This is a genomic window from Devosia psychrophila (genome assembly GCF_000971275.1).
In the GTDB taxonomy this organism is placed as follows: domain Bacteria; phylum Pseudomonadota; class Alphaproteobacteria; order Rhizobiales; family Devosiaceae; genus Devosia; species Devosia psychrophila.
Genome location: NZ_LAPV01000153.1, coordinates 1 through 115,343 on the forward strand (window position 1 = coordinate 1; position 115,343 = coordinate 115,343).

At 61.1% G+C, this 115,343-nt stretch carries 105 protein-coding genes and 6 pseudogenes (1 of these 111 running past the window's edge); 51 read left to right on the plus strand and 60 right to left on the minus strand.

What is annotated here, in order from left to right; translation table 11 throughout:
- Nucleotides 1-221 (plus strand): annotated as a pseudogene (locus tag WH91_RS17070) (IS110 family transposase); the annotation flags it as partial.
- Nucleotides 222-417: 196 nt separating this feature from the next.
- Here WH91_RS17070 and ahcY read toward each other — a convergent pair.
- The 7 genes from ahcY to WH91_RS17105 form a co-directional block, all read right to left on the minus strand.
- On the minus strand, nt 418-1,818 hold the full coding sequence (ahcY, locus tag WH91_RS17075; RefSeq protein WP_046172223.1) for an adenosylhomocysteinase: 1,401 nt from the start codon (nt 1,816-1,818) through the stop codon (nt 418-420).
- Between the two features lie 97 nt (nt 1,819-1,915).
- The gene (locus WH91_RS17080; protein WP_046172224.1) at nt 1,916-2,431 is read right to left on the minus strand and encodes a DUF2937 family protein; all 516 of its coding nucleotides are present in this window, start codon (nt 2,429-2,431) and stop codon (nt 1,916-1,918) included.
- 71 nt (nt 2,432-2,502) lie between these two features.
- Nucleotides 2,503-2,811 carry an HPr family phosphocarrier protein gene (locus WH91_RS17085; RefSeq protein WP_046172225.1) on the minus strand — a complete coding sequence of 103 codons (309 nt, stop codon included), beginning with the start codon at nt 2,809-2,811 and terminating at the stop codon, nt 2,503-2,505.
- A gap of 45 nt (nt 2,812-2,856) precedes the next feature.
- Nucleotides 2,857-3,258, minus strand: a complete 402-nt coding sequence (locus tag WH91_RS17090; protein ID WP_046172226.1) for a PTS sugar transporter subunit IIA — start codon at nt 3,256-3,258, stop codon at nt 2,857-2,859.
- A 175-nt stretch (nt 3,259-3,433) separates the two neighbouring features.
- Nucleotides 3,434-3,904 carry an HPr kinase/phosphorylase gene (locus WH91_RS17095; protein WP_046172227.1) on the minus strand — a complete coding sequence of 157 codons (471 nt, stop codon included), beginning with the start codon at nt 3,902-3,904 and terminating at the stop codon, nt 3,434-3,436.
- A gap of 9 nt (nt 3,905-3,913) precedes the next feature.
- Complete coding sequence (locus WH91_RS17100) at nt 3,914-5,725, minus strand: sensor histidine kinase (RefSeq protein WP_082102241.1); 1,812 nt, start codon at nt 5,723-5,725, stop codon at nt 3,914-3,916.
- Between the two features lie 8 nt (nt 5,726-5,733).
- Entirely contained in the window at nt 5,734-6,444 is a 711-nt protein-coding gene (locus tag WH91_RS17105; protein WP_046172228.1) for a response regulator transcription factor, read from the minus strand.
- Between the two features lie 243 nt (nt 6,445-6,687).
- On the opposite strand from WH91_RS17105, the gene pckA reads away from it, so the two are divergent.
- Entirely contained in the window at nt 6,688-8,280 is a 1,593-nt protein-coding gene (gene pckA, locus WH91_RS17110; RefSeq protein WP_046172229.1) for a phosphoenolpyruvate carboxykinase (ATP), read from the plus strand.
- A 601-nt stretch (nt 8,281-8,881) separates the two neighbouring features.
- On the opposite strand, the gene WH91_RS22765 is transcribed toward pckA, so the two are convergent.
- Both WH91_RS22765 and WH91_RS17120 read right to left on the minus strand, forming a co-directional pair.
- On the minus strand, nt 8,882-9,799 hold the full coding sequence (locus tag WH91_RS22765; protein WP_158409591.1) for a cell wall hydrolase: 918 nt from the start codon (nt 9,797-9,799) through the stop codon (nt 8,882-8,884).
- A gap of 443 nt (nt 9,800-10,242) precedes the next feature.
- The gene (locus WH91_RS17120; protein ID WP_046172230.1) at nt 10,243-10,926 is read right to left on the minus strand and encodes an HAD family hydrolase; all 684 of its coding nucleotides are present in this window, start codon (nt 10,924-10,926) and stop codon (nt 10,243-10,245) included.
- 125 nt (nt 10,927-11,051) lie between these two features.
- Between WH91_RS17120 and WH91_RS17125 the strand changes: the two genes are divergently transcribed.
- The 4 genes from WH91_RS17125 (at nt 11,052) to WH91_RS17140 (ending at nt 16,966) form a co-directional block, all read left to right on the plus strand.
- Complete coding sequence (locus WH91_RS17125) at nt 11,052-12,461, plus strand: protein adenylyltransferase SelO (protein ID WP_046172313.1); 1,410 nt, start codon at nt 11,052-11,054, stop codon at nt 12,459-12,461.
- A gap of 10 nt (nt 12,462-12,471) precedes the next feature.
- Nucleotides 12,472-13,026 carry a gamma carbonic anhydrase family protein gene (locus WH91_RS17130; RefSeq protein WP_046172231.1) on the plus strand — a complete coding sequence of 185 codons (555 nt, stop codon included), beginning with the start codon at nt 12,472-12,474 and terminating at the stop codon, nt 13,024-13,026.
- A 171-nt stretch (nt 13,027-13,197) separates the two neighbouring features.
- Nucleotides 13,198-15,864 carry a bifunctional diguanylate cyclase/phosphodiesterase gene (locus tag WH91_RS17135; protein WP_244542382.1) on the plus strand — a complete coding sequence of 889 codons (2,667 nt, stop codon included), beginning with the start codon at nt 13,198-13,200 and terminating at the stop codon, nt 15,862-15,864.
- Between the two features lie 67 nt (nt 15,865-15,931).
- Nucleotides 15,932-16,966 (plus strand): Gfo/Idh/MocA family protein, encoded by a 1,035-nt coding sequence (locus WH91_RS17140; RefSeq protein WP_046172232.1) that lies wholly within the window; start codon nt 15,932-15,934, stop codon nt 16,964-16,966.
- A gap of 158 nt (nt 16,967-17,124) precedes the next feature.
- Here the strand turns inward: WH91_RS17140 and WH91_RS17145 are convergent, their stop codons facing one another.
- The 6 genes from WH91_RS17145 to WH91_RS17170 all read right to left on the minus strand — a co-directional run bounded on the left by WH91_RS17145 (nt 17,125) and on the right by WH91_RS17170 (nt 23,041).
- Entirely contained in the window at nt 17,125-17,955 is an 831-nt protein-coding gene (locus tag WH91_RS17145; RefSeq protein ID WP_046172233.1) for a dipeptide ABC transporter ATP-binding protein, read from the minus strand.
- A 2-nt stretch (nt 17,956-17,957) separates the two neighbouring features.
- Nucleotides 17,958-18,800, minus strand: a complete 843-nt coding sequence (locus tag WH91_RS17150; RefSeq protein WP_052952918.1) for an ABC transporter ATP-binding protein — start codon at nt 18,798-18,800, stop codon at nt 17,958-17,960.
- Between the two features lie 76 nt (nt 18,801-18,876).
- The gene (locus tag WH91_RS17155) at nt 18,877-19,482 is read right to left on the minus strand and encodes a hypothetical protein (protein WP_046172234.1); all 606 of its coding nucleotides are present in this window, start codon (nt 19,480-19,482) and stop codon (nt 18,877-18,879) included.
- Nucleotides 19,483-19,486: 4 nt separating this feature from the next.
- Nucleotides 19,487-20,386 (minus strand): ABC transporter permease subunit, encoded by a 900-nt coding sequence (locus WH91_RS17160; protein ID WP_046172235.1) that lies wholly within the window; start codon nt 20,384-20,386, stop codon nt 19,487-19,489.
- Nucleotides 20,383-21,396, minus strand: coding sequence for an ABC transporter permease subunit (locus WH91_RS17165; protein ID WP_046172236.1), 1,014 nt, complete (start codon nt 21,394-21,396; stop codon nt 20,383-20,385). Before WH91_RS17165 ends, WH91_RS17160 begins: the two co-directional genes overlap by 4 nt.
- Before the next feature lie 52 nt (nt 21,397-21,448).
- Nucleotides 21,449-23,041, minus strand: coding sequence for an ABC transporter substrate-binding protein (locus tag WH91_RS17170; RefSeq protein WP_046172237.1), 1,593 nt, complete (start codon nt 23,039-23,041; stop codon nt 21,449-21,451).
- 222 nt (nt 23,042-23,263) lie between these two features.
- Between WH91_RS17170 and WH91_RS17175 the strand changes: the two genes are divergently transcribed.
- Genes WH91_RS17175 through WH91_RS17185 form a run of 3 tightly spaced genes read left to right on the plus strand, consistent with a single transcriptional unit; the run spans nt 23,264 to nt 25,098 of the window.
- Nucleotides 23,264-23,659: a VOC family protein gene (locus tag WH91_RS17175; RefSeq protein ID WP_046172316.1), complete on the plus strand. Its 396-nt coding sequence runs from the start codon at nt 23,264-23,266 to the stop codon at nt 23,657-23,659.
- Nucleotides 23,629-24,132, plus strand: a complete 504-nt coding sequence (locus tag WH91_RS17180) for a hypothetical protein (protein ID WP_046172238.1) — start codon at nt 23,629-23,631, stop codon at nt 24,130-24,132. The genes WH91_RS17175 and WH91_RS17180 overlap by 31 nt, the downstream gene beginning before the upstream one ends.
- 27 nt (nt 24,133-24,159) lie before the next feature.
- Nucleotides 24,160-25,098, plus strand: a complete 939-nt coding sequence (locus WH91_RS17185; RefSeq protein WP_046172239.1) for an aldo/keto reductase — start codon at nt 24,160-24,162, stop codon at nt 25,096-25,098.
- Between the two features lie 139 nt (nt 25,099-25,237).
- Here the strand turns inward: WH91_RS17185 and WH91_RS17190 are convergent, their stop codons facing one another.
- The 3 genes from WH91_RS17190 to WH91_RS17200 all read right to left on the minus strand — a co-directional run bounded on the left by WH91_RS17190 (nt 25,238) and on the right by WH91_RS17200 (nt 27,938).
- Nucleotides 25,238-26,176 (minus strand): Gfo/Idh/MocA family protein, encoded by a 939-nt coding sequence (locus WH91_RS17190; RefSeq protein ID WP_046172240.1) that lies wholly within the window; start codon nt 26,174-26,176, stop codon nt 25,238-25,240.
- A gap of 142 nt (nt 26,177-26,318) precedes the next feature.
- Nucleotides 26,319-26,669, minus strand: a complete 351-nt coding sequence (locus WH91_RS17195) for a VOC family protein (RefSeq protein ID WP_046172241.1) — start codon at nt 26,667-26,669, stop codon at nt 26,319-26,321.
- A gap of 12 nt (nt 26,670-26,681) precedes the next feature.
- Nucleotides 26,682-27,938, minus strand: coding sequence for a glycerate kinase type-2 family protein (locus WH91_RS17200; protein WP_046172242.1), 1,257 nt, complete (start codon nt 27,936-27,938; stop codon nt 26,682-26,684).
- A gap of 113 nt (nt 27,939-28,051) precedes the next feature.
- Between WH91_RS17200 and WH91_RS17205 the strand changes: the two genes are divergently transcribed.
- From WH91_RS17205 to WH91_RS24735, 6 genes are all read left to right on the plus strand, one after another.
- Nucleotides 28,052-28,747, plus strand: a complete 696-nt coding sequence (locus tag WH91_RS17205; RefSeq protein WP_046172243.1) for a DUF1045 domain-containing protein — start codon at nt 28,052-28,054, stop codon at nt 28,745-28,747.
- The gene (locus tag WH91_RS17210; protein WP_046172244.1) at nt 28,744-29,880 is read left to right on the plus strand and encodes an alpha-D-ribose 1-methylphosphonate 5-triphosphate diphosphatase; all 1,137 of its coding nucleotides are present in this window, start codon (nt 28,744-28,746) and stop codon (nt 29,878-29,880) included. Before WH91_RS17205 ends, WH91_RS17210 begins: the two co-directional genes overlap by 4 nt.
- Before the next feature lie 3 nt (nt 29,881-29,883).
- Entirely contained in the window at nt 29,884-30,450 is a 567-nt protein-coding gene (phnN, locus tag WH91_RS17215) for a phosphonate metabolism protein/1,5-bisphosphokinase (PRPP-forming) PhnN (RefSeq protein ID WP_046172245.1), read from the plus strand.
- Nucleotides 30,451-30,513: 63 nt separating this feature from the next.
- The gene (locus tag WH91_RS24945; RefSeq protein ID WP_092179264.1) at nt 30,514-30,663 is read left to right on the plus strand and encodes a hypothetical protein; all 150 of its coding nucleotides are present in this window, start codon (nt 30,514-30,516) and stop codon (nt 30,661-30,663) included.
- Nucleotides 30,650-30,853, plus strand: coding sequence for a hypothetical protein (locus tag WH91_RS17225; protein ID WP_143078136.1), 204 nt, complete (start codon nt 30,650-30,652; stop codon nt 30,851-30,853). Before WH91_RS24945 ends, WH91_RS17225 begins: the two co-directional genes overlap by 14 nt.
- A gap of 59 nt (nt 30,854-30,912) precedes the next feature.
- Nucleotides 30,913-31,062, plus strand: a complete 150-nt coding sequence (locus WH91_RS24735; RefSeq protein ID WP_158409592.1) for a hypothetical protein — start codon at nt 30,913-30,915, stop codon at nt 31,060-31,062.
- Between the two features lie 149 nt (nt 31,063-31,211).
- Here the strand turns inward: WH91_RS24735 and WH91_RS17230 are convergent, their stop codons facing one another.
- Nucleotides 31,212-31,427 carry a hypothetical protein gene (locus WH91_RS17230; protein ID WP_046172248.1) on the minus strand — a complete coding sequence of 72 codons (216 nt, stop codon included), beginning with the start codon at nt 31,425-31,427 and terminating at the stop codon, nt 31,212-31,214.
- A 531-nt stretch (nt 31,428-31,958) separates the two neighbouring features.
- On the opposite strand from WH91_RS17230, the gene WH91_RS17235 reads away from it, so the two are divergent.
- Nucleotides 31,959-33,008: a LacI family transcriptional regulator gene (locus WH91_RS17235; protein ID WP_046172249.1), complete on the plus strand. Its 1,050-nt coding sequence runs from the start codon at nt 31,959-31,961 to the stop codon at nt 33,006-33,008.
- 226 nt (nt 33,009-33,234) lie between these two features.
- Here the strand turns inward: WH91_RS17235 and WH91_RS17240 are convergent, their stop codons facing one another.
- Nucleotides 33,235-35,058, minus strand: coding sequence for an ABC-F family ATP-binding cassette domain-containing protein (locus WH91_RS17240; RefSeq protein WP_046172317.1), 1,824 nt, complete (start codon nt 35,056-35,058; stop codon nt 33,235-33,237).
- A gap of 273 nt (nt 35,059-35,331) precedes the next feature.
- A complete protein-coding gene (gene rirA, locus WH91_RS17245; protein WP_046172250.1) occupies nt 35,332-35,805 on the minus strand; it encodes an iron-responsive transcriptional regulator RirA in 474 nt (157 codons plus the stop codon).
- A 206-nt stretch (nt 35,806-36,011) separates the two neighbouring features.
- On the opposite strand from rirA, the gene WH91_RS17250 reads away from it, so the two are divergent.
- The gene (locus tag WH91_RS17250; protein WP_046172251.1) at nt 36,012-36,332 is read left to right on the plus strand and encodes an HU family DNA-binding protein; all 321 of its coding nucleotides are present in this window, start codon (nt 36,012-36,014) and stop codon (nt 36,330-36,332) included.
- Between the two features lie 135 nt (nt 36,333-36,467).
- Here WH91_RS17250 and WH91_RS17255 read toward each other — a convergent pair whose 3' ends face one another.
- The gene (locus WH91_RS17255) at nt 36,468-39,668 is read right to left on the minus strand and encodes an alpha-mannosidase (protein ID WP_052952919.1); all 3,201 of its coding nucleotides are present in this window, start codon (nt 39,666-39,668) and stop codon (nt 36,468-36,470) included.
- A gap of 227 nt (nt 39,669-39,895) precedes the next feature.
- Here WH91_RS17255 and WH91_RS17260 point away from each other — a divergent pair, with 227 nt between their 5' ends.
- Nucleotides 39,896-40,915, plus strand: coding sequence for a LacI family transcriptional regulator (locus WH91_RS17260; RefSeq protein ID WP_046172252.1), 1,020 nt, complete (start codon nt 39,896-39,898; stop codon nt 40,913-40,915).
- Between the two features lie 257 nt (nt 40,916-41,172).
- Here WH91_RS17260 and WH91_RS17265 read toward each other — a convergent pair whose 3' ends face one another.
- Complete coding sequence (locus WH91_RS17265; RefSeq protein ID WP_046172253.1) at nt 41,173-41,415, minus strand: hypothetical protein; 243 nt, start codon at nt 41,413-41,415, stop codon at nt 41,173-41,175.
- Here WH91_RS17265 and WH91_RS17270 point away from each other — a divergent pair.
- A complete protein-coding gene (locus tag WH91_RS17270) occupies nt 41,408-41,701 on the plus strand; it encodes a hypothetical protein (protein WP_046172254.1) in 294 nt (97 codons plus the stop codon). The genes WH91_RS17265 and WH91_RS17270 overlap by 8 nt on opposite strands.
- 145 nt (nt 41,702-41,846) lie before the next feature.
- On the opposite strand, the gene WH91_RS17275 is transcribed toward WH91_RS17270, so the two are convergent.
- From WH91_RS17275 to WH91_RS17290, 4 genes are all read right to left on the minus strand, one after another.
- Nucleotides 41,847-42,056 carry a cold-shock protein gene (locus tag WH91_RS17275; protein WP_046172255.1) on the minus strand — a complete coding sequence of 70 codons (210 nt, stop codon included), beginning with the start codon at nt 42,054-42,056 and terminating at the stop codon, nt 41,847-41,849.
- A gap of 222 nt (nt 42,057-42,278) precedes the next feature.
- Complete coding sequence (locus WH91_RS17280; protein ID WP_046172256.1) at nt 42,279-42,557, minus strand: hypothetical protein; 279 nt, start codon at nt 42,555-42,557, stop codon at nt 42,279-42,281.
- Nucleotides 42,557-42,790, minus strand: a complete 234-nt coding sequence (locus WH91_RS17285) for a hypothetical protein (protein WP_046172257.1) — start codon at nt 42,788-42,790, stop codon at nt 42,557-42,559. Before WH91_RS17285 ends, WH91_RS17280 begins: the two co-directional genes overlap by 1 nt.
- A gap of 110 nt (nt 42,791-42,900) precedes the next feature.
- A complete protein-coding gene (locus tag WH91_RS17290; RefSeq protein ID WP_046172258.1) occupies nt 42,901-44,241 on the minus strand; it encodes an FAD/NAD(P)-binding protein in 1,341 nt (446 codons plus the stop codon).
- 107 nt (nt 44,242-44,348) lie between these two features.
- Here WH91_RS17290 and WH91_RS24370 point away from each other — a divergent pair, with 107 nt between their 5' ends.
- Entirely contained in the window at nt 44,349-44,666 is a 318-nt protein-coding gene (locus WH91_RS24370) for a hypothetical protein (protein WP_143078135.1), read from the plus strand.
- A gap of 3 nt (nt 44,667-44,669) precedes the next feature.
- On the opposite strand, the gene WH91_RS17300 is transcribed toward WH91_RS24370, so the two are convergent.
- A complete protein-coding gene (locus tag WH91_RS17300; RefSeq protein WP_046172260.1) occupies nt 44,670-44,900 on the minus strand; it encodes a hypothetical protein in 231 nt (76 codons plus the stop codon).
- Between the two features lie 334 nt (nt 44,901-45,234).
- Nucleotides 45,235-47,154 carry an alpha/beta fold hydrolase gene (locus tag WH91_RS25550; protein ID WP_244542381.1) on the minus strand — a complete coding sequence of 640 codons (1,920 nt, stop codon included), beginning with the start codon at nt 47,152-47,154 and terminating at the stop codon, nt 45,235-45,237.
- A gap of 194 nt (nt 47,155-47,348) precedes the next feature.
- Here WH91_RS25550 and hisD (WH91_RS17320) point away from each other — a divergent pair, with 194 nt between their 5' ends.
- Nucleotides 47,349-48,638, plus strand: a complete 1,290-nt coding sequence (gene hisD, locus WH91_RS17320) for a histidinol dehydrogenase (RefSeq protein WP_046172262.1) — start codon at nt 47,349-47,351, stop codon at nt 48,636-48,638.
- 92 nt (nt 48,639-48,730) lie between these two features.
- A complete protein-coding gene (locus tag WH91_RS17325; RefSeq protein ID WP_199533537.1) occupies nt 48,731-49,081 on the plus strand; it encodes an endonuclease domain-containing protein in 351 nt (116 codons plus the stop codon).
- A gap of 45 nt (nt 49,082-49,126) precedes the next feature.
- Here WH91_RS17325 and WH91_RS17330 read toward each other — a convergent pair whose 3' ends face one another.
- The 13 genes from WH91_RS17330 to WH91_RS17390 all read right to left on the minus strand — a co-directional run bounded on the left by WH91_RS17330 (nt 49,127) and on the right by WH91_RS17390 (nt 63,415).
- Nucleotides 49,127-49,828 (minus strand): RraA family protein, encoded by a 702-nt coding sequence (locus WH91_RS17330; protein ID WP_199533538.1) that lies wholly within the window; start codon nt 49,826-49,828, stop codon nt 49,127-49,129.
- Nucleotides 49,829-49,838: 10 nt separating this feature from the next.
- Entirely contained in the window at nt 49,839-50,969 is a 1,131-nt protein-coding gene (locus tag WH91_RS17335; protein ID WP_046172264.1) for a cobalamin-independent methionine synthase II family protein, read from the minus strand.
- 6 nt (nt 50,970-50,975) lie between these two features.
- Nucleotides 50,976-52,013, minus strand: coding sequence for a cupin domain-containing protein (locus WH91_RS17340; protein ID WP_046172265.1), 1,038 nt, complete (start codon nt 52,011-52,013; stop codon nt 50,976-50,978).
- A 124-nt stretch (nt 52,014-52,137) separates the two neighbouring features.
- A complete protein-coding gene (locus WH91_RS17345) occupies nt 52,138-53,208 on the minus strand; it encodes a LacI family DNA-binding transcriptional regulator (RefSeq protein ID WP_046172266.1) in 1,071 nt (356 codons plus the stop codon).
- On the minus strand, nt 53,193-53,957 hold the full coding sequence (locus WH91_RS17350; protein WP_046172267.1) for an SDR family NAD(P)-dependent oxidoreductase: 765 nt from the start codon (nt 53,955-53,957) through the stop codon (nt 53,193-53,195). The genes WH91_RS17345 and WH91_RS17350 overlap by 16 nt, the downstream gene beginning before the upstream one ends.
- Nucleotide 53,958: 1 nt before the next feature.
- Entirely contained in the window at nt 53,959-55,284 is a 1,326-nt protein-coding gene (gene hisD / locus WH91_RS17355) for a histidinol dehydrogenase (RefSeq protein WP_046172268.1), read from the minus strand.
- A gap of 88 nt (nt 55,285-55,372) precedes the next feature.
- Complete coding sequence (locus WH91_RS17360) at nt 55,373-56,911, minus strand: amidase (RefSeq protein WP_244542380.1); 1,539 nt, start codon at nt 56,909-56,911, stop codon at nt 55,373-55,375.
- Nucleotides 56,912-56,930: 19 nt separating this feature from the next.
- A complete protein-coding gene (locus tag WH91_RS17365) occupies nt 56,931-57,989 on the minus strand; it encodes an ABC transporter ATP-binding protein (protein ID WP_046172269.1) in 1,059 nt (352 codons plus the stop codon).
- Between the two features lie 7 nt (nt 57,990-57,996).
- Entirely contained in the window at nt 57,997-58,887 is an 891-nt protein-coding gene (locus WH91_RS17370) for a carbohydrate ABC transporter permease (RefSeq protein ID WP_046172270.1), read from the minus strand.
- A 3-nt stretch (nt 58,888-58,890) separates the two neighbouring features.
- Nucleotides 58,891-59,922: a carbohydrate ABC transporter permease gene (locus WH91_RS17375; protein ID WP_046172271.1), complete on the minus strand. Its 1,032-nt coding sequence runs from the start codon at nt 59,920-59,922 to the stop codon at nt 58,891-58,893.
- A gap of 220 nt (nt 59,923-60,142) precedes the next feature.
- A complete protein-coding gene (locus WH91_RS17380; protein WP_244542379.1) occupies nt 60,143-61,381 on the minus strand; it encodes an ABC transporter substrate-binding protein in 1,239 nt (412 codons plus the stop codon).
- A 283-nt stretch (nt 61,382-61,664) separates the two neighbouring features.
- Nucleotides 61,665-62,492: a metallophosphoesterase family protein gene (locus tag WH91_RS17385; protein ID WP_046172272.1), complete on the minus strand. Its 828-nt coding sequence runs from the start codon at nt 62,490-62,492 to the stop codon at nt 61,665-61,667.
- Entirely contained in the window at nt 62,489-63,415 is a 927-nt protein-coding gene (locus WH91_RS17390) for a diacylglycerol/lipid kinase family protein (protein WP_046172273.1), read from the minus strand. The genes WH91_RS17385 and WH91_RS17390 overlap by 4 nt, the downstream gene beginning before the upstream one ends.
- An 85-nt stretch (nt 63,416-63,500) precedes the next feature.
- Here WH91_RS17390 and WH91_RS17395 point away from each other — a divergent pair, with 85 nt between their 5' ends.
- The 15 genes from WH91_RS17395 (at nt 63,501) to WH91_RS17465 (ending at nt 82,094) form a co-directional block, all read left to right on the plus strand.
- Entirely contained in the window at nt 63,501-64,235 is a 735-nt protein-coding gene (locus tag WH91_RS17395; RefSeq protein WP_074797515.1) for a phosphatase PAP2 family protein, read from the plus strand.
- Between the two features lie 70 nt (nt 64,236-64,305).
- Nucleotides 64,306-65,295 carry an ABC transporter substrate-binding protein gene (locus WH91_RS17400; RefSeq protein ID WP_046172274.1) on the plus strand — a complete coding sequence of 330 codons (990 nt, stop codon included), beginning with the start codon at nt 64,306-64,308 and terminating at the stop codon, nt 65,293-65,295.
- 14 nt (nt 65,296-65,309) lie between these two features.
- Entirely contained in the window at nt 65,310-66,086 is a 777-nt protein-coding gene (locus tag WH91_RS17405; RefSeq protein WP_244542378.1) for an ABC transporter permease, read from the plus strand.
- On the plus strand, nt 66,065-66,775 hold the full coding sequence (locus WH91_RS17410; RefSeq protein ID WP_046172275.1) for an ABC transporter ATP-binding protein: 711 nt from the start codon (nt 66,065-66,067) through the stop codon (nt 66,773-66,775). The genes WH91_RS17405 and WH91_RS17410 overlap by 22 nt, the downstream gene beginning before the upstream one ends.
- Before the next feature lie 90 nt (nt 66,776-66,865).
- Entirely contained in the window at nt 66,866-67,768 is a 903-nt protein-coding gene (locus tag WH91_RS17415) for a S1C family serine protease (RefSeq protein WP_046172276.1), read from the plus strand.
- A gap of 288 nt (nt 67,769-68,056) precedes the next feature.
- Nucleotides 68,057-68,845, plus strand: coding sequence for a helix-turn-helix domain-containing protein (locus WH91_RS17420; protein ID WP_199533540.1), 789 nt, complete (start codon nt 68,057-68,059; stop codon nt 68,843-68,845).
- Between the two features lie 131 nt (nt 68,846-68,976).
- Nucleotides 68,977-71,085: a TonB-dependent siderophore receptor gene (locus WH91_RS17425; RefSeq protein ID WP_046172278.1), complete on the plus strand. Its 2,109-nt coding sequence runs from the start codon at nt 68,977-68,979 to the stop codon at nt 71,083-71,085.
- Nucleotides 71,086-71,204: 119 nt separating this feature from the next.
- A complete protein-coding gene (exbB, locus tag WH91_RS17430; protein ID WP_052952936.1) occupies nt 71,205-71,957 on the plus strand; it encodes a tonB-system energizer ExbB in 753 nt (250 codons plus the stop codon).
- Complete coding sequence (gene exbD, locus WH91_RS17435; RefSeq protein ID WP_046172280.1) at nt 71,954-72,394, plus strand: TonB system transport protein ExbD; 441 nt, start codon at nt 71,954-71,956, stop codon at nt 72,392-72,394. The genes exbB and exbD overlap by 4 nt, the downstream gene beginning before the upstream one ends.
- Nucleotides 72,391-73,344, plus strand: coding sequence for an energy transducer TonB (locus WH91_RS17440; protein ID WP_046172281.1), 954 nt, complete (start codon nt 72,391-72,393; stop codon nt 73,342-73,344). The genes exbD and WH91_RS17440 overlap by 4 nt, the downstream gene beginning before the upstream one ends.
- Nucleotides 73,345-73,615: 271 nt before the next feature.
- Nucleotides 73,616-74,476, plus strand: coding sequence for a cellulose biosynthesis protein BcsN (bcsN, locus tag WH91_RS17445; RefSeq protein ID WP_158409593.1), 861 nt, complete (start codon nt 73,616-73,618; stop codon nt 74,474-74,476).
- Between the two features lie 2 nt (nt 74,477-74,478).
- Nucleotides 74,479-76,650, plus strand: coding sequence for a UDP-forming cellulose synthase catalytic subunit (gene bcsA / locus WH91_RS17450; protein ID WP_046172282.1), 2,172 nt, complete (start codon nt 74,479-74,481; stop codon nt 76,648-76,650).
- The gene (locus tag WH91_RS17455) at nt 76,643-78,889 is read left to right on the plus strand and encodes a cellulose biosynthesis cyclic di-GMP-binding regulatory protein BcsB (RefSeq protein WP_082102244.1); all 2,247 of its coding nucleotides are present in this window, start codon (nt 76,643-76,645) and stop codon (nt 78,887-78,889) included. Before bcsA ends, WH91_RS17455 begins: the two co-directional genes overlap by 8 nt.
- Nucleotides 78,886-79,935 (plus strand): family 8 glycosyl hydrolase, encoded by a 1,050-nt coding sequence (locus WH91_RS17460; RefSeq protein WP_052952923.1) that lies wholly within the window; start codon nt 78,886-78,888, stop codon nt 79,933-79,935. The genes WH91_RS17455 and WH91_RS17460 overlap by 4 nt, the downstream gene beginning before the upstream one ends.
- Nucleotides 79,932-82,094 carry a tetratricopeptide repeat protein gene (locus WH91_RS17465; protein WP_052952924.1) on the plus strand — a complete coding sequence of 721 codons (2,163 nt, stop codon included), beginning with the start codon at nt 79,932-79,934 and terminating at the stop codon, nt 82,092-82,094. The genes WH91_RS17460 and WH91_RS17465 overlap by 4 nt, the downstream gene beginning before the upstream one ends.
- Here WH91_RS17465 and WH91_RS17470 read toward each other — a convergent pair.
- From WH91_RS17470 to WH91_RS17515, 10 genes are all read right to left on the minus strand, one after another.
- Nucleotides 82,091-83,515 carry an exopolysaccharide biosynthesis polyprenyl glycosylphosphotransferase gene (locus WH91_RS17470; RefSeq protein WP_052952925.1) on the minus strand — a complete coding sequence of 475 codons (1,425 nt, stop codon included), beginning with the start codon at nt 83,513-83,515 and terminating at the stop codon, nt 82,091-82,093. The genes WH91_RS17465 and WH91_RS17470 overlap by 4 nt on opposite strands.
- 676 nt (nt 83,516-84,191) lie before the next feature.
- Nucleotides 84,192-85,928 (minus strand): ABC transporter substrate-binding protein, encoded by a 1,737-nt coding sequence (locus tag WH91_RS17475; RefSeq protein ID WP_046172284.1) that lies wholly within the window; start codon nt 85,926-85,928, stop codon nt 84,192-84,194.
- A gap of 69 nt (nt 85,929-85,997) precedes the next feature.
- Nucleotides 85,998-86,279 (minus strand): DUF2160 domain-containing protein, encoded by a 282-nt coding sequence (locus WH91_RS17480; protein WP_046172285.1) that lies wholly within the window; start codon nt 86,277-86,279, stop codon nt 85,998-86,000.
- A gap of 10 nt (nt 86,280-86,289) precedes the next feature.
- On the minus strand, nt 86,290-87,138 hold the full coding sequence (locus tag WH91_RS17485) for a carbohydrate ABC transporter permease (protein ID WP_046172330.1): 849 nt from the start codon (nt 87,136-87,138) through the stop codon (nt 86,290-86,292).
- A gap of 41 nt (nt 87,139-87,179) precedes the next feature.
- A complete protein-coding gene (locus WH91_RS17490; protein WP_046172286.1) occupies nt 87,180-88,046 on the minus strand; it encodes a carbohydrate ABC transporter permease in 867 nt (288 codons plus the stop codon).
- On the minus strand, nt 88,046-89,116 hold the full coding sequence (locus WH91_RS17495; RefSeq protein WP_046172287.1) for an ABC transporter ATP-binding protein: 1,071 nt from the start codon (nt 89,114-89,116) through the stop codon (nt 88,046-88,048). The genes WH91_RS17490 and WH91_RS17495 overlap by 1 nt, the downstream gene beginning before the upstream one ends.
- An 8-nt stretch (nt 89,117-89,124) precedes the next feature.
- Nucleotides 89,125-90,207, minus strand: a complete 1,083-nt coding sequence (locus WH91_RS17500) for an ABC transporter ATP-binding protein (RefSeq protein WP_046172288.1) — start codon at nt 90,205-90,207, stop codon at nt 89,125-89,127.
- Nucleotides 90,200-91,732, minus strand: a complete 1,533-nt coding sequence (gene glpD / locus WH91_RS17505) for a glycerol-3-phosphate dehydrogenase (protein ID WP_046172289.1) — start codon at nt 91,730-91,732, stop codon at nt 90,200-90,202. Before glpD ends, WH91_RS17500 begins: the two co-directional genes overlap by 8 nt.
- Nucleotides 91,733-91,855: 123 nt before the next feature.
- A complete protein-coding gene (locus WH91_RS17510) occupies nt 91,856-92,647 on the minus strand; it encodes a DeoR/GlpR family DNA-binding transcription regulator (RefSeq protein ID WP_046172290.1) in 792 nt (263 codons plus the stop codon).
- 19 nt (nt 92,648-92,666) lie between these two features.
- A complete protein-coding gene (locus tag WH91_RS17515) occupies nt 92,667-93,041 on the minus strand; it encodes a hypothetical protein (protein WP_046172291.1) in 375 nt (124 codons plus the stop codon).
- A gap of 357 nt (nt 93,042-93,398) precedes the next feature.
- On the opposite strand from WH91_RS17515, the gene WH91_RS17520 reads away from it, so the two are divergent.
- The 8 genes and pseudogenes from WH91_RS17520 to WH91_RS17545 all read left to right on the plus strand — a co-directional run bounded on the left by WH91_RS17520 (nt 93,399) and on the right by WH91_RS17545 (nt 99,651).
- On the plus strand, nt 93,399-94,631 hold the full coding sequence (locus tag WH91_RS17520; protein WP_052952926.1) for a ShlB/FhaC/HecB family hemolysin secretion/activation protein: 1,233 nt from the start codon (nt 93,399-93,401) through the stop codon (nt 94,629-94,631).
- A 69-nt stretch (nt 94,632-94,700) separates the two neighbouring features.
- Nucleotides 94,701-95,057, plus strand: a complete 357-nt coding sequence (locus WH91_RS25555) for a hypothetical protein (protein ID WP_052952927.1) — start codon at nt 94,701-94,703, stop codon at nt 95,055-95,057.
- Between the two features lie 12 nt (nt 95,058-95,069).
- A pseudogene (locus tag WH91_RS25960) lies at nt 95,070-95,330 on the plus strand (hypothetical protein); the annotation flags it as partial.
- A 119-nt stretch (nt 95,331-95,449) separates the two neighbouring features.
- Nucleotides 95,450-96,448 (plus strand): two-partner secretion domain-containing protein, encoded by a 999-nt coding sequence (locus WH91_RS25965; RefSeq protein WP_345840346.1) that lies wholly within the window; start codon nt 95,450-95,452, stop codon nt 96,446-96,448.
- A complete protein-coding gene (locus WH91_RS17535) occupies nt 96,391-97,119 on the plus strand; it encodes a hypothetical protein (protein WP_143078133.1) in 729 nt (242 codons plus the stop codon). The genes WH91_RS25965 and WH91_RS17535 overlap by 58 nt, the downstream gene beginning before the upstream one ends.
- A gap of 33 nt (nt 97,120-97,152) precedes the next feature.
- Nucleotides 97,153-97,209: pseudogene (locus WH91_RS26225) on the plus strand (GLUG motif-containing protein); the annotation flags it as partial.
- Between the two features lie 42 nt (nt 97,210-97,251).
- The gene (locus WH91_RS17540) at nt 97,252-98,784 is read left to right on the plus strand and encodes a GLUG motif-containing protein (protein ID WP_046172295.1); all 1,533 of its coding nucleotides are present in this window, start codon (nt 97,252-97,254) and stop codon (nt 98,782-98,784) included.
- A gap of 384 nt (nt 98,785-99,168) precedes the next feature.
- Nucleotides 99,169-99,651, plus strand: a pseudogene (locus WH91_RS17545) (invasion associated locus B family protein).
- A 445-nt stretch (nt 99,652-100,096) separates the two neighbouring features.
- Here the strand turns inward: WH91_RS17545 and WH91_RS17550 are convergent.
- From WH91_RS17550 to WH91_RS17565, 4 genes are all read right to left on the minus strand, one after another.
- On the minus strand, nt 100,097-100,477 hold the full coding sequence (locus WH91_RS17550; RefSeq protein WP_046172297.1) for a response regulator: 381 nt from the start codon (nt 100,475-100,477) through the stop codon (nt 100,097-100,099).
- Between the two features lie 161 nt (nt 100,478-100,638).
- Nucleotides 100,639-101,301 (minus strand): ferritin-like domain-containing protein, encoded by a 663-nt coding sequence (locus WH91_RS17555; RefSeq protein WP_052952928.1) that lies wholly within the window; start codon nt 101,299-101,301, stop codon nt 100,639-100,641.
- 11 nt (nt 101,302-101,312) lie between these two features.
- Nucleotides 101,313-101,951, minus strand: coding sequence for a ferritin-like domain-containing protein (locus tag WH91_RS17560; RefSeq protein WP_199533541.1), 639 nt, complete (start codon nt 101,949-101,951; stop codon nt 101,313-101,315).
- 240 nt (nt 101,952-102,191) lie between these two features.
- Entirely contained in the window at nt 102,192-102,671 is a 480-nt protein-coding gene (locus WH91_RS17565) for a response regulator (RefSeq protein ID WP_158409595.1), read from the minus strand.
- A 47-nt stretch (nt 102,672-102,718) separates the two neighbouring features.
- Here WH91_RS17565 and WH91_RS17570 point away from each other — a divergent pair, with 47 nt between their 5' ends.
- The 4 genes and pseudogenes from WH91_RS17570 to WH91_RS23665 all read left to right on the plus strand — a co-directional run.
- The gene (locus WH91_RS17570) at nt 102,719-103,621 is read left to right on the plus strand and encodes a Crp/Fnr family transcriptional regulator (protein ID WP_199533542.1); all 903 of its coding nucleotides are present in this window, start codon (nt 102,719-102,721) and stop codon (nt 103,619-103,621) included.
- A 907-nt stretch (nt 103,622-104,528) separates the two neighbouring features.
- Nucleotides 104,529-107,057 (plus strand): putative bifunctional diguanylate cyclase/phosphodiesterase, encoded by a 2,529-nt coding sequence (locus WH91_RS17575; RefSeq protein WP_082102246.1) that lies wholly within the window; start codon nt 104,529-104,531, stop codon nt 107,055-107,057.
- Nucleotides 107,058-107,432: 375 nt separating this feature from the next.
- Nucleotides 107,433-108,614: pseudogene (locus WH91_RS23660) on the plus strand (ISL3 family transposase); the annotation flags it as partial.
- Nucleotides 108,615-108,711: 97 nt separating this feature from the next.
- Nucleotides 108,712-108,891, plus strand: a pseudogene (locus tag WH91_RS23665) (dihydrolipoamide dehydrogenase); the annotation flags it as partial.
- A gap of 165 nt (nt 108,892-109,056) precedes the next feature.
- Here WH91_RS23665 and WH91_RS17585 read toward each other — a convergent pair.
- Complete coding sequence (locus WH91_RS17585) at nt 109,057-109,665, minus strand: arylesterase (protein WP_046172299.1); 609 nt, start codon at nt 109,663-109,665, stop codon at nt 109,057-109,059.
- An 83-nt stretch (nt 109,666-109,748) separates the two neighbouring features.
- On the opposite strand from WH91_RS17585, the gene WH91_RS17590 reads away from it, so the two are divergent.
- Together WH91_RS17590 and WH91_RS17595 are read left to right on the plus strand one after the other, a co-directional pair.
- Nucleotides 109,749-110,450, plus strand: coding sequence for an ABC transporter ATP-binding protein (locus WH91_RS17590; RefSeq protein ID WP_046172300.1), 702 nt, complete (start codon nt 109,749-109,751; stop codon nt 110,448-110,450).
- The gene (locus tag WH91_RS17595) at nt 110,447-112,993 is read left to right on the plus strand and encodes an ABC transporter permease (RefSeq protein ID WP_046172301.1); all 2,547 of its coding nucleotides are present in this window, start codon (nt 110,447-110,449) and stop codon (nt 112,991-112,993) included. The genes WH91_RS17590 and WH91_RS17595 overlap by 4 nt, the downstream gene beginning before the upstream one ends.
- Nucleotides 112,994-113,259: 266 nt before the next feature.
- Here the strand turns inward: WH91_RS17595 and WH91_RS17600 are convergent, their stop codons facing one another.
- The 3 genes from WH91_RS17600 to WH91_RS17610 form a co-directional block, all read right to left on the minus strand.
- Complete coding sequence (locus WH91_RS17600; RefSeq protein ID WP_143078130.1) at nt 113,260-113,469, minus strand: ribbon-helix-helix domain-containing protein; 210 nt, start codon at nt 113,467-113,469, stop codon at nt 113,260-113,262.
- Nucleotides 113,470-113,653: 184 nt separating this feature from the next.
- The gene (locus WH91_RS17605) at nt 113,654-114,718 is read right to left on the minus strand and encodes a sensor histidine kinase (protein ID WP_046172335.1); all 1,065 of its coding nucleotides are present in this window, start codon (nt 114,716-114,718) and stop codon (nt 113,654-113,656) included.
- Nucleotides 114,719-114,726: 8 nt separating this feature from the next.
- Nucleotides 114,727-115,343, minus strand: partial view of a DUF7125 family protein gene (locus tag WH91_RS17610; RefSeq protein ID WP_046172303.1) — the end only. 820 nt of this gene lie beyond the right edge of the window; only the last 617 of its 1,437 coding nucleotides appear in the window; its start codon lies beyond the right edge, outside the window — the gene reads right to left on this strand; its stop codon occupies nt 114,727-114,729.

Below are 115,343 nucleotides of genomic sequence, written 5' to 3' on the forward strand. Positions count from 1 at the left end.
AGGCCCATATTGCCGGTGGCCGTCTCTCGGTACGCTGCGCCCTCTACATGGCGAGCCTCTCCGCCATCCGCGCCAATCCCCCGATCCGAGACTTCTACCAGCGCCTGCGCGACCAGGGAAAACCCGGCAAGCTCGCCATCGTCGCCGCCATGCGCAAACTCATCACCACAGCCAACGCCGTCATCGCCAACGATGCACCATGGAAGGGCAAAAGCGATTGACATCAAACACGGTTGCTCAGGGGAGGGAGGCGCCAGGCCAACGGTCCGAGTTCTTTCTCATCCCTCCCCCTTGTGGGGAGGGTGGCCCCAACGTTAACGTTGCCCAATCAACCCAAACCGAGGCGAGACGGGCCGCCCCTAAAGACAAAGGTGCCCGCGACCACGGTCGCGGGCACAATGATCAATTCAACCGATCCTAGTAGCGATATTCGCCAGACTTGAACGGGCCATCGGTCGAGACGCCGATATAGTCGGCCTGGGCCGGGGTCAGCTTGGTCAGCTTGGCGCCCAGCTTGGCCAGATGCAGCTCGGCGACCTTCTCGTCGAGATGCTTGGGCAACACGTGCACCTTCTTCTCGAGATTCTCGCCATTGGTCCACAGTTCGATCTGGGCCAACGTCTGGTTCGCAAACGAAGCCGACATCACAAAGCTGGGGTGGCCCGTGGCGTTGCCCAGGTTCACCAGGCGCCCCTCGGACAGCAGGATCAGCCGCTTTCCATCGGGCTTCTCGATCAGATCGACCTGTGGCTTCACATTGGTCCACTTGAAGTTGCGCAGGCCGAGCACGTCGATCTCGTTGTCAAAATGGCCGATATTGCAGACGATGGCCATGTCCTTGAGCTTGCGCATGTCATCGACCATCAGCACGTCGCGGTTGCCCGTAGCGGTGACGACGATGTCGGCGCGCTCGGCAGCTTCCTCGAGGGTAACGACCTCAAAGCCTTCCATGGCGGCCTGCAGCGCGCAGATCGGATCGACTTCGGTAACCAGCACGCGGGCGCCAGCGCCACGCAGCGATTCAGCCGAGCCTTTGCCCACGTCGCCAAAGCCGCAAACGATGGCGACCTTGCCGGCCAGCATCACGTCAGTACCGCGACGGATCGCATCGACCAGCGATTCACGGGTGCCGTATTTGTTGTCGAACTTGGACTTGGTGACCGAGTCATTGACGTTGATGGCGGGGAACGGCAGCTCGCCCTTGGCGTGCAGCTGGTACAGGCGCATCACACCCGTCGTGGTCTCTTCCGACACGCCGCGGATCGAGGCGCGGATAGCCGAGAAGAAGGTCGGGTTCTTGGCAAGACGGCGCTTGATAGTGTCAAAGAAGATTTCTTCTTCTTCATTGCCGGGCTTGTCGAGAATGGAAATATCCTTCTCGGCCTTGGCGCCGGTCAGGATATACATGGTGGCATCGCCGCCATCGTCGAGGATCATGTTGGGCGTGGAGCCGGGCCAATCCATCATGCGGTCGGTGAAGTCCCAGTATTCCTCAAGGCTCTCGCCCTTGTGGGCAAATACCGGAATGCCGGCAGCGGCGATGGCAGCGGCAGCATGGTCCTGGGTCGAGAAAATGTTGCACGAGACCCAACGCACTTCGGCACCGAGCGCAACCAGCGTCTCGATCAGCACTGCGGTCTGGATGGTCATGTGCAGCGAGCCGGCAATGCGGGCGCCCTTGAGCGGCTGGGCCGCTGCATACTCAGCGCGAATAGACATCAGCCCAGGCATTTCGATTTCGGCGATGTCGAGTTCCTTGCGGCCAAAGGCTGCGAGGGAAATATCCTTGACCGCATAGTCGGTCGAATTGGTGGTCATGTTGAGGCTCCGGAGCGCAAATGGGGTTCGTTAGCTCTGCTATAAGCAAGGGCAAGCTTCGGATCAACTAAAGACATAAAGAAATGTTTATATCTGATTACCGATAGGCCGCATAACGGCGCTTCGCCAAGCTTTTGAACGGCATGGCGCCAAAGCGCCAAAGACCGGACAGCAGCAGATAGCCGAGGATGAAACCGCCGCCGGCGTAGAGGATACCCTCCATCGTGACGGGCACCGCAGGCCGATAATTCTCCAGCGTCCGTTGGCCGATATCAGTATCGAGATAGGCGGGCAGAGATTGAAAGCGCTCTATCGCACCGGCGCCTTGGATGCGAGCCAACGTCGTGCTGAGCTGCTCATAGCGCTGGAACGTCGCAGTCATTGAGGTGCCACGCCCCGCCAAAAACTCGTCATTGGAGGCATTATAACGCGCCAGCGCCGCTGGGCGGTCAAGGCCACCGACTTGGGCCGCCCTGTCGAAATCCTCAGTGATGACGCGCAACTCATCCACCGCACCGCCAAGGCGTTGGGTATATTGCTGGGCATATTCAGGAAACTGACTCAGCGCCGTAGCCAGAACCACCCCGCCAATGCCCGCTATTATTCGCCGCATATAGGGCCTCCGCCTTGCACGGGGTCAATGTGGGAGACGTCGAGACGTTCCGCAATTGGCCATTCTAGCCCTTACCCCGCAGCCCCGTCGCTATCCTCGTCAAATCCGTTATTGACCAGTTCCACAATCGCCTCCAGCGCTTCGCGGGCCTGCTTGCCGCTCGCCTGCACAAGGATGGTTGAGCCCGGGCCGGCGCCGAGCATCATCAGGCCCATGATGGAATTGCCGTTGACCGAGGAGCCGTCCTTGATGACGCTGATGTTCGCGTCGAAGCATTCGGCGGTGCGGACGAAGCGGGCCGAGGCGCGGGCGTGCAGGCCCTTGCGGTTGACGATGGTCAGTTGCTGGGCGACGGCCCGGCCGGCTCCGCTTCCGTCCATCAGCAGCCCCCTCGATTGAGACCGAAACGCGACGCGGCAGCCATTCTAGCCTGCGCCGAGTATCGAATTGGCTACGGTGATATATTTGCGGCCTGCTTCCTGGGCCAGGTTGACCGCATCCTTGATCGCCATGTCGCCGCGCACGCGTCCGAGCTTGACCAGCATCGGCAGGTTGACGCCGGCGATCACCTCGACCTGACGATTCTGCATCACAGAAATGGCCAGATTGGACGGCGTGCCGCCGAACATGTCGGTCAGGATGATCACGCCGTTGCCGTCATCGGCGCGGTCAACCGCCGCCAGAATGTCGTTACGACGGGTTTCCATATTGTCATCGGGACCGATTGCGATGGTCTCGCAGAAGTCCTGCGGCCCCACGACGTGTTCGAGAGCCGACTTGAATTCATTGGCAAGCGCACCATGCGTCACCAAAACCAGACCTATCATGCAATGTCCCCAGCCTGCCGGACCACGCCACCAAAGCGGCGCTCACGGCATTCCAGCAAATTCCGCCCCCTGCCCGTTTGGCGCCATAGGCAGCCAGACGAACTCGAACCCGGCCCAGAAGGACGAGCATGCGTCATTTTCGGCCCGGAAGGCCGTGGATTCAAGTGGTATTTTGTCACGGTGCTGTGGGCTGCCGCGTCAGGGCGGTTATGGCCTCGATCACCAGCAACATTTGATGCCCTAGGCTGATGATGTCACCAGAAGGCACCGGCGCCCGCGCCACGCTGGTTCCGGCAATATCGGTCACCATGGCGTCCTCCTCAGGCATGCGTACCAGTTCGGGGACCAGATCGACGACAAGATGTAGGGTGACGAGGCTTTTGTGCGGTCGCTGCACGATGCCACGGCCGCGCAGTTCGATCAGCCCGGCAAGCTTGTCGGGCGCCACCATGCTGAGATCGCGTCCGGTCTGCACCAGATCGACGCGATCGTCCGACACGAGGAAAGCGGGCAGTCCCCTGCCGTCCCAGCGATCAAGCAAACTCATGGCCAGGACCGATTTTCCGGCGCCGGATGGGCCTCGCAGCAAGATTCCGGTCTCGCCTAGCAACAAACCCGTCCCATGCACATTTTTTGGTTTGCTCATGGCGCGAGTCTATTTGCGGGCGCGCGGCAACACAATCGTAAACACGGCGCCTGACGCGTCCTGCCGATTATGGGCGCGGATGGTTCCTTTATGCGCTTCAACGATTTGCTTGGAGATGGACAGGCCCAGTCCCGAATGGTCGCCAAAGCTCTCGGTGTCTGGTCGGTCAGTATAGAAGCGCTGGAATATCTTGCCGAAGTCGCCCGCAATGCCGGGGCCTTCGTCGGTCACCGTGACCACGATATGCTCGGGATCGGTCGATAGCGCCACGCGCACCACACCGCCTTCAGGCGAGAAGCTGACGGCATTATCGATCAGGTTGGCAAATACCTGCGCCAGCCGGCTCTCATGGCCATTGATCACCGCTGCGCCCTTGCCAGCGCGCTTGTTCATCTCCACCGTGACGCCGCGCCCGAGCGCCATATCCTTCTGGATCGACACCATGGCCTCGGCCAGCTTCTCCACGTCAACCCGCTCCGAACCCTCGCGGGCCAGTTCGGCATCGAGACGGCTGGCGCTGGAAATATCGGTGATCAACCGGTCGAGGCGCTTCACATCATGCTGGATGATTTCGTTGAGGCGGTCCTTGTCTTCCTGGCGCTTGGCCAGCGGCAGTGTTTCGACAGCACTGCGCAGCGAGGTCAGCGGGTTCTTGAGCTCATGCGCCACGTCGGCGGCAAAGCGCTCGATTGCCTCGATGCGGTTATACAGCGCGTCGGTCATGCGCCGCAAAGCTCCGCTGAGGTGGCCGATTTCGTCGGGGCGGTCGGTGAAATCGGGAATTTCGGCGCGCGCATTGCCTGCTGTCTGCACGCGCTCCGCCGCTTCCGACAGGCGTCGCATCGGCCCGGCAATGGTGCCCGCCATCAACAGCGACAGCGCCACCTGCACGCCCGCCGCGATCATGGCAATGCGCAAGATGCTCCAGCGTTCCTGCGACACCACCGAGTCGATGTCGCCCGGCGCCGTAGAGAGCAGGATCGCCCCCACCACTGCGCGCAGGCGCTGCACCGGCACGGCGACCGAGACGACCAGTTGGTTCTGGGCATCGACGCGCACGAAGTCGGCGGGCGCACCGGACAAAGCCGAGGCGACTTCGGGATAACGACTGCCTTCGTCGACGCCATATTCCTGGTATTTGGGGAAATTATCGCCTGGTACCCAGGACAGCACGGCGTTCCACCAGTCCCATAGGAAGAAATTCTCCTGCTTGGTCTCGATGGTGGTCCGCATCACCTCGCCGCGCGCATAAATATTGTCGCTGTCGAGGATCATCAGCCCGCCCTGATCATAGATGCGGGCACGCGTGCGGGTCGGCGTGATCAGGTTGCGCAGCAGCGGCGCCACGCGTTCGGGGCTGATCGGGAATTCGAGGCTGGGATCGAAGTAGGACAGCGATGAGACCGTGCCATCGCCCTGCAATTGCAGCAGGCGATCGGGGTTGATCGAGATGACGTCGCTATCGACCGTCGCCGAGGCGGCGATGGCCGCAGCGATGATTTCACCCTGCACCCGCAGTGACTGGACGCGAGCATCGATCAGGCCGGCCCGCCACTGGTTGAGGTAGAGAATCCCCACCACCAGCACCAGCAGGCCCGCCAGGTTCAGCACGATGATGCGCTGGGTCAGGCTGGAAAAGATGGTGAAGTTCAGGAAGCGGCCAATAGCCGACGAGATCTTGTAGAACGGCGACAGCAGCAGCCGCCAGCGATTGGCCTTGCTCAGCGTCTCCTTGGGAGGCGCAGCCTTGTCCGCCCCCGGCGCGCGCCAATCGTGGCCTGCGTCGGGCTGGGAGTCCTGATCCGGATCGAGGATGGCCACGTGAGTGCTTATTGCTCCTTGAAGCGATAGCCGACGCCATACAGCGTCTCGATCATCTCGAAGTCGTCGTCGGTCTGCTTGAACTTCTTGCGCAGGCGCTTGATGTGGCTGTCGATGGTGCGATCGTCGACATAAACCTGGTCGTCATAGGCCGCGTCCATCAAGGCATTGCGTGACTTGACCACGCCGGGGCGCAGCGCGAGCGCCTGGAGGATCAGGAATTCGGTGACGGTGAGCGTGACGCGCTGGCCCTTCCAGGTGCAGGTGTGGCGTTCTTCGTCCATCACCAGCGAGCCGCGCTCGATCAGTGCTTTGCCGCCCACTTCCTGGGTGCCGGGAGGCGTCGAGGGATCGCGCGGTGCCGAACGGCGCAGGATGGCCTTGACCCGCTCCACCAGCAACCGCTGGCTGAATGGCTTGGTGATGAAGTCGTCGGCACCCATCTTGAGGCCGAACAGCTCGTCGATTTCCTCGTCCTTACTGGTGAGGAAAATCACCGGCACGTCGGACTTCTGGCGCAGCCGGCGCAACAGCTCCATGCCGTCCATGCGCGGCATCTTGATGTCGAGGATGGCGAGGTCCGGCTTGTCCGTGGTCAGGCCCTCAAGGCCCGAGGCACCATCGGTATAAGTGGCGACCTGATATCCTTCGGCCTCGAGCGTCAGCGACACGGAAGTGAGAATATTGCGGTCGTCATCGACCAGTGCGATCTTTGGCATGAAATGCCTTTCTTGTTCGGACGCTTGCAAACAGGCGGCACTTGGCCGTCAACTATGCTTGCAGGGGACAATTACGCATTAAATAAGGCGCGGCCAAGGGCGCTACAACGCCAGTGCGCGAATTGGAGGCCATGCAACTTCAGTCTTACGACCGATTTCGGGATGGTTGTAGGATCAATTCGTCCCGTAGTTTCAGCTCCACAGTAGGCGGCACGGTTGCCGAACCTGCGACGGAGCGATGCGATGACCCAGTTTGACCACGAGACTCTCAGGAGCCAGATTGCCGCCCGGGCCGGCTCGCTGTCGCTCAATGACATCGCCCCGGTGCTGGTTGCACGGTCCCTGCAGGGCGAAGAATCCGAGCTGACCGCAGATGGCGCCGTCAGCGTGCGCACCGGTGCCTTCACCGGCCGCTCGCCCAAGGACAAGTTTATCGTGCGCGATGGCCTGACCGAAAACAGCGTCTGGTGGGACAATTCCGGCGCCCTGAGCCCAGCCCAGTTCGACGTGCTGCTCGACGATGCCATCGGCTCGTTCGGTGGCGTTGCCGCCTTCCGGCAGGACCTGTTGGCCGGTGCCGATCCGCGTCACCAATACGCCGTCACCGTACTGACGACGAGCGCCTGGCATGCCCTGTTCATTCGTAACCTGCTGATCCGTCCCGGTGAAATGGTGGAAACCGGCAGCACTGCCGCGCCTGTCACCATCGTTCATGCGCCCTACTTCAAGGCCGATCCGGCCCGCCATGGCAGTCGCACGGATACGGTGATCGCACTCGATATGAGCCGCAACATCGTGATCATTGCCGGCACGCTCTACGCCGGCGAAATCAAGAAGTCGGTATTCTCGCTGTTCAATTTCCATGCACCGCGCCAGGGCGTGCTGCCGATGCACTGCTCGGCCAATCTGGGCAAAGACGGCGAAGCCGCATTGTTCTTTGGCCTCTCCGGCACCGGCAAGACTACGCTGTCCAATGATCCGAACCGTCCACTGATCGGTGACGACGAGCACGGCTGGAGCGAGCATGGCGTGTTCAACCTCGAAGGTGGTTGCTACGCCAAGACCATCAAGCTCAGCCCCGAGGCCGAGCCGGAAATCTTCGCCGCTACCGAGCGCTTCGGCACGGTGCTTGAGAATGTCATTCTCGACGATGCCCGCGTGCCTGACTTCGATGATGTCTCGCTGACCGAAAATACGCGCGCCGCCTATCCGATCCATGTGCTGCCGGCCATCGCCAAGGGCAGCGTCGGCGGTACGCCCAAAACCGTGGTATTCCTCACCGCCGATGCGTTCGGCGTGCTGCCGCCCATCGCACGCCTGACACCCGAGCAGGCGGTCTACCACTTCCTCTCCGGCTACACCGCCAAGGTCGCAGGCACCGAGCGCGGCATCACCGAACCGCAGGCCACCTTCTCGGCATGCTTTGGTGCCCCCTTCATGCCGCTGCATCCCACGGTCTATGGCGACATGCTGGCAGACAAGCTCCAGTCCAGCGGCGCCACCGCCTGGCTGATCAACACCGGCTGGACCGGCGGCGGCTACGGCGTCGGCAAGCGCATCGACATCGCCTCCACCCGCCGCCTGCTGTCGGCGGCTTTGGATGGCGCACTCGATGACGCCGAAATGCGCGTGGACGAACTGTTCGGCTTCGAGGTCCCGCTCACCGTACCCGGCGTAGAAACCCGCCTGCTCACCCCACGCCTCACCTGGGCCGACGCCGAAGCCTATGATCGCCAGTCAACTCACCTCGCCGGCCTGTTCCGCGCCAACTTCGAGAAATTTGGCGATGGTGCCAATGCCGCACCGGGTCCGCGCATGGCGCTTGCGGCTGAGTAATGGGAGGGGCGCATAGAGGCACCCTTCTTGTTGGCTGCTCTAAGCCCACACAAGCACCGGAGTTCACCCTCCCCCTTGAGGGGAGGGAAGCGAGATAGGAGTTAGCTTCAGCTAACTCCGTTATCGAGTAGGGAGGGGGTTCAGGGCTATCCGCGAATTGTACGTTGCGGGATGCTCAGAACCCCCTCCCTTGATCCCTCCCTCCAGGGGGAGGGTGTCGACTGTGGCCTCACACCAAAAACTTTTCCATCTTATCCCCACCCACCTCCGCCTCCCGCACAATGTCGCCATTCCCGCACGCACTGCGCGGTCGCCACGAACGGTCGGTTCGGGGATGCCGGTTGGGCTGGGGGTCGCTCCAGTTCCTGCGGGAAGAGGATGATCTGTGACCCGATTTGAGCCCCGTGCCGAGGACGGTCCTCCCCCTAGAGTCGCCGGGATAACATGGGGCGAGGTGTGACCCACCTCCACCGATTTCGCCGGAAGACCGGCACCGGGACGCATCTCGCCCCATGTCGCATAGCCACCACCCAAGCAAACAACCGCGCGGTCATCGCGGCGCGGGGCTCTGTTACGTCACGATGTCGGAAAGGTCAGCGCCTCAGTTGGGCGAGTAGAAGATGTGCGAGCCGATCGAGGCGACGGCATTGTAGGTGTTGGACCAAGACGGGTTCACATTGGTCGTGTGGTAGTAAAGCGCCGAGCCAGGCACGGCGCCGACGTCATCGCCCAGGGCAAATTCAGCATATACAGCCTGCGCCAGATCGGCTGAACGGGCCCACGCACGGCGTTCGCCCGGTGCGTCGTTGCGGCCGTCGCAGGCGAAGGTGAACTGGCAGCGGTGATAGCCCTTGTCGGCATTCTGGTAGATCACGCCGCAGAGGGTTCCCGGGAACTTGCCGGAACGAGCGCGGTTGACGATGACATTGGCCACTGCCAGCTGGCCGGCTTCGCTCTCGCCGCGGGCTTCGTGATAGATCGCCTGCGCCAGGCAATCGCGCTCGGCATCGGCATGCTGCACGCGCTTTTCCATCGGCTGGTAGCTGGTCTCGACATAGGCAGCCAGCATGTGCTGGTTGAGGTCGGGCTCGGGGCGCGCTGTCGGGCTGGTGAAGCTGGCAATTGCTGAAACGGCGCTGTTGCTCTTGATCGAGCCGCGGGCAATGTAGCCCATCAGCACGTCGGCGGTGAGTTCTTCGGGCGCCTGCAGGCCGAGCACATCGACGGCGCGCAGCTGGTTCTGGCGATCGACATAATTGGCAAGAAGGGCGGGGGTGAGTGGCTGTTGGCCGGGCGCAACGGCGACCAGTGTCGGGCCGATGGCGGGCTGGGCGCGGAGCGCCACCAGATCGGCCGGAACTGTAAGCGGGGTAACATCAGCAACGCGGATGGTCTGGGCGTGGGCAGGCACGAGGGTAATGAACAGTACGAGCGCAAGCGCTCCGAAGGCGAGTACATGCGAAACCGCACGCACAACATTGTTCCGCCAGCTCTGCCCCAATGCCCCGTCCTTACCCATGAGCCCGTCCGGCCATATCCGGCGGGCCTTCATCGGGACCTGACTTGCAGGTCCTTCGTCATTTCCCGGCTGCACCCTATCCAAGGTCCGCAGCGGAGGGAAGTCGAAATTTACGGCTGCTTAACCATAGCCGTTAGCTTGTTAAGTTAGGGTTAATCTACCGGGCAGCAGAAGAAAACCCAATTGATGTAAGTACTTCCAGGGTGGTGAAGGGTCAGTATAGCCAGCGCGTAAAAGTTTACGCATTACCGCGGTGAGCAGCGGATATTACTGTGGAGAGGGAAGTGGCTACCAACTAGCCGAGAGCACCAAGCTGCACCTCCCCCTCGACGGGGGAGGCTAGGTGGGGGTATCGTTTAGCCCCAATGCGGGCTAAACGCCCCCTCCCTGACCCTCCCCGCGAGGTGGAGGGTGTCGACTGCAACGAGCGCGGCTTCGATATTTCAGTTCCGGTCGAACGCCGCCAACCTTACGTGGTCGAGGCTTTCCATCACGGCGATGCCGAGGGCGCGAATTTCCTCGCTGGGATGCACCAGGTCCGGCACCATGACGGTCTGCATGCCGGCGGCATGCGCGGCGTGGACGCCGGCATGGCTGTCTTCCAGCGCCAGGCACTTGAGCGGATCTACGCCCAGCCGTCGCGCCGCCGTCAGATAAGGCTCGGGATGCGGCTTGGGATTGACCACGTCGTCGCGCGTGACGATGGTTTCGAACAGGTCATACAGCCCCGCCGCCGTGAGGTGATGCTTGGCGTGAGGATTGCGCGACGAAGTGGCTACCGCGGTGGGAATGTTGCGCTCGCGCAATTCCGTCACCAGTTCCAGCGCCCCCGCCTTGACCGGCACGCCCGAATGGCTGCGTTCGCGCATGATGACGCGGCAGCGCTCGTCGAACAGGGTGTAGGGAAAGCTCACGCCGTAGGCTTCGAGCAGCAGCTTGTTGGTGTGCTCGTGGCTGCCGCCGACCATGGACATATGCACCGCATCGGTCATCTCGAAGCCAAGCTCGGTGCAGACTTCAAACACGATGGTCCGAAACACGCTCTCGGTGTCGAGCAGCGTGCCGTCCATATCGAAAATGACTGCCTGGAAAGGCGCTAGGCGCAAAATGTCGCTCTGGGGTTTCATTCATCTCGATATAGGGCGATTTGGTGCACCTTGCTAGGCAAGGGCTGGAAGGGCTGGGTTGCAACGCGCGCTTTTGCATGGGCGTGCATACGCAACGTAGGATCAATGTTAGCGTTGAAGCCACCATGACCTGCTTCAAGCCCGCCAAGAACCACCTGTCGCTCGGCGACGCCTTCTTCGATCGCGTCAAACCGGCCGATTTTCCAAACACCATCCTGCGCCATCGCGACCAGCGCTGGGCCAAGCGCGTCGGGCTGGATGACCTCGCCGACGTCCAATGGCTCAGCCATTTTGGCCGCTTCGAACCTTTACCCGGTTCGCTGCCGCAGCCCTTGGCGCTGCGCTACCACGGTCACCAGTTCCGCAGCTACAACCCAGATCTCGGCGATGGCCGCGGCTTCCTGTTCGCCCAAGGCCATGACCTCGCCGACAGTCGCCTGCTCGATTTTGGTACCAAGGGATCGGGCCGCACGCCGTGGTCGCGCGGCGGCGATGGGCGGCTCACCCTCAAGGGTGGCGTCCGCGAGGTACTGGCCACAGAGATGCTGGAAGCGCTGGGTGTCTATACGTCAAAGAGCTTTTCGCTGATCGAAACCGGCGAGAACCTCGATCGGAGCGACGAACCGTCACCGACGCGATCCTCGGTGCTGGTCCGGCTCAGTCACAGCCACATCCGCATCGGCACCTTCCAGCGCCTCGCCTATATTGAGGATCACGCGAGCCTCCGACAATTACTCGATTATGCCATTGCCACCTACTATCCCGAGCTGGCCAACGCGCCAGACAAAGCCGTCGCTTTCCTCGAAGCGGTCGTCGGCAACGTAGCCAGGCTCGGCGCACAATGGATCGCTGCCGGATTTATCCACGGTGTGTTGAACACTGATAATATCAACATTACCGGCGAGAGTTTCGACTACGGCCCATGGCGGTTCCTGCCGACCTACGATCCAGGCTTTACCGCCGCCTATTTTGACGAAACCGGGCTCTACAGCTTCGGCAAGCAGCCCGACGCGCTGGCCTGGAACCTGACGCGCCTCGCCGAGTGCTTGCTGCCGCTGTCCAGCATCGAAGCGCTTGAGCCAGCGCTTAATTCAATATGGCCCACCTTCCGGGCCGAACTGCCGCGCCAGATGCTGCGCCGCCTCGGTCTCAAGCCACTCGATGTGGAAAGCGACGGGGCCTTTGTCACCGACCTGTTTGGTTTCCTCTCGGCCAGCCAGGCGCCCTATGAGCAGTTCTTCTTCGACTGGCGCGGCGGCGTTCTCAGCGCCGAACGAGCGGCGCGCAGTCCATCTGCGGAGCACTATGCCAGCGAGGCGTTCCGAACGGTCGCCAACGGGTTCGAACGCTATGGTCCGGCCGATGATCTCAATCTCGATCATCCCTATTTTGCCCGGACCAAGCCGCGCAGCATGCTGATCGACGAGGTCGAAGCCATTTGGGCGCCGATTGTCGACAGCGACAACTGGAGCCTGTTCCACTTCACACTGGCGGAAATTGCCGAGATGCGGCAAGCCTATGGCATCACACCCTGAGGAGGACGCCATGCCCCTTTATGCCCTCGACGGTATCGCGCCGCGGATCAATCCGGATGTGGGCTGGATCGCCCCAACAGCAGTGCTGGTCGGCGACATTGCGGTCGGCGCAGAGGCTGGGATCTGGTTCGGCGTGGTCGCCCGCGGCGATATCGAAGCCATCAGCATCGGCGCGCGCACCAATGTGCAGGAAAACTGCGTGTTGCATACCGATAAAGGATACCCGCTGGTCATCGGGGACAATGTCACCATCGGCCACGGCGCCATCGTCCACGGCTGCACCATTGGTGACAACAGCCTGATCGGCATGGGCGCCACTGTGCTGAATGGCGCAAAAATCGGCAAGAACTGCCTGATCGGCGCCAATGCGCTGGTGACCGAAAACAAGGTCATCCCCGACAATTCCATGGTGCTCGGCGCACCGGGAAAGGTGGTGCGCCAGATCGATGAGGAGGGAGTAAAATCGCTCGCCGCCTCGGCCGAGCGCTATGTTCGCAATGCCCGGCGCTTCGCCACAGGTATGATAGCGGTGGGCACGACCCACACGGATTTTGATCCGGCATGAGCGATACCAGCGAACGGACCAGGCCATCCACGTTGCTGAAATCTTGCGGCACCATTGTGTTAGCCTGGCGCTAACCACTTGATAAGGTCGTTCCGCCGATAACCCAAACATAACCCTGACAGTGCAGTATGGCTCGGTTGGTCCCGAAGGTGGGCCGCGGTGGCGCACCCCGTGACTTCAAACACTACACATATTCAGAAGCATCGCCTCCACTGGCCGCGGCCCACGCTGCTGCCATCGCTGGTGGCGCTTACCCTGCTGGTCATCGGCGGTGTATTCCTCGACCGCCAGAACAGCGTGATCAACGAAGAGCGTGCCCGTGCCAGCGTCGCAGGCGAAGTCTCCCTGGTTCGCGCAAAGCTCGAAGGCAATATCAACGGCAATATCCAGCTGGTGCGCGGTTTGGTCTCTACCATTTCCACCGAGCCGCGAATGAAACAGCCGCGGTTCTCGGCGCTGGTTTCGAACCTGTTCGAGGAACACAGCCAGTTGCGATCGGTCGCCGCGGCGCCAGATCTGGTGGTCTCCATGACCTATCCAATTGTGGGCAACGAGAAAGTCATTGGCCTCGACTATCGCCACACTCCGGCTCAACTCGAAGCCGTGCTGAAGGCGCGCGACACCGGCAAGCTGGTATTGGCAGGGCCGGTCGATCTGGTGCAAGGCGGACGCGGCTTTGTCGGTCGCTTCCCCGTCTATACCGATACTCCAGCGGGGCGCATGTTCTGGGGAGTGGTCTCGGCGGTGGTGGATGTGGGTCGCCTCTATGCCGACAGCGGCTTGCTTGACAAGTCGCTTGGCCTCGACGTTTCGATTGCCCGGATCAGCTCACGCGACAATGCCGGAACGCCGTTCTTTGGCCCAGACCTTAGTGGCCAGAATGCCGTCACCGCAACGGTGGTCCTGCCGTCAGGACGTTGGGAAATTGCCGCTGTCCCCAAGGGCGGCTGGGGCACCGCACACAATAATAGCCTGCTGTTGCGCCTGGCCATGATCATCGCCGGCGCGCTGATCCTGCTGCCCATCGTGATTACCGGCCGCCTGTTGGGCGAACGGCAGAGCCATTTCCGCGAGGTCCAATCGCGTAAGGCCGAACTGGAGCAAATTTCGCGGCGCCTCGCATTGGCCCTCGACGTTTCAAAGGTCGGCGTCTGGGAAATGGACCTCGAAAGCGGCGATGAAACCTGGGATGCCCGCACTAATGAACTCTACGGGCTCGACACCGATGGCGGCAGCCGAAGTCACGAGCATTGGAAGGCGGCAGTGCATCCCGAGGACCAGGAGCGTGCCGAAGCTGACTTCCGGCGCATGATCGCTACCGGCCGCTACGAATCCCATTATCGCGTCATGCTGCCCAATAATACCATCCGCCATGTGCGATCCATGGGCGCGCTGTTCAGTGAGTTCGACGCTCCCGAGCGCGTGGTCGGCGTTAATTGGGATGTGACTGCCGACGTGCTGCTCAATGAGGACCTTCGCTGCGCCACGCTGCTGACCGAGGCGCGCAATCGCGATCTCGAAGCGGCGCGCGTCCGCATTGAACACAATGCGCTGCATGACAGCCTGACCGGCTTGCCCAACCGCCGCTATCTCGATGAAATGCTGAAGCGCGAAGCCGCGGCGGGTTTTCGCGGTACCGGCAGCATGGCCATGCTGCATGTCGATCTCGACCGCTTCAAGCAGATCAACGACACGCTGGGCCATGCGGCGGGCGATGCCATGCTGATCCATGCCGGCGCCGTGCTGCGTGACAACTGCAGCTACAATGACTTCGTTGCCCGCATCGGCGGCGACGAATTCGTGGTGCTGACCAGTGCCGAAGACGGCCCCCTTTATCTTGGCGCGCTGGCCGAACGGATCGTGCGGCAGATGCGCCAGCCGGTGAAGTACCAAGGCCACGAATGCCGCTTTGGCGTCAGCATCGGTATCGCAGCGGACCGGCGGGAAGTGATCGATGTGCAGCGCCTGCTGATCAATGCCGATATCGCGCTCTATCGCGCCAAGGGCCGCGGCCGCAATCGCTACGAGTTTTTCACCGATGCGCTGCAGGCAGAAGTCGTCACGACCAAGCGCATCGCCGATGAAATCCTCAACGGCTTGGAGCGTGACGAATTTGTCGCCTGGTTCCAGCCCCAATTCGACGCAAAAACGCTCGAAATGGTTGGCGTCGAGGCGCTGGTGCGCTGGCAACATCCCATCGAAGGGATCAAGCCGCCCGCCGATTTCCTGCTGGTTGCCGAAGAGCTCAATGTTGTCGCCACCATAGACCGCGTCGTGCTGGCGCAATCGCTTGAAGCGCTCGATCGCTGGGATAAGATGGGCCTCCATGTTCCGCGCGTCTCGGTCAATGTCTCGCATCGCCGCCTGCACGACGAAGACCTGATCAGGGGCCTGCTCGAACTCGACATCGAGCCCGGACGGATCGCGTTCGAACTGGTGGAGTCGATCTATCTTGACGAGGGCGATGCGATGATCGGTTGGAATATCGATCGCATCAAGGAACTCGGCATCGACGTCGAGATTGACGATTTCGGCACCGGCTATGCCTCCATCGTCTCGCTGCAGAAGATGCGGCCCAAGCGGCTCAAGATCGACCGCCAACTGGTCGATCCTATTCTGGTCGATCCGGCGCAACGGCAACTGCTGGCCTCCATTGTCGAGATCGGCAAGTCGATGGGCATCGAAGTCGTCGCCGAAGGCGTCGAGACCATGGAACATGCAGCCATCCTGCGCGACCTGGGCGTGGATATCCTGCAGGGCTACGCTTTCTCCCGTCCGCTCAGTATCGCCGATCTTGAAACCTTCCTCACCGCTAAAGCCTGGCTTGAGGCGTCCTAGGCCGATGCTGCCCTTCTCAAATCGCCTTCGCCGTGCATTCTTCCCGCAATAAATAGGGGGGAACAGCATGAGCGACGCACGAGGACGGTTCGGGATCGGCGTTATCGGCGCGGGGATGGGTGCCAAACCACACGCCTTGGCCCTGCAATCGCTCAACCAGGACATTGCCGTACTCGGTGTCTATCGGCGTGACGCCGCCCAGCGCGCCGAATTCTGCCGGACCTACGGCTTCCCCGAAGCGGAGAGTTTTAACGCCCTGCTCGCCGATCCGCGGCTCGACGCTCTGTTGGTGCTGACGCCGCCCAATGCGCGAAAATCCATCGTGGAGGGGGCTGCAAAGTCCGGCAAGCACGTGCTGCTGGAAAAGCCGATCGAGCGCACACTCGCGGCAGCGGAAGATATCGTGGCCATTGCCAGCCAAGCCGGTATTACCCTTGGCGTCATCTTCCAACACCGCTTCCGCCGCGCCTCGCGCTACCTCGCCGAGGCCGTCGCCGAGAACCGCTATGGCCCGCTGGAGGCGGTCAGTCTCACCGTGCCATGGTGGCGTCCCCAAAGCTATTACGACCAACCCGGACGCGGTACGTTGCAACAGGACGGCGGCGGGGTGCTGCTGACCCAGGCGATCCACTCGCTCGATCTGATGCTGAGCCTGTGCGGCGAAGTCAGCGCCGTCACCGCCATGGCCAAGACGACGCGCCTGCATAAGATGGAAACCGAAGACTTCGTCTCGGCGGGCCTCGAATTCGCCAATGGCGCCATTGGAGCCGTGACGGCAACCACGGCCAGCTTTCCGGGCGGCCCGGAAAGCCTGACGCTGAACTTTGCCCAGGTCACCGCCACACTGACAGCCGGCAACCTCACCGTCCACACTATGAGCGGCGAAACCATCACTGAAGGCGACGCCACCCAGGGCGGCGGCGGCGCCGATCCCATGGCTTTCCCCTTCGACTGGCACGCCGCCCAGATCGCCGAATTCGCCGACGCTGTGCGCCATGGAAGGCAACCGGTCAGCACCGGGCACACAGCCTTGCGGGTGCACAGGTTGATCGATGCGATGATGGCTTCTTCAAAGGCCGGGCAGAAGGTGGTGGTTTCCTAGGAAGCAAGAATACCCCCACTTAGCCTCCCCCTGAAAAGGGGGAGGGACTTCATCGAGTATTGGGCTCGATCCAGCCCAGGCACAGTTGGGATTCCTCCCCCTGATCAGGGGGAGGCTAGGTTGGGCTACCCCAACAAAGACTCTTCCGGCCGCAACCCCTACCCGACCAGAGCCGCCTTCTTCGCCAGCCGCGCCTTGATGCTCTCGACGCTCGAATTCGGCGTCGCGGCAAACAACGTCCGCGTGTACTCATGCTGCGGATCACCAAACACCGCGTCGCGCGTGCCGTGCTCCACCACATCGCCAAAATACATCACCATCACCTCGTCGGCGATGTAGCGCACGACGCTGAGGTCGTGGCTGATGAACACATAGGTCAGCCCGAACTCGTCCTGCAGGTCCTTGAGTAGGTTGAGAATCTGCGCCTGCACCGACAGGTCGAGCGCAGACACCGGCTCGTCGAGCACGAGGAAACTCGGATTGAGCATCAGCGCCCGCGCGATGGCGATACGCTGGCGCTGGCCGCCCGAGAACATGTGCGGATAGCGATTAAAATGCTCCGGACCCAGACCGACCTTGGTCAACATGGCCATGGCCTTGTCGCGACGCTCCGGTGCCTTCATGTCGGTATTGAGCAGCAGCGGTTCGCCCAGCACGTCGCCGATCTTCTGGCGCGGATTGAGCGAGCCATAGGGGTTCTGGAACACGATCTGCACCTTTTGGCGCATCTCGCGAGTGACGTGGTGGGCATCGGCCTTGAGGCCGTCGATCAGGATTTCGCCCGCTGTGGGGGCGTCGATCAGCGTGATCATGCGGGCAAGGGTCGACTTGCCGCAGCCGCTTTCGCCCACCACAGCCAGAGTCTTGCCCTTCTGCAGCGTGAAGTTCACGCTTTTGACGGCATGCACCATCTTCGCCGGACGCAGGAAACCACCGGAGGTGACATAGTCGCGGGTGAGGTTGCGGACTTCGAGAACGGGTGTCGCCATTATCAAACTCCCGGCGCCGGTTCGAAGACGAAGTCGGACACCGTCGGCAGACGATCACCCACCGCATTTTCAGGCAGCGCCGAAAGCAGCGCCCGCGTGTAGTTGGATTTCGGGTTCTCAAACAAAGTCAGCACATCGGCCTCCTCCATCTTACGGCCCTTATATTGAACAATGACGCGGTCGGCCGTCTCGGCCACCACGCCCATGTCATGGGTGATCATGATCAGCGCCATGCCGTGCTCGGCCTGCAGCCGCACCAGCAGATCGAGGATCTGCTTCTGGATGGTCACGTCGAGCGCCGTCGTCGGCTCATCGGCAATCAGCAGCTTGGGATTGCAGGAAATCGCCATGGCGATCATGACGCGCTGGCACTGCCCGCCGCTCATCTGGTGCGGATACGCGCCAAGCCGTTCGGCGCCGTCCTTGATGCCGACCAGCTTGAGCAGTTCCACCGCACGATCGCGCGCGGCGCGGCCATGCAGGCCGAGATGCTTGCCCAGCACTTCTTCGAGCTGGAAGCCCACGGTGAAGCAGGGATTGAGGCTCGCCACCGGCTCCTGGAAGATCATGGCAATGTCCCGCCCGATGATCTGCCGCTTTTCTTGCGGCGTCATCTTGAGCAGGTCGATGCCCTCGAATTCCATCTTGTCGGCAGTCACTGTCGCGGTGCCGGGCAACAGCCCCATCACCGCCAGCATGGCCACCGACTTGCCGGAACCGCTCTCGCCCACGATGGCCAGCACTTCGCGACTATCGACCGACACATCGACGCCATCGACGGCCTTGAACAGGCCGACGGAGGTGTCGAACGAGACGGTAAGGTTCTTGATTTCAAGCAGGGGCATTATGATGCGCTCCCTTCGGTTTGTTGTAATGCGCCAGGGGAGGCGCTATATTTTAATGCAGTTACAGGAGAGAGCATCATGGCGAAGCCTTCCGTCCAGCCGAAGCCGAAACCGATTGAGCTCCCGAAGCCGACACTAGGGTCGGTAGGACCGCGCCCGAGCTACTAAGCGAAGAATCAAGCTCCTGCAGGGCCTTGCGTGCGAGCACTTCCAGCCGCCCCTGCATTTCCAGATAATCACTGTACATGATGAGCTGCCGTTCAGCGGATAGTTGGCTGAAGCCAGGTGCTCTCATATCGTCGATGAACTGATCCAGCGTCTGACGCATCCGTGCGTAGTGGATCACCGGAGTGATGACATCACCCGGCAATATCGGAATGTCCCCCACGATTGCTTCAAATACCACGTTGCGCGACAGCGTCGGTATGATCGGCGAATAGCTCAAATCAGCCTTATATCGCGCCGATACCTCATCGAGGAACGCCTGCCGGTCCGGCACTTCGAGTATGATCAGGTCGCTGGCGATCTCTGCCCTTAGCGCGATTTGAAAGTCGTGCACTTTCTCGTCGCGCCGCATCTGATCCCGTCGCTGCGCCCGCCAGGTCGAGACAAACCAGCCGGCGGCGCTGACAAGCGCCGAGACCAGCGCCGCCACGATCGCTGGGCCGATCCAAACCTCCATGCCCTCAGCTCCTCTTGAGCTTGGGATCGAGCGCGTCTCGCAGACCGTCGCCGATGAGGTTGATGGCGAGCACAGTGATCAGGATGGCCAGGCCCGGGAATGTCACCACCCAGGGGGCGCGCAGGATGAATTCGCGGGCCGTAGCCAGCATGGTGCCCCATTCCGGGGTGGGCGGCTGGGCACCAAGGCCGAGGAAACCGAGAGCCGCAGCGTCCAAAATGGCGCTGGAAAAACTCAGCGTCGCCTGCACGATCAACGGCGCTACGCAATTTGGCAGGATGGTGACCAGCATCAGCCGGAGGTGGCTGGCACCTGCAAGGCGCGCCGAGGTGACGTAGTCGCGGCTGGATTCGGCCATCACCGCTGCGCGCACCAGGCGGGCAAAGTGCGGCTGCAGCACGATGGCGATGGCGAGCATGGCGTTGACCAAGCCCGGGCCCAGCACGGCCACCAGCACCAAGGCCAGCAGCAGCGAGGGGAACGCCAGGATGATATCCATGACGCGCATGATTACGATATCGACCCAGCCGCGGAAATAGCCGGCAACCAGCCCGAGCGTGACGCCGCCAACAAGCGCCAGCACCACGACGACCACACCGATGACCAGCGAGAAACGGGCGCCATACATTAGACGCGACAGCATATCGCGCCCGACGGGATCGGTACCCAAAACATAGGTCCAAGAACCGCCCTCCTGCCAGGCCGGAGGCTTGAGCAAGGCGTCACGATATTGCAGCTCGGGCGCGTGTGGCGCCAGAACTGGTGCAAACAGCGCGATCAACACCATTATCGACAGCACGACGAGACCAATGACCGCGCCGCGGTTTTGCGAAAAATAGTGCCAGAATTCGCGCAGGCCAGAGACGGGCTTTCGCGTTTCAGGTGCGTTGGTAGCGGTACTCATGAGCTCTGCACCCGAATGCGCGGATTGATAACGGCGTAGAGCAGGTCCACGACAAGGTTCACGATCATGACGATGACCGCCACGATCAACAGGCCGTTCTGCACTACCGCGTAGTCGCGCTTATAGATGGAATCTACCAGCCAGCGGCCGATGCCGGGCCAGGAGAAGATGGTCTCGGTCAGGATAGCGCCACCCATCAACACACCGACCTGGAGACCGATAGTGGTGACCACAGGGATCAGAGCGTTACGCAGGGCATGCAGACCAATGACGCGCCGGCCCGAGAGGCCCTTGGCGCGCGCGGTGCGCACATAGTCCTCGCCCATGACTTCGAGCATGGCCGAGCGCGTCTGCCGGGCGATCACTGCCAGCGGAATGGTGCCCAGCACGATTGTCGGCAGGATAAGGTGCCGCAAAGCCGACACGAAAGCGTTGAAATTGCCGGCGAGCAGGCTGTCGACCAGCATGAAGCCGGTGACTGGCTTCATAAAAAATTGCAGGCCAATGCGGCCTGAAACCGGTGTCCAGCCCAGATAGCCCGAAAAGAAGATGATCATCAGCAGGCCCCACCAGAAGATGGGCATGGAATAGCCAACCAGGGCAGTTCCCATTAGTCCCTGATCGAGCCAGGTGCCGCGTTTGACGGCGGCAAAGATGCCTGCCGGAACGCCGATAGCGATGGCAAAGATCAGCGCGAATATCCCGAGCTCGACCGTCGCCGGGAACAGCTTGAGAAATTCTTCGACCACGGGGCGATGGGTCGCCAGCGAGTCGCCGAAATCGCCGCGGACCACCTGTCCGAGGTAGCGGAAATATTGCTCCCAAATCGGCCTGTCGAAGCCGTATTTTTCGACGAGCATGGCATAGCGCTCGGCAGTGACGCCGCGCTCGCCAGACAAAGCCAGGATCGGGTCGCCGGGGATGAGGCGCACGAACCCAAAAGAACAAATGGTGATGCCGATCAGGGTCGGGATCACCAGGAGAAGCCGGTTCAGGATATATTTGAGCATGGATCAGCAGCGGGCAGCGCTGGACTGATCCAGCGCCGCCCTACCTTAAAGTTTATTCCGCAACGTCGACATTGTCGAAGCGATGCATGGCCAGAGGGTCCATCGTGTAGCCAAGAACCTTTTTGCTCATTGGCATGTAGATGGTCGAGTGAGCCATCAGGAATGCAGGCTCTTCAGCCGTCATCAGTTCCTGCGCCTTGACATAGATCGCAGCGCGCTTGGCTTGATCGGTTTCAAGAACGCCGTCCTTGATCAGCTTTTCAAACTCGGCATTGTTCCAGATCGAGTAGTTCTGGGTGCCGATTGCAGCAGCGCCAAACAGCACTGCGAAGAAGTTGTCCGGATCGCCATTATCACCACCCCAACCGATCTGAAATGCACCAGGGCGGTCGGACTTGGCGCCGTCGATGCGGTACTGCGTCCACTCAACAGTGTTGATGGTCGCCTTTACGCCGACAGCGGCCCAATCCTGCTGAATGATTTCAGCGGAACGAGCGAAAGCTGGATTGTAGGAACGGGCACGGTCCGAAGCCCAAAGCTCGATCTCGGTGACGCCCTTGGCAGCAAGGATTTCTTTGGCCTTCTCGGGGTTGTATTCCTGCTCAGGGGTCGCGTCGTTATACGACCACATGGTGGGCGGGATCAGGTTCTTGGCTGGCTCGGCATTGCCGGCGCCAAACAGCGCTTCAACCAGAGCTGGCTTGTTGATGGCCATGCTGAGGGCCTTGCGGACTTCAACGTCATCGGTGGGCGCAACGGTGGTGTTGTAGCTCATGTAGCCGACGTTGAGGCCGGCCTGGTCGAGCACCACGAGATCGGTGTTTTCCTTGAGCGAGGCGATATCGGTCGGGCTCGGATAGCTCATGATATCGCATTCGCCAGCCAGCAGGCGCTGAGTGCGTGCAGTGGTATCGGGAGTGATAGCAAAGATCAGGTCGTCGAGCGCGACCTTGCCCTTGAAGTAGTCGGGGAAGGCGGCGTAGCGGATGACGCTGTCGAGCTGATAGTCGACATACTGGAACGGGCCGGTGCCGACTGGCTTGGACGCGAAATCGGTTTCAGTGCCGGAAGCGATCAGCTTGTCGGCATATTCCTTGGAAACGATGGACGCGAAGTCCATGCCCAGGTTTGCCAGCATCGGCGAGTTTGGCGTGTTCAGCACGATCTTAACCGTCAGGTCGTCAACCTTGACCACTTCCTTGATGTAGGACGGCATGGCCATGGCTTCGTAGTATTCGTACTGGCTATCGGCCAGGTAGGCGTGGAACGGATTGTCTTCCTTGAACTGGCGCTCGAAGGAGAAGACCACGTCATCGGCGTTCAGGTCACGCGTGGGCGTGAAATAGTCGGTGGTCTGGAACTTGGTGCCGGGGTGCAGCTTGAAGGTGTATTCCAGGCCATCGGCCGAAATTTCCCAGCTATCGGCCAGGCCGGGCTCGAGTTCGGTGGCGCCGTGCTTGAATTCGACCAGACGGTTGTAGATCGTCCGTGCGGACGCGTCGAAGTCGTTACCACCTGTGGCCATCGCTGGATCAAAATGCTTGGGCGAAGCTTCCGAGCAATAGATCAACTGCTTAGCCTGGGCGGCGCCGGCGGCCACCGCCACCATGGCGGTCGCCATCAGCAGCGTTTTCATCAATTTCATGATTGTTGTCTCCCGAGTATCTTAGCGCTCCCGGCTTGCCATCCGGGGCTTGGGCGTCAACAAAGCGTAGAATCCAAAAGAGCGCAACAGAGAGTTTGACCATTTGGTCAATCTGATGACAGCGGGAACGTCATTCCACAGGATTGGACGGTTTTGAAATGAACCGTTCGCCGCACCGATGACGGCTTGACCCGGCGCACGGGCTGGTGATCCATGATCGCCATGACTCAATCCCTTGCCACCGTCTCCCTCCTCGTCACCGATTACGACGACGCGATAGCTTTTTACTGTGACACACTCGGCTTCAACCTCGTGGCCGATACCGATATGGGCGGCGGCAAGCGCTGGGTGGTGGTCGCCCCGGCCGGTCAATCCGGCGCGCAACTGCTGTTGGCCAAGGCCGACGGTCCGGCGCAAATAGCTGCCATCGGCAACCAGGGCGGTGGGCGCGTGATGTTTTTCCTCAACACCAGCCACTTCATCCGCGACCACGCCGCGATGCTGGAAAATGGCATCAAATTTCTCGAAGCGCCCCGGCAGGAGCCCTATGGCACCGTCGCCGTGTTCGAAGACCTGTACGGGAACAAATGGGACTTCATCGAACCCAAAAAGGCCTGATCCTGGCTCTGGTCGTGTTGGCTACGCCTGCCGTGGCGCAGCAGTCGGGCTGGCATTATTCGCCGCAGCCCGGCGAAGGCGACCGTGCGACCCTGGGCTGCGACAGCGACGCCACGCCGCAGGAATACACCTGCGTTGCAGTCCGTTGCGAGGATGATCTCTCTACCGGCGTGCATGTGCATACCAACCGGCAGCCGGTGCTTGGCGAATGGGAAATGACGCTGGACCGCGAGAACGCCAGTTTCACCGCCGAGCCCTCCAGCGCGCCCTATGGTGGACGTTTCATGGAGCGTACCGATTGGCTGCTCGACCGCATCGAGCAGGGCAGCTTTATTTACCTGCGCAACGTCGATGATACCGACCCCAGCTTTGCCTATATCGACTTGAGCGGTTCGCTGCAGGCGATCACCCGGGCGCTGGCCTTTTGTGCACCGCGTGTCCCGCCTGAACCGAAAGCGGCTGCAGGCGTTTAAGCTCACACACCACAATGGAGAAGCATCATGGACCGTCGCCCCTTGGGCCGCAGCGAACTCGTCATCGAACCCCTGGTTCTGGGCGGCAATGTCTTTGGCTGGACCGTCGATGAGAAACTCGGCTTCGATATTCTCGACGCCTATGTCGATGAAGGTTTTACCGCCATCGACACCGCCGAGGGCTATCCCAACTGGGTGCCCGGCAACCCACCCGGCATGAGCGAGACCATCATCGGCAAGTGGCTGAAAGCCCGCGGCAACCGCAACGCAGTGCATATTTTCAGCAAGGTCAATTCCGCCAAAAAACCGGGCGGTTTGAGCGCTGCTTCTATCCACGATGGCATCGAAGCCTCGCTGCAGCGGCTGCAGACTGACCACATCGACCTGTATTTCAGCCACTGGCCCGACGCCGAAACCGAGCATGCCGAAACGCTGGAAGCTTACGATCCGCTGGTACGCTCCGGCCGCGTCCGCGTCATCGGCGCCTCCAATTACACATCGCAGATGGTGAAAGAGGCCAACGAGACCGCCGTCATCAAGTCGCTGCCGCGCTATGAAGTGCTGCAGCCGCGCTACAATCTCTACGACCGCGAAGAATTCGACGCGTTGCGTGATCTGGTGATCGAAGACGAAATTGGCACCGTGGTTTATTACAGCCTCGCCTCGGGTTTCCTGACCGGCAAATATCGTTCCAAGGCCGACTTCGGTAAGTCGCCCCGCGGCGGCGGCGCCGAAAAGTACCTCGATGCCAAGGGCGAAAAAATCCTCGGCGTGCTCGATCAGGTCGGCAAGGCTAATGACGCGACGCCGGCTGAGGTATCGGTTGCCTGGCTGGTTGCCCAGCCCGGCGTTACGGCGCCAATTGCGTCGGCCACATCGGTCGAACAGGTCAAGAGCCTAGCCAAGGGCGTGCGGCTGAAACTCAGCGACGAGGATATCAAGCTGCTGACCGACGCTGGGAAGTAGGAAGAATACCCCCACGTAACCTCCCCCTGAAAAGGGGGAGGAATCCGATCTGCGAATGTTCTCGATAGCGCCCAAAACTCGATGGGGTCCCTCCCCCTCATCAGGGGGAGGCTAGGTGGGGGTACCCTCTAAAGTACCCCTACCATTCAAAATCCGGCCCATTGACCCGAGCGCCCATCAAAAACACATCGCTCATCAAACGCAGCGGTGCCGCATCGACATCGCTCTGATGCCGCTCGAGCAAATCCGCGAAATGGTCATACATGGCGGCATATTCGTCATCACCGTGTTCCAGCGCCAGCTGGCCGTTGATCGTCAGCCGCCGGCCGCCGCCCTCGAGCTTGAGCTTGTCGCCAGTGCCAGTCTCGATGGCCAGCGTCCAGATCTCGCCGCTCTCCTCAAGCCAGTTGAAGCCCGCCGATAGCTGCGGCTTGTGCAACTGGCCCGACTTGAAGCCGATTTCCACGTCGACTGGCGTCTGCCGATTGGCCGGAAATGTCAGCTTGGCGCTTTCGACAAACACCGGAAACGGCATGATCTTGGTTAAAATCGAGAACGCATTGATGCCCGGATCGCAGACACCAAACCCGCCCGGCTCCCAGACCCAATCCTGGCCGGGGTGCCACTTGCGCACGCTTTCGCGCCAATCGATACGCACAGACCGAACGCCCTGCGCCAGAAGGATTGCCCGCGTGCGATCCACCGCTGGATTCCACTGGCTGTGCCAGGTTTGGTACAACACCCGGTCCAGGCGGGCCGCATGGGCGATCAGGTCGTCGAGCTCGGAAATCGTGGTGGTCGGCGGTTTTTCCATCATCACGTCCTTGCCGGCGTCGAGCGCCTCGCGGACATATTGATGGCGGATGCCCGGCGGGGTGCAGATCGACACCAGCGACACGTCCGGCAGCGCGGCATAGAGCTCGGCCGGGGTCTTGAACACCGGCAAGCCGTTGCGGCTCAGCCCGCGGGTCGAGACCGTCGCTGCCAGCTCGAAATCACTGGACGCGTCGATCACCGGCAGGTGCTGGTCCTGCGCGATCTTGCCCAAGCCGATAACGGCAATCTTGCGTTTGGCCATAAAAGGCTCCCCTCAAAAAGTCGCCGTATAGAACAGAGCCCGCCCCTTTCTGCCAAGGGGACTTGTATCATTATTTTGCTTCGAGCCGGCCAGAGGCAAAATCACGCCAGTGGCGCGATTTTAGATGAGAAGGCCGCGAGACCTATGGTCGAGTTGCTGGTTGCCAGAGTTCGACAGGATTGCCCTCAGGATCGTGAATGCGGGCAAACTTGCCGGTCTCGGGCGTGTCCCATTCTTCCCTGGTCTCCACGGCAATATCCGCCGCGCGCAGCTGCACCAGCAGCGCTTCCAGATCGTCGACGCGGAGATTGATCATCCACTGCTTGCCAGCGGCGAAATAATCGCTGTCGTGCTTGAACGGCGCGAACACAGTCATGCCCGCTTCCTGACTCCAGAAACCGGGAATGCCGAGATGGGTCTCGTACCATTCTGCCATCGCTTCGGTGTCTTGCGCCCGAAAAAATACGCCGCCTATGCCTGTCGCCTTGGCCACGTCGGCCTCCCTTTATCGGATCAAGATCGCCCGGAAATCATTCACATTGGTCCCCGTCGGCCCGGTGACCAGCAGGTCGCCGATGGCCGCGAATGCCGAATAAGCGTCATTGCCGGCCAACACCGCCAGTGGATCGACCCCCGCCTTGCGCAGCCGGGTGGCCGTGGTGCCATCGGCATAGGCGCCGGCATTGTCCTCGGATCCATCGATCCCATCGGTATCGGCGGCCAGTGCCGAAATGCCCTCAACGCCATTCACCGCTATGGCAAACGCCAGCAAGAATTCGGCATTGCGTCCGCCGCGCCCGCCTTTGCCGCGCAAGGTTACCGTGGTCTCGCCACCCGACAGCAGCACGACCGGCTTGTTGAACGGCCGGTTGCGCACGGCAATTTCGCGCGCCATCGCCGCCAATACCTGCGCCACGTCGCGGCTTTCGCCCTCGATGGAATCGCTGAGGATGGCCGCCTCGATACCATGCCCGCGCGCCAGTTCCGCCGCGGCTTCCAGCGATAGCGCCGCCGAAGCAATGGTGGTGACACTGTTGCCAATAAACTCCGCATCGTCGGGCGACGGCGCCAGATAATCATCGCCAGCCAGCAAGGCGTGCGCATGTGGCGGCAGGTCGAGCCGATAGAGATTGGCGTACTTTCTTGCGAGTTCGCGTGTCCCCGCCAGGGGAATGGTCGGCCCCGACGCTACCAATGCCGGATCGTCTCCGGGTACATCCGAGACCACCAGCGTCGCTACGCGCGCCGGTGCACATTGCCGTGCCAGCCGTCCGCCCTTGATCGATGAGAACTGGTTGCGGATCAGGTTCATCACCGAAATTGGAGCGCCCGACGCCAGCAACGTCCGGTTGATGGCCTGCTCGTCATCCAGCGTCAGGCCTATCGCTGGCGCTGGCAACAAAGCCGAGCCGCCGCCCGAAATCAACGCCACCACCAAGTCGTCGGCGGAAAGTCCCGAGACCATTTCCATGATGCGCCTGGCCGCCAGGAATCCCGCCTCGTCGGGCACCGGATGGGCAGCCTCGACGACCTCGATCCGCTCGCAGGCCTCGCCATAGCCGTAGCGCGTCACCACCAGCCCACTGAGCGGGCCGTCCCACGCTTGTTCGAACGCCCGCGCCATCTGGGCCGATGCCTTGCCCGCGCCGATCACCACTGTGCGGCCCTTCGGCTTTGGCGGCAGGTGACGCATCACCGCCAGCGCGGGCTGTGCCTGCGCCACGGCGGCATGGAACATCTCTTCGAGCAGGGCGCGGGTCATCGTCTCTCTCGGCTTGCGATTCTCTTGCCGCAAGGGTAGCCAGCAGGGAGCGAGATGCACAGGTGTCAAACGACCGACACAGAGAATGCGTAGCGGCTGGGCCAGGAGTTTCGATGACAGAACGATTCGCGATCTACTATGCCCCGTCCGCCACCAGCAATCTCTGGGAGCGTGCCGCTACCTGGCTGGGGCGCGACGCCGCCGACGGCGACATGTTCGACGGCCCGGTGGCCGGCGTGGACCGCGATCGCCTGCTCAACCTGACCCAGTCGGCCAATCGCTACGGTTTCCACGCCACGCTCAAGGCGCCGATGGCGCTGTTCGAGGATACCAGTGAAGCCCGCTTACGCGACGCGCTGAGCGAGTTCGCTGCCAAGCATGAGCCGTTCAGCCTGGGCAAGCTCAGACTGGCTTCGCTGCACGGCTTCCTGGCTCTGATTGTCGACGGCGCGCATGAACACCTGCAGGATTTTGCGGCGCATGTCGTCGAGGATTTCGATCCCTTCCGCGCGCCGATGACGGTCAAGGATCGCGCTGCCCGTGCCAACAAGGGCCTCAGCGAACGCCAGATCGAGCTGCTCGATGCTTATGGCTATCCTTACGTGTTCGAGGAATTCCAGTTCCACATGACGCTGACCGACCGGCTGGCCGATGAAGACGCGGCCGAGATTGCCCAGGCGGCGACCATCTGGTTCGGCCCCGCGCTGGAAGACGAGGTGTTGCTCGACCGGCTGTCGCTATTTCATGAACCCGATGCCGGCAAGCCGTTCCGCCGTGTCGCCGATTTCAAGCTGGGGCAGGCCCAATGAGCGAGCAGGTTTTCCGCAATGCCCGCGTGGTGCTGGCCGACGAAGTTGTCGAGGGCAGTGTCGTCATCAATGACGGCATCATCACCGCCATCGATGCAGGTCCGGCGCTGGCAGGCGAAGATTTTGACGGCGACTTTCTGATACCCGGCCTTGTCGAACTGCATACCGACCATCTCGAAACCCATTATCGCCCCCGCCCCGGCGTATTCTGGGACCCGGTTTCAGCGCTGCATGCCCATGACGTGCAGATCGCCGGCTCGGGCATTACCACGGTGTTCGACGCGATCCGCATCGGCTCGGACGTGGACATGCCCGAGATGCGCCAGCATGCGGGTCAGCTGGTTGCTGCGGTACGAGACGCGCAGGCCAAAGGCTGGATGCGGGCCGACCACCTGATCCATCTGCGGTGCGAACTGCCAAGTGCGGATGTCATCGAGCACTTCGAAAGTTTTGTCGACCACCCCACCACGCGACTGATTTCGCTGATGGACCACACGCCGGGACAGCGCCAGTTTACCTCGCTGGAAACCTACAAGCTGTTCTACAAAAGGCAGTTGGGCGTGACTGAGGACGAAGTGGAGCGCTACCTCGCTGCGGCGCTGGCGCAGCATGAGCAATTTTCAGGCCCCAATCGTCGTTATCTGGTGCAGCGCGCGCGGGCCTTGAACCTGTCCATGGCAAGCCATGACGATGCGACGCTGGCGCATGTCGAGGAAGGTGTTGCCGACGGCGTCGCCATCTCGGAATTTCCGACCACGCTGGAAGCGGCTTCGGCCGCCCATGACGCCGGCCTTGCAATCCTGATGGGCGCGCCGAACGTGGTGCGCGGACGCTCGCATTCGGGCAATATCTCGGCGACCGATCTGGTCAAGGCGGGATTGCTGGATATCTTGAGCTCGGACTATGTGCCCTTTGCCCTGCTGCAGGCTGCCTTCGTGTTGCCGCAGCGCGTCGACGGGCTTGCTTTGCCGCAGGCCTTGGCTACCGTAACGCGCAACCCGGCTAACGCGGCTGGGCTTGACGATCGCGGCGAGATCGCCATCGGCAAGCGCGCCGACATGGTGCGGGTGCAGGTGATGGACGACCGGCCGATCGTGCGCAGCGTCTGGCGAGAAGGCATAAGGGTTAGCTGACACATGGTGCGACCACTCGGTTCTCTTGTCCTCGTCGTCGGCCCTTCGGGCGTCGGCAAGGACACGTTGATCGGTGGCGCGCGGCAAGCGCTCGATGGTGACAAGCGCTTCGTCTTCGTACGGCGCCTCGTCACCCGCACGTCAGGCGCAGTCGGCGAAGAGCATGACAGCGTCGAGCCGGCGGTGTTTGCCGAAATGGAAGCGGGCGGTCGCTTTGCTTTGACCTGGGACGCGCACAACCTGCGCTATGCCTTGCCCCTCAGCCTCGATACCGACCTCGCCTTGGGCAAAATCGTCGTCGCCAATGTCTCGCGGCACGTCGTCGCCGAGGCATGCGCCAAATATCCCGCCTGTTCGGTGGTGCAGATCAGCGCCGAAATATCCCGCCGCGCCGAACGGCTGGTGGCCCGTGGGCATGAAAGCGGCGACCAGATCACCTCCCGACTGGCGCGTGAAAGCGCCCCGGTGCCGGCCGGCGTCGATCCGATCATGATCGACAATTCGGGCTCCATCGCCATCGGCGTCACCGCCTTTGTCATGGCTCTCCGGGCTATTGCCGCGCAGGAATGACCCGAGCGTGAACCTCTCGCCACGGTCGGGCGTTACTGTCGCATCAAGCGTCAGGAGTGCATTATGAGTCGTAATGGTCTATATGCCGTCATCGCCATCCTGTTGATCGCCATCGTGGGTTTCGGCATCTATTCATATCAGCAGCAGCAGGCGCAGCCCGGTATCGAGGTTCGCGTCGATGGCAACGGAGTGTCAATCGATGGGAATGGCTAGCGCAGACGACAGTCGGCGGCAGGCTATCGTCACCGCCATTACCGCCGAACTTGACCGTCAGGCTAAAGATGGCGAGCCTCGGGTTAACATCGAGGCGTTGGCCAATGCCGTCGAGATCGCGCTTGACCCGGTTGCCCCGGTCAGCGAAGGCAAGCATCCCGCTGAACTCAATGCCAATAATGACGGCTGACTGAGGACATACACATTCCCAGCGATACACTAACTCTTGTCGGCCTAGGCGTCGCCGCCGTGGTCGTTCTCTGGCTCGTCTTCTCGGTGCTCAAACGGGTGATCGGCCTGCTGGTACTCGCCGCCCTGCTGTTTGGCGCCTACATGCTCTGGCAAGATCCAATCCTGCTCAACCGCGTGTTCGACTGGGTACGAGGTTTTATCCCGTAGGTCCCAACAACCGTCCTTCTCTACCTATTCTTTTCCCTAGGGCTTGACCCGAGGGCCACTCACCACATGGCACAAGCGGGCAATGGCCCTCGGGTCACGCCCGAGGGAGAAAGATTGGCTGCGTTTTGATAACCTGCGCAAAGCGCCCCTTAGGCAGCGTCGCCCTTGCGTACGGCCTGTGACACGGCAAAATGCGCCCGTTCAACCGTTTCAAACTGCTGGCCGTCGATGGCAAACGCCGGCAGCTTCACGGCGAGAAAGCGGAAGCCCCCAGCGTTGGGCACGACGACGCCCTGCGGTTCTCCGCCGACTTCGATGACGATTGGCTTATGGGCCTTGGCCCGGTCGAGATTGCGTTCCAGCATGGGTGGATTCTCCACTTGCGCATTGCACGGACAATAGGAAGAAGCTCATGGAGCTTGCACCATCGTCGCCGGCAACACTGGGGTTCTATCGAAGGAGTGAGACGAAGGCGTGACAGCGGTCACATTCGTTTCGAGCGACAGGTCCCTTGCCAGCGTTTTGCGGCGTGGAGGCTGGTGGTACGTACGAGCGAACAACCTGCATGGATGGTGAAGGTAATAGATGGAGTCATCATTATTCCTTTCCCGCTGGTTGAACGGTCGAAGATCGGCATGTGCCGATGCAGTGCTGGCAAGATAGGAGCGTTTCCATTCAATTGCTAGGCGGTCGGCAACCAGAAAATGCAGAATTTTAGCAATAGCCTGCCGTACATTGGTCGCATATCGAAAATCTGAATATCTTCATTGCTTTTGATGAACGTGCCTCATGCTCGAGTAGCAATGGCACGCTTGAAGTGTGCGGGACAATCTGGTGTTGTCCGTGCCTTAGCAAGCGTCGCCGTCGCTGCAGGCGGTCCGAGGGGTATAAATAAAGTGTCAGAAGATGACGTGCCCGTTGCCATCATAGGCAAGCGCGGCATCAAGCCATCAGGCAAGCCGACGCTCAAGACCATTGCGCAGATGACCGGCTTTGCTGTGACCACCATTTCCCGCGCCCTCAACAATGCGCCCGAGCTCTCCCAGGATACCCGCGACCGGGTGCAGAAGATCGCCGCCGAAATCGGCTACCTGCCCGACCGGACCGCTTTGCGCCTCAGGACCGGCCGCACCAATGTTATCGCCCTGGTGCTCGAGCCTGACGAACAGATTTATGGCTTTGGCTCTTCCATCGTCACCGGCCTCAGCGAAGCCGTGCGCAACACCGCCTACCACATCGTCATTACGCCGCTATTCCGCAACGTCGAGCCCATCGAGCCGATCAAGCATATCGTGCGCAATCGAATGGCCGATGGCGTGCTGTTTTCCAAGGCCGAGAGCTTTGACGAACGCATTCGCATGCTGATAGACAATGACTTCCCCTTTGTCAGCCACGGCCGCACCAACTGGCCGGACAGTCACGCCTGGGTCGATTTCGATAACCAGGCCTACGCCTATGGCGCCACCAAGCGCCTGGCGGAGAAGGGCTGCAAGAAAATTTCGATCATCCTGCCGGACAGTGCGCTGACCTATGCCGACCACCTCAAGACCGGGCTGTCCCGCGCCGCGACCGAAGCTGGCGTCGACTATGAGTTCGCCGCCGACGTCAATCTGGGCAGTCCAACCGATGCGATCCGCAACTATGTGATGAAGCGCACCAAGCGCCCTGATGGTCCCGACGGCTGGGTCTGCGCCTCGGAAGTGTCGGCCCTTGCGGTGATCGGCGCCCTCAACGAGAGCGGCAAGACAGTGGGCGGCAACGTCCACGTCGTGTCCAAGCAGGCCTCGGAAATGTTCGCCCAGTTCCAGCCGGGTGCCGAGACCGTGTTCGAAGACTTCATCGACGCTGGCCGCCAAATGGGCAGCCTCCTGCTCCGCCGCATCGCAGGCGAGGAGATAGGGGACTTGCACCACCTCGCGGAGCCGAAGTTCGATTGGAAAGATTAAGAGCCGGCCCGCAGGGTAAATCAGCTCCAGTGGAGCGGATTTAGGCGAGCAGGCCATGAGAGCTACGCCCGAATGGCTAGGGTTATTAGTGGGCACCCCCACCTAGCCTCCCCCTGATGAGGGGGAGGGACTTCATCGCGCATTTGGCAAAATCTGTGACAACCACCGCCCAGATCCTCCCCCTTTTCAGGAGGAGGCTAGGTGGGGGTATTCTTGCTTCCTGAAACTAGCCTTCCAACTCTTCCCGCAACAGTTCCAGCTCCATCCACTGCTCCTCAGCCTTGGCCTTCTTTGCCTCGGTTTCGAGCAATGTCTTGGACTTGGCGGCAAAGCTGGTTGGATCGCGGGCATACAGTTTTGGATCGGCTAGTGCGGCGTTGATCGCCTTGATCTCTTCTTCCAGCCTGTCGATGGTCTTGGGCAGCGTTTCAAGGGCGTGCTTTTCCTTGAAGCTCATCTTGCGCTTGGCGGCAGGGGCCGAGGTGGCCAGCGTGGTCTGGGTCAGACTGGTCTTGCCTGAGCGGTGCGCCTTCACGTTCGGTTCGCGGGCGGTGACGCCCTCGCCGCGCTGAATCACCATGTCGGAATAGCCGCCGGCATATTCGAGCCACACGCCATCGCCCTCGGCGATGATCACCGAGGTCGCGACCCGATCGAGGAAGTCACGATCATGGCTGACCACGATGACGGTGCCGGCATAGTCCGAAACCATTTCTTCGAGCAGGTCGAGCGTTTCAAGATCGAGATCGTTGGTCGGCTCGTCGAGCACCAGAAAGTTCGATGGCAGCGACAGTGCGCGCGCCAAGGCGACACGAGCGCGTTCACCACCGGACAGCTTGCCGATCGGCGTATTGGCCTGCTCGGGTCCGAACAGGAAGTCCTTCATATAGCCGACGACATGCTTGGGCTGGCCGTTGATCTGCAGCGTATCCGAGCCGCCCCCGGTCAACGCTTCCTTGAGGCGCGTTTCGGGATGCAGCTTGGCGCGGCCCTGGTCGAGCATGGCGAGTTCGAGCGCCGAGCCCATCTTGATCTTGCCAGTGTCAGGCTGTTCGAGGCCGGTCAGCATCTTGATCAGCGTGGTCTTGCCAGCGCCATTGGGGCCGACGATGCCGATCCGGTCGCCACGGATCACGCGGGTCGAGAAATCGCCGACGATAACCCGCTCGCCATAGGCCTTGGCGATATTTTCCGCCTCGACCACCAGCGCGCCCGAGGTGCGGCCCTCGGCAACCTGCATATTGACCGATCCGGTAACGCGGCGCTGTTCACGCCGGTCCTGGCGCAGGTCCCCCAGCCGTTCGAGGCGCCCGACGTTGCGCTTGCGCCGCGCAGTCACGCCATAGCGCAGCCAATGCTCTTCGCGCACGATCTGGCGGTCCAGCTTGTGGCGGTCACGCTCTTCTTCTTCCAGCACCTGGTCGCGCCAGGTCTCGAAATGGGAAAAGCCCTTTTCCAGCCGCCGCGTCACGCCACGATCCAGCCAGATGGTCGAGCGCGTCAGATCGGATAGGAAGCGCCGATCATGGCTGATCAGCACCATGGCCGAACGCAGGCTGTCGAGTTCGGCCTGCAGCCATTCGATCGCCGGCAAGTCGAGATGGTTGGTCGGCTCGTCGAGCAGCAGGATGTCGGGCTTGGGCGCCAGCACCCGCGCCAGGGCAGCGCGGCGGCCTTCGCCACCCGAAAGATTTTTCGGATTTTCCGCCCCGGTCAGGCCGAGCGAGCTCAGCAAATATTGCGCGCGATATTCATCGTCGCCCGGTCCGAGGCCAGCCTCGACATATTCCAGCGTCGTCGCATAGGCCGTCAGATCGGGCTCCTGCGGCAGATAGCGCAAAGTGGCGCTGGGCTCGACAAAGCGCAGGCCACTATCGTGGGTCACATCCCCCGACGCGATCTTGAGCAGGGTCGATTTGCCCGAGCCATTGCGTCCCACCAGCGCAATGCGCTGGCCCGGCGAAACAATGAGTTCGGCGCCTTCGAGCAGCGTGGTGCCGCCAAAGGTCAATTTGATATTCTGAAGAGAAAGAAGGGGTGCTGCAGCCATGGCGCGGGTAGAGCACAGGCGGGTGCCAAAGAAAAGGCCGGCCCGCGCCGTGGCAGCCAATCCCGATACGCAGACAAACAAAAAGGCCGATCAAGACGTTGAGGATCCTGATCGGCCCGGGGAGACGGTAGCAGCAAGCCCCCGTCGTCTTTGTGGCGCCGATGGCGGCTATCGATCTCTTGAACCATCACCTTCGCGATGACTGAAGAACACCACATGTTATTATGACTGTCAAACTCATAATATCAAAGACGTGCAGAAATCGGCGAGACGCTAATGCGCAGTAGTGGGTTCCAGCGCCGTCACTGCTTCAATGGTCGATAGGCCGAGGCGGTCGCGGATGGAGCGCTTCTTGCTGGCGAGGTCGGCAATAGTATAGCTGGCCAGCACGTCAAAGAATGCACCCAGGGCTTCGCGGAGCGCGCCGTTGAGGTCGCATTCGCCGATCAGCGGGCAATCGGCGCCATCCTCGAAACATTCCGCGAGCGCAAAGTTTTCTTCTGTGAGCCGGATTGTGTCGAGCAGCGTGATGTCTGCCGCTGGCTTGCCTAGCTTGATACCGCCATGGCGACCGCGAACGGTAGCCAGCAGGCCATTCTCGACCAGCGGCTTGATCAGCTTGAACAGGAACAGTTCGGAAATATTGTAAGCCCGGGCCACGTCGGCGACCCGACTAAGGCCCGGCTCGTTGACGGCACAATAGACCAGGGTGCGGATCGCATAATTGGATTGACGCGTCAGTCTCACTGCGGACCTTCTTTCGGGCAAATCAAGGGAGGGTCGGAACGCCCTCCAGGCATGTTTCAGCTACATTTAATGTCACGCACCTTATAACCATTCTAAATTATGTCAAGATAAGCTGATTACCTTGTTCATATTTCATTGTCGCCGCTTCCCCCACTCGACAGGCATTTGACTTCGCACTATGAATTTAGGGGCAGGGGGACACTGCTTTGAATGAAACTTTTACGCGAGCTAGGCTCAGCGAAGCGGCTTCGCGCCGTACTGGAATAAACAAGACGGATACAGCCGCCATATGTGACGCAATGTTTGATTTGATCGGCGACGTGTTGATGCGTGCCGAGACGGTCAAGCTTACAGCTTTCGGATCGCTGCAGGTGCGCTCGCGCGCCGAACGCGTGGGGCGCAATCCGCGAACGGGCACCGAACACAAGATCAGCCCGCGTCACACTGTGGTGTTCACGCCCAGTGCGCAATTGCGCGACTTGCTCAACCCGGAAGCATTACCCGACAAAATCAGCAAGAGTGCGTGAGAAATAACAACGATAACAGTGGCTGGTTCAGCTGCGGTAGCGCTTGCGTGCGGCTAAAGTTGGACAGGCCAGCTTGATCGATGGACAAGTCCCACGGACCACGTTGCGCGGTCCATGGGACTTGTCTGATGGGGCTCAGACCTCGATCAGCAGAGTGGCGATTTCGAAGGGCCGCAGCGCCAGCGTGACGCCGTTGTCCTTGAGCTCCAGTGGCGAGGTGTCGCCATCCTCCATCAGGTTGACGATACGAGCCGACTTCACCGGAATACCGAAGGTGATTGTCGCATCGGCGCGGATATTGGCGTGTTCGAAGATGCGCAGCACCACTGCGTCAGACTTTTCCGCCTTTTTGACGGTTTCGAGCGTGACGTTGGACTGGTCGACGCTCGCAAAGCTGAAGCTGGCGAACTCGCTGGTCGGGCTTGCGGCGTGCTTGAGCGAGCCGACCACCGCCACCGGATTGTTGAAGCGTTCGGCAGCACGCTGCACGTCGGCCAGATCGGCCACCCCATCGTGCACCAACAATGCGTAGCGCAGGCGATGCTCGCCGATATCAGCCTGCGGATCGGGGAAGGTCGAGCCGCGCACCAGGGTCAAGCGGACGGATTGTTCAAGGCAATCATAGGCATACTTGCAGTCGTTGAGCAGCGCGACGCCGAAATCGGCCTCACTCAGATCGACCCAGCGATGCATCGAGGCTTCGAAGCGTGCCTTGTCCCAGCTGGTATTGCGATGGGTCGAGCGCTTGACGTGGCCAAACTGGATTTCCGAGCGGATGTCGGACGTATTGAGGTCAAACGGGAATTGCGCCTTGAGCACCGTCTGGCGTTCCTGCCAGTCGATGAAGGTGTCGAACTCCACCTGCCGCGCTCCGGCGGCCAGCGAGATGACCTGCACGATAGTGGACTTCTGATAGGTCCGCTCGACGCGGATGGCGGCGCGATGTGGACCGGTTTCCACCACCGAGATCAGGGCCTTACCGTCAGCCAGCGGCCAGAACTGCTCCTCGAAATAGCGGTCGATATCCCAGGCGTCCCATTCCATCGGCTTGTCTTCATAGGCGATCAGGCGGTTTGCGGTTTTGCCCGGCTCCAGCGTTTCGCGATTGCGCGTCTTGTCGAAGATCGAGGTGATCTCGCCGGCCGCGTCGAAAGCAATCTTGAGCAGTTCGTTTTCGAGATGGGTTTCGGAGACCGAGAGCGTCGAGGAGCTGTTGTTGGCGCCGCCCGCCACCACTTGTCCCCCGGTCCAGCCAAGAGGCGCAATATCGGATACGGGTGCAGCAAAGGCGCTCGAACCATCGGCTGAAACCACCTGTTGGAACGGCTGTACCGCCCCATCCGAGGCTAGTGAGGCGCCCTCCAAAACGGATCCTGAACGGAAAATAACCAATCCTGAACGGGTTTGGCCGGTGAAATTGAACAGACGCAGCTGATCGGCGCCCGGCTTGGAAAAAGCCTGGGCGGCGGAATGCCACGGACCGTTCTCGGAACCGAGCGTCGAGAAGATCTGGCCGTACTCGTTATCGCTATCGACATAGACTTCGGGGATGGAGGTGCCGGGCAGGATGTCGTGGAACTGGTTGATCAGCACCAGCTCCCAGAACTCGGCCAAGGTGTCGCTGGGATAGGCGGCGCCAGTCTGAACCAGCGCCATGGCGCCGAGGAATTCCAGCTCGCGCAGCATCCGCTCGGCCTTGCGGTTATTGGCCTTATTCTTGGCCACCGAGGTCAGCGTGCCGCGATGGTACTGCAGGTAGAGTTCGCCATTCCAGGTGGGGAATTTCGAAGCGGGCGCATCCATGCGCTGGCCGAGGCGGTCGAGGAAGGGAACGATGCCTTCGAGCTTTACCCTTGGAGCGCCGGGGATGCCGCGTTCGAGGCGGATGCCGCGCTCGATCATGGCGCGGGTCGGGCCGCCGCCGCCGTCGCCATAGCCATAGGACATCACGAGTTCGTTATTGACGGCCTTGGGCTCGTATCGCTTCCAGGCGCCCATGGTTTCACTCACCGACAGGTCGCCGTTATAGGTCGTGTAGACCAGCTCGCTGTCATAATTCTGGGCGGTAATGAGCTGCGCCTTGGTGACCGTGCCGTCGATGCCCTTCCAGAAAAACGTGTCATAGGGATGCCGGTCGGTATCGTTCCAACTCAGTTTGGATGTGACGAAATATTTCAGCCCAGACTTATCCATCACCTGCGGCAGGTTGGCAGAATAGCCGAAGGTATCCGGCAGCCAGACCGTCTTGGGGTCGACGCCGAAGTTTTCGAGGTGGAAACGACGGCCGCGCATGATCTGGCGCACCAGGCTTTCGCCCGAGACGATATTGACGTCAGGCTCGACCCACATGGCGCCTTCGATCTCGAACTGGCCGGATTTTACCCGGGCCAGCAGGCGATCCCACAGCTCGGGATAATCCTGCTTGAGGAAGTCGAACAGCACCGACTGGTTATACATGAAGATGAATTCGGGATATTCTTCCATCAGGTTCAGCACGGTAGCGAACGACCGCCCGGTCTTGTCGCGGGTGTGCATGACGCGCCAGAGCCAGCCGACGTCGAGATGGGTCGAACCGACGGCAGTGATCTGCGGCTGGCTCTCTGTATCGACCAGGCCATAGATTTCAGCGGCAATGGCTTCAGCCGCGCCGAGCGAGGCTTCGAACTCGGGCGTATAGCCGGCGCGGCGATCGAGGGCGCGCAGAGCGCGGTCGATGATGTTGAGAATAGCCTGCCGGCGTGGATCGTTCTGATAGAGACGGACGGCGACATCGAGCGGCGTCTGCAGGTCCCAATAGAGTTTTTCGGCCCGTTCGCTACGGGTATAAAAATCCACGGTGAAGCCGACCAGCGGCCGCTCGAAAAACGTAAATGCATTGACCAGCAGGGTGTGCTTGCTGCCCGGGGTGGCGTTGCGCTCGATCACCAGCTCGGTGTGATTGCCGTCGAGCGCCTGGGCGATCTTGCCATCGATATAGGCGAGGCACTGCGGATCGGTCGAGCCGGGACGATCCTGCCACTGGCTGGTGAATTTCAGCACAAAGGTCTTGCCCGCTGCGGCTTCGGGCACCGTGACTTCGGCTGCAAACCACGTGTGGCCCTGCTTTTTGGCCCAAACGGAATGGGCACCAAACTGCTCCCAGTTACGCCAGTCGGAAGCGAGCGCCTGATCGGCGGTGACGTCGTCGCGCTGCACGTGCCATTGCCACGCGACGCCCTCGACAGGCGTCAGGATCTTCTTTTCGAGATCGGCGCAGAGCCGGATCAGCTTGCCTTCCATCTTGAGATCGTCGTCGAGCAGGCCGAGCTTGCTCGACATGGGATTGGAATAGGTCATGCTGATACTCCGGCACCGGCGAAGCTGTGTTCAGGCCGCGCTACGACCGCCGATTCAAAGCGCGCAGGGAAATAATCACATGCTTTGCAACGTTGCAAATTCTAAACGCACCTAGGGGAAGCGGGCGACATTTTCGTCTATGTGCGGCTCGGATTGCCGCTGGAATTGAGGGATTTGGTTTCGAGTCCGGCCAGTGTAAAAGCAAGCCTCGGAGACCCGGCAGCAGCATGAGCCAAACGACGACACCAGCGAGCAACCGGCGCGTGACGCTGCGTACTATTGCCGAAGTGACGGGCTTGAGCCTCTCGACCGTTTCGCTATCGCTGCGCGGCGGCACCACGCTGAAGCAGGAAACCCGCGACAAGGTTGCCGAGGCGGCAAAAGCCTTGGGCTATGTGCCGGACCGGGCCGGTGTGCGCCTTCGTACCGGCAAAACCAATGTGATTGCGCTGGTGCTGGACGGCGCCGAAGACTCGATCGATTTCGCGCGCCAGATGATCCAGGGCATCGGTGGCGCCATCAAGGATACCCGCTACCACCTGACGGTAATCCCCGAATTTGAGCGCAACCAGAGCGCCGAGACGATCCGCTACATTCTCGACAATCGCACCGCCGATGGCGTCATCATCACCCATACCGGGCCGCGTGATGCGCGGGTGCAGATGATGGTGGATGCGGACTTCCCCTTTGTCAGCCATGGGCGCACGGCGTTCGAGGCGCCGCATCCCTATCATGACTTCCACTCGGAAGCCTTCGCGGCGATGGCGGTGCAGCGGCTGGCCGGCAAGGGCTGCAAGCAGGTTATGCTGGTGATCGGCGATGACAGCACGACCAATTACCACAATATCGTCACGGCCTTTGAAGAAGCAGCGGCGACGGCGGGGCTGAGTGGCACGGTGCTGCAAGGCACCAAGGGGCTGACGCCGGCCGAAATGCGCAAGCTGGGGCTGGATCTCGCGTCAGGCAAGGACCGGCCGGATGGCATGATCTCGGATAGCGAAATGCGGACCATTGCGCTGGTCGGCGGGCTGCAGGAGGGCGGCGTGGTCTTCGGCCGCGACCTGCACCTGGTCTACAAGCAGACCTCGGGCATTTTGCCGACGCTGTTCCCGGCGCTGGACAGCATCCGCGAGGATGTGTTCGCCGCCGGGGGTGAGCTGACGCGGCTATTGCTGCGGCGCATCGAGGGGGTGGAGGTGGCGGAGCTGCAAACGCTGGCGGAACCACAGCCGCATTGGCGGAGCTAGAGCTGCCGGGGCTGCGCCATACTCACACCCTTGGGCCGAAATTGGGGCCAAACTACCCCCACCCTTGATCCCTCCCCACATGGGGAGGGAGACGATGAGCATGGGCATTAGGGCTGGCGCCTCCCTCCCCTGAATGTGGAGGGATTGGCGCTGGGGTGATGGTAGCCCCACAGGCCCGTAGACGAACACTGCCCTAAAGGGCGACGAAACAGCGTCAATCACTTCGTGAAAGACGCGAGTCTTCGACCGTAGTCCGACTAAGCAGCAATTCGCGGCAGCGGATACGCCTCAGCTTCGTAGAGGGCCTGGATGGCCTTGCCTTCGAAGCGGCGTTCGTTGACTTCGAGGAACGAGCCCATCAGGGCCTTTTCGGGCAGTTCTTCGATGCAGTAGCGAATGGCCTCAGAGGCTGAGTTGAAGCGCTTGTACTGGGCCGAAGCGCTCTTGGCGTAGCGCTTGGCGACGAAGAGTTCGGCTCGTGCTGCGTAATCGATGACCATTGGAATCTCCTTTGGATGCGGTGATCTGCCGGCGCGAGCGGTCTTTTTGGACCTCATGCTTGCGCGACAGCGGATAGTCGGAGCTTCGATAAAGCTCCTTGAGATCGTTTCCCGAGAAAGCCATGTCGCCGACAATAAGCCGGGCGCCGTGGAGGCTGACGGGGGCAGCTTCTTCGAAGGCGAAGCGTATTGCCTGGGCGGCGGTGCGGAAGCTTTTAGCTCCCTGGGCAGACGCAGTATGCCAGTCGCTGCCAAGAAAAAGCTCGGCGCGAGCGTGGAAGTCTAGATGTATCATATTTTCTCTATTAGTCCGGCATTTGGCGCGGACCTATTTTCTGGGTCCGGCCAGACTTTTTGGTTTTGACGCGTTTCAAGATAGAAACGCCTCGGCCGGACAGATATTGGGCCCGCCGAGGCGGGCCCGGCAGTGATTACTTGACGAGAGTCAGGTTGGTCGCGGAAGCCTTGCCATCACGGCCGGTTTCCATTTCATAGGTGACCTTGTCGCCCTCATACAGGCCCGACAGGCCCGAACGCTCTACAGCGGAAACATGGACGAAAGCGTCCTTGCTGCCATCTTCAGGCGAGATGAAGCCGAAGCCTTTGGTCGAATTGAAAAACTTTACGGTGCCGGTGATCATGGCTTTAGCCTAACTTATCGTGCCCCGACCACATGACATGGCCAGAAAGCAGCATTGCCGCACCACGACATGTGGGACGGGCCTAACACGCTCTCAAAAACAGGGGGTAGCGAAAACCGGCATACCGGCGATCAGATAGCCATCTGAGCTCAAACGTATGCAACTCATATAGTCTATATTGCCGACAGTATCAAGGCAGCGGCAAATATTGGTTAAAGGCGCCTAAATCAATACCAGCATTCCTTCGGCGACCTGCGACGTCACATCGAAGATGGTGTCGTCCTCATCACGGGCGGCAAACGCCCCCAAAGCCCGCAATTGTTCGCCGCTGAATTCAAGGTCATAGCGCGGCGCCGGCTTGCGATTGGACAGCATGGTGCTGGATGCCGAAGAGCGTTCCCATCCATCGTAGCGGCCGGCGGGCAGGAAGATGCCGCGCGCCAGCTCGAACTCGTCGGGGGCGTCCAAAGAGACCGCTTTCGGCTTCTTGCCCTGGCGCATTATTCGAACAGCCCGGGTGGCAGCTTACCGATTTCCAGCAGTACGATAGGCCGGTCATAGGTATCGGTTTCGATATCGACTTCCTGGCTGAACGCCACCACACCGGCGCGCATCGGCCCGAGCCGCTCGGCCGTAGCGATCGCTGCTTCCTCGGTCTTGCAGGGCTTGACCACGTCGGCGATGAGCTTGGCGCCCTTTTGTTTAAAACCCTGCACCAAATAGGCGGTCGTCATGGCAGATCCTTCGCACTGTCAGCGCCAAGCGCCGATGCGCAGTGCATAGCACAAACTAGAACAAAAATAGAACATTATTTTGCGTGGGCAGGGAGATAGCCCCTGCCCGCTCAGCTTTTGGCCAGGATGCGCGCCGCGAGATTGGCCGCCTGCACTCGAATGTCGGGAATGGCCTCGATCTCGAAAAAGCGCCCGCGTGTCAATGGACCGATGACCAGCAGGCGATCGGTGGCCTTGCCGCCCGCGTCGATCACCGCGCAGTATTCGTCCACGTCGAGGCCAATGTGCAATTCGTCCGGCCGCGCCCGGCCATTGGCCACAAGTTCGCGAATTACCGGGTTGGAGCTGGACTGCACATCGACGCTGACGCCGCCGCAGTCATAGACCCGGGCGATGTCGATGGTTTCGCGCGTCGTGGTGCCGCGACGGCGGACCTGGGCCCGGGCCCCGTCTCCGTGGCGCTCGACACCGACGAATTCGCCCGCCACCAGGCTCACCTGCCCGCGCTGGATTGCGCTGACCATGCGATCGTACAGATCGGGCGGCAGGCGATGACGGTGAATGTTCCACCACGGACGCAGGTGGCGCAGGAACTGGCGCCTGCTGTGTTTGGACCAGCTTTGCCAGATGCGCTGGTTGAAGGGGCGCAGGCCGTCGACAACGCTGCGCCAATCGCCAGCATCGTTCTCGGTTTCTCGCACCAAGGCGCGGAACCAGGCCATGAAATACGGCAGGTTGGTGCCGAAGGGCACGTCAGCCGCGTCAATATTGATCGGCGGTACGTCCTTGTGGCCCTTGGGCAGCAAACCATTGCGCGACACCACGGTAATGGGGCCGCGATGATCGGCTTCAGACAGCGACACCCAGGCATCGACCATGCTGAGGCCGGAGCCGAGGATCATCACCTCGGCATCTTGTGGCAGAGGCGTGTCGCGCTCTGAGCCAAGGCGCACGGCAATGCCGCGGCCGCGCGATGGCTGGGTTTCGTGCCCCACCGCCAGCGCCACGTGATGGCTAACAAGGCTGGTGCCATTATCCAGAACGGTCTCGATACCGCTCTTGCCTTCGCGCACCGCGACGACCTCCTCGGACAATACGACGAGGCGGCCAAGCCTCGACTGACCGGCCTGCCGCAAGACGTCTTCCAGATAGGCGCCATAGAGCCGACGCGGCACGAAAACCCAGGAATTCCCACCCGCCGCATAGCCACGCGTCTGCAACCAACGGGAAAAATGCTCGGGATCATCGGAAAAGGCGCTCATGCCGCGGGCCGGCACATTGACGCGATGGTCGCGCTGGCTAGCCGAGTAGGCGACGCCCTGCCCGAATTGGCCGCGCTTCTCGATCAGCGTCACCGCGATGTCGGCCTTGGGATCACGTAACAGATGCGCTGCGAGCAACACGCCACTGGCGCCACCGCCGATAATGGTCACCGAAGAGCGTCCCGTCATGAGGCCCGCCGCGCTTTGTAACCGTTCAGCCAGATGCCCATCGCCCACTCCCCGATGTCGCGCTTACTCGATTAGTTCAGTCGTGATTATGAGGGCAAGATGACGCCATGACCAGAGATCATGCAAGGCAATTAATGGAGCTTGAGCGTAACCTGCTGGAAGCAAGCATAAAACGCACGGAACCGCAGCGTGGCGTTAACGTTCATGCCGGTGAGGTGAGGAGTAATAAAATGAACCTGAGCTGGTTTTCGCTGACCAATTCCCAACGCAATGCGCTGCACAACCTGTGCCAGCACGGTCCGTGTGACTTGCCCCGCGAACTGGGCGAACAGCTCACCAATCTTGGCCTTGCGGAGCCACTGACCCGTGGTGGCTACTGCGTCAGCCCGTTAGGCATGACCATTCCGCCGGCCACTATGCAATAAGACTCAGCGGCCGCGCGTGCCGCCGGCTCGGGCGTAGAGCCGAACCATGTTCGTGGCCTCCAGCCCGATCTTCCAATAAACTTGCGCGATCAAATCTTTCCTCGACCCGCTCCGGACCAGGTCGAGGTCTAAGGCCTTTCTCGCGGCCGCCTCAGGCGAGCTGACGCCGTCGACAACGCCTTCCGCGACCTGCGTGTCGGGGCGCAAGTCGATCACCCGATAAAGATTTGCCATGGATGCTTTTCCCAAATTTCCATCCATTTGGGAGGAGAGGCAAATGCCGGCAATCACACAGGTTAATTGGGCTGCAATTAGTCTCCGATCACACTCCCACATTTGGCTTGGGTGGCAACCAAGCGCGCCTACGTTGGTCGCGATAGACTTGTCGAGACGGGCAGACCCCATGCCGAGCCAAATCGCGGAAATTGAGGGATTGCTGCAGCCGTTCTTCCAGAAGCTGAACCGACGGGACAGGATTGGCTTCGAATGTGCCCAAGGGGCCAAATCGCTCCTGAGGAGCGATTTGAGTGATGAAGGATCAAGGGGGGAGGTTTAGCCCTGATGTGACTTAGGCCGCCTCAGCCAACTGCCCGAGTTTCACCTGCACCAGCAGGCTCAGTTCGTCATACACATTCCACTCGTCGACGATCTTGCCGTCTTTCCAGTGGTAATGGCTCATGCCCATGACCTGGACGCGCTTGCCCGTCGGGTCGCCGAGTTCACCGAGGATGCCATAGCCGAGGTGATGGCCTTCCATGACCCAGCGCACGGCGACCTTGGTGCCGCCCTCTTCGCTGGGGTTGGACGCCACGTGCTGGATTTCATAGCTCGCATCCGGCAGTGAGCCGATCAGACCGAGATGCTGGTGCACGATGGCGGCGACGCCATACAGCTCCTTCATCAGCGGACCATGATATTGCGCGGTCGGGGCATAGACCTCGGCGATTTTTCCGAACATGCGCTTGACGAACACCTCATGCAGCATCTCGATGGTCTGCACTTCGATATCGTTGTGCGCATGGCTGAGGTCGGGCTTTTCGGCTGGGCGGGTCTGGCCTAGGAAGCGGCGGTTTTCGCCGATGTCGAGCGAGATCAGGCCGGCGTCGAACTTGGTCTTGGCGGTGCGGGCCGCGAAATGGTTGGGATCGAGCCCGAGCTGCTTGATGATGGCCATCTGATCGGCCACCACCCATTCGCGATAGATCATGTTGCGGTGGATCATGCAGTCGGCAATGGTCCGCGATACGAAGGGCCGCCCGGTCGGCTGGCCAAGATGGCCATACTGGGTGTGGCGGCCCGAACCGGTCACCAGATGGCTGGTGTAGAAGCCGTCCTTGTCATTACCGTTCCAGATCACCTGGGTGCCCATGCCACGACGTTCGGGAAAGCTGACCAGGCGCTGGATGGTGTCGCGCACCACGTCTTCGCGATTGTAGATATTGCCGGTGGTGCCGTAGAGCACGCAGTTATGCGTGTAATGGGTGTAGATCAGCCCGATGTCGCGCTCGTCCCAGATCTTGTGAGTGCAGCGAATGATGTAGTCGACGATATCGGTGTAGATGTCGTCAAAGCCATCCATCGACTGGCTGCGCGGACGACCGGTCGGGGCCAGATCAGGATAATCGCGGCGCTCGACCTGCAGCACGTTTTCCTCGTTGCGGAGAAATGGTGCGCCCTTGCTCTTGGGATTGGTCTCGGTGTCGCTCATGATCGCTCCTTGGTCGTCTGCCGGAATGGCTTGATTGATATCGGTCCAGTCCAGCCAGTCACGCACATGACGCGCCACTGCGGCCGGATTTTCAAGCGGGGCAAAATGACCCGCGTTCGGAATGGTAAAAAATCGCGCGCCGGGAACGGCCTCGGCGATCTCGCAATGTGCTTCGAGTGAGCAGACCTGTTCAGCCTCGCCAGCCAGGATCAGCGTCGGGACATTGATGCCAGCAAGGCGCGGCCTGCCGTCGGCGCGGTTGATGGCGATTTCGGCTTGGCTGGCCAGACTGTCCGCCCCGGTATCGCGCGCCATCGCCGTAATGAGATCGCGCAGGTCGGCGTCACCGGCATTGGTCGGGGCGACGAGATCGCTCCAGCTATCGGCGATAAAGCTATCGACGCTGGTTCGAGCCTTCGCGACAGCGGCACGACGGCCCTCGGCATTGTCGGTCGGATCGGGCCGGGACGTGGTGTCGATCAGCGCCAGTCGCGCAATACGCTCGGGCGCCTGCGCCAGCATTTCCAGCGCGACAATCCCGCCCAGCGAAAAACCGAGCAGCGAAAACCGCTCCGGCGCTTCGTCGAGGATTTTTGCTGCAAGCCCGGCGGTCGTGTCCGCGCCCGTCATTTCGACCACAATGGCCACCGCCACGCCGAGCCGCGCCAGCATCGGCGCGTAGAGCCGTTCATCGCACGCCGTACCAGGCAACAACAGAAGCGGAAGGGGCACCGTTACGGCACCCTGCATGTCAGATCTGGCGGGGATAACCTTGTTCATCACTACCCATGCCGCCTCGACCATCGAGGCCGACCCCGACCAATGGCCAAGACCGAATTTGCCAAAAAACTCTGGCAAATTTTGAATACGTATGCAAGATCAAAACGACACCCTGACGTGACGCTCGATGCTACCTCGCGTGACGCTCAACGCTAACAGTCTGCTAACCAATTGGCGCCTTCGGAGACCTGCGAATGACCCAGAACACCACCTCGCCCTTCCCCGGCGTCACCTACGTCAAAGCCCCCGAGCGCTCTTCGCTCGGCGACAATGCACCGGTCGAAACGCTGGTCGCCGAGATCATCGCCAACGTCCGCAAGAACGGCGACGCCGCCGTTCGCGAGTATTCCGCCAGGTTCGACAAGTCCGACATTTCGGTGTTCGAAGTCACCGCCGAGGAGCGCGCGGAAGCGTTGGCGGAGCTTGATCCGCAGACCCGCAAGGACACTGAATTTGCTATCGCCAACGTGCGCAAATTCGCCGAGGCACAGCTCGCCACCATCCTGCCGCTCGAAGTCGAGACCCTGCCCGGCGTGCATCTGGGCCACCGCGTCATCCCGATCCAGCGCGTCGGCTGCTACGTCCCCGGCGGCCGCTATCCCCTTCTCAGCGCACCAATAATGACCATCGTTCCGGCCAAGGTTGCGGGTGTCGACGAGGTCATCGCCTGCCTGCCACCCAATGCCCACAAGGCGATGATCGCCGGCTGCGTACTGGCTGGCGCCGACCGCATCTTCAAGATCGGCGGGGCCCAGGCCATCGCCGCTATGGCCTACGGCACGGAGAGCGTACCGGCCGTCAACAAGATCGTCGGCCCCGGCAACGCCTTCGTCAACGAGGCCAAGCGCCAGGTGTTCGGCCCGGTGGGCATCGACCAGCTCGCCGGCCCATCGGAAATTTTTACCGTCGCCGACTCAACCGGCGATGCCGAAATGATCGCCACAGACATGCTGGCCCAGGCCGAGCACGACATCCGCACCCGCGTCGGCCTGATCACCACCGACCGCGCCTTGGCCGAAGCTACCCTCGTCGAAATCGAGGCCCAGCTGGCAACCCTGTCCACGGCCGCAACGGCCCGTGAGGCCTGGATAAATTACGGCGAAATCACCGTCTGCGACAGTGAAGAGGCGATGATCGCCTACTCCGATCTGATCGCCGCCGAGCACCTGCAGGTCCACACTGCCGACGCCAAGGCCTTCGCCCTCAAGCTGCGCAACTACGGCTCGCTGTTCATCGGTGAACTCGCCAGCGTGGTCTATTCCGACAAATGCTCGGGCACCAATCACACGCTGCCAACCATGGGCGCAGGCGCCTACACCGGCGGCCTCTGGGTCGGCGCCTACGTGAAAATCGCCACCCACCAGTGGCTTAGCGAAGAAGGCGTCAAGCAGGTCGCCCCGCCCGCCGCGCGCCAATCCGCCAGCGAAGGCCTCGAAGGCCACCGTCGGGCCGCGCAGCTTCGCCTCGACCGGATGCAGGCATAAAAATTATCGGCTCGTGGACTCCTCTCCCGTTTACGGGGGAGGGGGACCGCGCGTAGCGTGGTGGAGGGGGGAGCCCCACACAGGGAGCTATCGTGCGGTCACCAGACTTCATTCGCGAACGCGCGAAAAACCTGCGCAGCAGCATGACTCAACCAGAGCGGACGCTATGGTTTCTGCTTCGACGCAATAGCCTGGGTTGGCATTTTCGACGTCAGCACCCCGTTGGTCCATATATTCTCGACTTCTACTGCGCCGCGTTGCGGCTCTGTATCGAGGTCGATGGACCTGTTCATGCCGAACAGGCGGAACGCGATGAGCGGCGAACCAACTGGCTGAAAAAGGAGGGAATTGAGGTGATCCGGTTCTCCGCTGATGAGGTCGAAACGCGGCCTGCCGCGGTCATTGGCACCATCGCGCGCTTGGCACCCCCCTCCACCGCCTGATGGCGGTCCCCCTCCCCCGCAAGCGGGAGAGGAAAGCAGAATGGCTCAGCTGATCTTGTCAGCTTCAAGCCACGCCACCTTGAGCTTCTCGACCGTAAATCCCGGTGCTCGGGCCGCAGTCAAAATCGGCACTTCCTTGCGCATCACGACGTCGATGGCCCAGGCCATGCGCTCGATATGCTCGGCGGGAATGACCACGGCGCCGTGGCGGTCGGCGTGGATCAGGTCGCCGGGGCGTACCACCATGCCAAACACATTCACCGGACAATCGAGCTCGGTGACATGCACGAAGGCGTGGCTTGGTCCGACCGATCCGGCGATGACCTGATAGCCCTCGTCGAGCATGCCGAGGTCGCGCAGCACGCCGTTGGTGACGGTGCCGGCGATGCCGAGGCCCTTGTGCTGGGCCACCTGCATTTCGCCCCAGAAACCGCCGATGGCGTGAGGGAAATCCGTGTCCTCGATGACCACGACATTGGGGCCGTCACCGTCCGCCACATACTCGTAATACTGCATGCGCAGCGCCCGGACCTCGGCGGCGGGCTTCTGCGCGGGGGACGAGGCGCGGATCTTGGCGGTGCGGGCAAAGCCCACCACCGGCGGCAGGCTTGGGTCGGCGCAGACCACCGGCGTCTTGGTGAAACCCTCGGCGGTACGGCCGCCCATGACATGTTCAAGGGCGTTGCAGACCGTCGGCGTATCGGCACCACGCAGGGCGGCAAGGACGTCGGGATTGATGTTGGGCATAGCTGTTTCCTCAGGCTGCCTTGCTGGCAATTTCGGCGCCTTCGCTGAGCGCTCCGAGCTTGGCCCAGACGATTTCACTGTCCACAGCGCCAAACCCGGCGAACGTCGAAAACCCGCAATCCGTGCCGGCGATGACGCGCTCCGCGCCGACGATATCGACGAAATTCTTCAGCCGCTGGGCGATCAGTTCGGGGTGCTCGACGAAGTTGGAGGTCGAGTCGATGACGCCGGGTATCAGCACGTAATCATCTGGCAGGTCGACGTTTTTCCAGTCGACCCATTCATGGGCGTGGCGCGGATTGGCGCCTTCGAACAGCAGTGCGCGGGGCTTGGCCTTGAGCAGGCCGGGCAGGATTTTCTTGAGTGCGATGTCGCAGACATGCGGGCCTTCGTAATTGCCCCAGCAGACATGCATGCGCACTTTGCTACCGTCGATGTTGCGCAAGGCATGATTCATCACCTCGATGTGGCGGCCAGCGGCGACGACGAACCCGTCGTCATCGAGGTCCTTGTACATCATGTGGCGGCCCAGCCCGAGGTCGGGCGCATCGAGCTGCAGGATGAAACCGGCCTCGACGATGCCCTCATATTCGACGCGCATGCCCTCGGCCACGGCTTCGAGATAGTCGTCCTGGGTGGCGTAGAATTCATTGGGCTGGAACAGCGCGATGACGCCGGGCGTCGCCGAATTCATGAAGCCCTTGGCATAGCCGTGGGCGCTGAGCGCCGACTGGAAGGCTTCGACATCCTCGCGCAGCGGCTCGAGGCTTTTGACGGTGATTTCGCCGACGCATTTGGGGCGACGATAGGTCGGCGTGCCGCCGGTATTGGCCTGGCGCTTCAGGAAGCTGGGGAACAGTTCGAGGTCGGCTGGGGGCTGGCGCGAACTGTCGCCGTCAAAACCGGTCAGCCGGTCCTTGATGTAGGTGGCGTATGAGATTTTGCTCATTTCGCCATCGGACGGCAGGTCGACGCCGGCCGCCTTTTGGCGCGCCACGATGTCATGCACCGCGGCAGTGATGATTTCGTTGAAGCCTGCTTCCTCGATCGGGACGCCGGCCTCCTTGGCGAACACAAGGTCCGCCACCTGCTTGGAGCGCGGCAGCGAGCCGACATGGGTGGTGAGGATCTTGTGGGTCATTGTATCTTACTCGGCGGCTTGAGCGGTGGCGAATTGCGGCGCAGCAGGGGCAGCCGCACCACGGATGATGAAGGCGATCGCGTCGGCCGAGGCCGGGTTGCGGAAGCCATGCACGAGGCCGATCGGAACGGTCAAAGTGTCGCCAGCGCCCAGGATCAAAGTGCCCTCGGACCAGTTGAATTCCAGCGTACCGGACTGCACGAAGATCACTTCCCGCTCGGAGCGCGAATGCTGGGCAACCACGGCGCCGGTTTCGAGCTTCAGGCGACGCAGCGCGAAATCATGCGTCCAGTGGCCGATGATCGGACCGGCCTTGAAGCCATCCTGCGCATCGACATCGCCGATCAGCGCGGCTTCTTCGACGCCCTCGCCAGCCAGCGGCGAGCTTGGATTGCCGGCCATCTTGGCGTGCGGAATGTAGTATTTGGACAGCTCATCCATTGACGGGGTAGCCAGCTCTGCCATTTTTTCGGCAGTTGGGGGCTGCTCGAGTTCGGCGCCTTCCGGCACGGTTTCGCCGATCGTGGTATCGACCAGCTTGCCGCCCTTAAGCAGCTTGAGGCCGAAATCCTCGGCCATCTTGAACACCGACGGGGCCCAGACAACCTTGCCCGGATCGTCATGGCCGAGCACCACGGCGAGGAAGCCGGTGCCCTCGTCGCGCTTTTCGAAGCCGCGGAACATGTGGGTCGGGACGGTCGCCACGTCACCTGGCTCGACGTCTAGATAGCCTTCGTCCTTGTTGGCGCCGAAGACGAAGCGCCACTTGCCGGTGTGGACGAGGAAGGTTTCGGCAGTCAGGTGGGAATGCTGGCTATTGGTGCAGCCGAACGGCTGGCGGGCGGCGCCGAAGTTGAAGCCGTGCGCCTCGGGGATATGCACCACCTGTGCCTTGTTCTCGGACACGCCCGGTCCGATGATGGTGAAGTTTTCTTTACGGTCGGAGCCGGGCGTGCGCGCGTCGATAAACGCGTTGCGCAGGCCCTTGAGGTCGGCATAGCGCACGAGGCGCTTTTCCATTTCGGCTTGGGTCCACTGGGTCATGGGACAGTCCTTTCACTCGCAAGAATGGGGATAAGTTTTGCATTCGTATGCATAGCGCGCGCTAAGTGCGTCGAATTGTTGACAGACGTGCCCGCGGCGGTCCGCGGGAGGTGTTGGATAGTCATCACGCCTCCTTGGGCCGATAGATCTGCTGGCCGTCGCGCATGACGATGCCGGCGGCGGGAAGCCGCGCCGAGGTGCGAACGAACAGGTCGCCGTTGAGGATGCGATGCTCGGCTTCGATTTCGCCGCTGGCAATCTGGTCCATCAGGATTTCGACGGTGGCCTCGACCATGCGCTTGACCGGCTGGCTCATCGAGGTGATGCCATAGGAGGTCCACTTGGCCGGGCCCACGTCGTCATAGCCGACGATGGACAGATCCTCGGGTATCCTGATGCCAAATTCATGGCGGGCAACGTCCATCACGGCGACGGCCATATGATCATTGGCGACGAACAGGGCTTCGGGACGATCGGCGCGCGAGAACATTTTCCGCGCGGCAGCTTCCGCGTCGGGGCGCGAATAATTGCCGGTCTCGATGACGACGGTGTCGAAACCAAGTGCGGCGAGGCCTTCGACATATCCTTGCTGACGGTCGCGGTTGGTCGATGAGTTTTCGAGGCCTGCGATATATCCAAATGTCTTATGGCCGCCGGCGACGAAGAAATCGGCAATGCGCCTGCCGCCTTCCTTGTTGCGCGTAGTGACGCTGGAAACGGCGTCGCGCTCGGTGGTGCGGTTGAACAGGACCACGGGAATGCCTGCGGTAGCGCATTCTTCCGATAGCTCGGACGACAGCGAGGTCGAGGCCAGGATGATACCATCGACGCGATATTGCATCAGCTGGTCGAACACCGGATCGCTATCGCGGTCCATGAAGCCGGTGAACAGCAGCAGGTGATAATTCTCGGCAGCCAGCGCCCGGCCCAGTTCTTCGAGTACGTCGGGATAAAACAGGTTTTCGAGATAGGCCATCACCACGGCGATGATGCGCGATCGGTTGGTAATCAGCGAGCGGGCGATGGCATTTGGCCGGTACCCCAGCTGCTTGGCCGAGGCGAGAACCTTGGTCCGAGTCTTGGATGAAATCGAGGCGCCGGGGGTAAAGGTACGCGAGACAGCCGATTGCGAGACGCCCGCATGTTCGGCGACCTGGCTCGAGGTGACGCCCGGTTTTTTTACTCCGATGTCCATCCACCATCCACCAGAAGGGAAGCCCCGGTCACCAAAGCGGCGGCGTCGGAGGCGAGGAACACTATCGGACCCATGATATCCTCGACCTTGCCGAGGCGACCCAGCTTGATCTTGGACAGAACCCATGACCTGAAATCCGGATCACTGAGGTTCTTGGCGGTCAATTCGGTCTCGATGAAGGTCGGGCAGACGGTATTGACGCGGATATTATGAGCGCCGAGCTCGATAGCCATGGCCTTGCTCAGGCCTTCAACTGCAAACTTGCTGGCGGCATAGACGGCGCGGTTCGGCCCGCCGACATGGCCCATCTGGGACGAAATATGGATGATGGAGCCGGGCAGACCCGACTCCATCAGTCGCGCCACAACCGCCTGGGAGACGAAAAGCGTGGCGGATAGGTTCAGGTCCATCACCGCCTGGTAATTGGCCGGGGTGATGTCGGCAAAGCTGGAGTGGCGCGCCGTGCCGGCCGAATTGACGAGGATCTGGAATGGCTCGACTTCGGCGACGAACTGGCGGACCGCGTCATTGTCGGTGATGTCGAGGGCAACTCCCTCGGCACCCAACCCGGCATCGGCCATCTGGTTGACCAGCGCCTCGATATCGCCGGCCGTGCGGGCCGCAATGGTCACCGCGGCACCGGCTTCAGCCAGCGCCACCGACGCGCCCAGCCCGATGCCGCGTGTGCCCCCGGTTACGAGGGCGCGCTTGCCATCAAGACGGAAGCTGGGGGTGCGCGGCAGGGTCATGCTATTCGGCAGCCTCGCGCGGGGTGGCGCCAGTGCCATAGGGCACATTGCGGCCGCCGTAGCGGCGCACGCGCACATTGGCCTGTTCCGCGTGGCCAACGAAGCCTTCAAGCATAGAAATGCGCGAGCCGTATTCGCCGATCATAGCCGAGGCCGCGTCGGTCGTGACGGTCTGCCACGTACAGGTCTTCATGAATTTCCCCACCCACAGGCCACCCGTATAGCGCGCCGCCTTCATCGTGGGGAGGGTGTGATTGGTGCCAATCACCTTATCGCCATAGGCGACATTGGTGCGGGGTCCGAGGAATAGCGCGCCATAGTTGGTGATATTGTCACGGAACCACATGTCGCGGTCGGTCATCACCTGCACATGCTCGGAAGCGATGCGGTCGGCTTCGGCCAGCATTTCCTCGTAGCTGTCGCATACGATGACTTCGCCGAAGTCGTTCCACGATTTGCGAGCAATCTCGCCGGTTGGCAGGATGGCCAGCAGGCGCTCGATTTCGGCCATGGTCTCGCGGGCCAGCTTTTCCGAATTGGTCAAAAGGATTGCCGGCGTGGTCGGACCATGCTCGGCTTGGCCGAGCAGATCGGTGGCGCAGATTTCGCCGTCAACGGTTTCATCGGCGATGACCAGGGTCTCGGTCGGGCCGGCAAAGAGGTCGATGCCGACGCGTCCGAACAACTGGCGCTTGGCTTCGGCGACGAAGGCATTGCCGGGGCCGACCAGCATATCGATGGCGACGATGCTCTCGGTGCCGATCGCCATCGCGCCGATGGCCTGAATGCCGCCGAGGACGTAGATTTCATCGGCACCGGCCATTGCTTGTGCGGCAACGACGGCCGGTGCCGGCTTGGCTCCAAAGGGTGGAGCACAAGTGATGACGCGCTCGCAGCCGGCGACCTTGGCGGTGATTACCGACATATGGGCCGAGGCGAGCAGCGGATATTTGCCGCCGGGGACATAGCAGCCCACGGCATTGATCGGGACATGCTTGTGGCCGAGGATGACGCCGGGCAGCGTTTCGATCTCGAGGTCCTGCATGGTGGCGCGCTGCGCCTGCGCAAAATTGCGCACCTGGGTCTGGGCGAATTCGATGTCGATCAAATCCTGGTCGGTCAGCTGGGCCATGCAGTCGTCAATTTCGCGCTGGCTGAGGCGGAAATCGGTGCGGTCCCAGTTATCGAACTTCTGCGACAGCTCGCGCACAGCCGCATCGCCGCGCTTTTCGATATCGCCGAGAATGCCTTCTACGGTGGCGCGGACTTGACGATCCGCCTCCGCCCGCTCCTCGACATTTTTACCGCGCTTAAGCCAAACTGGCATGTGCCGCTCCTTTTTCGCTATTCTGCATACGTATGCAAATTTGTAAATATCGACCTTCGTGCGCGCCCGATAAAGGCATCGCAAACTTTCAGGTCGGCTGTGGTGGACGCTGGACAGCGTGATCGGTGGCGCGCTCGAACGCGTCGCCTAACTGGATGATCGTGGCCTCGGCGTGATGGCGGCCAATGACCTGCATGCCGATGGGCAGGCCGTCATGGAAGCCGATGGGCAAAGCCAGCACCGGGTGACCGCTGACGTTGAAGCCGATGGTGCGCATCGGGGTCCAGACGGCTTCCTTTTCGAAGGGCGCGGCCAACAAAGCAGTGGTTAGCGCGCCAACGGTGACGATGGCGTCGTGGCGGTCGAGCAGGCGATCGACCTCGCTGCGGAAGCGCGAGCCGGCATTGCGGGCCGCGGTCAGTTCTCCATCGGTCACGGCAACACCTGCTGCAATGCTCAGGAAGGCGCGACGGCCGAAGGCTTCGGGATGATCACGCAGTTCGGGGGCGTGATAATCGAAGCTTTCCTTGTGCAGGATCGCAGCGGCGGCGACTTCGACGGCAGGATAATCGGGGAGTTCGATTTCCTCGATGACGGCACCAAGTTGCGACAGGGTCGAGATGGCCGCATCCATGGCCGTCAGCACGGCGGACATGGTCTGTGGATCGCGGGCGAACCAGTTGCGGGCGTAGCCGATGCGCTTGCCGGCGATGGATTGTCCGATCAACCGCGAGGCGGAGCGCTCTGCCGGCAGATCGGCGATGACGTCCAGCGTCAGCGCGGCTTCGGCGACGGTAGCGCTCATCGGGCCTATATGGTCCATGCTGGCGGACATGGCGAGCACGCCGGAGTTTGGCACTAGGCCGAGGGTGGGCTTGAGACCGACGACGCCGCAATAGAAGGCCGGGCCACGCAGCGAGCCGCCGGTGTCGGTGCCAAGCGTGGTGCGCAGCAGGCCACCTGCAACAGCGACGGCGCTGCCGGAGGAGGAGCCGCCGGTGATGTGGTCGAGGCTCCAGGGGTTGCGCGCTGGTGGGAACGCCCCGCGATCGTCGGGGCCAACCGTACCCCATTCGTACGTTGCGAGCTTGCCGATGATGATTGCGCCGGCAGCACGCAGGCGCTTGACGACTTCTGCGTCAGTTTGGGCAACTGCAGTTTTGCGACCCGGCGCATTAGCAGTAGTCGGCAGGCCTTCGACGTCGATCAGGTCTTTGATGCCGACCGGAATGCCCTGCAGGTGGCCAGAGTCACCGCCTTCGGCGAAGTCGGCATCGGCCCGGCGGGCGGCGGCCAAAGCGCCTTCGCGGTCGACGGCGTAAAAGGCTCGATAGACGGTGTCGCGCGCTTCGATGCGCCGGATATACGCCTCGACCAAGGCGACGGAGGTGAGGCGGCCATCGCGCAGGCAATTTCCCTGTTCGAAAAGGGACAGATCAAGCGCGGCGTCGGCAGCGCTTTCGGTATTTGCCGGTAACGACGCATCTAGCCCAGTCAGGCCATCGCTCATCCATGCGACGAGCTTATAAACGCTTTGGGCCTCGTCGGCGTTCATGGTCAGGCCATGGCGGGCGAGGCTATCGGCGAAGGCCTTGCGGCTCGCCTGCTCGGTTGGGTCGATGGCCAAAGCCGGCTCCCCGATCATTTCAGATGCCCGGAACGATACGCTGGCCGGTCGACTGGTCAAACAGGTGACAGGCGGCGGGCGCGATGTTGACGCGGACTACGTCGCCGATTTCGGCGCGATAGTCCTTGGCGACCTTGATCGAGACCAGTTCTCCAGCGACGCGCATGGAAATCATGGTGGCCTCGCCGAGCAGTTCCACGGTGTAAATCGGGGCCTCGATCTGCCCTGTTTCGCCAGCCATGACGGCGTCTTCGGCGCGGAAGCCGAGGGTGACAGGACCATTGACCTGGGTCGATAGACCATCCACGCGAATGTGGTCGCCGGTGAATACGCCATCCTGCATGTGGCCGGGGATAAGGTTCATGGCCGGCGAGCCGATGAAGCTGGCGACGAAGGTGTTGGCCGGACGATCGTAAATTTCCATCGGCGTGCCGACCTGCTGAATCAGGCCCTTGCTCATCACCACGACGCGGTCGGCGAGGGTCATGGCCTCGATCTGGTCGTGGGTGACATAGATGGTAGTGCGCTTGAGCGTGTGGTGCAGGTTCTTGATCTGGGCGCGGGTCGATACGCGCAGCTTGGCATCGAGATTGGATAGCGGCTCGTCCATCAGGAAGGCATTGGGCTCGCGCACGATGGCGCGGGCCAGCGCAACGCGCTGGCGTTGGCCACCGGACAAGGCCGCCGGGCGACGCTGCAGGAAATCATCGAGTTCGACCATCTTGGAGGCGGCCATGACGCGATCATGGTGCTGCTCCTGCGGGACTTTGCGGACCTTGAGCGGGAAACGGATGTTCTCGTAGACCGTCATGTTCGGATAGAGCCCGTAGCTCTGGAAAACCATGGAGATATCGCGGTCTTTGGGCTCGAGCTTGTTGACCAAGCGGTCGCCGATCCAGATCTCGCCTTCGGTGACGTCTTCCAGCCCGGCGATCATGCGCATGGTGGTGGTCTTGCCGCAGCCGGATGGACCGAGCAGGACGAGGAATTCCTGATCGGCAATGTCGAGGTTGAAATTGTCGACGCCGACAAAATTGGTCCAGCGCTTGGAGACGTTCTTAAGACGGATCTGGGCCATTACTGGACTAGCCTTTCACTGCGCCGGCGGTCAGTCCGCTGACGATCTGGCGTTGGAAAAAGAGAACGAGGATGAACAGCGGCACGGTGGCCGAGACCACGGCGGCCACTGCAAACATGACATTGCCCTGTTCCTGCACCGAGCCGAGGAAACTTGAGATCTTGGGCACCATGGTCTGGTTATCTGAGGACAGCAGCATAGAGGTGGTGGCGAAGTCGTTGTAGGCCAGCAGGAAGCTGAACAGGCCAGTGGTGACGACGCCCGGCCACATTACCGGAATGATGACGCGCCGGAACGCCTCGAAGCGTGAGCAGCCGTCGACCATGGCGCTTTCGTCGAGATCCTTGGGGATCGACAGGAAGAACGAGTGCAGCATCCACAGCGTGAAGGGCTGATTGATGGCCACCAGCACGATGATCGAGGTCGGCAGCACGCCCCAGATATTGAGCTGGAAGAAGGGCAACAGGTAGCCCGAAACCAGCGTGATATGTGGCATGGCACGGAACACCAGCGCCAGGATCAATATCCAGAAGGCATAGCCCCGGCCCGAGCGTGCCAGGGCATAGCCGCCCAAGGTTCCCAGCGTCAGCGAAATGATCGTGACCGAGACTGTCACGATGGCGGTATTGCCGGCGGCGCGCCAGAATTCGCGGGTCACCCAGGCGCCGTAATAGCCGTCGCCGGTGAAAGAGTTGCCGTCATTCTGGGCCTGGGTGTAGGTGCCGAAAATAGCGTTCCACCAGCTTTGGCGGGAGAAGAAATCGGGCTCGACCTTGAACGATCCCCAGACGGTCCAGATGAAGGGGAATGCGGCCAGCACGACCCAGATCACGATGAAAACGGTGATGAGAATAGTCAGCGGCAGCGGGCGTTTTTGCGACAGCGTTGCGTCAGACATGGGTCACACCACCTTGTGGTTGAATTCTTGCCAGGTGCGGATCAGCACCGGCATCAGCAGGACGATGACGCCGACAATGGTCAGCACCGAGGTGGCGCCGGCCGAACCGAACAGTTTGGCGTCGCCGGACAGGTCGTTGAAAATCAGCCAGCTCAACGACGTTGCATTGGCTTCAGCCGAGAAACCGACGATGGGCTCGAAAACCCGGAAATTGTCCATCAGTTGCACCAGGGCGACAAAGGTGGCCAGCGGCGCCAGATGGGGAATGATGACGAAGCGGATGCGCTCCCAGCGACTGGCACCGTCGATCATCGCCGATTCGAGCGTGTCGCCCGGCACCGTTTGCAGGCCGGCATAAAACACCACGAAGCTGAAGGGCGCATTGGTCCAGACGCCATAAAACAGCAGCGAGGCCCAGGTCAGCACCGGCGAAGCGCGCAGCGACAGCGTCGGGTCGTTGAACAGGTGTTGCAGGCTGGCACCGATGATGCCGTTCGACTGGATCATCCAGTAAAGGATCAGCGAGCCGATCAGCGGCGTGATGATCATGGGCAGCAGCGAGAAAAAGATCACCGGCCCCTTGGTCACCTTGGGCAGTGCATTGACCGCCAGCGCGATGGCAAAGCCAAGGGCCATGGCCAGCGGCGTCACCACGAAGCAGAACACCAGCGTGAAGCTCAGCGCTTTGTAGAAGGGCAGATTGTAGATGCGGGTGGCGATATCGCCGAAGCCATTATTGCTGGCAAGGATTGCGCCGATCTCATTAACGGCCAGGTGACCGCGATTGAGGTAGGTGCCAAGCCCGTTAAACTGGCCCATCGGCTTTTCCGCGCGCAATTCCGCCATGGCGGCAGTGTCGACGCGGGTCTCGGTGGTGCAGCCGCCAAAGGGCTGGCAGCTCTCGACCTCGACCAGCACGCGGGCATGCTCGACGTGCAGGCTCTGCACGATCACCGAAACGATCGGTAGCGCGATGAACAGCACCATCGCGATCAGCGAGGGCAAGATGAAGGCAAAGAATGTCTTATGCGGCATGCAATGCCTCCCCGGAAGCTGAGCTGGCGAGTGTGCGCTGACCATAGTCTGGTGCGCAAATATATCAGTCGACACCCTCCCCCTTGCGGGGAGGGATCAAGGGAGGGGGTCGTTTGGCCCTAATATCGGGGCTAAACGCCACCCCCTCCCAACCTCCCCCGTCAAGGGGGAGGTGCATTCCGTGGATGGGCACAATCCGCCCCATCCGGGACGGTTACCCTTACAGGTAGCCGCCTTCCTTGGCAGCGGTGTCGTAGGCAGCCTTGACGTCGGCCAGGGCCGTTGCAGCGTCTTCGGTACCGGCCATGAACTCAGCCAGCTCGGCGGACAGAGCCGTGTGCAGCAAGCCCATGTAGGGCTGCATCGGGTAAGCGCGGGCGCCGGCATTGGCGGTCGCGATCACGCCAACCGCAGTCGGGCCTGGCTCGAAGCCAGCAACCAGCCAGGTTGCGACGGTGGGGTTGGCTGCAACCATTTCCGGGCTAATGCCGTGCACCATGGCCTGAAACGAGGCCGCTGCGTCTTCATCGGAGATGTTCTTGGCGATGGTGAAACCGTCCCACCACAGGGCTACCGCCGGGGTCGTGCCGCCAGCAATGGTCGGAGCACTGGTGAGCACGGTATTTGCCACCACGCCTTCCGCGGCGCCTTCGCCAGCAAGCATATCGCCGGCGAGTGAGCCCCACTGTACCATCATCGCAACGTTGCCGGCCTTGTATTCGGCCTGGATGCCATTGGCGTCGAAGGTCAGGTAGTCGGGGTCCATATAGGCGGTCAGTGCCTTCATGTTTTCGAGGGTCTTGAGGCCGTCTTCGTTATCGATCGCCAGCTCGGCCGAGCCGGGCGCGAAGAATTCGCCGCTGGTGCCAAGATAGGTGTTGACGAATTCGGCAGCCAAATCCCAGCCGGGCTTGTCAGAAGCGGCCAGCGGATAGTCCATCAGGCCATCGGCCTTGATCTTTTCTGCTGCAGCGAGGATTTCCTCGTAGGACTTGGGTTCGGCAATGCCGGCCTTGTCGAGAATGTCCTTGCGGTAGAACAGATGCTGCGCATTGCCCATGAAAGCAATGGCCATGGTCTTGCCGTCGATCTTGATCAACTGGTTGGGCTGCAGGGCAGCGCCATACTTGGCAACCAGATCGTCAAGCGGACGGATCAGGTCGTCGTTGAGCAGCGGCACGATGGAATTGTTGGCGACCACGGCGACGGTATATTCGGCCGGGTTGATCGAGAGGGCCGGAACCTGGAGGTTCTTGTGCTCGGCGGTCGCATTGGCAGCGACGGTCACGCCATCAGCGGCGCATTCGCTGGCTGTGGTGTTGACGAGGCGCAGGGCCTCGAAATCGTTGGAAAGGATACGGACCGAACCGGTACCCTCGATGCCGCAAGCGGCGAACGCAGTGCCTGCAGTGAGGCAAAGAACCCCAAGCGACACGGTGGTCTTCAACATAAGCTTCATTTCGTTCTCCTGATGGTGAACGGCGCTCCCCTGAACAGTGCGCCGACCATCCCCTGTTGTCGTTTACGCTCCCGCAGCCAGATCAGGTCACTTGCTCAACTGACCCGTCCCAGCCATTTGTCTTCCGCACGTCACAATTGGTAAGCGGCCTTGCATACGAATGCAATACCATTTTGCATTCGTATGCAAATTGCCTTTTTGTTGAGCATATGCTGGTATTTGTGGGGTGTCGGCCCTGTGCCCAAGCTTGACAATCGCAAAGGTTGGCCGGCCTGGCAGATGTTCACACGGGCTCTGTCGCCTTGTCACGGGTGACCCAGGCATTGTCGCGCCATTCGCGCACCGTCACCGAAATGCGCTCGGGATTGATATCGATCAGATTGTAGGCGTTGGGCTCGCCTCGTAGCCGTGTCGAAATGGCGGACGAAGCCTGGGCGATCAGAATGGGCGCAACTGTCGATTTACTCAGGCCAATCGGCTGGCCTTCACGTGCAGCCGCTTTGGTTTGATGCTTGCGGACGTAGGAGAGATGGAAATGCCCCGATAGAACGAGGCGCACGCCGAGGCTCGCAAAGGTTTCGAGAGCATCGTCGGCGCGCTTCACGCGCTTGGTCTTCTGCATCATCGGCGCGGTCGGGAACAACAGGGGATGATGCGCAACGATGATGCGTACGGCATCCGGCGAGGCCTTGGCGAAGCGCTCCTCCAGATCTTCCAGCTGACCGCGTGAAATAGTGCCGTGACCCCAGTTCCATTCCAGGCGCGCCCGACGCGAGGTGCGCATCCCCACTAGTGCGACGCCATCCATTTCGAGGAAGGGCTCGAGGTCAGGGGAGATGTAGCGCTTGTAAAAGCCGTAAGGATCGAAAAAACGGCGCAGGATGTTGACTGCCGGAACGTCGTGATTTCCAGGCACGGCGAATACGGGTGCGTCGAGCTTGTCCAGAAATTCTCGTGCCTGCCCGAACTCTTCCTTAGTACCGATTTGCGTGAAGTCGCCACTGACAACCACCAGGTCGGGGTTCTGGGCATTTATGTCCTCGGCAAAGCCCTCCGCCAGGGCCGGGTCGTGGTGACCAAAATGCAGATCGGAGACATGGAGAATTTTCATGCTGCTACCGCCGGTGCCGAGGCCATGGCGGGCACGATAACCGAGAGTGCCTTGGGCTTGATCTTGAACTGCAGGGGGGTACGCAGCGTCTCGACTTCGCCGTCGAACATGACCTTGATCAGATCCTTGCGGGTATCGATGGTGACCGAGTTGACGCTTTCCATGGTCAGGGCCTCATCGTTCTTCCAGCGACCTAGCAGCATGCCCGTCGTGAGGCGGATAAAATCGCGAGCGGTGAAGTGGCGCAGCACGTAAAGCGTCAGCATGCCGCGATCGAGACTGCCGCGGGAAAAGAAGTGGCCGAGCCCTTCGTCATAGGAATTGCTGGCGACGGCCATGGCCTGGATGCGTTCGACGCGACGAACACCCGATTCAGTTTCGATGACAACCGCAATGCGCTTGGCACGAGCAAGACGTCGGAAGATATAGCGCAGGAACCCAATTTTGGCCGAGGTGTCATAGCGGCCGCGAATGTGCTCGCGACCGGCCGCGAGGCCTGGAATAAGCCCGACCACCACCTTGTGCAGGAAAATACGGCCATTGACCTCGCCGACATCGATGCGGTGCGCTTCGCCCGTCACCAGTGCAGCGACGGCCTGAGGCAGGGCCAGGGGCACGTGCAGGTCTTTGGCTAGGGCATTGACCGTGCCAAGCGGCAGGATGGCCAGGTTCTTGTCGGAATCGACCAGGGCGGCAGCGAGGGCCGTAATGGTGCCATCGCCGCCTGCCGCAACGACGGTCGGTGCCGCGCTGGCCATGGCGTCAGCGATACGCTGGGAAAGGGTTACGTCGCTGCGCGCGTCGATTTCGGCATTGAGACCGTTAGCCTCGAACAATTTGGCGAGCGAGGCCGCGTCTACCCCTGTGGCATTGGCGGTGCCGGCATTTGAGTTGAGGATGACATAGTGGGTCAGGTCGGCCATGGTCGTTCCGGTCCTCGCGCGTGGCTGGTCCTGCGGAACGTGTGGCGGCATGGTACGTTGCGTCAGCGAACAAGGAAGCGTCAAAATGTTCCAACACTGGGGCCACCCTCACGTCCGCCGCGTGCGCGACTTCGTCACCGGCGAGGCGCCGCTCCTCGCGGCAATCGCCATCATCAGCGGGTTGATATTGGCTTTCCTGCAAATTGCCGGCGAAATGCTCGAAGGCGAGATGGAGCAGTTCGACAATTCCATCCTGATGCTGTTCCGCGACCCGGCCAATGTAGATCAGGTCATCGGACCGGAATGGGTGCATGAAATGGTGCGCGACATTACCGCCCTCGGCAGCTTTTCGCTGCTCGGATTGATCGTGCTGGGGGTCTGCGTCTATCTGGTTATGGCACGCATGCGGGCTACCGCCGTTCTGGTGGTTGTATCAGTGCTCAGTGGTACGCTGCTCAGTACCGTGCTCAAGATGAGCTATAACCGTCCTCGGCCCGATCTGACGGTGATGTCACACCAGTTCACCTCCAGTTTTCCGAGCGGCCATGCGATGCTATCGGCGGTGACCTTCCTCACTCTGGGTGCCGTTCTGTCGCAATTGGCGCCGACACGGGCCTTGCGAATTTTCACCCTAGGCGCTGCGATCTTTCTGACCGCCATCGTGGGATCAAGCCGCATCTTCATGGGCGTGCATTATCCGAGTGACGTGCTGGCCGGATGGTGCCTGGGCGCGGCGTGGGCGCTGATCTGCAGCACCGCAGCCATGCTGTTGCAGCGCCGCGGCGCAGTCGACGAGCCAGCCAAGCAGACCCAAGCATAGTATCGCGTTGGCAGAAAGCATTTGCCGGTGCTATGGCCAGCAGGGTTGACCAAACTGAATGGAAGCGGCGATGCGCGTATTTGTGACCCTCGTGCTGGCGACGCTGGCATTGCTGCCCATCGCGCGCGCTGCGGCACAATCCGAAGGCGCGCCAATGCTAATTGTCGGCGTGCAGGAATCGGGCACGGTGCAGTGGGAAATCGAGACCATCAAGGCGCTCGGGCTCGACACCAAGCATGGCGTGACGCTGGAAATCCGGCCGCTGGCCGATAGCCGCGCTGGACAGATCGCTCTGCAGGCCGGCGCCGTAGATGTCATCCTGTCGGACTTCGTGTGGGTCAGCATCCAGCGCAGCAGGGGCAATATGGTGACCATGGTGCCCCATTCGCTCACGGTTGGCGGTTTGATTGTGCCAGAGGGAAGCGACATCGCGGGCGTTGCCGACCTGAAGGGCAAAACGATCGGCGTTGCCGGTGGGCCGGTCGACAAGAGCTGGGTTATCCTGCAGGCCTACTACAACAGCGTAACCGGCGCCAAACTTGTCGATGATGTAACTGCCAACTATGGCGCGCCCCCTCTTGTCAACGAGCTGCTGGGCAATGGCCAAATCAACGCGGCCCTGAATTTCTGGCAGTGGAACGCGCGCGCCAAGATGGCGGGCGCAAGCGAGCTGGTTTCAGTCGCCGATATGCTGCAGGCTCTCGGCGTGTCCGAGCAGCCGCCGCTGCTGGGCTGGACCTTTGCCGACGAAACCGCAGAGCAAAAGCACGCTGCGCTCTTGGCGTTCCTCGACGCGTCCTTTGAGGCCAAGGGTATTTTGCTCAATGATGATGCTGTCTGGGTCAAGCTGCAAGGACTGATGGGCGCCCTAGACGACGACGCGCTTTTCGTTCAACTGCGCGAGGACTACCACGCTGGCATCGTCAGGCACTATGACCCGAACACGATGGAAGCTGCCGAACAGGCGTTTGCGCTGATGGCCGAATTCGGCGGTTCCGACCTCGTCGGGGAGCAGGACGCCTTGGCGCCCGGGACGTTCTGGCAGGGCTACAGCCACTAGCGATGTCACGGGCAGTGGCGACGAGAGCCAATCTGGGAACGCGGCGCAACGGCTGGCTGGAAGTGTTGTCACTGCCACTGTTGCTGCTGCTTTGGCAGGTGCTGTCGATGGTGTTCGCCCATCGCCTGTTTCCTTCGCCAATCCTCGTCGCCGAGGAGATGTGGAGGGCCGCGACTGCAGGCAATTTGCTGGTCGATCTGGGCAAGACACTGGTTCGGGTGTCCATCGCTTTTGTGGTCGCCATGGTGCTGGGTACGATAATTGGCATTGCCCTTGGCAGGGTGCGATGGGCGGATCGCCTGTTTTCCGCCTGGGTGGTAGTAGGGCTGAACCTGCCGGCCATCGTCGTTGCTATCGTGCTTTTTATCTGGCTGGGGCTGACCGAGGTAGCGCTGGTCCTCGCGGTCATCGTCAACAAGGTGCCGCTGGTCATTGTGACGATGCGCGAAGGGGTGCGCAGCTTTTCGGCTGACTTTGACGAATTGGGTCGGGTGTTTCGCATGCCGCCACTGCGCCGGTTGCGGCTGATTTTTGTGCCTCAGCTGGTGCCCTTCGTGCTGGCCGCGGCGCGGACCGGGCTATCGCTGATCTGGAAGATCGTGTTGGTGTTCGAGGTACTGGGCAGCGACGGCGGGGTCGGCTATCGCATCGCCATAATGTTCCAATTCTTCGACATCGCCGGGATCCTGGCCTATTCCGCCAGTTTCATACTTGTCGTGCTGGCCTTTGAATACGGCGTACTGCGGCCCCTGGAACGGAGGGCGCTGCGATGGCAATCGGTCCCGGGCTGAATATTGCCGTCGATGAGAAACGGTTTGGGGTATCCGAGCCGCTGTTTAAAGGTCTGCGGTTTGACATTGCACCCGGCAGCGTGGTGGCGCTGATTGGACCGTCGGGCATTGGCAAGTCGACGCTGCTGCGGATGATCGCGGGTATCGATAGCGATTTTGCGGGCATCATCACCGTCGATGGCACGCCGGCCGCGATGGCGCCGACGCCCGGCTTCGTCTTCCAGGACCCACGCCTGTTGCCTTGGCTGACGGCGATGAACAATATTCGTGCTGTCGATCCCCGTTGCACCCCAAAGCAGGCCGCGAGTGCGCTACAGCGCGTCGGGCTGGCCGATGCGGCCGGGCTTTATCCCCATCAGCTGTCGGGCGGCATGCAGCGTCGTGTTGCCTTGGCCAGAGCCGTCGCGGTCAACGCCAGCCTGCTGTTGCTCGACGAGCCGTTTGTGTCGCTGGATCGTGCTCTCGTCGCCGAAATGCGCACGCTGTTTCGCGCGGTCGTGGGCGATGGGCAGCCGACGGTGCTGTTTGTTTCCCATCTCGCCGACGACGCGGCGCGTCTAGCTGACCGAGTCATTGTGCTGCAGCAACGCCCGGCCACAATAGTTGCCGATATTGCACTGCCCATTGCACCTCGGTCACGGGATGAGGCGGTACTGGCGGACTACCGCCAGATGGTGGATCGGCACTAGCGAGGTCGGCGAAAAACTGCACGCGAGAGCGCTCCGCCTTGCACCGAAGCGATTGCGCCATATCTACAAGCCAGAGTTCTGGAGAATTGAATGCCTGATATTGTTAGACAATCGGTCGTGGCCGTCAGGGCTATGGTACCCGACACCGCCTTCACCGCCGCGACGCTCGGCACGCTGCGTGAAGGCAGCGGCGTGGTGATCGACGACAGCGGCCTTGTGGTTACCATCGGATATTTGATCACCGAGGCCGAAGAAATCTGGCTGACCACCCATGACGAGCGGGTCCTGCCCGCTCATGTGGTTGGTTATGATCAGGAAACCGGTTTCGGCCTGGTGCAGGCGCTTGGGAAGCTGGACCTGCCCAGCCTGGTCCTGGGTCATTCCGCGAAAGCCAAGTTGCGGGATGTGGCGCGGATCGTCGACGGGCGCGGCCAGGAGGTGATCAACGAGATCGTCGCTCGGCAGGAGTTTGCCGGCTATTGGGAATACCTGCTGGATGAGGCGATCTTTACGGCGCCATTTCACCCGTCATGGGGCGGTGCGGCGCTGGTGGATTCCGAAAACCGGCTGATCGGCATCGGCTCGCTGCGGTTGCAGATGTTGCATGCCGGCAAGACCACCGACATCAACATGGTGGTGCCAATCGACCTGCTGAAGCCGGTTCTCGATGATCTGATTGCCGCCGGCCGTCCGAAGCGGGATTCGCGGCCATGGCTGGGCGTATTCTCGGCCGAGAGCAGCAATGGCGTCGTGGTGATGAACGTGGCCGACGGTGGCCCGGCGGAGCAGGCTGGCCTCAAGAGCGGCGACATCATCAGCGAACTGGACGGCGACGAGGTACTGGGGCTGGCCGATTTCTATCGCAAGCTGTGGACCAAGGCGCCAGTCGGTGCCGAATTTTCGCTGCGGATCGTGCGCGGCGGGCGGGAAAACTGGGTGCGGGTCAAGACGGCCGACCGGGAGTCATTCCTGCAGAAGCCGCCGTTGCAGTAGCGTGGAACACAAAGGCCCTGGGTAAACCGGGGCCTTTTTTCAAAGGCGACGGACAGATACGGGTCTAGACCAGAAAAATGCGGCGCAGGCCGACAGGATAAATGGAACCAGCACGATCAACCTTGGAGCAGGCTTGGCCGTCAGCCGGAAAGTGGACATGACAGCGGCGCAACTTGCGTAAATTGACCGAAACTGTCAACTTATGGGCCCATGTTTCATCCAAATATGCAGTCCATTGTCGAAGGCTTTTCTGCAAGCAGCGTTCCGAGCTGGCGGAGCTGGGATGGCATGCTCGCCGACGTATGGCAGGTAACCGGAGCCTCTGGGGCCCGTGGTGAGTATGTCTCGCCTCACGCCCGGCTATTTGTCGTGCTCGAAGAGACAATGCCGCAGTCGCTTCAATTGAAGCTGGACCCGCAGGATCTGACAGCCACGTCGGGTCGATTGAGTTACATCCCGCCAGGCGTCAGGACTTGGTCATTCCTCGGTGAAGATGTAAGCATGAGGCATCTGGATTTGCATGTCGACCTGCAGCACTTCGGAAAGCGCCTGGGCCTGCCACTGGATTGCGGAATTCCGGTGACCCCGCGCCTGATGTTCGACAATGATCGCATCCTAACGCTGGCGCGTCTGCTCGCGGCTGAGTGCATCGGCCCCGGTCTGCACAACGTCTACGGTGAAAGTCTTGCCACCGCCCTGTTCGTCGAACTGTTCCAGCTGGAGCGTCCAAGGGGAGACATGAGGGGCCAATTGTCGCCGAGGCGTTTGCGGGTGGCGACGCAATATCTCGAGGAACATTGCCTGATCACTGTTCGCTTGCAGGAGCTTGCGGCACTGGTCGGTCTGTCCCCATCCTATTTCAATTCGGCATTCAAGGCCTCGACCGGGGTCACGCCGCATCAATGGCAGGTGAAGGCCAGGGTAGAGTGGGTAAAGGCGCGCCTGCACGAACAAACCAGCAGCCTCAGCGAGACAGCGACTGCCGCCGGCTTTGCAGATCAAGCCCACATGACCCGGGTCTTCAAGCAGTATGCAGGCCTAACCCCGGCCGCCTGGCTGCGCGGCACACTGCTGTGAGAAGGCAGGAAGATCGTTCAACGAACCAGAAGGACGGACAATCCTGAAAAGTTAAGTTGAGTTAATAGGTCACCTTATTTGGAACATCTCTGTGGCGCGAGTTTGGCCACAGGTCCTGCAGGAACCTCTCAATGACTCCGATGCTCTCCCGCGCGCTGATGCCGCTTCTCCTGATGATGACCGCCCTCGGCACGCAGGCAATGGCACAAAGCCAGCCTATCGCGCTGGGTGAAATCGTCGTCGAGGCCGATGGTGCGGGACTTAATGCGACGTCGGTGCGCTCCACGGCAGGATCCAAGCTGGCCGTCGCGGTAACGCAGGTGCCGCAGTCTATTTCTGTTATCAGCCGCAAGCAGCTGGACAGCAGCCCCGGCCCCAAAGCCGATGCTGCCCTGCGCTATTCGGCCGGCGTCAGCACGCAGACCTATGGCACCGATGCCGACACCGACTGGTTCTACGTGCGCGGCTTCCAGGCCGAGCAGACAGGCATGTTCCTCGATAACCTGTCGCTGTACCAGTACAGCTTTGGCACGTTCTTGGTGGATCCCTACCTGCTCGAAAGCATCGAAGTGCTCAAGGGGCCGGCTTCCGTACTCTACGGCGGCGCCACTGTCGGGGGCATCGTCAATTACGTCAGCAAGCGCCCGACCGGCGAGCGTTTTCTGACCACCGAAACCGGCATCAACAATTTAGGCAATGCCTACCTCGGCATCGACGGCGGTGACGTTCTTGCCGATGGTGACGTGTCCTACCGGCTGACGGGCAAGTTGTCCGGCGGCGGCTGGGAAACCAAGAATGCCCGCGACCTGCGTGGCGTGGTTCAGGGCAGCGTCACCTACACGCCGAGCGATGCGACTTCGATCACACTCTACGGCACCTACCAAAATGTAGATCTTGACCACACCTCGACCGGCTTTCTGCCGTTCATCGGTACGGCAGTCGATGCACCCGGCGGCGTGCGCATTCCCCGCGATCTCAACTATGGCGAGCCAGCGATCGATCTCTACCAGCGCCAGCAGTACACTGTCGGTTACGAAATCGAGCAGGAGCTCGACGGCAACTGGACCGTGCGGCAGAACGCTCGATATGCCGCAGTCGATGTCAACGAAGACAATATCTACAGCTCCGGCTTCAACGCTCTGGCGGGCAACCAGCTGGTGCGTGACCGCTGGGCGCACCACACCAAGGCGGGCATCCTGACCGTCGATACGCAGCTCGTAGGCCAGTTCGCGACCGGCCCGCTCGACCACACTCTACTGATGGGCGTGGACTACAAGAATTATCGCCACGAGGCGGCAACGTCCTACACCGGCAATGTTGGTAATCTCAACGTGCGTAACCCGGTCTACGGTATTCCGTTCACCCCGGTCACGCTAAACCCTGGCGACGTCACCAACATGCAGCAGTTGGGTATCTATGCCCAGGATCAAATCCGGCTCGACGAGTGGATTCTGACGCTGAACGGTCGATATGACACGGCTAACACCACGATCCAGGGAGCCAAGACCACGACGCGCGACGAGAACCACTTCACCGGCCGCTTGGGTTTGGGCTATGAGTTCGGCAATGGACTGACGCCATATGTCAGTTACGCGACGTCGTTCAATCCGACCCTGTCCACCGACCCGGCAGGCATCCCATATCGCGGCGAAACCGGCGAGCAGTGGGAAGCCGGCATCAAGTACGAACCAACCTTTATGGATGGCCTGATCACCGCTGCGGTGTTCAACATCAACCGCAACAATGTGGTTAGTCCGGACCCCATCCCCGGCAATCTGACTCGTCAGAGCCCGGTTGGCTCGGTCAACGTCAAGGGCGCCGAACTCGAAGCACTGGCCAATGTCGAGGACGTCACCATCCGCGGCGCCCTGACCTATCTCGAAGCCCAAGTGACGCGCGCCACGGGCACCACGGAACTAGGCAAGTCGCCTACCCGCATCCCGACACTGACTGCATCGCTGGGCGTCGACTACAACTTTACCGACAATCTCGATGGTCTGACCGTCGGTGCCGGCGTGCGCTTCCTGGGCGACAGCTGGGCGGACGAGGCCAATACGACCAAGGTGCCGGCTACCGCGCTGTTCGATGTCAGCCTGCGCTACGAGCGGGATGACTGGAGCGTTGCGCTTAGCGTTTCCAACATCTTCGACACCAGCTACGTCTCAGGCTGCAATGGACTGAACTCCTGCGGCTACGGCGCAGGCCGTACGGCGACTGTCAGCTTGAAGAAGACCTGGTAGCACGTCGCTTCGCATCGATACTCTTGTGCTCCGGCCGCATGATGCGGCCGGAGATTTTCGTTGAGGCCCACTGCATGCTCGCTCGCTTCATCCGACCTTTTGCCTGCATCATGCTGCTGATGGCTCCCGCCTGCGCTCAGGAGGCGATACGGGCCGCCATGCCCGCGGCGTTGTTGCCGCATGACCTTTCGCCCTGGGCCATGTTCATGGCTGCGGATCTGGTGGTTAAAAGCGTTATGGTGGGCCTGGCGATCGCGTCGCTCTTTACCTGGATGATCCTTGTGGCCAAGGCACTTGAGATCGCTGGTGCCAAGGGGAGCATGCGCCACACGTTGCGCGCCGTGTCCCAGTCGCGCACGCTGCAAGATGCACTTGCCGCCACCGCTAAACTGAGCGGCGCCGGCAGCGTGCTGCTGAAAGCGGCCGAGGAAGAAGTGCAGCTGTCATGGGGCGCCATTGCCACGGCTGGCGGGGCGGGTCTTAAGGAGCGGGTCGCATCGCGCCTGTCGCGCCTGCAGGCTGCTGCCAGTCGCCGCCTCGCCCGCGGCACCGGCCTGCTCGCCAGCATCGGTTCCACCGCGCCATTCGTCGGCCTGTTCGGCACCGTCTGGGGCATTATGAACGCATTTATCGGCATCTCGCAGGCGCAGACCACCAATCTTGCTGTCGTGGCGCCTGGTATTGCAGAAGCACTGCTGGCGACGGCCATGGGTCTTGTGGCTGCCATTCCCGCTGTCGTCATCTACAACGTCTTTTCCCGCTCGCTCGCCGGTTATCGCCAGGTTCTCGCCGACACCGCTGCCGCCATCGAACGCCTCGTCTCGCGTGACCTCGACTTCAACGACACCGGACGGGTGGAGAAGAACCGATGACCGGCGGCATTCGCGACAATGGCGATGACGATCTGGACGAGCAGCACGAGATCAACGTAACGCCATTCATCGACGTCATTCTGGTGCTCCTGATCATTTTCATGGTCGCGGCTCCGCTCGCCACGGTCGATGTGAATGTCGATCTCCCTGGCTCGACCGCCACGGCCCAACCCCGCCCCGAGCAGCCAATCTACGTCACCCTGCGTGACGATCTCAGCATCAATATCGGCAACGATCCCGTTCCAGCGGAACAGCTTACCATGGCACTCGACGACGCAACGGACGGTGATCACGAGCAGCGCCTGTTCCTCCGCGCTGACCAGGCGGTGCCCTATGGCAACTTGATGGCGTTGCTGAATGAGTTGCGTGCGAGCGGCTATCTCAAGATCGCGCTGGTCGGACTCGAAACCTTGCCGGCGGCCGAACCCAGGCCATGAGGGCAGGCGAAGGCTGGGGAAGCGACCGTTTCGACGGGTTATCCAGAGGCGATGCGGCCCGTTGGGCCTTTGCCCTGTTGGTAATACTTGCCGCCGGCTGGGGTGTTGCCCAAGGCGTGCAGCGCCTGCCGACACCCGCACTTGTGCTGGGTGAGCCCGAACCCGCCATCCTGATAGACCTTGCACCGATGGCACCTGAAGAGGTCACCCCCGAGGTGGATGAGCCTGTTGCGGAAGTGGCGCCTGAGCCCGAGATGGCCGACGAGGTGCCGCCGGAGACTATCCAGCAGGAAGCTGTACCGGATATCGTAACGCCCGAGGTAACGGAGGCGCTCGCGCCCGTCATCGCCGAGGTGCAACGGCCAATCGAAGAGCTTAAGCCGTTGGTTCCTGAAATCGTGGAGTCGACCGAGCCGGAAGAGGTCGAGGATATTCCCGAGGAGCCGCCACTTCCCGCCGAGGTCGTTGACGGGATCGTCGAAGCGCTCTCTGATATTCCGATGCCGATGATGATGTCGCCCGGCCTGCAGGAGCGGCGCGAAAATACGCCAGCGCTGCCGAAACCTGCTGTGCGGCGGCCCGCGGCGCCCAAGCCGACGGTGAGCACGCCTGCGCCACCTGCCCAGACCAGCGCTCCGGCATCGCCCCCGCCAACCGCCAGCACCATTTCGCCACAGCAGTGGCAGGCCCAGGCTCTGGCGCAGTTGGATCAGCACAAGGTTTATCCCCGGTTGGCGCAGTCAGAAGGCATACGAGGCACCGTCGAGATCAGTTTTGCCGTCAGCGCCAGCGGCCACATCACCTCGGTAAACGTCGCCCGCTCTTCCGGCTCGTCGATCCTCGACCAGGCTGCACTCGACACGGCCCGACGCGCGTCCCCACTTCCGCCACCCCCGCCGGGCTACGCTGGACGAGCCCTGACAGCAGCAATCCGCTTCTCCCTGAACTGAGCGTCGATCACAGAAGCTCGCCGCATTTGTCGTTATTTCGGTGGACTCGGTAACCCCGAAGGCACAAGCTCATGCCAATTTACAGGAAGCCTCCGTAGTTTAACTAGGAGTTAACCGTATCCTTTATACTTCCGTTATGAAACGGGTAGTCAGCAGGCAGAAGCCGTTGTTGGTCGTGACGATGACGAATAAGGTTCGAACTCGCATGCAGACCATACAGCAATTCCGGAGCATTCATGCTCCAGCGGCACAAGCCGTGCGGTTCGTTTTCATGGCAACGCTTGTTGGTGCAATGCTTGGCGCCTGTGCGTCGACGCGCGACCTCCCCCCACGCGAAGCCCGCATCGTTGCACCTGTCGATGCAATGATCGTTCCGCCGCCGGGTGGTCCCGCGATCGTCAATGTGGTGTCGACGACCTTCCCCAATGCGATCCAGCAGGAAATCTCACTGGCCACCGAAGCCCGTTCCACGGGCGAAAACAAGATAACCATCGTGAAGTTTGTCGGCGATGGCGGTGACGGCAGCGATGCGGCCTTGCGCGACATCCCTTTCACCCAGATCAATCTGACCGAGGAAGCGTTGGCCGCTTGGCCGGATAGTGGCATGGCCGTATCGCCCTATTACGTCCAGAATGACTATGGCCCGTTTGGCTACGCGATTGGCCGACCCGCCAATGGCGACGCCTGCATCTACGCCTGGCAGCGCATCGAGCCGAGCCTGAGGCCGACCAGCACCGTGGATGGCGGCGCCATCAGCATGCGGTTACAACTGTGCAGACAAGGCGCCACCGAGCAGCAACTTGTCGAGGTCATGTACCGGCTGCGTCTCAGCCACAGTGTTCATTCCCCCCGCCCCGCCCCAGCCGCTATAGGCCGGACCGCCGTTTCGATCCGTCCGGTAGGGGCGGAGGGCTTTGCCAATGTGATCGACATTCCGGCCCCCGTGACCCGATCCACCGCTGCGCCGCAGCCGGCCGCCGCACCGGTCGTCGTCCCGGTTTCCATTGCACCGCCACCCGGCGCCCCTATCGTTCCCTCGCCGAGCGGGAGCAGCAGTAGCGCCGCCACCACTGTGCCGCGTCCACCAACCGCTTCGGTTGTTGTGCCGAGACCATCTTCGGGGGCACAATAGCCGTGAACAGAACCCTCACCATTTTGATCTGGTCGATGGTGTCGGCGGCGATGTTAGTCATCATCACGCTGCCGGTGAGCCTTGAAGTTCACCTCGTTACCGCAGTCCTGCTGATCGTGGCCATGGGGGTGATCAAGACGCTGAAGCTTGATGGCAATTGGCGCCTGCTGCTGCTGACCTTCGGCACCATCATCGTGCTGCGCTATGCCTTCTGGCGCACCACCAGCACGTTGCCGCCTATCACTGCACTGGCCGATTTTATCCCCGGCCTGATCCTCTACCTGGCCGAGATGTACTGCATAATGATGCTGTTCCTCAGCCTGTTCGTGGTCATCCGACCGCTGCCGCTGCGGCCCAGCATCCGCCTGCAGCCTGAAGATCCGGTGCCATTCGTAGACGTCTTCATCCCCACCTATAACGAAGATTTCGAGCTGTTGGCCGGCACACTTGCTGCGGCCAAGGCGATGGACTATCCCGCAGACCGCTTCACCGTCTGGCTGCTTGATGACGGAGGGACAGAAGCAAAGCGCAATAACGCAGATCCCGACAGCGCTGCTGCCGCACAGGATCGCTACGAGCAGTTACAGGCTCTTTGCAGCGAGCTGGATTGCCGCTACCTGACCCGGTCCAGGAATGAGCATGCCAAGGCCGGAAACCTCAATAACGGGCTGGCCAATTCCAGCGGCGAGTTCATTGCCGTGTTCGATGCGGACCACGCTCCGGCGCGCGATTTCCTGCAAGAGACCGTACCGTATTTCGCTCGGGACAGTCGTCTGTTCCTGGTGCAGACGCCGCATTTTTTCCTCAATCCCGATCCCCTAGAGCGCAATCTGCGCACCTTCGAGACCATGCCGTCGGAAAACGAGATGTTCTACGGCATTATCCAGCGCGGTCTCGACCGCTGGAACGCAGCGTTTTTCTGCGGTTCTGCCGCCCTGCTGCGGCGTGAAGCGCTGCTGACCAACAATGGCTTTGCTGGCCGCAGCATCACCGAAGATTGCGAAACCGCCATCGAGTTGCACTCCAAGGGCTGGAACAGCATATACGTCGACCGGCCTCTCGTGGCTGGTCTGCAGCCGGCCACATTCGCAAGCTTTATCGGCCAGCGCACCCGCTGGGCCCAGGGCATGATGCAAATCCTGCTGTTCAGCTTTCCGCTGTTCAAGAGCGGGCTGAAGCTGGGCCAGCGACTGTGCTATATGTCGTCGACGCTGTTCTGGCTGTTTCCGCTGCCGCGCATGATCTTCCTGTTCGCGCCGTTCTGTTATTTGTTCTTCGACCTGCAGATTTTTACCGCGTCAGGCGGGGAGTTCGCCGCCTACACGCTGACTTACGTGCTGGTGAACCTCGTGATGCAGAACTCGCTGTTCGGGCGCTGGCGCTGGCCTTGGATTTCGGAGCTTTATGAATACATTCAGTCGGTGCATTTGCTGGGTGCGCTGATCTCGGTAGCTCGCAACCCGAGCAAGCCGACGTTCAATGTGACGGCGAAGGACGAGAGCGTCGACAAGGCGCGGCTGTCCGAGCTTTCGCGTCCCTTCTACCTCATCTTTCTGCTGCTTATCCTGGCAGTTGCGATGACGGTCTACAAGGTGGCCGCCGAGCCCTATCAGGCTGAAATCACCATAGTGGTTGGCGGTTGGAACATCTTCAACCTGATCCTCGCCGGTTGCGCGCTGGGTGTCGTTTCCGAGCGCCGCGAAGTTCGCTCCAGCAGGCGCGTCAATGTCGAGCGGCGCTGCGAAGTGCGGGGCGCCGACGGCAGCTGGATCAAGGGTAACATCGTGAACGTATCGAGCGGCGGCCTGGCCCTGCAGTTGCCGTCAGGTGCAGCTGGCCTGGGACGCGGGGCGCCAACGAGCGTACGCTTCACGCCGCTGTCCGATATCGGCGCCAACGAGATGGCCCTGTTTGTTCGCTCTGCAACCAGCCAGGGCAAGGGAGTGGAGCTGGGCTGCCGCTTCATGCCGGAAAGCGGCAAGGATTATCGACTGATCGCCGACCTGCTTTATGCAAACTCCGCCAACTGGCAACAACGGCAGCGCTCGCGCCAGGTCAATATCGGGATCATTCGCGGGACCATCCGGTTCCTCGCGATATCGGTATACCAGACAGGACGCGGGCTCGGTTACCTGCTCCGCTTCGGCTCTGGTCGAGGGGCGAACAATGATTAGGACGCGCCTCCTACTCGCCGCGCTTTTATCCTCTGTCGTGCTTCCCGCACTGGCGCAACCGGTTCCGTTTGACATGACGCCGGAGAGCGACCTTCGGCAGACGCAGCCGCCTGCAAGCGCTCCCGCAGCAACGCCGGTAGCACCCCAGCCTGTTCTTCCACCCCGTTCGCAACATTTTCTGCTGCCGAGCGGCTCCTTCCGCCTGACAGGTGAGGAAAGCCGTCAGGCACTCGTGGTCTACCTCACCCAGGCGCAGGCTGAAGCACCGGCACGGCTGCAGCTTTCCTATCTCAATGCCGTGGTCGTCGCGCCCGAGGTTTCCCACCTCGATATTCGCGTCAACGGCACCGACCTAGGCCGCAGCGCCATCGCGTCGTCCTCAGCCCCCTCGGTGATTGCATTGGATCTGCCCGGCGGCCTGCTGCGGGCCGGGGCAAATACCATAGAGTTCTTGGCCAGCCAACGCCACCGCACCGACTGTACGGTGGCTTCCACCTACGAGTTATGGACGCAAATCGATAGCAGCACCGCGATGTTGAGTCTGGAGGGCGCCGACCTCGGCCAGGTCCGCCAACTCGCCGACTTGGCTGCGGTCGGTCTCGATGCCAACGGCAACACCACGATCCGGCTGATAACCCCCGATCTCACCCAGCCAGAAGCAACGCGGGTCGCCATAGATCTAGCGCAGAAACTGGCTCTGGCGCTGCGCGTGCCGAACCTGCATATCGAGCAGGCGGCAACGCTATCTGAGACGGCAATGCCCGGCGTGCTGGATGTCGTGCTCGGCCCCTCCGGCCAATTGCCTGACAGCTTGGTGCAATATGCGGCGCAGGCCGGCTCGGGCTCCATCGCCGCGCTGATACCGGTGCCGACCGGGGCAAATACACTGCTGGTGTCAGGTCCGGACTGGGCCAGCGTATCCCAGGCCACCGAGGCCATCATGACGGCAGCGCCGGTTTCGGACGGCCGTCCGCGCATCGACCTCCCCTATGCCATACCCACAATGCTGGGCGGGCAGGCCGTGTCGCTTGCCGATCTCGGCGTTCCGACGACAGAATTCAACGGTCGGCGCTATAGGACGCTCTTCCAGTTCGAATTGCCGCCCGACTTTTACGCCAATCTCTATGGTGAGGCCGAACTGGTGCTGGACGCCGCTTATTCCGGCGACGTGCAGCCGGGTAGCGAAATCGACATCTACGCCAACGGCCAGATCGCTTCGGCCACGCCCCTGTTGCGCACCGATGGCGGCATGCTGCGGCACACCATCATCCGCTTTCCGATGACCAACCTCCGGGCGGGCCGCAACGAGCTGGAAGTGGTCGTCAATCTCAACGCCCAATCCGACCAGGTATGCAGCCCGGGCTGGACCGGCGAGGCGCCGGTGCGCTTCGTATTCTCGTCCAGCACGCAGTTTCGTTTGCCGGACTATGCCAGGGCCGCGGCGCTGCCTAATCTGCAGGGATTGACTGGCTCTGCCTGGCCTTATGCCGAAGATCAACAAGTGCCTGTCGTGCTAGGAGAAGGTCCGCAGGCCGCCATGGCAGCGATGACCTTGCTGGTCCGGGCTGCTACTGCTTCGGGCAAGGTCTTGCCTGTAACGATCGCCTCCGAAGGTGTCCTGCGGCCCGAAGAGAATGCCATCCTGATCATGCCGCTACCAGAGATGTCGCAGCCGACGCTTGCCCGCATCGGCCTGTCGCACGGGGCTATCGCGAGCGGCGCAACCGATGAGGGTGCGGTCCTCGACCAATTCCGGTCGGGCGCCAGTCAGAGCAATGTGTTCAACGGTGCGGCCAGTTGGATGCTCGGGCGCGTCGGCCTGTCGCTCGATGACCTGCGCGTGCTTCCTCGTCGCGACGAGCCCTATCCTGTCGCGGCCGACAGCGTCGTACTGGCCCAATCGATGCAGCCGGAAGGTGGTTTGTGGACCGTGCTGACCGGCAATGACGAGGCGAGCATGCTTGCCGGCATGCAGCGACTGGCCGTGACCGCCCAGTGGCGGCAAGTCGGCGGGCGAGTCAGCACACTGGCGGCAACCGACACAAATGTCACTGCGGTGGAAACCGTCGCACCGGTGCTGAAGCTGACGCAGCCGTTTTCGATCTGGAACCTTCGCCTCGTAGCTGCCAACTGGTTCTCGGGCAATATTCTGATCTTTACCGCTGCCTTGGGCGCGGCGGCCATGCTGCTGATGCTGGCAACGGCATTGGCGCTGGGCAGAGTGGGGCGGCAAAAATGAAGGTTGCAGCCATGAGCCTCGTTCTCACCATAGCCGCCGGTGTCGCCGGGGCCAACGCCGCCAGCGTCATTCTGGCTGACGAATGGAAGAGCTACTTGCAGGGCTTCGTCACTGAAGACGGCCGAGTGGTGGATACTGCCAACAACGGCATCAGCCACAGCGAAAGCCAGGGTTATGGCCTCGTCCTGTCCGTGCTTGCGGATGACCGAGCAACGTTTGAGCGCGTCTGGAGCTTCACCAAGACCGAATTGATGGTACGCGACGACGGGTTGGCGGGCTGGCGCTGGGATCCGGCTGCCTCGCCCAACCTGACCGATGCCAATAACGCCACCGACGGCGACATACTGATCGCCTATGGCCTGGCTCTTGCCGGCGATGCCTGGTCGGAAACAAGCTTCACCGACCGGGCCCGCGAGATCGCAACCACCATCGGCAGCAGCATGCTCGTGGAAGCACATGGTATGACTGCCATTCTGCCTGGCGCGGCGGGCTTCAATGATCGCGCCGATGGCGTGGGACCGGTGCTCAATCCGTCATACTGGGTGTTCGAGGCGCTGACGGCATTTGCCAAGCTCGATCCGAGCATCGACTGGAACGCCGTGTCGGAAACCGGCATCGAACTGGTTCGCCGTGCCCGCCTTAGCAAAACCGGCCTCCCACCAGACTGGCTGGTGTTGAACGACGACGGCACGGTGCGCCCGGCGCCCGATTTTCCAATCGAGTTCGGCTACAACGGCATTCGCATTCCGCTGTACATGATGCGGGCCGGGATCAATCCCGTCCTGCTCGAACCGTTTCGGCAAAACTCCGATGCGGAGGGCCTTTACAAGATCGATCCGCTCACAGGCGAAAGACTCGAACCCATTTCCGAGCCCGGGTATCGGCTGATCGTGGCTGCGATGGACTGCATATCCAACGGCACCGTCGTGCCCGAAGAGCTCCGTACTCTCTCGCCCACCAGCTATTATGCCGCGACGCTGCAGCTGCTGACGCTGGATTATTTGCGTCGCAGCCAGCCTTCTTGCATGACGCAGGCCGCCTCATGAGGATCATCGTCTATTTCATCCTGGCAACGCTGGGCATCATCATCGGCTATTCCGCCTATGCACAGCAAACATCCCAGTCACATCTCGGCTCTGCTGACGTTGGGCCAATCCTTATTGCGCAGGCGCCCTCACAGCCTGCTCCTGGCGTGACCACGACACTCGAAACGGCGCCGGCGAGCCCAATCTCAGCTCCGGTTGCCGGAACGCCGCCGGTCGCCACCACCGTGGCTGCGCCAGCAGCAGCCAGCCCCCCCGTGGACGAGACCGCTCTGCGCTATTTTGCCCGGCAAGGTGACACTGCCCGGATGCAGGCCGAGTTGGAACGACTGCGCAGCTTGCATCCCGGCTGGGAGCCACCGACCAATCTGCTTTCGGACGAGTATGTCCCCGATGCCGACATCGTTCGGATCTGGGATCTGTTCACCGCAGGCGACTATGCGGGCGTCCGCGCGGCCCTTGCCACCAAGCAGGCGGCCGATCCCAATTTCGTACCGTCCGACGATTTGCTGAAGAGCCTGGCACTTGGCGAATCTGCACTGCGGCTGCGCAATGCGTCCGATGCCAAGCAGTACGAAACGGTCATTTCCGTCGCCGCCAACAATCCAGAGCTACTGACCTGCGAAGCCATCGACAACCTGTGGCGGCTTGCGGAGGCGTTTGCCAACACCGGCAATAACCAGCGCGCCATTGACGCCTATGCCTATGTGCTCGGCAATTGCGATGACCCGGCGCAGCGCTATGCAACGGTGCAAAAGGCCATCGAGTTGCTCGACCGAGCCGACCTGCAGCCACTGCTGGCGCTGGAGCGGGCGGGTCCAGATGGCATCAGTGAATTCGCCGCGCTGCGCCTCGACCTGGCACGCCGTGCCGTGGCGGCGTCGCTTGAGGACGATGGCGAAGCCCCTCTGCCGGACGATATCGCGCTGCTTGAACAGACCGCACGGGACGGCGACAATGCAGAGGACATGCGGCTGCTCGGATGGTCGGAACTTGCTCAGAAACGCAATGATGCGGGCCGTCGCTGGTTCGAGGCGGCCATGGAGGCCGATCCTTCGGCGGAATCGGCCCAGGGCCTCGGTGCCGCACTGCTTGATTTGGGTGACCCGCAGGCAGCCGAGGCGGCGATTGCCGACTATGCGGACGACAACGATCAGATCAACGGCCTCTACCTAGACGCCTCGGCGGCCCTGCTCGCCCTGCAGCCGCGTATCGAGGTGGAGAGCGGCGTTCTTGGCAGGATCGTCTCAGCTGTGATGGCGGCACGCCGGGCGACTGCTGCCCAGGAGCTGGGCTGGTATGCCTATGATTTCCAACAGCCCGAGACGGCGGTGGAATGGTTCACCCTGGCCTTGCGCTGGCAGTCCGATCTCGAACCGGCCGCTTATGGGCTGATGGTCGCCTCCAATGCCCTTGGCGACGCGGCAACCGTCGAAAGTATCCGCACGCAGTGGGGGCCGAACTCGGCACGTATTGCAAGCTTCGGGCGCGATAGCGGGTCGGCGGCACCGCCTGTGCCGCAGCCGCGGCCGGTCCACCAGGCATCGTCCGCGTCGGTCGTGCGGGCGGTGCATTTGAGCCAGCCCCCCACCGCCACGACCCAGGCGACAACCGGCAGCAGTCAGAGCTCTTCGGCGTCACGTAGCTGCACCAAGTTCGTGCCGGCAGGCAGTCTTTCGTCCGGAGCAGCGCTCGGTCATGGGTGGTGCCTGATGCAGCTCAATCGACCGGCCCAGGCCGTCGATCATTTCAATCGCGCCTTGCAGTCGGGCTCAGAAAGCACGCGTAGCGACGCCGCCTATGGCCTGTCGCTGGCTTACGTCCGCCTGGGATTGGCCGATAATGCTGCCGTTGCTGCCGCCACGGCGCCGATATCGGATCGCCAGGCGGTGGAACTTGAAATTGCGATTTATTCGGAGAAGGCCATCAGCGCCTATGACATCGGCGATTATCGCCGCGCGCTGGATGCACTCGATGAGCGCGCTCGATACGCCCCCGAGCGCAATGACCTGCTGACCCTGCGCGCCTGGAGCTATTATCATCTGAAGCGCTACCGGGAATCCCAGCGCATCTTCGAGGCTGTCGCAGCCACCGGGTACGGCGAGGCAGTGGGAGGCCTGCAGGCCGCCAATGCAGCACTGCTCGCGTCACAGAGCAACTAGCCCGCGTCCTTGTGTGCCTGTCGAGACAGCAGGGTGAGTACCAAGATCCAGATGTCGAGCTCCACGGACCAATGTTCTATGTAGTGGAGGTCATACTGGGTGCGTCCCTCGATTTTTTCCTGGGTGGAAACATCCCCGCGAAATCCGTTGACCTGGGCCCAGCCCGTTATGCCCGGCTTGATGCGGCGCCGGCGGGCGTAGGTGGCATATCGAAGGCTCAGTTCATCATCGTGTGACAAGGCATGGGGGCGTGGGCCCACCAGGCTCATGTCTCCGACGAGGACGTTCAGGAGTTGCGGCAGTTCATCGATACTGGTGCGTCGAAGAAAATGCCCGAGGGGCGTAATGCGCGGATCCCGATGCACAGCCGGAAGCATGGCGCGCCCATCTTCGGTGACAGTCATCGAGCGGAACTTGTAGATATAGAATGGCTGGCCGTTAAATCCGCGGCGTTCCTGACGATAGAGCACCGGGCCGGGACTGGTCGCCCAGATCAAAAGCGCGACCACGGCAAGCACTGGCAAGAGAACGACCAGAGCGACACATGAGACAATAATGTCAAACGCTCGCTTGACCACCTGATCGCGGTCATCGAGTGGACGGCCCAGCATGCGAATGGAATTTGCTGGTCCCAGGGGGAGGACATCGAGCAGTTTGTAAGGCGAATTGCCGGACGTCGAAAATGGCGCATAGACAACGTTCAGCGCGTATTGCTGGCACGCGTCCACTACAGAATTTGCCCTTTCAACCTCGCCCAACTCTCCGACGACGAGGACGTGATCGCAGTGGCGTGCGATGCACAGCTTGGCAAATTCTGATAGTTCCTGCGCTCCGGCCGCAGCCTTGGCGGAAAGGGTGTGCGTAGCAACGACCTGACATCCTTGCCGCCAGATATTGGCCTGATCCTGGAAGCGGGAGATAACATCCGCGTCGCCGACAAGGCCGACCCGCTCGATCTGAAATCGACCCGCTGCGAACATCATGCCAATGCCGCAATAAACCAGCAGGCGCGCGGACAGAAGTACGGCGGCGCCCAGCCCCCACCAAAGCCAAATTTGCGACATCGACGACGACTGCCACATCAGCGGGCTTGCAAGATGATCGGTGATGCCGATGAGGGTCCAGCTAAACAGGATTTGTCCTGCCTGCACGCGCCTCTGGCCAGGAAATGCGAGGAAACGCTGCGCCGGACCGGCCGCGAACCAAGCATAAATTGCACCTAGAATCGTGGCCGCTATCAGGTCTTGGGCATGCCAGCCACTGCCGGTGGACGTCGTCCAGCTAATGGTCAGCAACAGGAAGGTGGCAAAAGCGCCTTCCTGTGCCGCGACCGCAAAGCCGAGATAAGTGCGGCTGGCAACGGTAAATCGTCGGCGCCGCCGCTGGTCGCGCCTTGAGTAGATGAAGCTCTCCTGACTCATGCACCAATACCATTACGGGGGTGGCACAGACCACCGAACCACTATTAAGAACGTATTAACGGTTAGCATTCGTCGGCAGCCGTCGCACGCACCGTCGGGTACGAGGGTTAACGGTGGAACTGCGGTATTGCCTGTGCACAGTGCGGATCATGCGTGTTAACGGAAACTGGCATCGGTCGCTGCCTGGCGTGGCGGGAGATGCGATGTAGATGGGTGTACTACCAAAGCCTAGAGCCAGCTCTGACATGAGCAACGCGAAAGCCATCCAATCTATTCTGCCGATGGGGCTTTCCACCTTGCTTCCGGCGGCAGCCTTACGTCAAACACGGCGCAGTTGCTGACTTTCGCCATATGCCCTTGTTCGACCATTTCATGCCCAGCCGTCCGCCCAGCAGCATTGTGCGGCCAAAGACGTCCCATTTTTACCGGTCGCAATCATAGCCGTTGGGTGACCGCGGCCGGCAAGCCCTTAGCGCGTGCCGCGGGCGTGAGCAGGGCGGCGCCGATGGCATATGCAATACATCGGGCCGACGGATCGAAGGCGGAGCGACGCCTAACGCGGTACGGGCGAGAGCCTCAAGATGACGGTGACGCGGCGCCCATATCGGCTCGATGTCAGCGTCGATCATTTCGAGTGTGAAAACGCCGGGGCGGTGGCCCCGGCGTCGGTGGATGGTTACTTTGCGGCTTCGGCCCAGCTCTTGACGAGCTCGTCATAGTCGACGGTGATGCCCTGTTCCTTCTCATTGGCGATGGGAAGTTGTGGAGCAAGGTTACCGGCGGCTACAGCGTCTGCGTTCCAATAGGCCAGATCGTGTTCTTCTGCGAGAACGGGGCCGAATTCACCCTGTACGCCAGCACGTTCCAGACGCTCCAGAACCTTTTCCTGCTCGGCGCAGAGCGAGTCCATGGCTTCCTGTGGCGTCTTGGCACCGGCGGCGGCGTCGCCGATAGCCTGCCACCAAAGCTGTGCCAGCTTGGGGTAATCCGGAACGTTGGTACCGGTCGGCGACCACTGCAGGCGAGCTGGCGAGCGATAGAATTCCACCAGACCACCCAGCTTGGGCGCACGCTCGGTAAAGCTCGGGTCATCCAGCGTCGACTGGCGGATGAAGCTGATCGCCACATGCGCCTTCTTGAGATCGACGGTCTTGGAGACGACGAACTGCGCATAGAGCCAGGCGGCTTTGGCGCGGTCGTCGGGAGTGGACTTCAGGATGGTCCAGCTGCCCACGTCCTGGTAGCCGAGCTTCATCCCTTCCTGCCAATAGACGCCATGCGGGGAAGGAGCCATGCGCCACTTTGGCGTGCCGTCCTCGTTCATCACCGAAGTGCCGGCCTTGAGCATGTCGGCTGTAAACACCGTGTACCAGAAGATCTGCTGGGCGACTTCGCCCTGGGCAGGCACTGGACCGGCTTCGCCAAAGGTCATGCCCTGGGCAGCCGGAGGAGCGTAGGCCTTCAGCCAATCGAGATATTTGGTGATCGAATAGACCGCCGCAGGCCCGTTGGTATCGCCGCCGCGTGCAACGCAGGAGCCGACCGGCTGGCTGTTGGCATTGACCTTGATGCCCCATTCATCGACCGGTAGACCGTTGGGAATGCCCTTGTCGCCGTTGCCGGCCATCGACAGCCAGGCATCGGTGAAGCGCCAGCCGAGCGACGGATCCTTTTTGCCATAGTCCATGTGACCATAGACCGCCTTGCCGTCGATTTCGCGGCCGGTGAAGAATTCCGCGATGTCTTCATAGGCGCTCCAGTTGACCGGCACGCCGAGGTCGTAGCCATACTTGGCCTTGAAATCGGCCTTGTTGGTCTCATCGGCAAACCAGTCGGCGCGGAACCAGTAGAGGTTGGCGAACTGCTGATCCGGCAATTGATAGAGATTGCCGTCCGGCGCGGTGGTGAAGGACGTGCCGATGAAATCGTCGATGTCGAGCATCGGATCGGTGACGTCCTTGCCGGCATTGGCCATCCAGTCGGTCAGGTTGCGGGCCTGCTGATAGCGCCAATGAGTACCGATCAGATCGCTATCGTTGACATAGGCGTCGTAAATATTCTCGCCCGACTGCATCTGGGTCTGCAGCTTTTCGACGACGTCGCCTTCGCCGATCAGGTCATGGGTGACCTTGATGCCGGTGATGGCCTCGAAAGCCGGTGCCAGCACCTTGGATTCATACTCATGGGCGGTGATGGTTTCCGACACGACCTTGATTTCCATGCCGGCAAATGGCTTTGCCGCATCCTGGAACCACTGCAGTTCTTTTTCCTGATCGGCGCGGTCGAGCACCGATAGTCCGTCGATTTCGCCGTCAAGGAAGGTTGTAATCCCCTCCGCACTCTGCGCCCAGGCGGGCGCCACCGAAAGCAGCAAGACAAGTGCTGCCGTGGATGTTAGTAGCCTGTTTCGCATGCGTAATCCTCCCTGGATTGCTATTGCAGAGGAGCGGTGACTTGCCGCGTCCGCTCCTCATTCGTCTCCCTATACAAACCGGAACACGCAAATTGCGTAGACCAGCGATAGGGCCAGTGCCCACCACAGCTGCGGGCCAATCAGCCCCAGCCATGCCAGATTGATAAATCCGCTGCCGAGCAGCGAGATGAAAAGCCGATCGCCGCGCGTCGTCTCGAAGCGCAGGATGCCGTGGCGCGGATTGCCGCCCGGCGAGAAATATTCCCAGACCGCCATGCCGATCAACAGCGCGGCAATGGTGCCGAAGAACAGCGCCGTCGGCAGCGTCCAGGCCATCCATGAAAAGTTCATCGCAACCTCCTCATACCCGACCCAGGGCAAAGCCCTTGGCGATGTAGTTGCGGACAAAATAGATGACCAAGGCACCCGGGATGATGGTGAGCGACCCTGCTGCGGCGAGCACGCCCCAGTCCATGCCGGAGGCCGAGACCGTGCGCGTCATGATGGCAGCGATCGGCTTGGCGTCGGTGGTGGTGAGGGTGCGCGCGATCAGCAGTTCGACCCATGAGAACATGAAGGCGAAAAAGCAGGCGACGCCAATACCCGAGGCGATCAGGGGCATGAAGATCTTGAAAAAGAAACGGGGAAAGGAATAGCCGTCGATATAGGCGGTCTCGTCGATTTCCTTAGGCACGCCGCTCATGAAGCCTTCGAGGATCCACACCGCCAGCGGCACGTTGAACAGGCAATGCGCCAGCGCCACGGCGATGTGGGTGTCGATCAGCCCGAACGCCGAGTAGAGCTGGAAGAATGGCAGCACAAACACCGCAGGCGGGGCCATGCGGTTGCTCAGCAACCAGAAGAACAGGTGCTTATCGCCGAGGAAGCGGTAGCGCGAGAAGGCATAGGCCGCCGGCAGCGCCGCGCCGACCGAGATCACGGTGTTGAGCGCTACATAGATGATCGAATTGATATAGCCGCGATACCAGCTCGGATCGGTGAAAATCACCGTGTAATTGTGCAGCGTGAAGTCGCGCGGGAACAGGGTGAATGCCGAGGTGATCTCGGTGTTGGTCTTGAAGCTCATATTGATGAGCCAGTAGATCGGCAGCAGCAGGAAGATGATGTAGAGCGTCGGCACGACCCAGGCTGTGCGCGGCGCGGCGCGACGGCGGGCGCGGCGCAATGCCTTGCTTTGAGCGGCGTCCATGGAGGCCAGGGTATTGGTACTGGTGGAGACAGTGCTCATGATCAGCTCTCCTGTCCGTAATTGGTCATCACGGTGTAGAACACCCAGCTCACCAGCATGACGATGAGGAAGTAGACCAGCGACATTGCCGCCGCCGGACCAAGGTCGAACTGGCCGACGGCCATCTTGACCAGATCGATGGAGAGGAAGGTGGTTTCGTTGCCGGGGCCGCCGCCGGTGATGACGAAGGGCTCGGTGTAGATCATGAAGCTATCCATGAAGCGCAGCAGCACGGCGATCAGCAGCACGCGATGCATCTTTGGAAGCTGGATGTAGCGGAAAACGCTCCAGCCCGAGGCGCCGTCGATCTTGGCGGCTTGGTAGTAGGCATCCGGAATGGAAACCAGCCCGGCATAGCAAAGTAGTACGACCAGCGAGGTCCAGTGCCACACATCCATTACGATGATGGTGATCCAGGCGTCGACGGGATCCTGGACGTAATTATAGTCCACGCCGAGCAGCGACAGCGTCTTGCCCAGAAGGCCGATATCGACGCGGCCGAACACCTGCCAGATCATGCCGACGACGTTCCACGGGATCAGCAACGGCAGCGCCATCAACACGAGGCATACAGGCACGCCCCAACCCGCCTTGGGCATATTGAGCGCGATCAGAATGCCGAGCGGCACTTCGATGGCGAGGATGATGCCGGAGAACACCAGGTTGCGGGCCAGCGCCTGCCAGAAGCGCGGCGAATGCAGCAATTCCTGGAACCAGTCGAGGCCGGCCCAGAAGAAGACGTTGTTGCCGAAGGTGTCCTGCACCGAATAGTTGACCACCGTCATCAGCGGGATGATGGCCGAAAACGCCACCAGCAGCAGCACCGGCAGCACCAGAAACCAGGCACGATTGTTCCAGGTTTTCTCCATCAGGCCACAAGCTCCTGTCGCCAGCTATCGGCATAGATGTTGATGCCCTTGGGGTCGAAGATGACGTGCGGCTCGGCGGGGATTTCGCCATGCTCGGGCACGATGGCCGCCAGTTCGCGACCTTCGAGCGTGGCGCGGACGATCTTGTGGCGGCCGATATCCTCAACGGCGCGAATGGTGACCGGCAGGCCCTCACGGCCGAGGCGGACATATTCAGGGCGCACGCCGAGTTCGGTTTTAACGGCTCCGGATGATTTTACGGCGCCGGGCAGGGCAATGCTCTGCGTCCCCAGCCGCGCCACTGAACCGTCAATTTCTACCGGCAAGACATTCATGCCGGGCGAGCCGATGAAATAGCCTACGAAAGTATGGCTGGGCCGCTCGAACAACTCGCTCGGTGTGCCGATCTGCACGATCTCGCCCTCGTACATGACCACGACGGTATCGGCGAAAGTCAGCGCCTCGGTCTGGTCATGGGTGACATAGACCATGGTGTAGCCGAAGCGCTTGTGGAGTTGCTTGAGCTGGCTGCGCAGCACCCACTTCATGTGGGGATCAATCACCGTCAGCGGTTCATCGAACAGGATGGCGTTGACATCGGAGCGCACGAGGCCGCGCCCCAGCGAAATCTTCTGCTTCTGATCGGCCGTGAGGCCTCGCGCCTTCTTGTCGGCGCGATCCGACAGGTCGATCATTTCCAACGTTTCCCTGACACGACGATCGACATCGGGCTCGGAGAAGCCGCGATTGCGCAGCGGAAAGGCCAAGTTGTCGTACACCGTCATGGTGTCGTAGATGACCGGAAACTGGAACACCTGGGCGATATTGCGTTGCTCGGGCGACAGGGCCGTCACGTCCTGGTCGTCAAACAGCAGGCGGCCGCGCGAAGGCTGCAGCAGCCCCGAAATGATGTTGAGCAAGCTGGTCTTGCCGCAGCCCGACGGTCCCAGGAGTGCATATGCGCCGCCATCCTCAAAACTCTGGTGCACTTCCTTGAGCGCAAAATCGGCGTCCTTGACCGGATTGCGCAGGTAGGAGTGTCGGACGTGGTCGAGATCGATGCGGGCCATGATCTCTCCTAAGCCGCCAGCGGCGCATGGTTGGTGACCGAACGGCCCTGACCGTCAAACACCATCAGCAATTGCGGATCGAGGAACACTTCCACGGTCTCGTCGGTCTCGAACTTGCGGATGCCGGGCGTCAGCATCACCCAGCGAACATCGGCATAGCTGAGGTGGACGAAGCTCTCCGAGCCGGTGATTTCCATGGCGATCACCCTGGCGCGGATCGACACAGGGGCCGCGCCGGCTGGACTGAGCGACAGGTGATGCGGCTGAAAGCCGACGGTGTAAATTCCATCCGGGACGTCGCCCAGATGCGCCGGCACCGGGAAGGCCATGCCGCCGTCGAGGGAGAGGTTATTGCCCGACTTGCGCATGACGATGGTGTTGAGCGGCGGGTCGGAAAAGGTTCGTGCGGTGACGAGATCGTTGGGCTTGCGGAAGACGTCGATGGTCTTGCCGAACTGCGTCACGCGACCAGCCGACAGGGTCGCGGTATTGCCGCCCAGCAGCAGTGCTTCGGATGGCTCGGTGGTAGCATAGACGAAGATCGTGCCTGCCTCGGCGAAAATGCGCGGTAACTCGGCCCGCAGTTCCTCGCGCAGCTTGTAATCGAGATTGGCCAGCGGCTCGTCGAGCAGCACGAGGCCGGCATTCTTGACGATGGCCCTGGCCAGGGCGCAACGCTGCTGTTGGCCGCCGGAGAGATTGAGCGGCATCCGCTGAAGGTAAGGCGTCAGCTTCATCAGGTTTGCGGCGCGCTGCACCGCGTCATCGATGGTCTTGCGATCGGCACCCGCGACGCGCATCGGCGAGGCGATGTTTTCATACACCGTCATCGTCGGGTAATTGATGAACTGCTGGAACACCATGGCGATGTCGCGCTTCTGCGGCGCCACGCCGGTCACATCGACGCCGTCGAAATGCAACGTTCCGCTATTGGGTTTGTCGAGCCCAGCCATCAACCGCATCAGGCTGGTCTTGCCCGACAAGGTTGGCCCTAGCAGCACGTTGAGCGTGCCGCGCTCAAGCTTGAGCGATACGTCCGAGATGTGGGTCTCGGCGCCAGCCAGCTTGGTGATGTTCCGGAGCTCAAGCAAGCGTCTGCTCCCTGCCGAACGGTGCGCCGAGCGCTGTGAGAAATTGATCCAGGTCAGCGACACGGATCGCGTCCCCGAGCAGGCCGCGTTTGGTGCGCCGCCACAGTATATCCTGGCTGGTCATGGCCCATTCGTGCTCGACCAGGTAGCGCACCTCGGCCTCGTAGAGATCGGCGCCGAAATGCTGGCCGAGTTCGGCAGGGCTGCGGGCGGCGCCGAGCAGGGTCGCGGCGCGCGTGCCATAGAGCCGAACCAGTCGGGTTGCGTAAGCAAGATCGAGGAACGGATAATCGCGCTTGAGCGCGGCGACGGCCTGCGGGAAACCCGTGGGTGGAAAGTCCCCACCCGGCAGTCTGGCGTTGCGGGTCCAGGCGGCGCCCTTGGCCCCTATCAAGGCCTCGACCTTGAGCAGCGTGGTCTCTGCCAGTCGACGAAAGGTGGTCAGCTTGCCGCCAATAACGTTGATCAGCGGGGATTCGCCACTGCCTCCGGCGGTCTTGAGCACATAGTCGCGCGTTGCTTCCTGGGCCTTGCCGGCGCCGTCGTCGTAGAGCGGGCGAACGCCTGAATAGCTCCAGACAATGTCGTCGCGCGTCACTGGCCTGACGAAATATTCGCTCGCGGCTTGCGTGAGATAATCGATCTCGCCATCGCTGATCCGAACATCGCGGGGGTCGCCCTGATAGTCCTGGTCAGTCGTGCCGATCAGCGTGAAGTCGGTCTCGTAGGGGATGGCGAAGATGATCCGGCCATCGGCATTCTGGAACATGTAGCAGCGGTCGTGCTCGTAGAGCTTGTTGACGACGATGTGGCTGCCCTGGACCAGACGCACGTTACCGGCGCTGTTCTGACCAAGGGTCTGGGATAACACCGTATCGACCCATGGACCCGCTGCGTTGATCAGCAGGCGGGCGTGGACCAAGTCTGTGGCCCCCGTCATGTTATCGCGGGTGGTGATCGCCCACTGGCCGTCCTGGCGCTGCGCAGAAACCACGGCGGTGCGCGTGCGAATGGTGGCGCCGCGATCGGCCGCATCGCGGGCGGCGAGAACTACCATGCGGGCATCGTTTACCCAGCAGTCCGAATACTCGAACGCCTTGGCGTAAAGCGGCTGCAGTGGCTTGCCCGCCGGATCGGTCCGCATGTCCAGCGTCCGGGTGGGCGGCAGCAGCTTGCGACCTCCAAGATGGTCATAGATGAACAGGCCGAGCCGCAACAGCCACGCTGGGCGCAGGCCCTTGTGGTAAGGCAACACCAGCCGCAGCGGCCAGATGATATGGGGAGCGGAGGCCCACAGTACTTCGCGCTCGGCCAGTGCCTCGTGCACCAGCCTGAATTCGTAGTGCTCCAGATAGCGCAGGCCGCCATGGATCAGCTTCGTGGCGGCCGATGAAGTGCCGCTGGCAAGATCGTTCATTTCGGCAAGGATGACGCTATAGCCCCGACCAGCGGCGTCGCGGGCAATCCCGCAGCCGTTGATTCCTCCTCCAATGACAAAAATGTCATGGACGCTGGTGCTATCCAATTGTTCCTCCCTGTCGCTCAGCCCCCGGTTTTCCAGTTAGGTCGAGCAGTCGAAAGGTAAGACGAAAGTAAATCGAATGTCAATCGAAGTTAAACGCGCGCCATGTGACGGCGATTTCGAAAGCTAATTGCTGAGCAGAGTCAGTTGGTTAACGGGATTGGTTTCAATCAGGGTTACCCCCGCCTCCTCGCAAACCTGCCGAACAGAGGGCGACGGGCAATGATCGGTTATAAAAGTGTTGACCTGGGAGAGATGCGCGATCCGCACCGGGGCCGTCCTCTGGAACTTTGTGGAGTCCGAAACGACGATGACGTGCCGCGCATTGGCGATGATCGCCTGGGCGACTTTGACCTCGCGATAGTCGAAATCCAGCAATGCCCCGTCCCCATCGATGGCCGACGTGCCAATGACCGCGTAGTCCACCTTGAACTGCTTGATGAAATCGACCGCGGCTTCGCCGACAATGCCGCCGTCCGAGCCACGCACTATGCCGCCTGCAATGACGACTTCGAGCGTGGGATAAATTCGCATCCTGTTGGCGACGTTGATGTTGTTGGTGATCACCATCAATCCCGTGTGCCCAAGCAAAGCCTGGCTGACCGCTTCAGTCGTGGTGCCGATGTTGATAAACAGGGAGGAATTGTTGGGCACGATCCTGGCGGCTGCCTGGCCAATGGCGTCCTTTTCCTGGGCGGCTATCCGCCTGCGGGCCTCGTATTCCATGTTCTCGATGCCGGAGTCGAATACCGCGCCACCGTGACTGCGCTTGAGCAGACCCCGATCGCAGATGTCGTTGAGGTCCTTGCGGATGGTCTGAGCCGAGACGCCGAACTCACGCACCAAGTCATCGACCAGCACGCGGCCGTGAGACTTCGCAATCTCGATGATTTTGGCATGCCGGGCTTCGACGTTCATGGTTCGCTCGTGTTTCGTATTATGCGAGGCGACCATAGGACGAAATTTTTAGAAAGGGAAACGCCCGGCTAATTCGCGTACCGCCGGAGTGCGGACGATAGGTGGTCAGCACGTAATCCATGTTGAATTCCTGGATTGCCTCGGCGCTGAAATCGCCGGCATAGGTGCCCGCAGGCAGGGTGTCGATGACCTTGGCATAGACCAGACCCAGATCGTCGGGCACCTGGGTAACGGCGCCGTAATGGCGATAGGTTTCGATCATTCCATTGTCCGGATCGGGACGGAACGCGACATAAGTGGTGCCGCCGTTTGGAAACAGTGCCGCTTTCAGGACGGGCGTGGAGCCATGGCCGAAGCTCAATTGCGAGATGCGAACGTCGATGCCCTTGACCATGGCCGTGCCTGCCTAGCGGTACAGCCCGTCTCGGTCATCCTCACCGATCCGAATGATGCCGTAGCAAGGCGAAAATTTTTTCCCCGAAAAGGGGTCTCTTTGTGCGCCAGTTTACCGTGATCCATATTTCACGATAATGCGCATATTGAGTAGTGCGACGCGTGAGGATGGTCTATAAGGGTGCGTGCGTTGCTGTCCCAGGTGGGGATGAATGCCGAGCATCTCAGGGTGGCGATTTTGGTTAACGGTCATATGCGCTCCGTGGGGCTGCTGGTGGGTGCGGTTGTCATCATCGCTGGCGGGGCGGCCTTTGCTCAGACGGCATCGCAGGTAACGCCGCAGACGTTTCAACCCTAGTTGCAGCAGCGCGCTGGCGGCTTCGACCTGCTGGCTACCGCTGGACAGGACGCGCCTGAAGGCGCGGAGCAGCTTACTGTCCATCTTGCAGGCGTTGCGGTCGAAGGCGGGTTTCTCGAGCTGGAGACGGAGAAGCTGCGGGCTGATCTGTCGGGCAGGACCGTTACGGCCGCTGATCTGTTTACGGCGGCGGGTGCGCTTGAGCGGTCTTATGCCGATGCAGGCTATAGCCTCGTGCGTGTGGTGCTGCCGGCCCAGCGGCTGGTGGACGGAGCAATTTTGCGCATCGTCGTCATCGACGGGTTTCTGGAAACCGTCGATACCTCCCGGCTGCCGGACAACATCCGCCTTCGCGTCGAAGCGGTGCCGGCGCCGCTGATCGGCCAGAAGGGCATTGCCAACGCTACCATCGAACGGCAGGTGCTGCTGGCGGGGGACCTGCCCGGCGCCGTGCTGCGCTCGACCCTGTCAAAGGGCAGCGAGGCGGGCGGCAGCGTGCTGACGATCGAGGCGCGCTACAAGCCCGTCATTGCTTCGGCGACGGTGGACAACCGGCTATCGGAAGAACTGGGACGCTACAGCACTGGCATCGGCGTGGATTTCAACTCGCCCTTCGGCTTGGGCGAGCAGTTCTATGTTCGCGCTTCGATGCCGAGAATGGCTTTTTTTTCCGACGCGCCGCGCAACAGGTCGCTGGCCGCCGGCGTCACCCTGCCCATCGGCATTGACGGCCTGACGCTCAATCTTGAAGGCACGGCCTCGCGCACCGTGCCGCCAAACCTCGCCGGGCTGATCTATCAGTCCGATTTTGTCCGCTACGCCGCGCGGCTCAACTATCCGCTGATCCGCTCGCGCGATCTTACCGTCAACCTGAGCGGCGTCTTTGATATCAAGGACGAGCGCCAGACTTTGAAGAATCTTGGCGGCCTGTCCCTGTCGGAAGACCCGCTGCGCACCCTGCGTGCCGGCATGGATTTTTCCTGGTATCCGACCCGCGACGCTTTCATCTACGGGGATATCACCGGGTCTATGGGCCTGAACGGGCTGGGCGCCCGCAATCTGGCGGATGCGACGGCCACAGGCATTTTGCTGCCGCGCCAGGGTGCCAATGCCGATTTCCAGAAGCTCGAGATCAGTCTCGGCTACCGCCAGACGCTGGCCGAGCATCTGGTGCTCGATTTCAAGGCGAAGGCCCAGACCTCGTTCGGCCGGCCGCTGCTGAGCTCGAAATAAATCGGTCTCGCCACCACGACGGGTCCATCCACCTATGGCCCAGGCGCAAGGCAGGGCGACGACGGCTTCATGTTGCGTGCCGAACTGCAGTTTCCCTTCGCCGCATCCTCTGTGCTGCCCTTCGGCCTGCCGGAGTTTCCGGCGCAACAGGGCACTGGCCTGCCGCAGGCGGATACGACGAACGCCGCCCTGCTGGTCTCGCCCTATCTGTTTGGCGCCTATGGCCGCGTGACGCTGCACCAACCGACAATTCTCGAGCAAGCCTCGTCGCAAGGCGCTTCCTACGGAGCAGGCATCCGGCTCGGCGCGGGCGCGCAATCGAGTTTTTCCAGCACCAATCTCAATCTCGAATATGGCCGCACCGAGCGTTTTGGGAGCGGCACTAACAACGATCGTTTCTCGCTCACCGCCGCTTTCCAATCCTAGAGGGCAATGAACATGACCCAACGCGCCGTTTCCAGTGGCATCTCCCATAAGGCCAGAGTCAGGGCATTGCTGGCCTCGACGGCGCTGGTGGCCACCAATTTCGGCAATCTGGCCCATGCCCAGGCCCTGCCGGACGGCGGCGCGGTTTCAGCCGGCAGTGCCACCATCGGCGCGGCGACCAATAATGGTCTTGTCATCAACCAGACCAGCGCCAATGCGGTGATCAACTGGCAGAGCTACAATATCGGCGGCGGCAACATCGTCACCTATGTGCAGCCCGATGCACTATCGGCCATCCTCAACCGCGTCACCGGATCGACCACCACCAGCATTGCCCGGTCAGCTCAAATACCAATGGCCAGGTCTATCTCATCAACCCCAATGGCATTGCCATCACCTCGACTGGCACGGTCAATACTGGCGCCTTCGTGGCGTCGACATTGCGCATATCCGACGCGGACTTCATGGCGGGGCAGCGCAGCTTTACCGGCAATGGCGCTTCGGCTCCCGTTACCAATACCGGCACGATTACCATCGAGCGCGGTGGCTATATGGCGCTGATCGGCGGCTCGGTTGCCAATTCTGGCACCATCACCGTGCCCATGGGCGAGGCGGCGGTCGGGTCGGGCGGGCAGGCGACGCTGGACCTCTCCGGCGACGGGTTTCTGCAGGTTGCGCTCCCGACCCAGTGGCACGGCAGCGATGCGCTGGTTTCCAATAGCGGCACCATCTCGGCTGATAGCGGCATGGTTAAACTGACTGCGGCGGCGGCCAGTGACATGGCACGCCAGGCGGTCAATATGTCTGGCACAATCGAGGCGCGGGGCGTGTCCGGCCGCAGCGGCGATATCACGCTGTTCGGTGGCGAGGGCAAGGTTGTCGTCATGGGCCGCGTGGTCGTCAGAAACACCGAGGGCAAGGGCGGATCGGTGACCGTGGCGAGCCGCGAGATCGAACTGGCAACGGCGGTGATCGACGCCTCGGGCACGACCGGCGGCGGCACCATCCGCATTGGCGGCGAGCGCCAGGGCACTGGCACTCTGCTGCATGCCGAAACGCTGACGGTCGATGCCGGCACCAGCATCAACGCCAACGCCACCATCAGCGGCAATGGCGGCGAAGCTGAGGTCTCGGGCAAGGCTTTGCTGGCCTATACCGGCTTCACCGACCTGTCGGCCACCAATGGCGCCTTCGGCACGCTATTGCTCGATCCCTACAATGTGACAATCTCGACAGGGCCGACAGCAACCAGTCGGGCCTCACGGCCAGCGGCGATGACAGCGTCATCAATGCCGCGACGTTCCAAAACGCGCTGTCCGGCGCCAATGTCATCGTGTCCACCGGCAGTAGCGGCGCACAGGCGGGCAATATCACCGTGGCCGCGCCGCTAAGCTGGACGGCCGGCACCACGCTGACGCTGAACGCGGCCAACGACATCACCGTCAATGCGCCCATCAGTTTTGGCGGCGCGGCGGGCGCTGGGCTCAGCCTCAATGCCACCCATGCGCTGGCGATCAATTCAGCCATCACCATCAGAGGCATCGGCGCCCTGGCCTATGACGCGAGCTCGGCCGACAACCTGTCGTTTGGCCTGACGGGCAGCGGCTGTACGGCCGGCATCGCCTATCTGTCGTCCACCGGCAGCGCCTTGACCGCCGACGCTGGCGGCACGCTGAGCGTGAACGGCAGTGCCTACACCCTGGTCTACACGATGGCCCAACTCGATGGCATCGACGGGGTGGCGGCGAGCACGACAGCCGTCTCTCAATACGGCCTATCGGGCAAATATGCGCTGGCCGGCAATATCGATGCCACCGGCACGACCTATACGGGGGCCTTGATCGGCTACGGGAGCACCATATTTTCCGGCGCACTGGAGCGGCTCGGCCACACTATCAGTTCAAAGACCATCGAAGCGCCAGGTACGGACAACATCGGCCTTGTCGGGAAATCCTCCGGCACGCTGCGCGATATCGGCCTTGTCGGCGGCGGCGTGACAGGCCAATTATACACCGGCGCGCTCCTCGGATACAACCAGAGTGGCACGATCGCGCAAGCTTAGGCCTCAGGCGGCGTCTCCAGTACAAACAATAACGTCGGCGGGCTCGTCGGAGCCAGCTTCAATGGAACGATCACGCAATCCTATGCCACGGGCATCGTCGCAGGCACCAACAGCGTTGGCGGGCTCGTCGGATTGAACCGCAACGCTGCGATCACGCAGTCCTACGCTACCGGCGGCGTAATAGGGAAGGATAAGGTCGGCGGACTCGTCGGATACACCGACGTCCACGGTACGATCATGCAGGCCTACGCCACGGGCAGCGTCTCGGGTATAAACAGCAACGTTGGCGGGCTCGTTGGAAACAACTTCCTAGGCACGATGACGCAGGCCTACGCTACGGGCAGCGTTTCCGGCCTAGACAACGCCGGCGGGCTTGTCGGGTACAACGCGGGCACGATTACGCAGTCCTACGTCACGGGCGGCGTCTCGACGCAAAACTCTGTCGGCGGGCTCGTTGGATACGATGGCGGGAGCGCGGTCACGGATAGCTACTGGGACATCGAGACCAGCGGGCAATCGTCGGGTGTGGGCGGAACCGGCCTGACCACGGCGGAGGCGCGTCAGGCCTCTTCCTACGCTGGCTGGGATTTCACCAATGTCTGGTTTCAGTCGGGCGACATGCGGCTGATCCTGCGCTCGGAAGCCGCCACCCCGGTCAACGGCGTCACCACCATCACCAACCTGCATCAGCTCGCGCTGGTCGGCGCCAACCTGTCGGGCAGCTATGTGCTCGGCGCGAACATCGACGCCTCGGCAAGCGCCGGCGCCGATGCCGCCGGCATCCGGAGCGCGAAGGGATTCGTGCCGATCGGGCCAGCCTATGCCACCGGCGCGATCAGCGGAGGAAACATTGTTGGTGGTCTCATCGGCCAGAACTATGGAGCGGCCAATCAGGCATATGCCAGCGGGTCCGTCAGCGGCGGGGGGGCAGTCGGGGGCGTCATCGGCCAAAACTACGAAGCGGTCGATCAGGCATATGCAACGGGGGCGGTCAGCGCGTCTGGAAGCCAGGGTGGCCTCATCGGCGACAACTACGTTACCGTTACATCGAGCTACTTGGATACGCAGACGAGCGGGCTGGTGAACGGCGTCGGCAGCGGGTCGTCTTCCGGCGCGACCGGCCTGACCACGGCGCGAATGCGGAACCCCTTTACCTTCATTGATACCGGCTGGAATTTCGCCAATATCTGGGCCACGCCGAAGGCGGGCGGCGCGCCGCTGCTGCGCAGCCTGGTCATCGATCCGAGCTACGACTATTACATCCGCCTGTCGGGCAATATGTCCGCCACCTATGGCGACACGATCGGCACGTCCGGCATCGCGCGCGCCGGCGTCGGAGTTGGCAATGTCAGTGTCGGCTGGGGCAGCGCGATTTCTGCCACGACCAATGTCGGCAACTACGCCTATGGGGACAGCAACGTGCTGGCGCTGACCTATTCCGCCGGCGTGGCAGGCGATTATTACCTCGATTTTGGCGCGGATGCGCTGTCCGTCGCCCAGCGGGCCATCACCGTGACGGCGGATGCCCAGTCCAAAACTTATGGCAACGCCAATGCGGCGCTGACCAACACGGTAGGCGGCAGTGGCCTCGTCAACAACGACACCTTGAGCGGCTCGCTTTCGACCATGGGGGCCAGTTCTCCAATGTCGGCGTCTATGGGATAGGTTTAGGCTCATTGCCAATGCCAACTATGCCATCAGCTACATCCGTGCGGACCTAACTGTCATCCGGCGCGACATTGCGGTGACGGCAAATGATCTGGCCCGCTAATGTCGGCTGAACATTCGGCAAGGCGCGTTCTGCCGCCCTGCCACCCAGCGCCGGCCAGGTTTGGGCCAGCTCTGGTGAAAGCGGCACCGAGAGCCGCGAGAACGCCGTAGTCTGTCTCGACGGCGGCGGCTGCGTTGCCGTCCCGTGACGTACATCAAATTAAAGCCCACCGCCGAGGCAGCATTGCCGCAATGTGGCTCGACCGCTGACCTGAAGGACTTTGAAATACGCATCGAACGTCGCCCGCTCTGGAATTCCTTGGCCTCGTCCTGCTGTCGATGACGGGTGCAGGTGCCGCTGTGGCGGCTCCCCTGCCAGGCGGCGCCAGTTCACTGGTCGAGACCTACAATGACTGGAGTGTTGTCTGCCAGGCCGCAGGAGACGTCACCGCCTGCGTGGTCCGGCAGGTGCAAAGCAATAGCCAGACCAACCAACACCTCCTGACCATCGAGATTGCCAGGGATGGGACCGACAAGCTCACCGGCGTCTTGCTGCTGCCGCTTGGCCTGTCGCTGGCGCAGGGCGCTCAGCTCAAGATCGGCGAAACGACAATCGGCGGCATGCGCGTGTTCTCCACCTGCATCCAGCAGGGTTGCCTCGCGCCGTTCGACATCACCGATGAGACCCTTGCCGAACTCCGGGCCGGCAAGACTCTCGACGTCACCGTGTCGGCAGCCAACCCAGTCTAGCCCCTCGCTTTCAACATTTCCCTGCAGGGCCTATCCAATGCCCTCGACCGCTTGGCTGACCGGACGAAATAGCGACGCCCATCGTCCGGCGGACTTCTGTCGGCCGGCCGCAATGATGTTCTTGTGTCTTTATTGGGTATGGCAGAGAGAATGGCATGCTCTCACCAAGTTCTAAAACTCCCGGAAATTCCGGGGTTCGAACTGAGCTCTAGGGCATTTGTGTACACGTCGCGCGACCATGCCCAACAGGGCGGTATCCCTTGGGTAGGGCACTTCGCACTCCGAGCGATCGACCGATCGACCGATCGACCGATCGTCCAGACAATGACCCGGGGTCACCTGGCCCGTCCTCTTCATCACCTCCGCGACTGCCGGCAGCACGGTGGGAGGAGGACTGTCCTCGCAGCCGAGTTATTCGAAGAGCAGACATCAGTTGTATGGCTGTTCGGAGCCCTAAGCAGCCAGGCCATTTTTCGTTCCGCTCAGTGAAGAATATCTGCACAGAACGTCGATACCTCTACTCGAGTGGAGAAGCGTCCCGTCCCGTGAGCGTGCGGATAAGATCAGCCACGACGCCTGGGGAATACGGTTTACCGACGAAAAGACCATCAGGCGGGAGGTCCGACGGTTTGACGTCGCGATGTCCCGAGGTCACGATGATATCGATCGGGGGCCATGCAGACTTGACCATGGCTGCCAGTTCAAGCCCATCGACATCGCCAGGCATATCTACGTCCGTGAACAGGCATTCGAACCGCGTTCCGGACTTAAATATGTCGATGGCCTCGCGAGCGTTGGCGGCCTCCATGACGTCCAGGCCAAAATCGGTGAGGTCTGCAACCGTGGCCATTCGCAGCAGCGCCTCGTCTTCGACGACCAATACTGTGATCTTTGCCATAAAGCACTCCAACAATGCATAGCCCTAACGCCAAGACCAGCGTAACGATCCTTGCAATCTCGAGCACCCAGCGGAGTCCAAGCGCTTCCTCATGAAAAACGCCGCCCCGGAACCAGGGCGGCGTCAAGTCAGGAGGTCAACTCTCGCTTTTTTAGTCGGCTCTAGGCGAGGAAGGGCCCGGCTGCGTCTAACACTTCTTGCTTGGTCATTGGCTCGTCGAATGCGCCATCCCAAGGCTTCTTGCCACCGATCTTACGGACAATGGCCGCATGCCGGGCTTCGACCGAGTGGATCTGCAGCGCGGCAGTCAGGATGTCGTCGTTGGGGGCCAATACACCGGCCTGGCCCTTATATGCGGCCACGCCCAGATCCTCGAAAGTCTGGCTCAGGGTCAGATACGTGTCGAAATTGGTGAGCGCGTCAGCATACTTGCCGCCAGCGGTGAGGTCGAGTTCGGGGCGCTCGATGGCGGCACTGCCCAAAGCGGTGGTCAGGAACGACACGTGAGCGGCTTCGTGCTTGCCGATCTGGTTGAAGATCCCGACATATTCCTCGGGGATCAGGCCGGGAGCATCAAGACCGGAACGGTAAAACGCGTCCTCAATGTGCTCAAGGGTCAGTGCGAACACCAGGACGTCGACGATGTCCTGCGGCAGTTCCTGCCCGAAGGCGTTCTGGGCCGTCATGGCCAGCAAGATTGGGGCAGACGCCATCAGGCCGAGCTTGGCAGCAGAACCGCGGAAGAACTCCCGGCGATTGGACACAAGGATGTCCTTGATCTCGGGGTCGAGGGCGGCGATCAGATTGTTGGTTTGGATGGTCATGATGTTGCTCCTCAAACCAGCGACATTGCGGTGACTTCGGTGGTGATGAATGGATCCGCCGCCTTGAGGACCGTAGCCGGGTCGTTCACGACGTCGAGGCCGTTCTCATCGACGATATCATCGCCGGCGAAGGACACGCTGTTGGGATTAAGCAGGTCGCGGATGGCAGCGGCGTGGCGGGCCTCCACCGAGACGATGCGACCGGCTTCGGCGAGGTAGGCAACGTCTTCGATCAGCTTGCCGGCGCCGTTGTAGGCAGAAACGCCAAGGTCTTCGAACACCATTGCGGTACCCAACACGCTGGCACGATCGGTGAAGTCGACTGCAGAGAAGTCGACCTCAAGCGCCGGGATGGCACCATCGGCAAGCGCACCCTTCAGGAAGTCACGGTGCTCGACTTCATGATCGCGGATGTCGGTGAGGAGTGCGGTTTCCTCGTCGGTGATCCCCTCGTAAGGGGTCTCGATCACCTGGGTGTAGAAGGCCGCCTCGAGCTGTTCGAGTGCGTAGGCATAGTTCAGAATACCGACATCACCTTCACCGAGATCGGCGGCCATGGCGGCGGTTATCCCGAAATTGGGAAGGAGACTACCTGCGACCATGACGGTGGCGGTGACTCCAGACCATTTTAGAAGGCGACGGCGAGACATCGAATTTTGCATTTTGTGTTCCGAAGCGCTGTTGAATCTACAGCCCGTAAACGCCACGAACCGCCAATAGCCCAATCAAATCCTCCCAATGATGAACAAATATTGTTGATGGAACCATATTGTTAATCGGGATTAGCACCAAACAACAGTGGTCTCTCGAAGCATTTTTTCGCTCCCAATCAAAATTGGTAGCTAACATTTATTATCAATAACGGGGGGTCTATTCGACCTAGACTGATGCTAGCGTCGCTCTGGCAGCCGCGGAGGGCGGTGTGCGACCAATATTTCAAGAGCTGCCCTTGCGGCACGCGCGAGATCGTCCGCAGCAGCCGGTTTGCTCACCCAGGCTCCATGCGCAAAGGGGGTGCATGCATACTTGCCGGGTTGATCCCCGGAGTGGACCAAGAACCGGATGTTACCCTCAACCAAGCGCAGGACAACATCGGTACACGGGCCGTCTCGCAACTCGATGTCGACGATGACCACATCGGGCAAGTACTGATCCAGCCAACCATGCGCTGCTTCGCACGACATAAGGTTGATAACCTCAAAGCCTGCGCCCTCCAATGTCATCTCGACGTCCATTGCGATCAGAGGTTCGTCTTCGAGCAACAGGGCGACTGGACGCCGAAACCCTTGTACCGGGCCGGCAACAGAAGCCAACACGGGGTACGGGTCGACAGTTTTGATCTGGAGACTGATCTCAATGTGCTCTGTCATGGTCAGCACTCTACCGGACAGATCACGACGCGTGTGCAACATGGATCATGTACAGGAAAATTGCTTGTGCAGCGCCTGCTTACTTTTCAGTCGAAACGTCCGGACTCAAGCTGGCGCTGATGGATTGCAGCATTTGGATCGACTTCTGCAAGTATTTTAGCTCAAATCAATATTCGACAATAACTTTGAACAATGTCAATGTGAACTGCGCCATGACAGGGTGTTTCATGACAAACCGCTTCGTCGACAAGCTGAATGGCTTCAGTAAACTGAGATCTGAAGAGGTCGCAGCATTGTTTGCGGCGACTGCGCAAGCCAAGGAAATTCCAATAAAAACAGACCTGATCCGGGAGGGAGACCAGCCGGGTCCGGTGCTCGTCATGCTCAAGGGTTGGGCGTGCCGCTACAAGATTTTGCCCAATGGTACCCGTCAGGTGCTGGCCTATCTGATGCCCGGAGATTGCTGCGATCTCCATATCGGTCTGCTTGCAGAAATGGACCATAGCATCCAGGTCATTACTCCAGCCCTCGTCGCCACAATCGGGCGTCTGGAGATGGACGAGATTATGGACCAACATCGCGGTATCGCGAAGGCTATGTATCTGGCACAGCTCATCGACGAAGGCATAATGCGGGCTTGGATTACCAGCATGGGACGCCGCAGCAGTGTGGAGCGCGTTGCCCACCTGATGTGCGAGCTTTATCTACGCGCACGCAATATCGGGCTAATAGACGGGGACGAACTTGAACTCCCGCTGTCACAGTTGCTGCTGGCAGACTCGCTAGGGATGACGCCCGTTCACCTGAACAGGGTGCTTAAGGTGTTGCGCGAGAGCCAAGCCATGATAATTTCCCGCGGCACCTTAAACATCAAGGATCCTCGCAAGCTCGTTAAGATCGCGGGGTTCGACGAGAACTACCTGCACAGGCGGCTGCGCGTAACTGTTTAGTGTAGCTGGGATGAGGGCGGCCAATGCCGCTTGATGGCATGAACACTATCTTCAAGCGCTGCGGGTTTCCCGACCAATCTCACTGACTGAACTGGAGCCTACGTAAAGTGATTTATGCCCCAGAGTAAACAGTGATGGGCGGCATAGTTCTGTCTAGGGTGCCGGTGCGTCACAGCCGATACATCAAAGTTTTCTGAAATTCAGGATACTGAATGCATTTCGATGACGACGCTCATCCCCTATGGAAATTAAAGAATTTACGCCGGTCACTGAATGCGGCAGGTGTTGCCCTCCGGGCTTTCCATTTCTCGTGGAAATCGAGGATCTCCACGACCATGTAGATGAGGTTCTTAAAACCGAGCCCGTTGGTAGCTGTCGGGAAGGCGAGTTGCGTACTCGCCGTCGCCGAGCACGTAGTGGCTTTCGCGTCTCCAGATGTCCCTGCACCAGATAAGCAAGAAAACCAACGTGATTTCTGGACGAAGACGTCAGCGCTCTATGCACCGGTCCAATCAATGATGCTAGCTGACGCCCGAGCGTTTATCTATGGCGAAAGCCTGCAATGTTTAGCCCCCCGCTGGATCGCTTTCTGCCAGCTCAATTATCGATGCGAATGCAGCACGAATATATCCTTCGTGCTGGCTTTAGGATGCGAAAGCCAAGTGATTTTTAGCAGTTGCGCCGGCTTTATGTCTGGGCGGACGCGACGCTCGAGTGTTTGATGCCATTGTAAATTTCTTGCATTTTAAGCCTTGTCGCTTTGGCCACCGACCATCGTAAGCCCCACCCAACATGTCAATTTTACGACAGCGCCGGCAACGCCAAAGCAACACTCTTCAGTTAGCTAATACCCAATTCGATCAATCGCTTGCATGCAAGCGGTCAGTCTCATTGGATAGGAACAGCGATGCCAGGCTCCAGTTTGCCGCAAGTGCCTGCGGAGAAGGTGTCAGAACTTGTCGAAGAGACGCCATTGCAGAAGGCTTTCGCGACCTTTTTAGAAGAGCAGGCGACCCTCGACCTAAAGGTCTTGCAGCGGCATTGGCAGGCAGCGCCACGGCGACACGGTGCGCTGCCGCTATATGAGGATGCCGTTTTGGGTCGAACCGGGCGAGCAGCCGCTAATACTGCACTTGTTAGACCGCTCTCGGGTGGACGCTATGAAATCGCCCTCTCGGGTGCGACGTTCAATGATTGGGTTGATATCGAAGCTGCTGGACGGGATATATCGACGCTCCCACCCGATTGCGCCCATGCCCTTCTCGATGCAATTGAGGAGGCGATGCGGGCGCGACACCCAATTCACATGCGGGCTTTTTCCGTCCGCAATGGCGTCGTGAAACCCTACGATCTTGTGGTATTTCCGCTTGCCAACCGCTGGGGTGGGTTGTTGCTGCTTGCTTATGTGCGGGCGCGTGAGGAACAGTTCGGCATGGTTGATGCCATTTTTGCCTCCACCACCGGCGGGCTGCTGGCGCTTTCGCCCACAAAGAACCAAGACGGCTTGACGGATGACTTCCGTGTCATCGCGGTCAACCAAGGCGGGGCGGACCTTGTTCTGCGCGAGATCGCCGAACTGCAGTGGCAATTGCTTTCAGACCTGTTCCCTCAGTTGAGAGGCACAGGCGCGCTCGATAAGCTGGTGGCGGTCCACAATAGTGGGCAGGCTGCCGAGTTCGATTTTGTTTATCCGGGCGAAACTGGCGTCCGACATTTCTCAATGCGGGCAGCAGCCATGAACGGCCTGGTTTCCGCGAGTTTGTTCGACATCACTGAAATCCGAAACCGCGAAGAGTCATTCAAGCTCTTGTTCCAGGATAGCCCACTGCCGATGGTGGTTTATGATCCGCAGACTTTGGGCATGCGCGATGTCAATCTGGCCGCCATTGCCCATTATGGTTATGATCGCGAACGGTTTTTGAACCTGATGCTTCATGATTTATTGCCCGAGGACGACAGGTCGTCTGTCCGCACGGTATTTGCCTCGGGGCCTTTGGAGGCCGGTACTGACGAAGTGTGGCGACAGATCAAAGCAGACGGCTCCCTCATTGAGGCCAGGGTTTTTTCCCGCCAGGTAGACTTTCACGGTCTGCCGGCCCGCCTTGCGGTTATCGTCGATGTCACCGAGCAGCGCAAAATCGAGGCGCGTGTCAGCTTCATGGCGCATCACGACGCTCTGACCGGATTGCCCAACCGGGTGCTTTTTCTCGACGAATTGCGCCGAGCCCTGAGCCGTGTCCACCGTCAGGGCCAGCCCGCCGCAATTCTGTGCATCGACCTCGACTGTTTCAAAGACGTCAACGACACTTTTGGGCATCCGGTCGGTGACGTGTTGCTGCAACAGGTAAGTGACCGTTTGCGCGCCGCGTTGCGAGACAACGATCTGGTAGCGCGACTTGGTGGCGACGAATTTTCTGTTATTCAGCGCGACCTGGCCGATGCTGGCGAAGCGGGCCAATTGGCAGAACGCCTCATCGACGTGTTGTCGAAACCCTATGACCTCAAAGGTCAGCAAGTTGTCATCGGCGCCTCGGTGGGGATAGCACTCGCCCCCACTGACGGGGAGAGCGCCGACGACTTGCTAAAGAATGCGGACATGGCGCTGTATCGTGCCAAAGACGAAGGACGTGGCGTGTTTCGCTACTTCCAGTCCGAGATGGACGCCCGAATGAAGGCGCGACGGCAGCTTGAAATGGAACTGCGTGCCGCACTGATCATGGGAGAGTTTGAACTCTATTATCAGCCATTCGTTTCGACGGAAACCAACGCGGTGACCGGTTTTGAAGCCCTTTTGCGCTGGAAGCATCCACAACGCGGCATGGTCTCACCTCTAGAATTTATCCCCTTGGCTGAGGAAATTGGCCTCATCACGCCGATTGGCGAATGGGTCTTGCGCAAGGCCTGCGCCGAAGCCGCAACATGGCCGATTCATATGCGCGTCGCGGTTAATCTCTCGGCCGTGCAGTTTCGTGGTCACAAACTCACCCCAGTCGTTGCCTCCGCCCTCGCTTCGGCCGGTTTGCGACCCGACCGGCTTGAGCTTGAAATTACGGAATCGGTTCTGCTGCGCGATAGCCAGGCAAATATCACCACCCTGCATCAGTTGCGGGAACTGGGCGTGCGCATCTCGATGGACGACTTTGGTACCGGATACTCATCGCTGTCATATTTGCGGTCTTTCCCATTCGACAAGATCAAGATTGATCAGTCTTTTGTTCGAGATATGGCGGCCAATAGCGGCGACGCAGCCATCGTCCGCGCCGTGACCGGTCTTGGAGCAAGCCTGGGCATTTCCACAACGGCGGAGGGCGTCGAAACCTTGGCGCAGCTTGAGCAGCTACGGGCCGAAGGCTGCACGGAGGTCCAGGGTTACTTCTTGGGTCGACCTATGCCGTCGTCAGACATTCCAGCCTTACTCGCCGCGAGAACGGATTGAAGCTCAAGTCAAAATGCGGACAATGGCCAATAGCCGTGATTGACAGGCAGTCGAACTTCTCGTGGGCAATGGTGTGCTGGCAGCGCACTTCAGATACCAAAGCAGACAGGCTGAAATATGCTTTGCCCTTGGCCTTCTTTGGCGCCGTCAGAAATTGAGGTGGGTAGCCACAGTCCGTTTTTCTGCAGAGGGTCTCATCCACAGAAACGCCCAATCTAGCTGGCAGCATATTGACGGAACGCTCATTGCCGTTTCGCTGTCATACGTCGGCTAGCGCCTAACCAAGCAGCGCGATCGCCCACATCACGAAGGCGATATCGGCCGCTCCGGCCACCACGCGATCCTCAGCTGGATCGAGCCGCCGCTCGGCCCTTCAGCTTCGCCGAGCGTTTGATGGTGCCGGTCAGCAACGACACCTTGCTTCGCGTGGTCCGACGGCGCGCTGCAACGCCCGTGGAAACGCTCGGCGTGATCGGTATCGACGACTTCGCCTGGCGGCGCAATCATCGTTACGGGACGATTGTGTGCGACCTGGAGCGCCGCCGGACGGTTATACTGCTTCCTGACCGAGAGTCGGCAACCTCGGAAGCTTGGCTACGACATCATCCGTCGATCAGCATCGTCGCCCGTGATCGCGGCGGTGGATATGGTGAAGCCGTCAGAAAGGCGTTGCCCCAGGCAACCCAGGCCGCAGATCGGTGGCATCTCGTGGAGAACGCAAGCCGCGCCTTCCTCGACGCCGTGCGTAAATCCATGCGCCAGATCCGCTCCGTGATCGGCACCGCCGTCGTCAATCCTGATCTCCTCAGCGCCGCCGAGCGCCTCCAATATGAGGGATATCTATATCGGGAAGAGGCGAACACTGCGGTCCTGACGCTTTGGAAGGAGGGGATGCCGATCAAGCAAATCGTGAAGCGCACCGGTCACGCTCGCCAAACCGTTCGCCGGATCGTTCGCGGCGAACGAAATGACGTCTTCCGGCCTCGCCAAAGCTCGTTGGAGGCTGAGCTTCCCTGGCTCGACGCCCATTGGGATGCCGGCAAGCGGAATGCCTCAGCTCTATGGCGCGCCATGAGAGAGCGAGGTTACCGCGGCAGCTTGAGGGTCGTATCCGAATGGGCGACACGCCGTCGTCGTGCCGAAAAGACTGACGCGAGCAGCTTGGCGCGTGTCCCCTCCGCACGCACGATCGCGCGACTGATGACGATTGGACGCGACCACCTCACCAAATAGGAAACCGCCACAATCGCTGCCGTCGAACAGGGCGTTCCATCTCTCGTTGATGCGCGTGAAATCATCGCCGACTTCCACGCCATGATCCGCAAGAAGGACGTGAAGAAGTTGATGTCGCGGCTTGAGCGCGCTTCTCAAAGCCTCGTGGCTTCTTTCGGGAACGGCGTCACAAAAGACCAAGAGGCGGTCCGGGCCACGATCTTATCGCCGTGGTCCAACGGGCAGACCGAAGGCCAGATCACAAAGCTCAAACTGGTGAAACGCCAAATGTACGGGCGTGGAAAGATTGACCTGCTGCAAGCACGATTGATCGGCGCAGCGTGACCTCTCAAACAGCAGCGAATATGCGTCAGAGCCCCTGTTGCACGCCGATAGGGGGCCCTTATCCGGCGCCGATTGACAGGGCTGAGAGGCCGAGGCACGAAAGACGCATGGTGAGGTCGTCGTGATTGTCGAACACATGGACGAGAACGACCGGGCGCAGGCCGAGCGCCGCACCGAAGGCTTTATCAAGCTGATCCTGGCGAGTGGCGGAAAGGTGCTCGGCGCCACCATCGTAGCGCCTCACGCGGGCGAAATGATCAGTCTCAGGGCTTGGTGATTTCGGGCAAGGTGAAGCTTTCAGCCGTCGCCTCCATGATTGCGCCCTACCCAACCCTGGCCAAGATATCCAAGCGCGCTGCGAGCGCCTATTTCAAGCCCAGGCTGTTTAGGCGCCTGCCAAGAGCTTGGGTTGGACTGGTGCAGAAGGTCCTGCCGTGAAACGTCAGGGTTCTACCCGTTGAACCAACTCTTTCACCAGTGGCATGATGTTGGCCACGATCACCGCGACCCCAGCCGCATTAGGGTGGCGCAGGTCCGACTGGTTGAGCTCGCGATCCAGCGCAACTCCATTGAGGAAGAAGGGGTAGAGCAGCGCGCCGTGCCTTTTAGCCAACTCGGGATAGATGGCGTCGAATTCAGACACATAGTCGCTGCCCAGCCCGCGATTGGCCATCATACCCAAAACCAGAACCGGCACCTCGAGCGTATCGAACCGCGCCATCATCGCTTCGAGGTTCGCGCGCACCTCGACCGGTGGGAAACCCTGCAACATATCGTTGGCACCGAGCCCGAGAATGACAACGTCGGGCCTGACGCCCAGCGTCCAGTCCAGCCGCGCCAGTCCGTCGGCCGTGGTATCGCCAGAGACGCTGGCATTCACTAGCTTGGCTTCAGGCCCCAAGTCATCCATCGCTGCCTGCAACTGGCCCATGAAGCTTTCATCGGCGGACAATCCCAAGCCTGCAAGCAGGGAGTCGCCATAAAGAAGGATGGTGGGCTCTTCGGCCATCGCCGGCTGCTCCAATACCAAAATCGTGCCGACCAGGGCCATTGCGCAGATCGCGCGCTGCGACCATCTTGTCTTAACCAATTCTACCACCGCAATCGTCCTGACCAAATCCTGGCCCCGCTCCCATGACCGACACCATCGCCCGCATATGGGACATGAACCTGCACCTTAAGTCGGGGGGCAGCGCGCTTCATATCCTGAAATCAATCACGTTTGCGATAAATCCGGGCGAGGTGATTTCCGTGGTTGGGCCATCTGGTAGCGGCAAGACCAGCCTGCTGATGGTGCTTGGCGGGCTCGAAAAAGCCAGTGGCGGGATCGTCTCTATCGGCGGCACAGACCTTGCGGGTCTGAACGAGGACCAGCTTGCCGATATGCGCCGGCAGAACATCGGTATCCTGTTCCAGAACTTTCACCTCATTCCCTCGATGACCGCGCTCGAAAATGTCGCATTGGCGCTCGAAATTGCCTTCGATGACCTACCAGTGGCCGAGATCAGGGCGCGCGCAAAATTGGCGCTTGCCGAGGTAGGGCTGGCCGGGCGCGAAACCCACCGGCCTAGTGCCCTTTCTGGGGGCGAGCAACAGCGGGTGGGTCTGGCCCGCGCCATCGTGACCCGCCCTAAGCTCCTGTTGGCTGACGAGCCCACGGGCAATCTCGACCAGGAAACAGCAGCGTTGGCCATCGATCTTCTGTTCAGCCTGGCGCAGCGCACCGAAATGGCCGTGCTGCTAATTACCCACGACAATGGTCTCGCCATGCGGGCACATCGCCGCATGCGCATGGACCGTGGGGAATTGCGCGAACTGGAAGCGGCCGTATTATGAGACGCCTGCAAGGCTGGTTGCGCGTCGCACTGATCGACCTGCGCGGCAGCGCCAGACGGTTCGTCATCCTGATGGCCTGCCTCGCCTTGGGTGTGGCCGCTATCGGCACCGTCAGTGCCGTGCGCAGCAGCGTCGAGGCCGCCATCGAACGCGATGCCAGGCTCATCCTAGGGGGCGACCTGGAACTACGATCCCAGCGCAACGATGTCGAGAACCGAGTTGTCGAGGCGCTGGACGCGCTGGGGCGTGTCAGCCGCGAAACCGAGCTAAATGCCCAGGCTGCGGCTAACGGCAAGAGCGCGTTCCTTTCGCTTCGGGCCGTGACCGACGCCTACCCCCTGGTGGGGCAGCTCAGCCTGGCTGGCGAGGCGCAAGGGGAGGACATGGCTGACCTGCTTGCGGATCGGAGCGGCCGCTTCGGATTACTGCTCTCTCGACAGGCGGCACTGCGCCTTGACGTGCAGGTCGGCGAGACCGTCCGCATTGGCGCCCTCGATGTCGAATTGCGCGGTATTATTGAGACGCTACCCGATCAGGCGACTGCGGGTTTCCAGCTTGGGGCCCCCGCCCTGATTTCGAGCGCGGCGCTCGCACCGGCCGGACTACGCGAGGAAGGCGTGCTCAGCCAGTTCCGTTACAAGGTCCTCTTGGACGACAGCGATTTCGAGACCGCACGCGTTGCGCTGGAAGAGGCATTCCCGGATGGAGACTGGCAAATCCGCTCGCCCCGCCAGGCGACGGCGACTATTGCGCGGTTCATCGGCGTGTTTGGCAATTTCATGCTGCTGGTCGCCCTTTCATCCTTGATGGTTGGTGGCTTGGGCGCGGCCAATGCCGTGGCCGCCTATGTAGGCGAGCGGCAGGTGGCTATTGCAACCATGCGTTCGCTCGGCGCAAAGGGCAGCCGAGTGCTGTTCCACTTCCTGGTTCAGATCGCCGTCCTATCGCTTGTCGCCGTTGGCATTGGCCTGGTGATCGTCGCGGTGGCGACACTGGCGTTGCTCCCCTTGCTGTCGGACCTGATCGGTCTCTACTTGCCGCCCGCACCGGACCTTAGATCTATGCTGGTCGCAAGTGCGATCGGTTTGGTCACGGCCCTTATTTTTTCCTGGGTGCCCTTGCTGCAGGCGCGCAGCGTCCGGCCGGCTCTGCTGTTCCGCGCCGGATCGAGCAACGCGATGGAAGGCCTCGCCTGGCGGGCCATGCTCGCACCCGCCTTCGTCGTGCCGCTCCTTGTCGGGTTCGCTGGACTGTTCGGCCTCACCCTGCTCATCGCCAACGATCTTTGGCTGGTGGCCATCTACTTTGCCGGGACTCTGGCTGCCTTTGCTTTATTGCGCCTCGCCGCCGCCTTGTTGCGGCGCCTTCTGATCAAAATGCCGGCCCCACGCCAGCGTCTGTTGCGTCAGGCGGTCTCGGCAATCATTAGGCCTGGCGCACCAACCACCACCGTCCTGGTCTCGATGGGCATGGGCCTGTCCCTGCTTTTGCTCATCGTCACCACCCAATCCAACATAAATGACCAGATTGCCACCGAGGTTAGCGCCGAGGCGCCCGATTTCGTGCTGCTGGACATGAATCGCGACGAGTTGGCGGCTCTTGTTACCTTCGTCGCCGAGACGCCGTCGGTCGAGACGCTGACGACCATTCCGATGCTGCGGGGCATCATCACCGAACTGAACGGAGCGCCAGCACCATCGAGCGAAGACGTGCCTCGCGACGTCGCCGACATATTCCGGGGCGACACGGCCATGACCTGGTCGTCAGAGGTTCCGCCTGGCACTGTGATCGACGAGGGCGCCTGGTGGCCGGCGGATTATACGGGCCACCCACAGGTCTCTCTCAGCATCGAAATGAGGGACGCGCTGGACCTTAAACTGGGCGACACCATCACCCTCTCCATCGCCGGGCGGCCACTGACCATGACCATTGCCAGCTTCCGCACCATCGACTGGCGCAGCCCCGATTTCAATTTCCGCATCATCGTCTCGCCCGGCCTGATAGAGGGCGCGCCGCAATCCTTTTTCGGCACCATCAAGGCGTCGCCCGGCGAGGCATCGGCCATAGAAGCGGATCTGATCGCAGCCCTGCCGCAATTGACCTTCGTGCCTGTGGGGGACGCACTGGCTCGCGTACGTTCCGTGTTCGACGGGCTGATCAGCGCCATCGCCCTTGTCTGTGGAACGGCCGTTATCGCCGGCGTGCTCGTCCTGGCCGGCGCCCTTAGTGTCGGTCGTCAGCAACGCGAGGCCGATGCGGTTGTCATGAAGGTGCTGGGGGCCAGGCGCGCCTTCGTGATCCTGGCGTTTCTGATTGAATATGCCCTCTTGGGCGCCATCGCGGGGCTCCTGGCAGGACTAATCGCCCTCGCCGGCGCCTGGGCAGCCTCCACCTACCTGCTTGAGATCGGCTTTGCCGTGCAGCCGCTGCAACTGGTTCTGCTGGCTGTCGGGATCATCATCGTCACGACCGCGACGGGGGCCGCTACGACCTGGTCCGCCATGTCCGCAAGGCCCGCGGATCGGTTGCGCGAAGACGGTTAGTTCTCGCTCTGTATGCAAACTTATCTTGATCGCGATAGCCTGCATTCCACGGCACCAATAGACTAGACATTTGGCGTCCGCTGAAAGCCCGCTTCCATACCGCATATTATGCGAACTCGCTGCGCATCGACTTGGGCCGGTTGGATGATGATCCGCAGTCTTCGCGGCCCCCCGGACGGTGGCGCTTTCCAAAGTTGGCGCCGATTTGTGGCGCGCGTTGGAGCGTTATGATCGTCGCGACAGTGATCTCGCTTTACAGACCGCGTCTAGTCGACCGCGTCGCTGCCGGCGGTGTCCTGCCCCATCACTCCGGACGGACTGCCAAGTCCCCGCTCGTGGGTGGGCTGACCGAGTATTAAATCCACGCAGTGCCGGACGGCATCCTGACGGCTGACATAGCCGGGTTGGTGCGCGATCCAAGCGTCGGTGCGCGCGATCATCTCAGAAGTCATGCGTACGGTAATGCGCTCTTTCAAAGCCAGTCATCCCAGTTGCGCAACTGCATTCTAGCTACACCCGCACACAAGACCAGTTTGAGGCGAAAACGCCAACGGTGGCAGAATAGGAGGGCGCAAAACACCAGGCCAGTTAGTGCGCTGCACTTCGAGAGGAATAATACTTTGCGCCGCCGGACCAAGCCGGGCAGTCTTGGGACCCCCCTTACAATACAGCAGCAGAAGCGCCCTCAAGGAACGCGCTTGAAGCGCTCAACATGGGGCCACTGATTGTAAATCGAAGCCCTTGGACCTCATATGAAATTTCCGGGGGCCGCCCGAACAAGGTCGTTAGCGCGGAGCGAATGTATCTTGTGCCATAGCCGCTCCTCTCGGGTGGGGACACAGGGGGACCCCCGCTTTCGATCCAATTGATCGTAAAGATCGGGTCGGGATTGTCGCTGATGCCCCAAGTCAGCGAAACCGTCCCCTTGTCACCAGAAAGTGCACCATATTTGATGGCGTTGGTCGTCAACTCATGCAGGCACAAGGCCAGGGTGGTCCCCGCCTCGCGCGTGACCATCAGGTCGGGTCCCTCCACCCAGATTCGGCTATCCCCGTCCATACGATAGGGCGACACCGTAAGGTCGATGACATTTGTCAGCGAGACCGCTTCGCCCCCGGCCTGAAACACCGCTGAGTGAACATTGGACAACGCGCCCAGCCGACCCTCGAAATCCTCAGCCAATTCCTCGACAGATTGCGCCCCACGCCGGGTCATCTGGAAGATCGACCCGACGGTGGCGAGGATGTTCTTGACCCGGTGATTGAGCTCGAGACGAAACTCGGTCTCCTTGTCGATATGATCGCGAACCTCGCGCTGACGGCGCCGGACTGCGAGTGCGGACTGGATCCCGGTGACCAGCTCAAGCGCTGCGACAGGACGTTGATAATAGATTTGGCGCGCTCCAGGCCACGCCTTGTCCAGCAAGGAGCGGACGCGATGATAGGCGACGGATCGGTCGAGCAAGATCACGACGGGCAGTTCTGACCAGTTGGGTTGGACCAGCAGGTGCAGCGAAATGGCCTCGATCACGTCCGGGGTCAGCGCCTCATGGGTTGCAACGATCACGCCCGGCGAGTCAGGCAGCAAGTCGGCGAATTCCCGTGCGTCCGCGCTCCGTTGCACGGGCATGCCGTGTTCGACGAGCAATGCCTCCATATAGGCACCGTCTCGTCGGTACGGGGCGAGGACCAGGACCCAATCCAGATCATTTGCCGGCGCCTGCAAAGGTGTGATCACGTTTCGGGCAGCGGGTTATACGAAACAACGGAGATTCCAGAGCTCTGGATCATGAGTTCCCGCACATCAAGATCGTGCGGTCCATGGCGCTTCTTGACAACCGCAATGTTGCGCCGCAGCCGCCCCTCGTGTTCGGCGATCCGCAGCAGAAGCACCGTATCCCCCAGAAAGCTCACATCGACATCAATGCCGACATTCTGACCCAGCAAGCCATGTTGAGCTACGATCAGCATGGTCAACACACCCGAGCGCGCCAGATATTTCAAGAGAGACTGGATATCCCGCACGGCTTTTTCACGGTGAGGCAAGGAATTGAGATAGCCAGTGAAGCTATCGATCACCACGACCCGAATCTTTTCCCGGGTGACTACTTCCTGAACGATCTGGGCAAATTCGCCCGGCGAAATCTCGTTGGGGTTGAAGTCGCTGATGACGAGCTGGCCATCCTCGTGGAACTGGCGCAGGTCCATGCCAAGCCCTTCGGAGCGACGGAAGAACGTTTCCAGGCGCTCCTCGAACAAAAACAGGGCTACGCTTTCGCCCCGCTTAAGCGCCGCCGTTGCATAAAGGGAGGCCATGGTAGACTTGCCCGTTCCGGACTGGCCGATGACCA

Excerpts from the sequence above, each read along its gene's own strand:
- ahcY (WP_046172223.1), bottom strand. The coding sequence starts at position 1,818 with ATGACCACCAATTCGACCGACTATGCGGTCAAGGATATTTCCCTCGCA.
- WH91_RS17080 (WP_046172224.1), bottom strand. The coding sequence starts at position 2,431 with ATGCGGCGAATAATAGCGGGCATTGGCGGGGTGGTTCTGGCTACGGCG.
- WH91_RS17085 (WP_046172225.1), bottom strand. The coding sequence starts at position 2,811 with ATGGACGGAAGCGGAGCCGGCCGGGCCGTCGCCCAGCAACTGACCATC.
- WH91_RS17090 (WP_046172226.1), bottom strand. The coding sequence starts at position 3,258 with ATGATAGGTCTGGTTTTGGTGACGCATGGTGCGCTTGCCAATGAATTC.
- WH91_RS17095 (WP_046172227.1), bottom strand. The coding sequence starts at position 3,904 with ATGAGCAAACCAAAAAATGTGCATGGGACGGGTTTGTTGCTAGGCGAG.
- WH91_RS17105 (WP_046172228.1), bottom strand. The coding sequence starts at position 6,444 with ATGCCAAAGATCGCACTGGTCGATGACGACCGCAATATTCTCACTTCC.
- pckA (WP_046172229.1), top strand. The coding sequence starts at position 6,688 with ATGACCCAGTTTGACCACGAGACTCTCAGGAGCCAGATTGCCGCCCGG.
- WH91_RS22765 (WP_158409591.1), bottom strand. The coding sequence starts at position 9,799 with ATGGGTAAGGACGGGGCATTGGGGCAGAGCTGGCGGAACAATGTTGTG.
- WH91_RS17120 (WP_046172230.1), bottom strand. The coding sequence starts at position 10,926 with ATGAAACCCCAGAGCGACATTTTGCGCCTAGCGCCTTTCCAGGCAGTC.
- WH91_RS17125 (WP_046172313.1), top strand. The coding sequence starts at position 11,052 with ATGACCTGCTTCAAGCCCGCCAAGAACCACCTGTCGCTCGGCGACGCC.
- WH91_RS17130 (WP_046172231.1), top strand. The coding sequence starts at position 12,472 with ATGCCCCTTTATGCCCTCGACGGTATCGCGCCGCGGATCAATCCGGAT.
- WH91_RS17140 (WP_046172232.1), top strand. The coding sequence starts at position 15,932 with ATGAGCGACGCACGAGGACGGTTCGGGATCGGCGTTATCGGCGCGGGG.
- WH91_RS17145 (WP_046172233.1), bottom strand. The coding sequence starts at position 17,955 with ATGGCGACACCCGTTCTCGAAGTCCGCAACCTCACCCGCGACTATGTC.
- WH91_RS17150 (WP_052952918.1), bottom strand. The coding sequence starts at position 18,800 with ATGCCCCTGCTTGAAATCAAGAACCTTACCGTCTCGTTCGACACCTCC.
- WH91_RS17155 (WP_046172234.1), bottom strand. The coding sequence starts at position 19,482 with ATGGAGGTTTGGATCGGCCCAGCGATCGTGGCGGCGCTGGTCTCGGCG.
- WH91_RS17160 (WP_046172235.1), bottom strand. The coding sequence starts at position 20,386 with ATGAGTACCGCTACCAACGCACCTGAAACGCGAAAGCCCGTCTCTGGC.
- WH91_RS17165 (WP_046172236.1), bottom strand. The coding sequence starts at position 21,396 with ATGCTCAAATATATCCTGAACCGGCTTCTCCTGGTGATCCCGACCCTG.
- WH91_RS17170 (WP_046172237.1), bottom strand. The coding sequence starts at position 23,041 with ATGAAATTGATGAAAACGCTGCTGATGGCGACCGCCATGGTGGCGGTG.
- WH91_RS17175 (WP_046172316.1), top strand. The coding sequence starts at position 23,264 with ATGACTCAATCCCTTGCCACCGTCTCCCTCCTCGTCACCGATTACGAC.
- WH91_RS17180 (WP_046172238.1), top strand. The coding sequence starts at position 23,629 with ATGGGACTTCATCGAACCCAAAAAGGCCTGATCCTGGCTCTGGTCGTG.
- WH91_RS17185 (WP_046172239.1), top strand. The coding sequence starts at position 24,160 with ATGGACCGTCGCCCCTTGGGCCGCAGCGAACTCGTCATCGAACCCCTG.
- WH91_RS17190 (WP_046172240.1), bottom strand. The coding sequence starts at position 26,176 with ATGGCCAAACGCAAGATTGCCGTTATCGGCTTGGGCAAGATCGCGCAG.
- WH91_RS17200 (WP_046172242.1), bottom strand. The coding sequence starts at position 27,938 with ATGACCCGCGCCCTGCTCGAAGAGATGTTCCATGCCGCCGTGGCGCAG.
- WH91_RS17205 (WP_046172243.1), top strand. The coding sequence starts at position 28,052 with ATGACAGAACGATTCGCGATCTACTATGCCCCGTCCGCCACCAGCAAT.
- WH91_RS17210 (WP_046172244.1), top strand. The coding sequence starts at position 28,744 with ATGAGCGAGCAGGTTTTCCGCAATGCCCGCGTGGTGCTGGCCGACGAA.
- phnN (WP_046172245.1), top strand. The coding sequence starts at position 29,884 with ATGGTGCGACCACTCGGTTCTCTTGTCCTCGTCGTCGGCCCTTCGGGC.
- WH91_RS24945 (WP_092179264.1), top strand. The coding sequence starts at position 30,514 with ATGAGTCGTAATGGTCTATATGCCGTCATCGCCATCCTGTTGATCGCC.
- WH91_RS17225 (WP_143078136.1), top strand. The coding sequence starts at position 30,650 with ATGGGAATGGCTAGCGCAGACGACAGTCGGCGGCAGGCTATCGTCACC.
- WH91_RS17230 (WP_046172248.1), bottom strand. The coding sequence starts at position 31,427 with ATGCTGGAACGCAATCTCGACCGGGCCAAGGCCCATAAGCCAATCGTC.
- WH91_RS17240 (WP_046172317.1), bottom strand. The coding sequence starts at position 35,058 with ATGGCTGCAGCACCCCTTCTTTCTCTTCAGAATATCAAATTGACCTTT.
- WH91_RS17255 (WP_052952919.1), bottom strand. The coding sequence starts at position 39,668 with ATGACCTATTCCAATCCCATGTCGAGCAAGCTCGGCCTGCTCGACGAC.
- WH91_RS17260 (WP_046172252.1), top strand. The coding sequence starts at position 39,896 with ATGAGCCAAACGACGACACCAGCGAGCAACCGGCGCGTGACGCTGCGT.
- WH91_RS17270 (WP_046172254.1), top strand. The coding sequence starts at position 41,408 with ATGACCATTGGAATCTCCTTTGGATGCGGTGATCTGCCGGCGCGAGCG.
- WH91_RS17265 (WP_046172253.1), bottom strand. The coding sequence starts at position 41,415 with ATGGTCATCGATTACGCAGCACGAGCCGAACTCTTCGTCGCCAAGCGC.
- WH91_RS17275 (WP_046172255.1), bottom strand. The coding sequence starts at position 42,056 with ATGATCACCGGCACCGTAAAGTTTTTCAATTCGACCAAAGGCTTCGGC.
- WH91_RS17280 (WP_046172256.1), bottom strand. The coding sequence starts at position 42,557 with ATGCGCCAGGGCAAGAAGCCGAAAGCGGTCTCTTTGGACGCCCCCGAC.
- WH91_RS17285 (WP_046172257.1), bottom strand. The coding sequence starts at position 42,790 with ATGACGACCGCCTATTTGGTGCAGGGTTTTAAACAAAAGGGCGCCAAG.
- WH91_RS17290 (WP_046172258.1), bottom strand. The coding sequence starts at position 44,241 with ATGACGGGACGCTCTTCGGTGACCATTATCGGCGGTGGCGCCAGTGGC.
- WH91_RS24370 (WP_143078135.1), top strand. The coding sequence starts at position 44,349 with ATGACCAGAGATCATGCAAGGCAATTAATGGAGCTTGAGCGTAACCTG.
- WH91_RS17300 (WP_046172260.1), bottom strand. The coding sequence starts at position 44,900 with ATGGCAAATCTTTATCGGGTGATCGACTTGCGCCCCGACACGCAGGTC.
- WH91_RS25550 (WP_244542381.1), bottom strand. The coding sequence starts at position 47,154 with ATGAACAAGGTTATCCCCGCCAGATCTGACATGCAGGGTGCCGTAACG.
- hisD (WP_046172262.1), top strand. The coding sequence starts at position 47,349 with ATGACCCAGAACACCACCTCGCCCTTCCCCGGCGTCACCTACGTCAAA.
- WH91_RS17330 (WP_199533538.1), bottom strand. The coding sequence starts at position 49,828 with ATGCCCAACATCAATCCCGACGTCCTTGCCGCCCTGCGTGGTGCCGAT.
- WH91_RS17335 (WP_046172264.1), bottom strand. The coding sequence starts at position 50,969 with ATGACCCACAAGATCCTCACCACCCATGTCGGCTCGCTGCCGCGCTCC.
- WH91_RS17340 (WP_046172265.1), bottom strand. The coding sequence starts at position 52,013 with ATGACCCAGTGGACCCAAGCCGAAATGGAAAAGCGCCTCGTGCGCTAT.
- WH91_RS17345 (WP_046172266.1), bottom strand. The coding sequence starts at position 53,208 with ATGGACATCGGAGTAAAAAAACCGGGCGTCACCTCGAGCCAGGTCGCC.
- WH91_RS17350 (WP_046172267.1), bottom strand. The coding sequence starts at position 53,957 with ATGACCCTGCCGCGCACCCCCAGCTTCCGTCTTGATGGCAAGCGCGCC.
- hisD (WP_046172268.1), bottom strand. The coding sequence starts at position 55,284 with ATGCCAGTTTGGCTTAAGCGCGGTAAAAATGTCGAGGAGCGGGCGGAG.
- WH91_RS17365 (WP_046172269.1), bottom strand. The coding sequence starts at position 57,989 with ATGGCCCAGATCCGTCTTAAGAACGTCTCCAAGCGCTGGACCAATTTT.
- WH91_RS17370 (WP_046172270.1), bottom strand. The coding sequence starts at position 58,887 with ATGTCTGACGCAACGCTGTCGCAAAAACGCCCGCTGCCGCTGACTATT.
- WH91_RS17375 (WP_046172271.1), bottom strand. The coding sequence starts at position 59,922 with ATGCCGCATAAGACATTCTTTGCCTTCATCTTGCCCTCGCTGATCGCG.
- WH91_RS17380 (WP_244542379.1), bottom strand. The coding sequence starts at position 61,381 with ATGAAGCTTATGTTGAAGACCACCGTGTCGCTTGGGGTTCTTTGCCTC.
- WH91_RS17385 (WP_046172272.1), bottom strand. The coding sequence starts at position 62,492 with ATGAAAATTCTCCATGTCTCCGATCTGCATTTTGGTCACCACGACCCG.
- WH91_RS17390 (WP_046172273.1), bottom strand. The coding sequence starts at position 63,415 with ATGGCCGACCTGACCCACTATGTCATCCTCAACTCAAATGCCGGCACC.
- WH91_RS17395 (WP_074797515.1), top strand. The coding sequence starts at position 63,501 with ATGTTCCAACACTGGGGCCACCCTCACGTCCGCCGCGTGCGCGACTTC.
- WH91_RS17400 (WP_046172274.1), top strand. The coding sequence starts at position 64,306 with ATGCGCGTATTTGTGACCCTCGTGCTGGCGACGCTGGCATTGCTGCCC.
- WH91_RS17410 (WP_046172275.1), top strand. The coding sequence starts at position 66,065 with ATGGCAATCGGTCCCGGGCTGAATATTGCCGTCGATGAGAAACGGTTT.
- WH91_RS17415 (WP_046172276.1), top strand. The coding sequence starts at position 66,866 with ATGCCTGATATTGTTAGACAATCGGTCGTGGCCGTCAGGGCTATGGTA.
- WH91_RS17420 (WP_199533540.1), top strand. The coding sequence starts at position 68,057 with ATGCTCGCCGACGTATGGCAGGTAACCGGAGCCTCTGGGGCCCGTGGT.
- WH91_RS17425 (WP_046172278.1), top strand. The coding sequence starts at position 68,977 with ATGACTCCGATGCTCTCCCGCGCGCTGATGCCGCTTCTCCTGATGATG.
- exbB (WP_052952936.1), top strand. The coding sequence starts at position 71,205 with ATGGCTCCCGCCTGCGCTCAGGAGGCGATACGGGCCGCCATGCCCGCG.
- exbD (WP_046172280.1), top strand. The coding sequence starts at position 71,954 with ATGACCGGCGGCATTCGCGACAATGGCGATGACGATCTGGACGAGCAG.
- WH91_RS17440 (WP_046172281.1), top strand. The coding sequence starts at position 72,391 with ATGAGGGCAGGCGAAGGCTGGGGAAGCGACCGTTTCGACGGGTTATCC.
- bcsN (WP_158409593.1), top strand. The coding sequence starts at position 73,616 with ATGGCAACGCTTGTTGGTGCAATGCTTGGCGCCTGTGCGTCGACGCGC.
- WH91_RS17455 (WP_082102244.1), top strand. The coding sequence starts at position 76,643 with ATGATTAGGACGCGCCTCCTACTCGCCGCGCTTTTATCCTCTGTCGTG.
- WH91_RS17460 (WP_052952923.1), top strand. The coding sequence starts at position 78,886 with ATGAAGGTTGCAGCCATGAGCCTCGTTCTCACCATAGCCGCCGGTGTC.
- WH91_RS17465 (WP_052952924.1), top strand. The coding sequence starts at position 79,932 with ATGAGGATCATCGTCTATTTCATCCTGGCAACGCTGGGCATCATCATC.
- WH91_RS17470 (WP_052952925.1), bottom strand. The coding sequence starts at position 83,515 with ATGAGTCAGGAGAGCTTCATCTACTCAAGGCGCGACCAGCGGCGGCGC.
- WH91_RS17475 (WP_046172284.1), bottom strand. The coding sequence starts at position 85,928 with ATGCGAAACAGGCTACTAACATCCACGGCAGCACTTGTCTTGCTGCTT.
- WH91_RS17480 (WP_046172285.1), bottom strand. The coding sequence starts at position 86,279 with ATGAACTTTTCATGGATGGCCTGGACGCTGCCGACGGCGCTGTTCTTC.
- WH91_RS17485 (WP_046172330.1), bottom strand. The coding sequence starts at position 87,138 with ATGGACGCCGCTCAAAGCAAGGCATTGCGCCGCGCCCGCCGTCGCGCC.
- WH91_RS17490 (WP_046172286.1), bottom strand. The coding sequence starts at position 88,046 with ATGGAGAAAACCTGGAACAATCGTGCCTGGTTTCTGGTGCTGCCGGTG.
- WH91_RS17495 (WP_046172287.1), bottom strand. The coding sequence starts at position 89,116 with ATGGCCCGCATCGATCTCGACCACGTCCGACACTCCTACCTGCGCAAT.
- WH91_RS17510 (WP_046172290.1), bottom strand. The coding sequence starts at position 92,647 with ATGAACGTCGAAGCCCGGCATGCCAAAATCATCGAGATTGCGAAGTCT.
- WH91_RS17515 (WP_046172291.1), bottom strand. The coding sequence starts at position 93,041 with ATGGTCAAGGGCATCGACGTTCGCATCTCGCAATTGAGCTTCGGCCAT.
- WH91_RS25555 (WP_052952927.1), top strand. The coding sequence starts at position 94,701 with ATGTTGCGTGCCGAACTGCAGTTTCCCTTCGCCGCATCCTCTGTGCTG.
- WH91_RS17550 (WP_046172297.1), bottom strand. The coding sequence starts at position 100,477 with ATGGCAAAGATCACAGTATTGGTCGTCGAAGACGAGGCGCTGCTGCGA.
- WH91_RS17555 (WP_052952928.1), bottom strand. The coding sequence starts at position 101,301 with ATGACCATCCAAACCAACAATCTGATCGCCGCCCTCGACCCCGAGATC.
- WH91_RS17560 (WP_199533541.1), bottom strand. The coding sequence starts at position 101,951 with ATGTCTCGCCGTCGCCTTCTAAAATGGTCTGGAGTCACCGCCACCGTC.
- WH91_RS17565 (WP_158409595.1), bottom strand. The coding sequence starts at position 102,671 with ATGACAGAGCACATTGAGATCAGTCTCCAGATCAAAACTGTCGACCCG.
- WH91_RS17570 (WP_199533542.1), top strand. The coding sequence starts at position 102,719 with ATGTACAGGAAAATTGCTTGTGCAGCGCCTGCTTACTTTTCAGTCGAA.
- WH91_RS17575 (WP_082102246.1), top strand. The coding sequence starts at position 104,529 with ATGCCAGGCTCCAGTTTGCCGCAAGTGCCTGCGGAGAAGGTGTCAGAA.
- WH91_RS17585 (WP_046172299.1), bottom strand. The coding sequence starts at position 109,665 with ATGGCCCTGGTCGGCACGATTTTGGTATTGGAGCAGCCGGCGATGGCC.
- WH91_RS17590 (WP_046172300.1), top strand. The coding sequence starts at position 109,749 with ATGACCGACACCATCGCCCGCATATGGGACATGAACCTGCACCTTAAG.
- WH91_RS17595 (WP_046172301.1), top strand. The coding sequence starts at position 110,447 with ATGAGACGCCTGCAAGGCTGGTTGCGCGTCGCACTGATCGACCTGCGC.